Raw genomic sequence first — 115,343 nt, 5'->3', positions numbered from 1 at the left:
CTGTTGAGTGGCTATGATTATCTGGTGGTCGTCGAGACGGATCTCAACGCCAAGTATTTGTTGAAAAAGCACTACGGCATCGACATGCAAGAGGGTATCTACAAAATCACCCGTTCCGGGGATCAGATCGTTCTTACGTTGACTTGAGATCATAGATGTTGAGATCCTGCCCGGGATAAAGGCAATATCCATGCATTTCATTCCAGATAACGGTGTATTTCCAGTATTAAATAATGTAGGGAGATCGATATGCGTAATCAATTTATCAAAAATTTGATCGTGTTATGTTTGGTTTTTGTACTATTACCGACCACTATTATCTCGGCTGCATCGCTTATCAAAGACCCGGTCTTGGCCGAAGTTATTCGAGCAGATCTGACGCTATCGGCTAAGAAGGAAATAAAGGCTGGCGATTTGAAAAAATTAAAATCCATATATGCTATGGAAACGAAAAGTAAGATTTCCAATCTGCAGGGGCTTGAACATGCCGTTAATATGACGGATTTATTCTTGCCTGGTCAAAATATAAAGAGTATTAAGCCACTCAACAAGTTAAATAAATTGACGTTCTTAGCTGTTGAAGGCAATCAGATTGCAGATATCTCGCCACTTATAGGTCTGACTAATCTGCAAAATCTGGTTATGGACAATAACAAAATCAAAAGCCTGGCTCCATTAAAAAATATGCGTAAGCTAACCAGTCTACTCGCCAGTGGGAATCAGGTGACTGATCTAAGTCCTCTTCAGAAGTTAAAGTTGGAATGGGTGATTATGAATGATAATAAAATTCAAGATCTGACACCTTTAAAGAACCATCCAACCTTGGAATATCTATATGTAGAAGATAACCTCATTAAGGATATTGCAGTGCTCGAAACCATCCCACATCTAACAGAGGTATATTTGGCTAACAATCCGTTGAATGATCGTGCTGGGCAGGTGATAGAGAATTTGAAGAAAAAAGGCGTCATTGTAAGTTTGGTAAGCGAAGAAGCGGATCAGGCGAAGTAAATTCTATTTGAAGATGTATATGTACGAAAAGGTTAATCCCTCATTATAGTGAACAAGAACAAAGAAGGCCGCAGATATTCTGACGGCCTTCTTTAAGTATGTTAGACAGAAACGCTCGGTAACAACTTAACGCTCGTCCCACAACAATATTACTCCACTACGATCTCCTTTACCGTCTCCCCCTCAACCAGCACCGGCTGATAGTAGGTGTTGGTGGGTAGATCCTTTTTGCCTTGCAGATTCTTGATCACCCAGTCGGCAGCGTCGCGGCCCATTTGTTCTTGGGGATGGGTTAGCGTTGTAAGACGGATATTGGCGTTCTTGGCGATGTACGAATTGTCCTGTCCAATGATGGATAACTCATCCGGGATCGAGATGCCGAGTTGCCTACAGGCGTGCACTACCTCCAGTCCCACCTCGTCATTGTAACAGACGATTGCGGTAAGCGCATCTCTGTTTTCGTCCAGATACGCTGCTACATTGGAGGATAACTCCGGTTTCGAGGCGGTATCAAAGGAAAGCACTTGATCAGGATGGAACCGTAACTTCGCTTCACCAAGTGCCTTGATGTACCCCTTCATCCGGTACTTGCCCTGCAAATCATCCATTTTGGCAATAATGCCGATCTGGGTATGGCCTTTGGCGATCAATTCACGTGTGGCGAGATAACTGGATTGCACGTCATCTAGACAGAAGAAAGGAACCTCCAGCTCTTCATAAAAGGCATTAATCATCGTAAACGGTACATCCTGCTCTTTGAATGACAGGTAGTATGCAATATTGGGATTATACAGATTACTTTTGGTCGGTTCCACAATCAGGCCATCCACACCGTAGGAGAGCATCATTTCGAGTGCTTTTTTCTCCTGTGCCACATCATTATTGGTGCTGGCGAGCAGTAGCGAGTAGTTGTCCTCATTCAGACGACTCTCAATACCGCGGATAATGGAAGGAAAGATGTAATCCGAGATGTATGTTGTAATCACGCCAATGGTTTTTTTTGATGTATTGCCGCCTGATCGTGATCGATACTGATTGCTAACGTAAGTTCCTGAACCCTTTTCGCTTCGTAAAAATCCTTCGTTCGATAACTCCAAAATGGCTTTCCGCACCGTCTGGCGACTTACATTGTAGCTTTCCTGTAATGCCAACTCGGTTGGAATCTGTTCGCCTATGTTATATGCCCCCGAGAGGATATGACTCTTTATATCATCAATGATGACCTGGTATTTTGGCTTCACGTAGTCCACTTCTTTCATCGTTACTCATCTATATCAACCTTGTTGTTCAAATAGTTGTACGTACATATTTTAGCATGATTCAGTTTGAATGCATATAAAACAGCATATTTTTCGAAATGAACCGTACATATCCAACCTTTTAGCAATGAGGTGTACCTTACAGCATAGCCATTTTATAGCTGCATGAGACCTTTGGATAGCCAAATAGAACACAATATGTGTCCTTTGTAAGTATAACTATTATATATTATTGACAAATGTACGTACAAAAAATATACTAAGGCTGTCAGAAAAGGAAAGCGCATTCTTTGAAAACACAGAATTTTCGAACAACCTCTTATACAAAATTCATAACTAGTTACTGCTATAAGTAGAAGCTTCACCTTATATATGCATCCTTAGGGATGTGAAATCGCGACCGGAGAGGGGATACACGTGATTATGAGTCAATTGGACTTAAAAGAAGCCATTACTAAAGGGGCTACTTCACTCGGAATTGAATTTGGATCAACGCGGATTAAGGCGGTGTTGATTGACGAGCGTTTTGAGACTATCGCGTCAGGTAGTTATGAATGGGAGAACCTCCTGAAAGGTGGCTATTGGACGTACAACCAGGAGGATATCATCACAGGTCTGCAAACGGCTTATCGTGAGATGAAGCAAGATGTGGAACAGAAATACGGAATTACGCTGCGCACGGTCGGTTCCATCGGATTCTCGGCCATGATGCACGGATATATCGCTTTGGATAGCGCGGGCGAACTGCTGGTACCTTTCCGCACCTGGCGTAACGCTACGACGGGAGCAGCTGCAAGGGAGCTGACGGAACTTCTGCAATTCAATATTCCTGAACGCTGGAGCATCGCCCACTTGTATCAAGCGATTTTGAACGAAGAGGCGCATGTGCCACAGATCGATCATCTGACTACTTTGGCTGGGTACATCCATTGGTTGCTGACGGGCAATAAGGCGATTGGCATCGGCGATGCTTCGGGCATTTTCCCCATTGACGAGTCTACACATAATTACCACCCATCCATGATCCAACAGTTCGATGAACGGATCGCAGGCAAAGGTTATCCGTGGAAGGTCGAGGACCTGCTTCCGAAGGTATATCTCGCTGGTGAGAACGCAGGTGCATTGACGGAAGCGGGAGCCAAGTTGCTCGATCCTTCGCAAGATCTGCAAGCAGGCATTCCGCTCTGCCCGCCAGAGGGCGATGCCGGAACGGGTATGGTAGCAACGAATAGCGTGAAGAAACGTACGGGGAACATCTCGGTCGGCACCTCGGTATTTGCCATGATCGTACTGGAGAAGGAACTATCCAAAGTGTATCCGGAGATCGATATGGTCACCACACCGGATGGAAGCCCAGTAGGGATGGTGCATGCCAACAACTGTTCAAGTGATATCAACGCATGGGTGGGACTGTTCCGGGAGTTCTCTCAAGCGATGGGATATGAAGTGGATAACGGCAAGTTGTTTAGCGTGTTGTTCAATAAGGCTTTGGAGGCAGACCCAGATGGTGGTGGCTTACTCAGCTACGGTTACTACTCAGGCGAGAACATTACGGGACTTGAGAAAGGCCGTCCATTGTTCGTCCGCTCCCCAGAAAGCAACTTCAATCTGGCGAACTTCATGCGGACACACCTGTTCAGTGCCTTCGGTGCACTTAAGCTGGGTATGGACATTTTGACGGAGGAAGAGAATGTAGCCATTGATAGCATTTTGGCTCACGGTGGCCTGTTCAAGACACCTGTTGTCGGACAACGGATTGTAGCTGCTGCGATGAACGTACCGGTCTCAGTAATGTCTACCGCTGGTGAAGGCGGCGCATGGGGCATGGCACTTCTGGCTTCGTACTTGATCAACAAGGATCAAGAGGAGAGCCTGGATGTGTTCCTGGAGCAGAAAGTCTTCAACGATGTTGAGGGAGTCGAAGTGGCGCCAGATGCATCGGATGTGAAAGGGTTTGAAGCATTTATCGAACGCTACCGGAGTGGACTTGCGATTGAGCAATCAGCCGTGGATCATCTGGTAGAGAACGGGAGGGAATAACATGTTAGAACAACTGAAGGAAGAGGTATTCCAGGCGAATCTGGAACTGCCCAAGCACGGACTTGTAAAATTCACTTGGGGTAATGTCAGCGCAATTGATCGGGAAAGCGGTCTGTTCGTCATTAAACCGAGTGGCGTTAGCTATGATGTGATGAAAGCAAGCGACATGGTTGTGGTTGATCTGGACGGTAACGTAGTGGAGGGTGAGATGAGACCTTCCTCGGACACTGCAACACATGCCGTACTATATAAGCATTACTCGGAGATTGGTGGCATTGTGCATACACACTCCACGTGGGCGACGATCTGGGCGCAAGCTGGACTGGACGTACCAGTTATGGGAACAACACATGCAGACACGTTCTATGGGGCGGTGCCTTGCGCACGTTTCCTGAACCAGGACGAGGTGGATCGCGGATACGAAGCGGAGACAGGACGCGTCATTATTGAAACGTTCGAACAGCGTGGAATTGATGTTATGGCGGTTCCGGCAGTGTTGCTCCATGGTCATGCACCGTTTACGTGGGGGAAAGATGCCAAGTCTGCGGTGGTGAACAGTGTCGTACTGGAGGAAGTATGCAAAATGAACCTGTACGCGCGGCAATTGAATAACTTCGCGAAGGAACTGCCACAAGGCATCTTGGATAAACACTATCTGCGTAAACACGGAAAAGACGCATATTACGGACAGAAGTAATTAGGTTATAACAGTGACTGGAAGCATGTTCTGGCTTCCAAGTGGTTTAGTGTTGGAATGACTTGTTCAACTATACTTTTTACACGATAACGGAGAAGACAGAAGAAAGCTGGAGAAGCGGAGCGTTCGCCTTTATCACTGGATTTTCCCTTAAGATAAGGGATTCAAAAAAATCCAGGGATAACAGCGATCGAAAGATTATTCTGGCTTCGCAGTGTTCTAGTGTAAACCCATATTGTTCAACTATAAAAAATGAAATGAGGATGATTATATGTCAGCAACAGCAGCAAAAGAGTTCTGGTTTGTGGTCGGTTCACAGCACTTGTACGGAGAAGAAGCACTGGGCGAAGTAAAAGCTAACGCACAGAAAATTACGGATGCCCTTAATGCCAGCGGCGTACTACCGTACCCGCTCGTATTGCAGGATCTGGCGGTAACCGCAGATAAAATCACGAGCATCATGAAGGAAGTCAATTATCGCGACGAAGTAGCGGGTGTCATCACATGGATGCATACCTTCTCCCCGGCGAAAATGTGGATTCGTGGTACGAAATTGCTGCAAAAACCTTTGCTGCATTTGGCAACTCAATTCAACGAAAGCATTCCTTGGGCAACCATCGATATGGACTTCATGAACTTGAACCAAGCGGCACATGGTGACCGCGAATATGGCTTCATTAATGCTCGTCTGAAAAAACAAAACAAAATCGTTGTTGGCTACTGGGAACGCCCGGAAGTGCAACAACAGGTTGCAGACTGGATGGACGTAGCGGTTGCCTTTAACGAAGGCTTCAACCTCAAAGTCGCTCGCTTCGGAGATAACATGCGTAATGTTGGCGTGACCGAAGGGGATAAAGTGGAAGCACAAATCCAATTCGGATGGACAGTTGATTACTTCGGCATTGGCGACCTCGTGCAATATGTGAACGCCGTAACGGAGCAGGAAATCGATGATCTGATTGCTCAGTATAAAGACCTCTATGAATTTGATTATGGCACAAACAGCAAGGAAGCTTGGGAAGCCAGCGTACGTGTGCAAGCGAGCTATGAGATTGCGATCAAACGTTTCCTGGACGAAGGTGGGTACAGTGCCTTCACGACAAACTTTGAAGATCTGCATGGAATGAAACAGCTTCCAGGTCTGGCTGTACAACGCCTGATGGCTCAAGGGTACGGATTTGCCGGTGAGGGTGACTGGAAAACAGCTGCGCTGGATCGCTTGCTGAAAATCATGGCCCATAACGAGAACACGGGCTTCATGGAAGATTACACCTACGAGATGGCTGCTGGACAGGAAGCGATCCTGCAATCCCACATGCTTGAAGTAGATCCGACACTGGCTAGCACGAAACCAAGAATCATCGTGTCCCCACTGGGCATTGGCGATCGTGAAGATCCGGCACGTCTCGTATTCGATGGCAAAGCAGGCGAAGGTGTCGTGGTATCCATGGCAGACTTCGGTACACATTACAAACTGTTGATCAACGAAGTATCCGCATTTGAGCCAACCGTTCCAGCACCTAACCTGCCGGTAGCACGTGTTCTGTGGAGCGTGAAGCCAAACTTCCAGGACGGGGTAAAAGCATGGATTGAAAATGGTGGCGGTCACCATACGGTTGTATCCTTGAACCTGACGACAGATCAAATCGTGACGTATGCGAAACTGGTGAATCTGGAGTACGTTATTATTAAGTAAAAGTAGATTGGCAGCTACTGCATGAACTTATACAAATCTTTCTCTGTGGCCGGGGGTTAACCCTCGGCCCTTTATTTGTTATGCTGAGAAGCATAATGTGAAACTGAGCAAGAATTTAATTTTTCATCGAAAAGGGATAAGAAATGAAGGAGGTTAGAAAAGGATATGTACACAAAAGAAAGCTTGATGCAGCAACTGGAGCAGCTTGGTTTGGATCGCCAAGGTACGTTGCTTATGCACTCTTCAATGAAGAGTTTGGGTGATGTTGAAGGTGGAGCAGATACGGTGCTGGATGCCTGTAGCGACTATATGAAAGACGGATTGTTGGTGCTTCCCACTCATACGTGGTCTACCATTAATGCGGATAACCCAATGTTCCACGTGGAAAATTCTGTATGCTGTGTGGGTATTCTGCCTGAACTTTTCCGTAAACGTCCGGGCGTGGTCCGTTCGTGGCACCCGACGCACTCGGTAGCAGCACTGGGACGGGACGCAGAGGCGTTTACGAAGGACGATCATCTCTTTGATACACCGTGTGCGAGAGGTTCGGCATGGGGGAAACTGCTTGACCGTAAGGCGACCATTCTTCTGGTAGGCGTTGACTTGAAGCGGAACACATTTATCCATGGGGTCGAAGAGTGGGTGGACATTCCAGGCAGAATGACAGACGAGCATGAGATGTTATATACGATTTTACCGGATGGAAGTGAGATTTCAGTACCGTCCCGCAGACATTGTGGGTTGCCATGGTCAGAGCATTTCTGGAAAGTAGACGAGGTACTGGTTCGAGAAGGTGCGATGCGTAAAGGACAACTTGGGGATGCCGTCGTTAGAGTGTGTGATGCGGCTAAGACGTCAGAGGTAATTACGGAGTTGCTGAAGGACAATCCAGACTTATTCTCGGACAACGAACCCTTTTATTCCCCTAAATATGAAGCTGATCTGGTCGGAATGAGTCATGAAGCATATCTCAGAAAGGAGGTACGTTATAAGCAACAATTGGAGCTGTTGATCGCTGAGAAGCAAGTCGTTGAAGGCGAACGTTGACTTGATCATGAGCAAGTCATAGCTAAAATACGGAAGAGTAGATGTTCCTGATCATAAGGTGAAGTACTACTGCCGGAGAGATGAACTCCGCGAATGATTTGGGATCATTTGAATCAAACCAATTGCTGGCTGGCCGCTCCGTTGGATATGGGCGGTTTTTTTTGTGGAACAGTCAGATTCCTTCACAAAAACGCAAAATAGGTCAGGATTTCGATCAGAGGTTGGTCAGACTTCCAGTGTATGGGCTACTCACCCTTATGGTGGTGTGATAAGATATGGTTAAATTAACCAATATGTTTGGTGTAGCAGTATTGTATAGGTGTTTATTGAAGTTTTATATAAGTATCCCATAGAATTATGAGCAATCACGTTGTCATTGTAGCATCTAAGAAGGAGAAGATTCGTGAACCCATTAGTATGGTATGATCTCTTTTTATTTGTCCTATTGTTCGGTGTAGGTGTATATGTGTTTGCTACGGTTAGAATTACGAACTTACATAAGGTGTACTTTTTGTTTCACGGTTTGATGATGCTCTGGCCTTTCTGTCAATTTGCAAGTACGCTCACGGATGATTCCGGTCTGCAGTTGTTCTATGTTTTGTTGTCTTTCGTTGCGGTCTCTCTGCTTGGGAGCGGGTGGCTTCTGCTGACAATCTTTATTACCGGTTATTCAGAGCGGTTGAGTGCCAAAGGAACCTTCCTGCTATTTGTCCCTGCGGTAATCGGGGCTATAGGTGTGGTCGCCAACCCATGGAACGAGTTCGTCATTCCCCTGGAGGGCGGGTACATCGAGCGTGCTTACGGCCCTTGGTTCTGGGTTGTGATGGTTATTCTGGTGAGCTATTTCTTGACGTCTCTCGTCGTTCTGTTCCGGGCGGTGTATTCATCGCAGACGTCTGCCATGATCAAAAAACAGGTACGGATCACCCTATGGGGCATCTTGGTCTTGGCTGTGTTTGCAACGATTGATGCGATTCTGAATGTGGTTCTAGCCCGCTGGTTGCCCATCATTCCTGGCATGACTTCGCTGGGGATCTTTCTGTCAGACCTGTTCTTCGTCTATGTGATCAAAAGATACAATGTGTTCGATCTGGTCTCCATCGCGCATGAGGACGTGATCAATACCATTCCATATGGCATCCTGGTACTGGATGAGAATGAAGTCATTGTTGAAGCGAACAAAGCCTCTCGATCCTTTATGGATCTGCATGTGGGGGATTCTTTTGATATGGAGGTATTTCTGGAGTCTGTTCAAGTTGTGGGCAGCTGTCGGGAGTTCGTGAATCATTATAAGAAAAAAGAAAATACCCTCTCTCATATTGAAGTGATCGTGGAACGGGACAAGAACATTCGGCACTATATTCTGCAATCTTCTCCGATTGTGGATTCGGCTCTTGTGCCGATCGGTCATATCCTTACGTTCCAGGATGTCTCGCAGGAGCGCTTCTATGTGAAAGAGATGAATCGCCAGAACGTAACGCTTCAGGAGCGAAACCAGGCGCTGGACTTGATCCGTCAGGAGTTATCCGAGGCCAATCGCAAACTGGAGGAACTCGCGCTGACAGACAGTTTAACCAACTGTTACAACCGACGTTATCTGACCCAACACCTGAATCATGAGGTCATTACCAATATTCAATACAAAACACCATTTTCACTCCTGCTGCTTGATATCGACTACTTCAAAGCGATCAATGATCGCTATGGACATGTCATCGGGGATGAAGTTCTCGTCCGCACGGCAGAGGCCGTCAAACAATCCATTCGCAGTACCGATATACTGACTCGTTATGGTGGGGAGGAGTTCATGATCTACCTTCCGCATACGGAGCATGATCTGGCGAACCAGATCGCAGAGCGTGTGAGATTAGCGGTGGAGTCCAACCACATTACGGTGGATCACGAGATTATGCAGGTGTCGATTACGATTAGTATTGGGATTCTGTCCTTTGAGGACTTTGAAGTGGAGCATGTGCCGGACAATCCGGAGGGGTATTTGACTCAGCTGTTTGCTGCGGTGGACAAGGCCTTGTATCAGGCGAAGCAGAATGGGCGTAATCGGATTGAGTTTGCGGCGTTTGAGCGGGGAGTTGTTTGAGGTTCATATGTGTAAAGTGATTTTAGTGGCAGCATAAAGGTAAGTTTCTCCAATGAAAAATTAGTGTATCTGATGAAAAGTTAGATACTCTAACATAATAGATTCTGACAGATGCCCATTGAACATTAAAGTTTCTAATATTAAAAAATTTTGGTATGGTAACATATAAATTTGAAAAAAAATTGAAGGTTATAATCGATTTATGTCGAAATAAATTATATGACAAAGGGCATATTGACTTGGTATAATTACAAACAAACGTTCGAATGAAAGGTATTGAATTATGAGAGTAGCAGACTTTTTTTGTGGAGCAGGTGGTTTTTCTGAAGGCTTTAGACAAGCTGGTTTCCGTACTTTATTTGCTGTTGATAAATGGTTACCTGCAGTAAATACCCATCATGGAAATCATCCACATTCAAATACTATTTTAGATGATGTTGAAAGAATCTCATTATTACCAGACAAGGAATTTCACGAACTAGTTCCTGATACAGAAATTATTATTGGCTCGCCACCGTGTGTTGCTTTTTCAAATTCTAATAAGTCAGGAAAAGGTGATAAATCATTAGGTATAAAGTTGTTAGAATCCTACTTAAGGATAGTTGCTCGTAAAAAATACAAATCGGATTCTGTTTTGAAATATTGGGTCTTAGAGAATGTTCCCAATATCGAAGGGTTCATAAAACCAACCTATAATGCAAGTGATCTTGGGTTACAAGGAACATTTGAATTACAGGTATTATTTGAGAACTCTGGGGTTTATAATTCTAAAAATTTTGGAGTTGCACAGAATAGAAAGAGATTTTTATGCGGTGAGTTTCCAAGCCCGCAGTTAATTGTATTGGAGGAACGGGATGTTAGACCATTAAGATTAATTTTAAATGCTTTGGGGGATCCTTTGGAGAATTTAGACAGGATGATCGATGATCCTAATTATAATTTTCAAATGAACTCCATAGATGTTACTGACCACCATTTCATTAAGGAACTCGCACCATACGAATGGCAGAAGGCAAAGCAACTAAAAGAAGACAAGGGATACATGGGGAGAATGTCTTTCCCCGAAGACGTTAACAGACCAGCAAGAACAGTAATGGCTAATTCATCAGTTTCCTCTAGGGAATCAATTATATATAAATATAAGAACAGTAGGTATAGAGTTCCGACTGTAAGAGAACTAGCATCTGTTATGAGTTTTCCTATTGATTATAAATTTTTTGGAGACTCAAGAGGTATTAAATCTAAATTGGTAGGTAATGCTGTTCCACCAAAGATGGCTTTTGCGTTTGCTAAATCGATCGCAGAACAGTTGGGAAGAGAAGTTCCTTACTGCTACAAACCAATTCAACATTCTCTAGAAAATGAGTTCACTGACCTTAACCATACTATTTTTAATATTAATGAAGAGAAACCAAAGAAAGACGTAGCTAGATTTAAGTATCATATTCCGTACCTAATAGTAAATGCCTTTCGTGTTGAACTAACCAATTACAAATCTGATTTTGAAAATAAAGAGTTTATATGGAGTGTCGAAATTCATAAAAGTCAGGGACCGAAGGCTAAAATATATATACCACTTGAAGAGTCATTTATATTTACCGACAGTACTCTTGAAAATGAAATTGAACTGTGTATTGATGCTATAAAACAGAAATTGGTAAGTTTTAATCAATTTCAACAGCATCATTGTTTAACTAGTGAACAGAGGATGGGATTAATTGGACCATACGAAATGCTAGATTATGTAAAAGAATTTATATTAAAAACAGCTAGTAATATATCCCCTTCAAAACTCATTCAAATTAATGAGGAACCTAAAACGATTCCTGTGGAAATTGCAATTGGTTATGTTGTACTAAAGAAACTAATTGAAAAGATGAGGTGTATATAGAATGAATAAAGAGCTAAGAATAAAAAAATTGAAAGAAATTGTAGATCAGGATAACCCTTATATGACGGGAATCAGAATAAGATATAAAGGAGGTGTAGGGGAATTTAAAGCATATCAGATTCCGTTGGAATTTTTAATATATAACAAATATAACGGCAGGATAGGCAGTGCAGTAAAATCCTTTGAAAAGCAAAACAGGTCATTAAACCCGGAAGTTGTTGATGATAGTTATATAATTGAAAAATATTTGTTTGACTCAAAAAAAGGGAGAAACGAGTCAACCTTAAAAAACTTAGTAGAGAATGGTCAACAACAATATGGAATTGTTACTAATGATGGTGTGATAATTGATGGAAATAGAAGAGCGTCTTTATTAAACAAAATATATAGAGAAAGAAAGAAGTGGCCTAATCAAAATTTAGATAATTGTCAATATTTCATAGCTGTGATTCTGCCCGAAACTCCTGAACAAAAAGACATCATGAAACTGGAAACAACTTATCAAATGGGTGCCGATGAGAAACTTGATTATAATCCTATTGAAAAGTATTTGAAATGCAAAGATTTACGTGAGGTTGGATATGATGAATTAGAAATAGCGGATATGATGAGCGAAACTGAGAATACTATAAAAGAGTGGTTAGAAATTATGGAGTTAATGGACAGCTACTTAGAGTATCTCGATTATATAGGTATATACACAAGATTGGAAAAACGAGAGGGCCAGTTTGTAGATTTGAATGGATATCTAAAAGCATACGAAAAGAGAACAACAAAAGTAGAATGGGGAATCGATGATTCCGATATCGCGGATTTGAAAGCTGTATCGTTTGATTACATAAGGGCTCAGTATGAAGGTAAAGAATTTAGGTCAATTGCTAAGCCTAGTAAAAAAGATTCGATTTTTTGTGACGAAGGTATTTGGAAATCTTTTTTAGATAACCATTCAGAAAGTATGGATCGAATAAATGAAGATTCCTTAGATGAACTTTATCGAAATAATCCAGATGAGGACTTATCAAGCTTACTTGAAGCTAGAGACGACTCTTGGACAAAAAAATCAAGCGGATTACTTAAAGGCAATCTAAATCAATCAGTGAGAAAACTCGAAGATAAAAAGGATGCTAATAAACCTCTCGAACTACTGAAGAAGGCCAAGGATGCACTTGAAGCAATTAATTCAGATAGTTTAGATCAAACAAATATGTATTTAGTTAAAGAAATTAGTACAATTGCTTGGAATTTCAAAAAAATAATTGAGAAGAAATAGGTGTTTTCCAATATGTATATAGAAATTGGAATAGATCAAGAAAATAGGGAATTTATATTAACTGGATCAACTAATGAATTATTAGGGAACCGTAGAGCAAAAATATATATGAAAGATTACTTGAAAATTAATATACTAGAAGACAAGATATTAGTACCATTTGAAGATCACAGTCAAGAAAAAGTATTAACCAATATACGAAGTATGTTGAGAAAATATGATATTGAGGAACTAAAAACTGAACTGGTCGAAAAGACGTTGCTAAATTATTTTCAAGAGGAAAAAAACTTCGATAAATTCTCGAGACAAGCATATGATATTCGAAATAATAATTGCGATATACATGATTTTTCACAATTTACGGAAAGCGTTGCAAAAAACCTGACGGAGAGAACACTGTATAAATTACAACTTCTTTCCGCATATCATTTAGCATTCTCCCAAAATGCCTGTAATTTTTCTGTACCGGGTGCTGGGAAGACAAGTATCGTTTATGGTGCATATGCTTACCTTAAGAGTTTAAATGAGAATAACCCTAAATATGTTAATAAGATTCTAATAATAGGTCCATTGAGTTCTTTTGGACCATGGGAAAGTGAGTATGAGGAATGTTTCGGAACTAAGGTTGACTCGAAAAGGCTATCTGGAAAAATGCCCAAACTGGAAAAAACTAAGTACTTTCACTCTCTAGATCCTTCTGAACTAACTTTAATGTCATATCAAACGGTTAGTAGCATAATAGATGATTTGATTTATTTCATTAAGAAATATAACGTGATGGTAGTGCTTGATGAAGCCCATAAAATAAAAAATACTGAAGGCGGACTAATTGCTGATTCAGTATTAAAGATAAGTAAGTATTGCAAAGCGCGAGTAGTTCTTACAGGAACTCCTGCACCTAATGGATATGAGGATTTAACTAATTTATTTCAATTCTTATGGCCTTCAAAAAAATTGATTAAATACCATAAATATCAATTAAAAGAAATGTCTGAAACTCCAAATGATCCAAGAGTTAAAGAATTAATAGATGACATCTCCCCTTATTTTATAAGAATTAGAAAAAGCGATCTTGGTTTACCTTCAGCTATTGAAAATCCGCCTATAGTTGTCAAAATGGGCGTGAACCAAAGAGAAATTTATGACTTTATAGAAAAAAAGTATATGGAATACTTAATTAATAAAAATGATTCTAGCGATATTAGAGGAGTATTAGTTAAAGCTCGGATGGTCAGATTAACTCAGGCTGCTACAAATCCGAACTTGTTAATTAAGCCTATAGATCAGTACTTTATGGAGAATGGTCTATCCGAAAGAACGTATATTGATGATTCGGAAATAATTAATAAGATAATCAAATATTCAGAAGTAGAAATTCCAGAAAAATTTAAAGCAACTTTAAATTTAGTAAATGAACTAGTAAAGAAAAATGAAAAGGTAATTATTTGGGCGGTTTTTGTACAAAATATGTTTGATCTGCAGAAATACTTGAAAACTAATGGAATTTCGTCCAAACTTCTTTATGGTGAAGTTCCAGTAGAAACAGACGATAAGACTTCTACATTAGAGACACGAGAAAGTATAATTAGAGAATTTCATAAAATGGATTCGGAGTTTAAAGTTATCATTGCAAACCCGTTTGCTGTGGCAGAATCAATATCTTTACACAAGGCTTGTCATAATGCTATTTATCTAGAGAGGACTTTCAATGCTGCTCAGTTTATACAATCTAAAGATAGGATACATCGTTATGGGCTAGACAAGAAAAGTGAAGTGAATTATTACTATATACAATCTTATCAATCTGTGGATCAGACGGTGCACGAGAGACTTGAGTTTAAAGAAAATAGAATGAATCATATCATTGAAAATGAACCAATCCCGTTGTTTTCACTTGTTGATGATAATGATTTTGGTGATGATGATATTAAGGTGTTGATAAATAATTATGTTAACAGATCTAAAGCATTATGATAATTTAGGAACTTTTGAAGAGATAAAATACGTACTAACTATTTTAATTTCAGAAGAACCTAAAAAGATAAGCGATATTGAGAAGTTTTGCCAAAGAAATACTGTTTCGTATAATATGCCATTAAAGGGTATAATGATGCTTTTGTCTTTTATTTCTTTAGTTTCTTTTTATGAAGAAGAGGTTTTTCTAAATCATGAAGGATCTAAACTTAAAGTTTCCATGCAAGATAATTTTTTGCAAGAAATGTTCATAAAAAAAATCTTGTCAAAAATAATTTTCAGTGAGGAGTATAAGGACTTTCTTAACATAGAATCATTTAACTATGATATTGTTCACGAAGCATATATTGTCAGAAATAACGAAATTCCATTGAAGTATTCAGGTATAAGAAATTTATTAATAAATTTAGAGTTTTTTAAGTTTAGCACTCAAGTTAGAAATTTATTAGTTATTGATAATATCTATTCAGAGTTTTTAATAGAAGTAATTAAACCTATTTCGAGAAAGCTTAGTATAGAAAAGTTCAAAGAGATACAATTACAAAAAGAAAAATATGGAGAAGAAGCTGAGGCTTATATTCTAAGTTACGAAAAAAAGCGACTAGCTGGGCATAAAACATGTTCGAAAATAGTACAAGTATCTAAAATTGATGTTAATGCGGGATATGATATTGTCTCATATAATTCGCTTGATTCAGTTTATTTGGATAGATTTATTGAGGTGAAATCTTACTCTAGGAATCAAGGCTTCTATTGGACAAGGAATGAAATAGCTGTATCACTTAAGAAGAAATCCAATTATTTCCTTTACCTTGTAGATAGGGATAAAATGGATCAGGAAAAATATAGACCATTAATAATTCCTAATCCTTACGAAGATATCTTTGAAAATCAGAATTGGAAGCGTGAAGCTCAGAGTTGGTTCTTTTTTAACGAAGGGGAGCTTTAATAGCTGTAAGGTATTCTGAAATTTTCGGTGATTATTTAAACTTAATGAATTATTTTTTCAATAGGTAAAACTACAGAAAGAGTCGGATTAAATATAAGCCGACTCTTTTTTATGAATTATGCTCATTAGAGTAGATCAACTACGGAAATAAAATACCTATACTAACAAAATATTTTGGGAAATTGAAAGGTTTATTTAAATGCCTTTGTAACTTCTCTGATAACACTGTTTAATATTTCATATTGTTCGAGGGTTAAATTATTTATTGTTTCCTTAAAACTGTCTAATGCTTTTTGATAGTTAATCTGATTTTCAGCATATTCGTATTCTATAGGAAACAAATCATTTGTCTGAATTTTTAAGGCTTTAATAACCTTCTCCAAAGTATCAATTGAAAAATTCCTCTCCCCACGCTCTAACGATCCAATATATGCGTCATCTAATCCCGAAAGTTCCGCAAGCTGCTGTTGTGTTAGACCCTTGGCCTTCCGAATTGCTCTAATCCGTTCTCCAACTGAAATCCGTAATGTTGTCATATTAACCACCTCTCCTAAAGGTTAGGAGAGTATCGATGTAATTAGCAGAGATATAAAGGCGGTAAAATATACTGAAAAAACTGCGAATAAGTACTATATTTATTTTATTGTACTACTTCATTGGAGTTTATAAAAGTAAATATTAAATAATTAAGCTTAATATTTCGAAATTAGCATACTTTTTACCCTTACTCATAATAAAGGAGGATCTTCTTTTGCGAGCTTCAATCCTAAAATCACTTAAACCGGACATCATTGTTGAAATGTTGGACATGGCTTTGGCTTTTGAAAATTGGAATAAGGTAATGGAGAGGGCGTACATGTTATATCAATGTGTGCAATCCATCCATGAAGAGCGGCAGGAGTGTCGGTCAAAGGGAGTGCTTGCACCACATACATACATCGAGCGGCCCTTGGTTTACTATTACGGGTTCAGTCACTCAATGCGGGGTGTGGCTCACCAGAAGATGGGACAGGTAGATCAGGCGCGAGCATGTATCGATCAATATGCAGAACTTGGGTGTATGGAGGATCTGGATGAGGTAGGCTTGCAGGTGGTGCAGGAATTCAGGCATAAGGCACAGGTGAATCGGTATGCTCTTGAGATTGAAGCCGGGCAGGTGCAACTGCTGGAGGAGTTTGTGAACTTTTTGCTTGAGCATCCGGAGGAATGGTTGGTGGGTCTGAAAGTGATTACAGAAGCAGCAGTGCGGCATAGGTGGAAGATTGATCGGGTTTTACATGTGTTCGAGGATCAGATACAGGGCGATGGCAGAGAAATGGATTCTTCAAACAACGATGATATGTACCATTACTGTTATCAGCGGGCTTTGTACGAACAGTGGATGGGAAGACCACAGGAGGCCGTGGAGTTCATTTTGCAGGCAATCAGGTTAGCGGATAAGCTTGGGATGGATCGGTATTTTATAAGGTGCTCAGCATTGTTGGAATCATTGCGGGAAGAGGCGACAGCGGAACAGATTGGACGGTATCGAGTGATGCTGGAGGGGCTGAAGTAGAGAGGTACTTACTGAAACTGGTAGGGTATGCCTTGAAGTGGGTATATGCATATAGGACCATAGCTTCGATGAGGAGCACAGCTTGTGTTTTTACCATGGTGAAATCAGGATGTTAGCCGGATAGTTTACATAATACACTTCTGCTAACATAGGATAATCCTATTTCGAATGAGCGGAGAAACGTTATGAGTACAATCAAAGTTACCCCTGAACAGCTACATCACGTATCGAATCAGGTAGATCAAGCCAGACAACAGTTGGAGAGTATACGAAGTGAACTGACGAGACAGATCATGTTCGTTCAGATGATGTGGATGGGCGCGACGCAGGAGCGATTTTACTATGAGTTCGAGCAGTCACGACCTATACTGGATAAAGCGCTGGAGAGTATGGTGAACACATCAAAGGAGTTGAAGGATATCGCCACGCGATTCCAGGATGCAGATGCTCAGAAGGGAAGTCTGGGTGGTGCGTTTGGAGCTGTCGGTGCCGCAGCTATGATGACCAAATCATCAGGTGAATCAAGTTCGGGTGACAAGGGCTATCGGATGGCGCAAATCAATATGTTCGGTAAATTGGTATGGATGCCTGTCAACGAGAATGGTGTTGCGGATCAGGCTGCTCTTCAGGCTTATCAGAGGGATCAGGGAAACCTAGACTTTAATCGCATGCAAGCTGTGAACGTTGAACCGCCTGGGGAAGATATTTTTGCGTTACAGATCAAGGCGTTTGAGATGGGGATTCATCCTACGACAGGAGAGCCTGTATCAGATAAGTATGCTCAGATGATGGTGACCTCTCTGAAGTTTAGTCAGGTTTTCATGGGGATTCAGATGGTTCGTGGGAGTATGCCGGGCGGCAAAGGTCCGTTTCGATTGCCTGCTTCTAATCCCGCAGTGGTGAAGATTAAGCAGCATATTGAGGCTGCTAAGGCTAAGAATGGGAGTATAGAAAAAAATGCACTAGAGGCAACTCCAAAAGCCACGGAGCAGAGAGCTCAGTTGAGCCAAAATCTGATTGACCATGTTATTAATAGACATTCTGTTAATAGTACGAAGCAACAACTTCCATATCTCCAAAAGAAAATGTCCGATGAACAAATCAATGAAATGCTAAGTAGAAAGTCTTTCTTTAATAAAGAGTGGTCTGATAATAAAATAACTGATGCGTCTACAGAGGCCGTTAATCAGTTGAAACAACAGGGAATAAAGGATGGTTTGCATACTGTTACAGTATTTGATGAACAGATTAAAGTTTTCATTAGAAATGATAATGTTGATTCCGTTTATGGTACACATATATATAAAATTAGTGATTTAATAGATTAGGGGTGTTCAAATATGTTCACTATTTCATTTAAAGCAATTGATAACTTTGATGAAATTAAACAAATGTCTGCAAAGCAGTTTGATCTAACGAAACAAGATATCGAGGGAATTATTGAATTGGACTTTAACGGAAGTAAGTACGGTATGTTCTTTGACGATTGTCCATTTGGTAATGAAAGACTTATTAGATGGTTTGTGGACTTACTGACTATAGTCCAGAAGATTAGAATACATCAATATGTTGCTTATCGAATTCCTGATAGCGCTAATTTGTGGCTGGAGTTTAAACAGCAGGGAGTGGAACTACAAGTTAGTTTAGTAGAAGATATTGATCGGGAAGTTATTCTGGACTTATTTATTACTGAACCAAATGAGGAATTTAGATACTCGAATTGGAATGGTGTTAATGTAAGTTCGGCTTCCTTTACAGAAGAAATTATGAAAAATGCACATCAGTTTCTAGATTTTGTTACTGAATTGAATCCTGACATACTGCAGAGTACGAGTATTCAAATACTTCAGGAAAAGTTAAACGATGTAAAGCGATTAACTTCATAGAGAACCTACTTTGCTGAAAATGTGGATTACGAAGGATAATTCTAAATCGAACTGTTGGGCATGTAATTACTTTGAATAAAGGCCACATGAACACTCTTATTTTATGGCATCATAAAGTTCCGACATTCGCTCAGCCAATTCCAACTGCGGCTGCATTCGCTGATGATTCATATCGGTAGGTGTCATGTACAGCACTTCTTTTCCCTGCTCAAACATCGTGACATGGAACAAAACCCCTGTTGCATCTTCTTGGTCCGGATCGAGTACGATTTCTAAATCGCGTACCTTTTCAATCCATTCCTGAATTAGTACCTGATCTGTGGTTGTTTTTTTAGTACCATCACCACCACTCATCATTTCAATAGAATCAACCTGTGTAATATCGCCAGGGTAGAAGGTGTGTAATTCCTTTGGTGCTTTACTTACTCCGACTTGATCGGGCTGATTAGAACTTTGGCAGCCGCTAAGAATCAGGACCATAACTGTAGCAAACATTAAGGCGATAAGTGAATATCTTCTCATCGATCGTACTCCCCCTCTTTAGTCCCTAAACGAATTTTATATTTGAAATGTTCCGCATAAACTCTATTTTGTTTAATCCTTAAAGCACATCGAGGTTACTGGTCACATATGCTGGAAGACTACGAAACTGGATTGTAACTTTTCGAGTAATCTTGCATGGTTCTACCTGTAAACATCCCGGATAGCAAAGGAAATGCCTACTAATCAAGCACTCATATGTAACAAAAAACATAAAGAATCCGATCTCATTCGAGAGTCGGATTCTTTCTCGTTTCACCACCAATATAACTCTTGTCAAAACGTAATCATTACGATATGATAATACTCATTGTTTAGATCATAATGATTACGATTAAGAGAGAGGGGCATTACCTTGAATAAAAAGACGCCACTGCTAGCGCTGATCTCCTTGGCCTTGAGCGCTGGACTGTTGAGCGCCTGCGGATCATCTGAGTCCAGTCCCGCTGCGCAGCCATCCACTGATAATAAAAACGTTCACTTCCTATATAACTTCTCCACGAGTTCGCTAGATCCACATGTGGATTCCAGCTATGTGCCGCTGCGCGCGGGCATTACAGAAACGCTGGTTCGTCTCGATGAAGAGAACTTGACGGTGGCTCCGTGGCTCGCCGAGAGCTGGGAGAGCGAAGACGGACAGCATTGGACAATCGACCTACGAGATGATGTGACCTTCCAGAACGGCAAGCCGATGACGGGCGAGTCCGTTAAGGCATCCCTTGAGCGGGCACTGGAAGAGAATGTAGCCATCCAGAACGCGCTGAAGATCGATACGATTGAAGCCGAGGGCGACAAGCTGGAGATTACCACAACTCAGCCGTTCCCGGAGTTCGCTTCCGAACTGGTGAATCCCAACACGGCGATTATCGACGTGAGTGAGCCGGACGTTGTGAACAAGCCCATTGGTACGGGCCCGTTCAAGCTGACTTCTTTTACCCCAGGCAGCAAGCTGGAGCTAGACCGCTATGATGAATATTGGGATGGAGCATCGCCTCTGGATTCCATCACGTTCTCATTCAATGAAGATGCCAATGCCCGCACACTAGCGCTCAAATCTGGACAGGTAGATATCGTATACCGCCCAGAAGTCGAGAGCCTCGAATCGCTCAAAGCGATAGACGGCATGACGGTTGAGTCTACATCGACGTTCCGCGTGCATCAGCTAACGATGAACATGCAGCGGGAGAGTATGAAGGACCTCAATGTCCGTCGTGCGCTGGATGCGCTGATTGACCGTCAGGGCATCGTGGACACGATCCTGCTCGGTTATGGGGAACCGGCCATTGGACCGTTCTTGCCATCACTGCCATTTGCACCAACCTACACGGATACAGCAACGGAATCCGGAGCTGATGTCGCTGTAAAATATCTGGGCGAAGCAGGGTACACGCAGCAAAACGGCGTGATGACCAAGGACGGTAAACCGTTGCAGCTAACCCTACTGACGTATTCGTCTCGTGCCGATCTGCCACTGATTGCTCAAGTGTTCCAGTCTGATGCAAAGAAGATCGGTATCGACGTGCAGATCCGTCAAATCGACACACCGGAAGATTATATGGCGTCCAATCGCGACTGGGATATTGCAACGTATAGTAATTTGACGGCTCCGCGTGGGGATGCAGGTTATTACCTGAATGCAACGTACCATCCGAAGGGTGCCCTTAACTTCAGTGGATCGGAAGATCCGGAACTGACCAAGATCATCGACGAACTGAATCTCACAGTTGCACCGGAGAAGCGCGCAGAGCTTGCCGAGAAGGCAGCCAACTACGTGCATGACAACGTACTGAATTCATTCGTGCTGCATCCAGGTACAATCGTTGCCTACAACGGCAAGAAGATCAAGAACTGGGTTACCACTCGCAGTGAATATTACATGATTACCAATAAGCTGGATGTGATGTAATGTTTCGCATTTTGCTTCGCAAGTTTCTTGAGGTATTTATCTTTCTGCTGTTCATTATGTTTGTGAGCTTCCTGTTCATTCGTTTGGCTCCAGGTGATCCGGTGCTGACGATCCTGAACGTGGACGAACTGTCCGTCAGTCAGGAGCAGGTTGAAGCTGTACGCGAGGAAATGGGCTTCAACGATTCGCTTCCTGTCCAGTTCGGTAACTGGTTGCTCGATTTTGTTCGGCTCGATTTCGGCGTGTCTTACTCGACAGGCCAGCCCGTCATGCAGACCTTGATGCGTGCGCTGCCAGCTACGGCTGAACTGACGATTGGCGCCCTGTTGGTCATGCTCGTCATAGCGATCCCCCTCGGCTCGCTGTCAGCGCTCCACCGCGGCAGTTGGATTGACCGGGGGAGCCGGCTGCTCTCCATTGTGGGTGCCGCGGTGCCCAGCTTCTGGCTGGGTCTGATCCTGATCGATATGTTCGGCGTACGCTTCGGCAATCTGCCCACCATGGGCCGGGATGGATTCACATCGCTTATTCTGCCATCTCTGACGCTGGGACTTGCTATCTCCAGCGTTTATGTGCGTCTTTTGCGCTCCAGCTTGTTGGATTCACTAAGTCAGGAGTTCGTACGGTCCGCCCGGGCAAGAGGGGTATCCGAAGGTCGGATATTCATGCTTCACGCGTTTCGTCACAGTTTGCCGCCTGTCATTACGGTATTTGGCGTAAGTCTCGGCAGCCTGATCGGCGGAGTTGTCGTGATTGAAGTGTTGTTCGCTTATCCGGGGATCGGCAAGCTCATCGTTGATGCCATCCGCCAGCGTGATTATCCACTGATTCAGGGTTACATCCTGATCATGGCTATCGTGGTATTCCTTGTGAATACAGCGGTTGATCTATCTTATCGTTATTTGAATCCCGAAATGAAACTGAAGGAAAAGGAGGCCCACCGATGAAAACCACTTCCCTGCCCATTTCAACTACAAAATCTAAAAAACATAGCTGGCAGGCGATCATTGGTCTGTTATTTGCACTGCTGATCATCGGGGCCTCCTTATATGCCTTTTTATACTTAAAACATGACCATACGTTAACCGATCTGCGTGGACGATTGCAGGGTTCAAGTGCTCTCCATCCGTTCGGCACCGACCATCTGGGACGCGATGTACTGACACGTTTGCTGCTTGGTGGCGGCCAAACGCTTGGTTATAGTTTACTGGCACTTGGCGCTGCACTGTTGATCGGTATTCCATTTGGTTTGATCGCAGGATACAAACGCGGCTGGGTCGATAAACTGTTCATGCGGATCGCGGATGCCTTTCTTGCTTTTCCCGATACCATCGTCGCGATTGTGCTAAGTGGCCTGCTAGGGGCCGGAATCGGCAATCTGGTGTTGGCGATTGTGATCGTGAAGTGGGTTAGTTATGCACGTCTCGTTCGAAGTACGGTTTTATCGGAGTCCCAGAAGGATTACATTCGCATCGCCCGCACCAATGGACTATCCGACGGTCGTATCATGAGAAAACATCTGCTTCCACATATCGCGGGCCATGTACTCGTGCTAGCCAGTCTTGATCTGGGCAAAATCATCCTGCTCATCTCATCATTGTCCTACATCGGCCTTGGCGCACAACCGCCAACACCTGAATGGGGAGCGATGCTGAACGACTCGCGGCCTTACTTCCAGTCTCGGCCGGAGCTGATGATCTACCCGGGTCTCGCTATTGTCTCGGTAGTCCTGCTTGCCAACATGCTAGGTGACTATCTGCGAGACCGCTTTGATGTGAAGAAGGAGGTGCAGCCGTGATTCTCTCCATTGAGGAACTGAGCATCTCCAGCCGGGATCGTACGATTGTAGATCGAGTCTCTCTGGCTGTTCGCGAAGGTGAGTTCATGGCACTCGTTGGACAGAGCGGTAGTGGCAAAAGCTTGCTCTCGCAAGCCATTGGTCGTCTGCTGCCGCCCAACTTGCATGCGTCGGGGCGAGTCATGTTCGAGGGCAGCAACCTGCTCGAACGGAAGCCAAAGGAGATGCGAGCCCTGCGGGGAAGCCGCATCTCATATATTTTTCAGGACTACCAAGGCGCGTTTACGCCATTTCGAAGCATTGGCGGACACTTTGATGAATACCAGAAGGTACATGGGGAGAAGTCTTCTGCCATCCGCAAGAAGCGGGCAGAGGAGGCACTGGAATCGGTTGGCCTTGGCGCGGAACTGCTGCGCCGCTATCCGTTCCAGTTGAGCGGTGGACAGCTTCAGCGAGCTTCGATTGCCACATCGCTGATGCTCTCCCCTCGTCTGCTGATCGCTGACGAAGCGACAACGGCACTGGACAGTGTATCCGGGCACCGCGTATTGGAACTGCTGGCACGCAAACAAGCGGAGACGGGCTGTGCGATTCTGTTTATCACACACGACTGGCGCCATGTACGCCGCTATGCCAACCGTTTGGCTGTCATGAAGGAAGGACAGATCGTCGAATCTGGCGGCAAACATCGCATTCTCGATCATCCCCAGCATGAATATACGCGCCAGTTAATTGAGGCAGCTCCCGTCCTGAGCCGCTCGCTGAAGTCGGGATTGAAGGAGGCAGGAACGGAATGAAGATGACCACAGATGAAGAACGCCATGGACTTGTGCAGTCGGAATCGGAACAATCCGGTGTGCGAAGCCACGATTTTGCTAACGACGTAAACCATGCAGACACAGACAATGCAGTCATAGATCCTGCGGATACAGATACTAAGGATAGAGGTACAGATGCTGATTTAGATACCGCTGCTGCAAAGACTGCTTCATCGTCCAGCCTCTCCGGCAACCCCGTGCTTCACGTGGAACATCTCAGCCGAACGTATGCAGGTGCAGACCGACCGGCGGTGAATGATATTTCCTTCACTCTGAACCGCGGCGAGTGCCTTGGCCTGGTTGGCGAGAGCGGCTGTGGCAAGAGTACGCTTGCCCGCTGTCTGCTGCGGATTGAAGATGCGGACACGGGCTCGATTACACTGGGTGGACAGGATATCGCGCGGCTGAGCGGCCGACGATTGCGGCCTCATCGCCGGAAGATTCAGATTGTATTCCAGAACCCGATGGCTGCACTGAATCCAAAGCTCAAGATTGCCGATTCGTTAATCGATCCATATGAACAACTTGGACGGAACGCCGAGCTGTCCCACTTTACCTACACATCGAAGGATGCATACGTCCAAAAGCTGCTTGAAGCGGTCGAGCTTCCTAGGGATTTGGCTGGACGATACCCCCATGAGCTAAGTGGTGGACAGCGTCAACGGGTCACGATCGCACGTGCTATTGGGATTGAGCCGGACGTTGTCGTGTTGGATGAACCGACGGCCAGCCTGGACGTGATCTCGCAAGGAGCAGTTTTGCAGTTACTCACCGATCTCCGGACATCGCTTGGTCTGTCATACGTGTTCATCTCGCATGATCTGGCTGCCGTACATCGCATGAGTCAGCGTATTATCGTCATGCGGGAAGGTCAGATCGTTGACCGCTTTGGCGCAGATGCGTTGTTCGCTGAAGAACGCCATCCGTACACGAAGGAACTGATTTCGATTTTCTGAGTACTTCCTGAAACGCCGTGTAGGCTGTCATGCCCATTCCCTTTAATTAATGAGCCGCTTAGCGAACATTCGAGAGCGGCTCTTCACGCATCCATTTTCACGGCTATACAACATTTGATTCCCTAAGTCCGACTAAAACCGGGCTCCTTTCTTTGTTTTGAACAAATATATCTTTCAGGCCTATAACCGGGCTAACGTTCCGATGTAAACTAGCGTATACTGATGGAATAGCAAATATCTTGAAATTGCATATTTAAATTGCTCTATATTATTGATACACTAGATCAAGGTATATTCATTCAGAGAAGGTGCGACCCCGTTCAAGAATGGGCTTGCTGCAAATGCCAAATCGATAACGCTTACATCCTTTTGGCAAATATAGGATATAAGGACGGTAGACATGAGCCAGGGACAAACGAGTACAGATGTGATCTTGATTGGTGCCGGAATTATGAGTGCAACTTTGGGAACTTTGCTAAAAGAATTGGCACCAGACTGGAATATTAAGGTTTTCGAAAAGCTAGCCACTGCAGGAGAGGAAAGCTCCAACGAATGGAATAATGCCGGAACCGGGCATGCTGCATTGTGCGAACTTAACTATACCGTTGAACGACCAGACGGAACCGTAGATATTAGCAAAGCAATTAAAGTGAATGAACAATTTCAGATCTCAAAGCAATTTTGGTCCTATCTCGTCAATAGCCGTCTGATTCGTAATCCGCGGGACTTCATTATGCCGATTCCTCATTTGAGTTATGTACACGGAGAGAGCAATGTCCAGTTTTTGAAAAGACGTTATGACTCCTTGTCGAATCACCCGTTGTTTGCAGGCATGGAATTCTCGGATGACAAGAAAGAGCTGGCGAAATGGATGCCGCTGATGATGAAAGATCGTACCAGTAATGAACCTGTTGCAGCGACCAAAATTGACTCCGGTACGGACGTTAACTTTGGTGCTTTAACGCGTATGCTGATCAAACATATGAAAGAACAAAACGTGGGTATCCACTACCAACATAGCGTGAAGAATATGAAACGTACCAGCGATGGACAATGGGAATTATCCGTGAAAAACCTGAAGAGTGGTGCAGTCGAACGCCATAAGGCGAAGTTTGTCTTCATTGGCGCCGGCGGCGGAAGTCTGCATTTGCTCCAGAAGACGGGCATTCCGGAAGGCAAACATATCGGAGGATTCCCGGTCAGTGGCATCTTTATGGTGTGCAAAAATCAAAAAGTCGTGGAACAGCATCACGCCAAGGTATATGGCAAGGCTTCGGTAGGGGCTCCGCCAATGTCCGTTCCGCATCTGGATACCCGATTTATCGACAATAAGAAGTCGCTGTTATTCGGACCGTTTGCCGGGTTCTCGCCGAAGTTCCTGAAGACGGGTTCCAATGCCGACTTAATCACGTCGGTTAAGATGCACAATCTGCTTACGATGCTCGCAGCAGGTGTCAAAGAAATCTCTTTGACCAAATATCTAATTCAACAACTCATGTTATCGAAAGAACAGCGTATGGCAGAATTGCGTGACTTTGTTCCGGGTGCGAAGAGTGAGGATTGGGATATGGTTCTTGCAGGGCAGCGTGTTCAGGTCATCAAGGATACCGTTCAAGGTGGCAAGGGTACGCTCCAATTCGGTACAGAAGTAGTCACATCTGCTGATGGAACAATCGCGGCTTTGCTGGGTGCATCACCGGGTGCATCCACCGCGGTTCAGGTCATGCTTGAGATTCTTCAGCGTTGCTTCCCGCAGCATATGGAGGCATGGGAGCCGAAGATCAAGGAAATGATTCCATCCTATGGCATATCACTTGTTGAGAACCTGGATCTTCTCAAAGAGGTTCATTCTTCAACAGCCAAGGCACTGGGATTATCGGATGAAAAACATGTCCTTCACGTATAGCGATTAATCTAATCGTGTTAGATAATAATTAAGCCAAAAAAGAGCTAAGCCGGGATGAAGCCCGTGCTTAGCTCTCTTTTGGTTTGTTTGGTATATCTCAAAGTGAAGCTGAACCTGGATATAGGTATGAACACAAATATGAATATGAACCACTGAATATGCCCAGCATCGTATGCACCTTACACCTCAAGTGCGCATGCGGCACATGTTGCATAGAGCATCGAGTACAGATTGCAGTTCAAGAGTTAGAGAGTAATTTAACTTGTCGTTCAGGCTCTTGTGCTGCGGTCCAAAGGGATGACAAAGGAAACTTTCGTACCTTGGCCCGGCGAGCTGACGATGGTCAAACCTTGTCCGTACATCTGGGTCAACCGGCGATGTGTATTGGTTAATCCAATGCCTCCAGTTCCGCCGGGACCTTTCTTGGGCCATGCCAGTGCCCGTTCGATCTGCTCGGGCTGCATCCCCACACCATCATCCTCAATCTCAATGAGGGTGGACGCTGTTTGGTTGATGATTCGGATATGCACGGTTCCACCCTCAACTTTACTGAGAATACCATGTCGAACAGCATTCTCAATGAGCGGTTGAATGGTGAGTGGCGGCAGGCATAGATCAAGATCATCGGGAATATCCCAGATGACGTTCAACCGATGCATGAATCGTTCTTTCTCAATGTAGAGATAGGCGCGGGAGAGATCCAGCTCATGAGTGACCTCAACCATTTTCTCCGAATTGACAAAATGAAAGCTGGTCTGCAAGTACTCGATAAAAGCATCGCCCAGCTTCTGCATTCGCTCCGTGTCCATCTCACTAAGAACCATGATTGAATTGAGCGTATTAAAAAGAAAATGGGGCTGGATCTGCGCTTGTAAGTAGGCAGCCTCCATGCGCAGTCGCTCATCAATGGATTGTTTCAGCACAATCAGTGATCCAATGCGATGCCTCAACTCAACGGCATCAACAGGCTTGGTGACATAGTCCGTTGCACCGGCCATGAATCCGGCATAGATATCGGCCGGTTCGTTACGGGCCGTCAATAACAGGATGGGAAGCTCAGAGACCGAATAACGTTTGCGTACGTTCTCGGTCAGTTCATAACCGGACATATGAGGCATCATGACATCGGCAATTAGTAAATCCCACGGCTCCGTATCCAGTAACTCAAGTGCCTCAAGCGCGGAAGCCGCAGGTTGAATATGATAGGGTTCATTCGCCAGCATAGAGATTAGCACTCGCAGGTTTACAGGATCATCATCGACGGCAAGAATACGGGCGACAGTCTTATCATGAGAATGGGATAAGGTCTGCTGCTGCGGCTCTGCAATCGCGATTTCATCAAAGCCATGAGCCTCCCATCGCTGTTCAGTCTGGTCAGCCAGCGATGCGGTATCTTCCCGTGGAAGCGAGATCTGGAAGATTGATCCTTGCCCAGGTGCAGATTGTACAGTGAGCTGGCCGCCATGGAGTTCGGTGAGCTGCCTGCTGATATGGAGACCAAGGCCAATTCCTCCACTTAATCGAGCCTCTGGGGTCCCTTGTTCATACGCTTCGAATATTCGCTGTTGCATCTCTTCACTTATGCCCACACCTGTATCCGAGACTTGAATTAAAATGCTTTCTCCATGTTCCCGGACAGATACGGTAATCGTACCTTCATCGGTAAATTTGAGTGCATTATGCAACAAATTGTAGAGAACCTGAACAAGTCTCCTCTCATCGGCCTGGATAAGTGGCAGTGTATCTGGAATGTCCACCTCCATATGGACAGGCTTGCCCTCTGCCATGAATCGGAACATGCCGATCACGCCTGGGATGACAGATGCAAGAGATAAGGGTTTCTTCTGAAGCGTAATCCGCTTCTCCTTCAGGCGAATCACGTCAAGGAGATCATCAACCAGTTGGGACATGCGTCGGCCGATGGTAACTAATAGCTTCATGTCTTCTGCCTGCTGTCCGCCTGATTTACGCCGTTCACGGACCGCGATGCTCTCCGCAATATTGATGATGCCATGCAGCGGTGTACGCAGTTCATGAGCTGTATTCACAAGGAACTGATCTTTCTGTCGATCCTCCTCTTTGAGCTGTTCGTACAACTTCTCGATTTCGCTTGAGTTACGGAAGTATTTTCGGAACCAATAGGCAGAGAAGCCGAATATGGCTGCAATCACATCAATGGGGTAATACACGTTGGTAATTTCGTTACGTGAATTCACGATTCCCCACAATACGCTGGATAAACTGCTGGTTGCCGCAAAGAGCAGAAAGCTTGCGTCACTTCGCTTCTCCGCTGCCATGCGGAAGAACAGGTACACAGACCAGCCAATGGCAAACAGGTAAAGGAAATCAGATAGTCCAATTTTAAGGACATGGTAGATCAAGGTCACCGGTGCGATCAGCAAAAATACACAGTACACACCAAGCACACTGGCGTAGATACGAAACAGTTTACGGCCTTGTAGACTATGGGAGAAACTTCGAGCCATCTGTAGAAGAAAGAATGCGAACAATGGATATGAGAACGCTTTGGCCTTGACGATCCAGGTGAAGTTGAGTGGAATCCAACTCAATAACAGATTGTCATGGTCAGAGGTGACCGTTAGGGCAGCTACCAGTGTTAGCATCGAGAACGTCAGCAGAGCTCGTTCCTTGCGGATAAACAGGAACATCACAAAAGCGTATAAGCTGTGCAAGATCAGTATGGCGAACGTAATCTTTTGCAGGTCAATAGATAATCCCCGTTCACTTCCAATGGCTTCTGGAGAGCCGAAATAGAGAGAGCGTGTGATCCCTCCGCTATAAGGGTCATCAAAGTTAGCTGTCTGCACCAGAAGATTGATTTCGGCGGAACCGTCAAGCGCATAGGAAATCGCAAATGCAGTCCTTTCCGGTCGATAGGCTTCGGCATGGGTGGCGGGTTGACCAAATTCGGCAACAATGGTCCCGTTCATCTCGATAATGGATGAAGTCTGGATTTTCTGAGCCCAGAGAGAGACTTCCTTCACGGATGGATCTACAAGTATGCGAAGACGGTATGTTCCATATCCAAATGATGATGAGGATTGGGGTAACACATTCCGCCAGTCACCGGGAACTTGTATGGGTGCGGATGAGGAGTCTGCTATTTTAATATCACGATTAGAGATTAACGCATGGGGGTGAAATTCCCATTCTCCATCCAGGGATATGGGTGAAGCGTTGGCGAGGTCCCAGCCTCGAAGGTCCAGCACGCCTTTAGCGGGTTCAGGATGTTTGGGTATAGTGAAAGACTCAGACCATATCCAGCGAAAGCCAAGCAAAATAGTCAGGAATAGAATCGACAACAATACATATCGGGGTATCTTTTTATAGGTTAATAGTTTCATGGCAGACTTTAGTTTTCGACAGTTTACTCCAAATTCCTGCATGCCCTCTGGTAATGAAGAACATTTTTTTCAATACCGGAACATAAATTCTATATTCGAATGATAGCGGTACCACATCAGGATTTATGGTAAAATTATAGATTAAAGGATGATCAGTGAGCCAGAGGAGTTGTGCATATGAGAGTGATTTTGGTAGATGATGAATATCTCGCTCTGAGCAGGTTGAACAAACTGTTGGAAGAGAGAGAGGATTGTGAAGTTATCGGCTCTTTTTTGACGGCACAAGAAGCCATCGATCAGATCGAACTTCATCTGCCGGAAATCGTCTTCATGGACGTACAGATGCCGGGGATGAACGGGATTGAGGCGACCGAACGGATCCATGAGGTTTCCCCTGGAACAGAGGTTATTTTTACAACAGCCTATAACGAACATGCATTGACGGCCTATGGGCTTGAAGTGCTGGACTATATTATGAAGCCTGTAACGCGTGACCGTTTGGAAAAAACGATGAAGATGTATCAACGCCGAACGGTGCCAGCAAGTCTGAATATAACAGAAGGGCCATCCATGGTCATCCGCTGTCTGGGAATGCTCCAGGTCCAACTGCACCCGAATGAGCCGCCAAAACATATGAAGTTCAGAACAACCAAGATCAGAGAATTATTCGCCTATTTACTTCACCATCGGAACAAACCGATTAAGCGGGACACGCTGCTTGAACTGTTGTGGCCCGAGTTGGATGAGCGGAGAGGCATATCCAATCTGCATAGTGGCATCCATCGCTTACGCAGCATGATGAACGAATTCATGGGCGAAGACAAGATGTTCATTCGCTATCAGCAGTTTGGTTATCTATTGGAAACGGGAGAATTCCGAATTGACGCGGAAGAATGGGAGAGTCGTCTTAACCAATTGTCTCTATTATCTTCGTCTACAATAGCTGAACATCGGCAGACTTCAGATCAATATGAAGGCAAATATTATGGCGAGGATGATTACGTATGGGCCGAACTGGAGCGTCAGCGCTTGCATGCCCTTTGGCGTAACCACGCCATGCAGCTTGCACAATACTATATTGAACTGGAACAGCACACGGATGCACTCACGTTATATCATCGGGTTCAGCAATTCGAGCCATCATTGGAGCAAGTTGGACTGGCGTTAATGAAGACCTATGATCGATTAGGCAATAAAGATCCTGTGATCGCTCAATATAATCAGTTAGTTACTGCGTTAGAGCAAGAAGCGGGCATACGTCCTGGCTTGGAAGTGGAGTTGTGGTACCAGCAATGGAAACAATCCAATATGTAATTGACAATATTCAGCCTTGCAGCTTCATTTGCAAGGCTGTTTTTTTGTTGTATTTGCTGGCGAAAGGTTTGGTAAGAGTTTGGTGAGAGGCTTTGTGTAGAATAAGTGCGATGTGGTGAGATTCCACAACGGAGCACAGATCATTTAGGAGCGATGAACATTTTCAAATAAGGGAGGCATGTTCATTAAGCAAAAAAGGGGACATTTCAGCAGGACGAGTTCCATTTTTAAGTGCAATTGATTCGAATTATAAAATGATAGTGAACAAAAGGAGGATGTACAGCGTTGAGAATAATTAAAGTAATGCTAATGTCGATATTGTCACTTGTCATTGTGACCACATCTGCGTTCACACCAATGCCTATTGCCATGGCAGCGGACAGTATATTCTACGTATCATCGATCGGCAATGACGAGAACGAGGGAACAGAGGAAGCTCCCTTTTTAACAATGAATAGAGCTCTAACTGAAATTACAGGCTCAGGGCAGATTGTTCTATTAAGCAATCTTTCACTGAATGACGTGTGGACTGTTGCTGCTTCAGGAAAAACAGTTACGATCACATCTGAGGAAGGTAACAGATACTCTATTCTTCGAGGCGAGGAATTTAAGAACAGAGATCTGATTCGGGTGCCGAATGGAAACATTACATTTGAGAATGTGGATATAGACGGTAATCATGTTGCTACCAACCAAGCGATCTATGGGATGCAAGTAACGGGCGGTAAGGTGATGCTTAAAAATGTTGAGGTTCGAAATCACTATGTCACAACTGGGGGCTCAAGTACGGCAAGCGTTATTGCAGCACTTGGAGGAACGGTAGTCATTCAGGATGGCACACGGATTCACCACAACCGGATCACCGGAAAGCTGGCAAATAACCCTCCTTCTCTCCTTGGTGCAGGTAGTGGAGGAGTTGTAGAGATTCAAGACGGAATCATTACTGAAAATGAAATTTCTGCGGATGGTAATGGTGTCATTGTTGGTATTGGGTTATCTGGCAAGCCCAGGTTTATTATGACAGGCGGGCAGATTACGGGTAATATTCTATCGGGTAATGGAATAGATGCTGATGGACAAACGATTGGGAATGTTGCTGTGTATATGCGGGGAAGTGCCGCCGATGCTCGTTTCGATTTCGGAGGAACAGCCTATGTATATGATAACCTGAATACCGAGGGTGAACAGCGTAACGTTTACTTAAAAAACACGTCGGCCACCGGCAGTGCATATCTGACATTGGTTAACCCTTTGCAGACCGGCGCGAAGGTTGGTGTATACGCTAATATTATGCCTGATGACGTAACGAACCCAGTCGTTGATATTGCGATTGGCGGGGGAGGTTACCTTGCACAAATAGCGGATCAATCCTATTTCGTATCAGATATCAATACGACTGCAGCGGTTGCGTATGATAATCAAGCGAATAAGGTTATTCTGACGTACCGATTGCCAGTCAATCTGGTACTGGATACTCCCTTGAATCTTTCTACCGTGGGTGCCAAACCTACTTTGAAAGGTTCCGTTACATCTGGTGCCGTGGTAACCATTACAATGGTAAACAAATCGGACCCAGCTAAGAACGTTGTCGGTGAAGCTACAGTCAACCCAGACGGAACATGGGAGTTCACACCTTCCTCTGCATTGTCGCCTGGAGAATATACATTGAGGGTTACAGCAACGAATAATGGAATCTCTGCTGAACCTGTACGCAGGGATATTACTGTAGTAGACAAGTCAGTTCTACAAGGCAAATATGAGGAAATTACAGGTGAGAACCTGGAAGAATCAAAATATACATCAGACAGTTGGACTGCACTTCATGATGCGCTGAACACAGCAGAACAAGTGCTAAGTGAACCAAATGTAACTCAAGAGCAAGTCAACAACGCGCTTCAGGAACTAACAAATGCACGTACAGGGCTTACCCTGGTGAATGGTGGAAGCACAGCGGGTCCCGGTGGAGTGGGTTCTCCTTCACTATGGCTTCGATCTGATCTGGGTATGGAAGTTACCAGCGGCCAGAAGGTGAGTACCTGGGAAGATCAAGGTAGTAAAGTAAATAACGCAACACAAGATGAGGTCGATAACCAACCGACTTATTGGAATGACAAGAATCATAATATTAATTTTAATCCGGTATTGGAATATGACGGAACGAAAACTTTCATGAATCTGGATGTAAATAAGCTTCCCCAAGGGAAGACTGCCAGATCAATTATTACGGTTAGCAAAACCAGTAAAACTGGAGGCATCAAGTATATCATTTCCTGGGGAGCCCAAACGAGTGGTTATACGGGTATAGGGATGCTTCAAAATGGTACAAGAGGCGGCTTGACCACATTTAACAGTACCATGAGTCAGACATTATACACTCCTGAGGGGTTCCTAGGAACGACGTTCCCGAATGAGCAATTTGTGACTTGGACAGGCGGGAATACTGAATCTAACATAGCTAGATTGTACAGTAAAATGAAGATAGTGCAGCAACTAGGTGCAGGTGGATATGGACAGGATGTTCCCAAGTCCTGGGATACCGGCAACTCTGGTGGAGCAGTAGTCGGTAAGCTTATTCCAGCAACTGCAAGTGTTGAACATTGGCAGGGCACGATTGAAGAAATTATCGTATACGATCATGCTCTGACGGACGAGGAACGCCAGAAAGTGAGCACATATCTGGCGATCAAATACGGGTATACGCTGGATCAGACGACAGCGAATTCATATGTCGATTCAAACATGGCTACGATCTGGGATTCAAATGTGAACGCAGCCTATACCCATCGAATTACAAGCATCGGGCGAGATGATCAGAGCGGCTTGCTGCAGAAACAAGCCAAGGCGCAGGAATTGGGGTCCATGTTAACGATTGCATTGGGCAACCGTATCGAGGATACCAATTCTGCGAATCAAAATAATATTTCAAACGATTCTTCTTTCTTTATGTTTGGTGACAATGGAGCAAGTACTGAATTCAAAACACCGATCACAAAAGATGAGAAAAAACTGCTTGGGATGGAGCGTATCTACAAAGTACAGAAAGCAAACTGGACTGAATCACAGATTACACTTCAGGTAGACGTAACGGGAGGTAGCCCGGTGTTGCCTCAGTATCTTGTGATCAGCGATGATGCTCAATTTGGTAATCCAAACTCGTTACATTTAATTCAGAACGGCCAAGTAACTCTTAATACTTCGAATTTTGGTCCGGATTCGTACTTTACCATTGCAACTGCTGCCACTCCTTTGTCGGCGCCAGTCATCACAGTCATCGATGATGAGTTGACATGGGAAGCAGTTGAGCATGCAGATAAATATGAAGTAACGATCGAAATGGAAAATGGTACGAAGCGTACAGTGGAGGTGCCTGGAACGGTACTTAACCTGTCGCAATTGGAACCTCCGCTGAAGGCTGGCGCCTACACGGTGACAGTTACAGCGAAGACGAACAATCCAGCATATGCAGACTCAGAAGCATCGAATGGGAAAAGTTATGTTGTTATTATTGACAAGGCGAAGTTGAAAGCCAAAATCGATGAGATTAACGGTAAGATCGAAACAGGCGAACTGGACACAGAGGAGTACACGCCAGAAACATGGCAAACGCTGCAAACGGCGTTAGAAGTTGCTCAATCCGTGTTCGATGACGAGAATGCAACATCGGAACAAGTGGAAAAAGCGTATCAGGATTTGGTAGATGCCCAGGAGGGTCTTACCAAGAATCCTGGTACTGGCATCGACACGTCAGCGCTAAAAAGCGAATATGATAGAATCAAGGCTGAAAATCTAACTGAAGCGGAATATACACCAGGCAGCTGGGTAGCACTCGATAATGCGATGAACGAAGCAGAGCGAGTGTTGAATGATCCAACGGCAACCCAAGCACAGGTAGATCAGGCGCTTCAAGATCTAACTGATGCGAGAACGGGCCTTACCAAAGTGATTGGTAATGACACATCAACGCTGCAAACGTTGATCCCATCCACAGGAAGCTTGTCACCGGCTTTTGATCCGGCTAAAGACACGTACACCATCTCTGTGCCGAATAGCGTATATCAATTCCAGCTCACGCCAACGGCACTTGATCCACTTGCGAAGATTGAAATAGCGGTTGGAGATGGAGAATGGAACGAGGTTTCAAGTGGTACTGTAAGTGAGAATCTACCGCTCCAAGTTGGTGGAAATAAGATCGTTGTTAGAGTAACGGATTCACTTGGAAATGTTACGGAGTATAAAATCAACGTGACTAGAGCATCCGGTGACAATGGTAACAACAGTGGAGGCAACAATGGCGGCGGTGGAAATACGGGAGGAGGTAACGGTGGAAGCACTCCTGCACCTGCGCCAGTACCAACGCCAACTCCGGCACCCGTGAAGGATAATCTGGAAACAACCCGGGATGGCAGTCATCAACCATTTGCTACATCCAAACCATCTGACAACAAAGAAACATTGGTTCAAGTTGATCCAGCCAAGCTGAAAGATGCCATGTCACAAGGCACAGGTCAGCAATTCGCCATTCATTCGCCGAATGATGGGGATATGAAGGTGGACGGATTAACCCTTGAAACACTGAAACAATTAGTAGATCAAGGTTCCAAACTAAACATCAGCAATCCGCTGGCAATCTATCCGGTACCTGGCGGTAAAATGGACTTGAATGGTGTATCTGGACAGCTTGGTAATGCAGCATTGAATGATATTGATGTCCATATCGATATCGCACGTTCATCGGATACGTTGATTGACAGCGCCGAAACGAGAGCCGCATCCCAAGGATACGAGCTACTTGTCACACCGGTTGATCTGGATCTCACCTTCTCAAAAGATGGACAAACGGTTCGTTCCGGGCTACTGAACGGCTATGCACCGAAATATATTGCACTGCCGGAAGGGATCGATCCGAACCGGATTACAACAGGCGTGATCATCAACCCGGACGGTAGCATCTTCCATGTACCAACGGTTGTTACTAAAGTCGATAGCCGTTACTACGCGCTTATTAATGACTTGCGCAGCAGCGGAAGTTACTCGGTCATCTGGAATCCGCAGGATTTTGAAGATGCCAGATCCCATTGGGGCAAAATTGATGTGAACAACATCGCTGCGAGATTAGATCTGAAAGGTAACGGAGATAACACGTTCTCCCCGAACCGTCAGGTTACTCGTTCTGAGTTTGCCGAGATTGTAGTACTTGGACTGGGCTTAATGCGTCAGGATGCACCACAGAATCTATTCCCTGACGTTAACAATTCGGCATGGTTCCGCAATGCGGTAGCCCTTGCGAATGAATTCGGTATCGTTCGCGGTTACGATAATGGAAACTTCTACGGTAATCAGGAAATCACACGTGAGCAAGGATTTGCTATGGTTGCTCGTGCCTACCGTCTGATTGAACCGGAAGCTTCAATCAGCCCGGATCAGGTGAATGCTGAACTCGAACGTTACAGTGATGCAGCCAATGTATCGAATTGGGCGAAAGAAGATGTAGCCCAGTTGATTGCCGCTGGAATCATCCAAGGTAACGGGCCAGAGATTCTGAGTCCGAAGACCACAATGACCCGTGCTGAGGTCACTGCATTGATTGCAAGAATGTTGAAAGTAACCAACTTGATTGATCAATAAACGCAATCTAAAACGAAAAGCCTTTGCTGACATTGGGGGTCGGCAAAGGCTTTTCCCTATTTCATTAACCTTATGCATTTCATGTCGTAATACTTTTGCCCTGTTGGAAGATCGTGGAATCTGAGATGATGGGTTCACCAGAGGTTCGGGTGACAAATTTTGAACCGCTGGCCTTCAGGCTATTGCGATCCTTCCTTCTACAATCATTGGAGATCATAGGGTCGCAGCTCTCCTGAAGATCTCATTATCAGAGAGGAGGCGTCCAGGCTATCATATTCCCTTCCTTCTAACCCTAACCTTTCATGTTATATAGGGATGTGGCTTTCCTGGACTCTTTTATCATGAACAATACGATCTATTTGCGCAGAGCGAACAAACTCATCATTGAACCCAACGAAGGGAAGCAACAGTTGCCGAAGACACACCTGGCGACTGCCCTCAAGAATATTGAATCACTCGGATACACTTTCTCGGATGAGCTAATGCGGGCGATGCGGCAGCTGTCCATGGAACAGTTTGAAACCGTATATATTCAACTTGTGGCTGATCTGAGAGTCATGGTCGGCGCACATGTGAAGTACACACCGATGTATGCAGGATTCCCGATGCAGGTGATGCAAGCGGATGAAGAGGAGTTATACCTTAACGCAATGATTCATTATCTGACCAACCTGAATGTGGTCTATACGGATCAACCATCTGTGGAGAGAATGCCTTTGCTGGAGAAGACGGACTTAAAACTCATTGGTTTGGGAAACAAACAAGCATTCCAGACGCTCATTCGCCAGATCATTGAAGCGAAAGGCTCCATCTCTGATACGGACAAGAAAGATATCGATACCGTGTTGAAGCATGCAGACCCAGAAGAAGTGGATGCGATTCTACCCGCCGAGATTCCGTTCAAAGAAAATGTAGGCTTCGTGGTCTCCTCGCTGCTGAAGCATGAAAAGGCGAATATCGACCGGATTGGTCCGTATTTCAAAACGGCAAGTGATGTCTTGCGTCTGGCTGTTGCCTGGTCGGATGGGGATGTCAGCCTCGCTGATGCGTCTCCCTTCCGGAAATTCAAACGGCGTGAGAGACGACTTTTACTCGGATTACTGGAGCAATGTAGCTCCATCACGGAAGATATGCTGCGATATAAGGATCGCTGGATTCGCCTTGGCGAAATTCTGCATCCGTCGGAATATAAGCTTCGGTATCCACGATGCGAAGAAGCCTTTGATATTTTGCGTAATAATAAGCCGTATTCGACCTTCAACGGAAGTGTGGAGCTTGCCTTCCAATATCGGAATGTATGGAGTTTAATCGATCTGTTATCACAGCGTCCAGGTGAATTCGCGAGAAAACTGGATCACGTGCTGCGGATGACTCAAGATGAAGCGTATGTACTGTTGGCCTTTGGTGAAGTGGCTGCACAGGTATCCACGCCGGTGTTGTTACAGGTGAGACAGCATTTTGCACAGCGGAATGAAACCTCGGATTTGCGGGTCTTTTTTCCGAAAGGAAATGTGGCGAAGGCTTTTGGTATCCCGAATGAGCTGCCGGAGCTTGACGAGGCGGTCTGCCAGGAAGTGGTGCAATTGTGCGAGCAGGCCTTGATTACACGGTTTGCTGACTTTCCAGCACTCGGGAAGACGTATATTGATGAACGTCTCCAGCACTATCTGGTTCCTTTTTCACAACGATCCGCGAGCAAAGCTCTGCGAACCATTGTGCGTGGAAGCCGCATCCCGATGGGTGAAGGTGACACGATACGTTTCTTCAGCTGGTGGAAAGAGGGCGAAGTAGACGGCACACCTACGGGGCGTGTGGATATTGACTTGTCGGCGGTCATGTATGACGAGAATTGGAATTACGTGGAACATATCTCCTATACCAATCTGCGATCTGTCAAATACAAAGCGACCCATAGCGGGGATATTGTGACTGCACCACATGGTGCAAGTGAATTCATTGATCTGCATATGCCTTCAATCGTGGATTATGGCGGACGTTATGTGGTGACGACATTGCATTCCTTCACCAGCCATCCATACTGTAATTTGCCGGAATGTTTTGCAGGCTGGATGATGCGCAAGAAGCCGGGCTCGGGCGAAATCTATGAACCAGCCACCGTCCAGAACAAAATCGATATCACTGCCGACACCCAGTTAGCCATTCCTGTTATTCTCGATCTGGTCGAGCGAACAATCATCTGGACGGATCTGGCGCTGACCAGATATCCTGATTACTACAATAATGTAGAGGGGAATCAGAAAGGTATCGTGCTGATGGGGAAGGCGATGACCACATTACGCAAACCCGACCTGTATGACTTGTTCATGCTGCACGCCAAGGCGAGAGGTAAGCTGGTGGATACGAAGGATCAGGCCGATACCATCTATGCGGTTGATGAAGGCGTTACGCCGTATGATATTGAAAAGATCATGGCGGAATATCTGGCTTGAGTCCAAGCACATATGACTATCGGGTAAGAACAGAGAAGAGCAGCGGAATGCTGCTCTTTTTGAGATTTAATTGGTTGTTAACGGGGTCAGCCTTTTGGTTTCTTCTGCACATATTTCTTGTAATTCGTAACAGAAGGTATTTTTCGGCTTTGAGAGATTAGTTCTTTGTCGCTAATGATCCATGTATGGTTGGATGAGTTTCTCCGGCGTATCGCGACAAAATTACTTTTCCCAGCAGAATAAACGTTGTATCCGTTTCGTTTACTTCTAATGCAAAAAAGATCATCCTCACCGACGCTTCGATTCGGGAACTGAACTTTGTTTACTACCTTGCGTTTAAAGACAAGCGTTGCGCCGGGGATTAGGGTCACAGGTCGATGTTCATCATGTGGAAAACGAAGGATAAACGTCTTTGATCCGCGTAAATACATGTAATGTGCCCGCTTGCCAATGACATCGGCATTGGTTCTTTGAAAGGTCTGCACGCTTTCCGTCAAATAGTAGGGAGCGTAATAATCATCATCATCAAACTTGGCAATATAGTTGTATTTCGTTTTCTTAATAGCGTAATTTAGACAAGCGCCGAGGGAGGTACGTTCCGGAAGACGATAAACGTGTACGTTTGGAAGTTTTTTGGCTAAGCTTAGATAAGGAGTAAGGGAGATGTTATCATTGTTAACAATGATGATAAGTTCTTTCTTGGCGTGGTTCTGTCGGCTGTAGTTATTAAACAGGTTTTTTATATAGCTTTGGCGCTTCGTGCAGGCAATAATAGAAACTCCCTGCTTTTTGATAGATCTTTTTGGCCTGGCTCCCATTTTAACCGCTCCCCTTATCCGTTATGGTCAAAACTATCTCTCTTTAAAATATGTGAACGGCATATAAGAGGAACGGCATATCTGCAAAATGGAGAATACGCACAAAAAACCGTCAATGTACCTGTCTGCTCCATTGTCTTCTTCATTGGAGAATGCGGAAAGGGTAACGAAAACCAGACTTCTGCATGTTGAAGTAAATCAACCAAAACCTTCTGTATGAACAAGCGAGATTTTTGCAAGAGAAGAGCTACCTGCAGAATGGTGCAGGAAATGTCGGATGCGATGGGAACGGCTTTGCTATCCTTAAACTAACGAGGGAGGGGATGACATGGATACGCTGGCGGCGATGGAGCTGAGCCGGAATGACAGCAAAGTCATTGACGTTGCACTGAAATATGGGTATGTCTCGCCGGATTCCTTGGCCAGGACTTTTCAAAGCATGCATGTATCAGGCCTTCATCGGACTATGAGCTGAGTGAGGGTCCGGAAAATGCTATGGAATGAGCACAAGGATGGTACCGTTGAGCAATATAGAAGAGAGATATGGATACCCATTCGGAAGAGATGATAATGTCTCTAGCTTGGTATCTGCGGGTGCAGCTTTTGAAGTTGCGCTTTTTTTGCTTTTAGAATTTTCTATCGGATATACGAGCCGTTTTCATTGCAAATATATGTAATATAATGGTATTATTTTATTGGAATTGTAAGTTATGAGACGGAAGGGTAGGTTTTTATACATTATAATGTAAGCGCTTTATTAAATGATTTCCAAGGAGGAGTTTACTCATGACTAAAAGTATAGTGAGAAAGGCGCTTGGTTTGTTTTTAATTGTCGTTATGGTCGCAACAGCTGCCGTATACCCTGCATCTACCGGACACGCAGCCACCATCCAGGTCACAGACAACGGCTCCAGAATTGAAGTGAACACCGGTTCGGGATTAGTCTATGTAGTGAACAAAACGAATGGTGATATTATCTCTGCCAAGATGAATGGAACTGAGCTGAATAGCAATAGGGGCTCACATATTGGCTCGGGGTTGGGATCTTCTGCAAATGTAACGTGGAATAAGTCACCTTCGGGTTCAACGGTGCTAATTACCGTTTCCACCAACACATTGACTCACTATTATGCTTCGCGGGGTGGCGAGAACATCATATACATGGCAACGCATATCACGGCTCAACCTTCAATTGGAGAGTTACGGTACATTTTCCGCGGTAATGGTAGTGTGTTGACAGGTGTTCCGGCGAATTCTAACAACCGGGGTAACACTGGAGCAATTGAAAGTCAGGATGTGTTCGGGTTTGCCAATGGACAGTCGGCCTCCAAATATTATGGTAATGATCAGGCCAAAGACTTATCCGTTCGTGGGGTGACCGGGAATGGCGTCGGTGTATTTATGGCCTACGGCAATCGGGAAAAAAGCTCTGGCGGCCCATTCTTCCGTGACATCCAGTTCCAAAGTGGAACAGAGACGGAAGTCTATAATTATATGAACTCGGGCCATGCACAGACGGAAAATTGGCGCCTGGGTCTGCATGGGCCGTACGCTCTGATCTTCACCACAGGTGGTACGCCAAATGTACCCGATTTCAGCTGGATGTCTGGTCTGAACTTGCAGGGTTGGGTATCCAGTCGGGGGAATGTGGTGCTTAATGGTCTCTCCGGGATGGATACGGGGTACGCGTACACGATTGGGTTCGCCAATAGCAGTGCTCAGTATTGGGTGGGTACCTCTTCAAGTGGGGCAGCCGCCAAATATAGCATGATCCCAGGGACATACACCATGACAGCCTATAAGGGGGAACTGGCGGTATATACGGAAACGGTTAATGTCACGGCAGGCCAAACGACGACTCTGAATACACGTACGATCAACAATGATCCGAGTCAAGCCTCCAACATCTGGCGAATCGGTAACTGGGATGGTACACCACGGGAGTTTCTGAATGGGCAGACCATTCCGATCCGTCACCCGTCCGATAGTCGTAATCCAAGCTGGGGGCCTGTCACCTATGCTACGGGCAGCACGACCAATCGATTCCCGGCAATCCAATTCCGTGGTCAGAATTCACCAACTACAATAACGTTTAACTTGAATGCATCCCAAGCGGCATCTTCCCATATGCTCAACATCGGGATTACCGCAGCATACAATAATGGCAGACCTAGTGTAACGGTTAATGGACATGCTTTAACCAACCCTGCCGCTTCCTCACAGCCCAATTCTCGTAGCTTCACGATTGGTACCTATCGTGGCAACAACACAACGTTTAGCTGGAATGTCCCGGCATCTTACTTCGTGAATGGTTCCAATACTATCACCATTACACCGATCAGTGGTTCCAGTGATCTGGGGAACTGGTTAAGTGCAGGATGGGTCTACGATTGTGTGGAGTTACTGAATTGAATGAAGAATTCGATATCGTGGAAGAAATAAAGGAGGTAGCCTGCCTGGTTTTCTTAACTGGGTCCAGGTTACCTTTTTATTCTTTGCATTGCGAATGAGTAGATATTGATTCGTGACAGGCTCAAAGGATCTGGCTTGGCTGGAGAAGGTGATCTAGATAGTGGTATAATTTTCAATACGTAATCATGAGTGAATGAACGGGGAGGAAAAAGAAATGAGAGACGATCTGTTGGTTCAATTGCAAGAGTGGCATGAAGAAGATGAGTTTCAGGAAATTGTGGATGCAATTCAAGCGATTCCTGTGGAAGAAAGAGATTATGAGTTGATTAACCATCTGGGACGAGCGCTGAATAACCTGGAACGGTACGATGAAGCGGTTGAACAATTCCTGACGGTTGCCAAAGAGGGTACAGGTGACCCACTCTGGCATTACCGGATTGGGTTGGCTTATTACTATCTGGAGCAGTATGCGCATGCACAGCAAGCGTTCGAAAGAGCGGATCAATTGGAGCCTGATGATGAAGATACGCTGGAGTTTCTGGAATGGATTCGAAGCAAAATGGAGGAGGAATCCTCAGAGGAACTCTTAGAGGAATCCGTATATGAATCCGTATATGAATCGGTGAGTCCCGACCCATCTGTTTCTGAAATCTCAATCGCACCTGATCGTGTTAGCCATCTGGAACCAACGGGTTTTTGGAATGATAGTGCTGAAGCCGTGGATCAATATGTGCTGGCCCCACCTACTGATGGACAGATCGAGTCAATGGAGGAGCAGTTGGTGTTCAAGCTGCCAACATCCTATATAAACATGATGAAATTACATAATGGTGGTGTTCCCCACTATCGGTATTATCCTGTTAGCCAAGCAGAGGCTGCCAAGAAGGTCCGCGTTGAGGTCAAGGGAATACTGGGTATTGGACGTGAGAAAGCACATTCGTTAGGTGGTCAATCGGGTAGCCGGTACATCATCGAGCAGGGAGGGTACCCCGAGATTGGTGTTGTGTTATGTGAGTGCCCTTCCGATTCGGAGATCGTGATGCTGGATTATCGTGAATCCGGCAATGCTGGTGAGCCCGAGGTTGTTCATGTGGACAAAAATGAAAGCTACAAGATCACTTGGCTTGCGCCCAATTTTGAAACCTTTATTCAAGGTCTGGTGAATGAGGAAAATCAGCCTGCAAACCTTCAAGGTGCACTGTAAGAGGGTATGAGCTTCTCATTATACGAAACTTGAAAAGGCTGCATCCGTAATGACGGATGCAGTTTTTTTGTTGGCTAGTTATGCGGGATAAGTCTGAAATGTCGCCTAAACCGAGCTTTTTTTCAACTGCCTTAGCTTCGCTAAGGAATCCAAAATAAGTATATAGAGCTGTACTCGTTGCATTAAGACAGTTAGTTTGCTAGTATTTAGACATATAATATTTAGATGACTAAATATTATATGTCTAAATACTTTGGTTTCTTTAAGATCGGGGGCTTAAGCATCATGTTAAGAATGAAAGACAAAATAGCCCTGTTACTTACAAATAAATAAAATACGTTAGGAGCAATTCACATGGGGAAATTAGATAATAAAGTAGCCATTATTACTGGAGGAGCATCGGGAATCGGGGAGGGCATGGTAGATCTTTTTGCACAGGAAGGCGCCATCGTCATTGCTGCAGACATTAATGAGGAAGCATTGGAGAGAGCAAGCCAAAAAGAGAATGTTTACGGACTGAAGTTGAATGTATCTTCGGATGAAGATTGGCAGGCACTTGCGAAGGTAGTGAATGAACGTTTTGGGAAAATTGACATTCTGGTCAACAATGCAGGCATTTCTTCGGAGAAGCCATTTGAGGAAATCAATGCACAGGATTGGGAGAAAATGCTTTCCATTAACGGTTACGGCCCATTCGCTGGCATGAAACATGTCACTCCTTATATGGCAGCACAGAAGAGAGGTTCCATCGTCAATATCTCATCATATACGGCTTTAATTGGACAAGGCTTTAACCATTACTCGGCATCCAAAGGCGCGGTACGGGCATTATCCAAAGCCGCGTCGACCACCTTTGGTCGTCAAGGCATTCGGGTGAATGCACTTTTCCCTGGGATCATCGAAACACCAATGACCCAATCCTTGAACACATCAAAAGAACTGCTTGAACGATTAATTCAGGCAACGCCTTTGCAGCGTCTTGGTCAGGCTATCGATATAGCCAAAGCCGCGTTGTTCCTGGCGTCGGATGATTCTTCGTACATTACCGGATCTGAACTGGTGATCGATGGTGGCTACTCAGCCCAATAGCGTGTAAAATGATGACAGCCCTTAAGTTAAATGAGGGCTGTTGTTTTATTTTTTCGAGGAGGATCTAATGGAAGAACAGAACATTTTTGAGCTTATACACAACATGGATAATTTCACTAATAAATTGATCATACAATGGAACAAATCATTTAATGAGGACCTGGGTGTCTCTCATGTGCTTGTACTCAGCCATCTTCATCAAAATGGAAAAAGCCGACCTTCGGATATTGCAAAAATGTTAGGGTTCACGCCTCCTACACTCAGTTATTTATCGGACAAGATGGTAGCCAAGGAACTAGTCGTCAGAATGGTAGATGAAGCGGACCGCCGCATTATTTATTTGAACATTACGGATAAAGGGACCGAAGTCCTCGGAAGAGCGATATTGGAGGGCCAGAAGCTGCGTAAGAATTTATTCCAGAAATTAAATGAAGAGGATCGAGCACAACTAGCCCATATTTTTGAGAAGATGAATCGGGAAGATTGAGCAATAGCCTGGAAGGGAGACCGAAGGTGATATGGAGGAACCACTCAAAGTATATAACACCGCAGTTGAAGCCTTTCTTGAAGTGATCGGGGGAAAGTGGAAGCCCGTTATTCTATTCCATCTTACCTTTGGCAAGAAACGTAATGGTGAACTGATGAAGCTGATCCCTGCAATCACCCAGAAAGTGTTGACTCAGCAACTTGGTGAACTAACGGAGGCGGGGGTTATTGTCCGTATTTCCCATCACCAAGTCCCGCCTAAAGTGGAGTATGAGTTAACGGAGTATGGGTGGAGTCTTAAAGAGATTCTTCATCTGATGTGTAGGTGGGGCGATATACACGTGGAGAATGTGTATGGTGATCGAGGAAAAATTCTGTTTAAGCCGCCAACTGCTGCTGACGTTGAGTGACTTATATAAGCCGATTCTGGAATTCAGGAATCGGCTTATTCTGCATTTTATTTACGTTACGGAAGGATCTTGCGATCACGTAGATTTCTGAAAATATCCATAAACATAGCCTCAGTGTCAATGAAATCATAAAATCCGAAGCGGCGAGCTTTGGAACCATCTGCGAAGAAATCGTAGTCCCACGAGAAGACAAAGTCACCAAATGCCCAGGAAGAGACATCATCATAAGGGGTGTTTACCAAACCATACTTTTCAATCATGGAATTCCAAAGATCTTCTTTATCTGCCATCACAGTTGCAAGTGAGAGGGTGAGTGGAGGTGCTGTTTCCAATTCGAAAAATGCAGCAATTTTGGGCCAGAGTTCATTCCAGCGAAACAGATCGCCATTGGTGATATTAAATGCCTGATTGGCACATCGCGGATCAGTTGCTGCCCATACGGTTGCATGAGCGAGCAATGTGGCATCAGTCATTTCGAGAAGCGAATGATACGCTCCTGGTTTCCCAGGGAATCGAAGTGGCAAGCCAAGTTCCTTGGAGATAGCCGCATATACACCAATAACCATGGCAAGGTTCATTGGATTACCCAGGGCAAATCCACACACCACAGACGGGCGCAGGGCGGACCAAGTCCAGCTACTTCCGGGTTGCCGTTCCTCGAGAAACTGCTGCTGATCGACATTGAATTCAGGGGGCATATGATATGCGTCCGTTTCTTTGGCAGGTGTTTTGAATGGACCCAGATGCGCACCGTACACTTTATAACCTTGCATTAGGCTAATATGTTGGAGATTTGGAGCGATCGGTTCAATCGTATTCACCACATGGACGAGCATGGCCAAGTTGGGCTGTACCAATTCGGTCCAAGTTGGGCGATCCTGATACGCGGCGTAGAAAATATGCGTAACGGTCGTTAAATGACTCAATTTGTCTTGTGTGTCTGCTTCGTTCAATAAATCAGCTGATATATAACGTAACCTGGGGGCATCTTCCCCTCCGCGGCGAGATACACCAATGACATTCCATTGGGGAAGTGTCATCAGATAATCAATAAGGTTTCTTCCAATGACGCCTCCAGCACCGATAACAAGGGCAGTGTAACGGATAACAGATGGTTCGGTTTTCAATGGACATGCTCCTCTCTTCTTCTGATCATATTGTGGGTCAGAAAAAGAAGGATGAGAAGTACGCACCTCAAAGTCATATACGTACTTTGAAGTGATATATGAGCCTGGAGCAGGATACGAGCGTTATAATCTGTACTTTCATGGGATGTTACTTGTTACTTGCCTCTAACGACAAGAAGCTGTAAAAGGAACAATCGCTCCTTTCACAGCTTAGATGTGTCTGTATATTCGTTGACTCGATCTGATGTAACTATGGTTTACGCCGGATATCCGCCACCTGGAGGCGGCCATGCACCGTAGAAACGACGAAGCAAAACAATTTCGCCCAGATGGTACGAGTTATGGGAGGCGATATTGCGCAGAAGTCCTGCTTTGGTTTCTCCGGGGAAATAAAGTAGTGGCTCATCTAATTGTGCTGTTTCTGCAATGGCTACCGCTTGATCAACCCCATCCAAGAATGCCTGAATATCTGCCTTCCAGGTTGCTTCATCCTGTGGACCTTTCTCTACAGGCCAGCTCTCGCTCACGTTAGCAGGGGGCTGTGGCTTGCGTCCTTCCAAGTGTTCGAGCATGAATTGCTGCCAATAATGCATATGCTTCACCAACTGATAGATCGTATAAGGCATGGCCTCGTGCGTACGAGCAGCAAGTGTGACATCAATATCGGGTAGAGCACGGGCGATGCGGATATGACCGCGTTCCCCCACTAATGATTTGACAAGGGCTTGCCCAAAGCTTTGATTCGTATCTGACATATGCAACCTTCCTCTCTTCCAGACCGGATCTGTTAACCTGTCTTCTATTAAGTATTATACAATTAAATTGCTAGAAATTGAAATTGGGAAATGAGAACCATAATACTTAAAATGCCTATGATATAATAGTGAAAATAAATCTCAAGGCCTCAGGGTCGAGGAGGAAGCTCCTGTGAAAGTGATATTGGTTGACGACGAACGTCTAGCGTTGATAGGCCTTCAAAAATCACTAGAAAAAGAAGTAAGCGGCATTGAAATTATTGCTACATATATGAATCCAACAGAGGCTGTGGCGGGTATTGTGGAACACCGTCCTGATGTTGTATTTCTGGATATTCATATGCCGGAGATGGATGGTATGGATCTGGGAAGACAGATTCAGGCGGCAACACCGGGCACCGAAATTATTTTTGTGACCAGTTACGATCAATATGCGGTGCATGCTTTCGAGTTACAGGCTTTGGATTATGTGATGAAGCCCATCCAAAAGGATCGATTGAAGCAGACGGTGAGCCGCGTAAGAGAGAAACTGAGCGTAAAACGGGAGCAGCGGTCAAAGGATACAAACGTACCTTTAATTTGCTGTTTTAATCAGATTCAGTTTAAGCTTCCAGGAAAGGATATTCAGGTTGCCAAATGGCGTACAAGCAAGGCGCAGGAACTGTTTGCATACTTGCTTCACCACCGGAACCAGGTTATCCATCGCAGTGTTCTGCTGGAGCTTCTGTGGCCGGGAACGGAAGAGGAGAAGACGGCACATCAACTCTACACTGCGATTTATCATGTCCGTCAAACCCTAAAAACTTGCAATATGAGTATGATCACGATTCAGAGTGGACACCTGGAGGCAGGTTATCGACTCGAATTGGGTGAGGCTCAGTTGGATAGTGAGCAGTGGGAACGGGAAATCAGGCAATGGAAAGTCGTAGACGCAAGTACCGTTCATGCCTATGAGCAAGCACTTCATCTATATAAGGGTACCTATCTTGGCAATTATGAATACATGTGGGCTGAACCTGAGCGGGAAAGATTACGCTATCTGTGGCTGTATCATATGAGACAACTAAGTCTGTATTACCAGCAGCATGGGCTGGCGGAAAAAGTGATCGAGAGTACTCAACGTATCCAGCATATGCTTCCGGATGAAGAAGAAAGTTATTTTACGCTAATGAAGTTATATGATGAAATGCACAACGATCTCGGTGTGGAGGAGCAGTATCGTCTCTTAACCACCAGAATGGAGCAAGATTTGGAGATACCGATCAGTGAGGATATTACCGAATGGTATCAGGACTGGAAGCTCGGTTTAACCAAAGTCATGAAAAAATAATTAATGAAATTACTTCAAACAAAACGTATGGACCGTTACAAGTATTTGATCATCATGATAATTATTTTTGGAGTGTTAATTGGCATGCGCTCGGTATGGTCTGAACTATTCCACACAGTAGATGAGCCTCGCGCCGTTAACGGGGTGCTGGATTTAAGGGGCGTGGATCTGGATCAATCCCCTGTCATGTACTTGAATGGGGAATGGGAACTATACCCGGAAGAATTGCTGACCCAACAAGATATTGCGAAGAGGAATGGCGGTGCGAAGAGTGTTCAGGTCCCAGGAGACTGGGGGAGTGCACAGAATCAGGAACAAGAGAGTTCGTACGGTTACGGAACATATCGATTGCGCATTTTGACAGATCCACTTCAGATTCCTGTTACCTTTTGGCTCAAAGGGATACGAAGTTCCTCCGAGATCGAGCTGAATGGAGACGCGGACGGGGGCATGGGTGAGGTCTCAGTGGATAGCAGTACATATATACCCCGAAGTACTTCGTATACAGCGACTTATGATCAGGAAGGAACAACATCCATTGAGTTGTTGATACGCGTAGCCAATTACGACAGCCCTTATATGGGCGGAATTAGCAAACCTGTTCGCTTCGGTTCACAGGCCGCCGTTGATTTTTCACGTTGGTATTCCATTGGTTTTCAGATGCTCACTTTTCTGGTTCTGCTCCTCCACGGCATGTATGCCTGTATTCTTTATGCATTTAATCGACAGGAACGTTCCTTGCTGGTTGGAGCCGTATTAACTTTATCTGTTGGCATCACAGTTACGATGGGTCATGACAATATATTGATGTTATGGCTTCCATTAAATTATACCTGGGGCATTAAAATTCGATTGATCTCATTGTTGCTGCAAAATGCTTGTATCCTTCTGTTATTCCAGAGATTAACGATGGTTCATGTACGAAAGGCATGGCTACATTGGCATGTTGTTATTACCTTGATCTATACGGCCGTGATTGTGGTGGTGCCCATTCATATTACATATGCAATGATCCATTACAACGTCATTAACCTATTCTTTCTTGTATCCCTGATCTGGTTTCTATATATCGTCGGAACGATGATCTTCAGGAAACAGGCGGACCGGGATATTGTTTTTCTGCTACTTACTGCAGGAGGCATTACATCCAACTTGTTATGGAGTGTGGCCGAGACAGCCAAAGATGTGACAACAGTCTATTATCCCATTGACATCATCTTTGCCATTACCGGATTCTCCGCCTATTGGTTCAAGAAATACTTCAGGAATGCCAAAGAGAACATGAAGCTGAATACAGAACTGCAGAAGGGTGACAAAATTAAAGATCAGTTCTTGGCGAATACATCACATGAACTGCGGACCCCGCTGCATGGGATCATTAACATCGCTCACAACGTGGTCACCCGAGAGAAGAGCAGGTTGGATGAACGGAGCCTGGGGGATATGGAGCTGCTGATTACGATCGGTCGACGGATGTCCCATCTCCTTGGTGATCTACTGGATGTAGTCCGGTTGAAGGAACATCGTATTGTATTACGTCAGGCTCCTCTTTCCATACAGTCGGTTGTGCCTGGCATTATCGCCATGCTGCAATTCATGGCAGAACGCAAACCGGTCCACCTTCATATGAAGATTCCGGAATCGTTCCCGCTGGTCATGGCTGATGAAGAAAGGCTCGTTCAGATTTTGTATAATCTGCTGCATAACGCGCTTAAACATACAGAGGAAGGAACGATATCCGTGAGTGCCGAAATTCGTGACGGACATGCTCTGATTCATGTGACGGATACCGGCATTGGCATGGATGAGGACACGCGGATGCGTATTTTCCTTCCGTATGAACAAGGGTCATATGGAATAAGCGATGGACAAGGCATCGGGCTTGGACTGAACATTTGCAAAGAGCTCGTAGAATTGCACGGCGGGGCACTAACGGTTCACTCGGAATTCGGAAAGGGCTCGGTATTCAGCTTTAACCTGCCGCTCGCGAATGAAACCACCCATCAGGCACAGTCACCACTTCCCCTGATATGGGAACAGGCCGCAGAGATGATGCAAGATGCACCTAGTGGATTCCTGTTACCCCGCCCAGGTATGGGGGACGCGGAAGCCATGGCGACAGCAGAGATGGAACCGTTGTTAAAAGAGGGGAAAGCCACCATTCTGGCTGTAGATGATGATCCGGTGAATCTGGATGTGCTGGTCAGCATTCTTTCGAATGAACCCTACACCATAACGACGGCCCGGTCGGGCCAGGAAGCGATGGAACTGCTGGGTACACGCCAGTGGGATCTGCTCATTACGGATGTGATGATGCCTAATATGTCCGGATATGAATTAACCCAGAAGGTGCGGGAGCAATTCTCCATGTCAGAGCTTCCGGTGTTATTGTTAACTGCACGAAGCCAGCCGCCGGATATATATACCGGTTTTGCATCGGGGGCCAATGATTATGTCACGAAGCCTGTAGATGCGTTGGAGCTAAAATATCGGATACGTGCATTAACCATGTTAAATCAGTCTATCCAGGAGCGCTTACGCATGGAGGCCGCTTATTTGCAGGCTCAGATCCAGCCCCATTTCCTGTTCAATACGCTGAATTCACTTATGGTCCTAAGTGATATTGATACAGAGCATATGCGGAAGCTTGGTGAAGCTTTTTCATCCTATTTACGGATCAGCTTCAATTATCTCAATACAGGGGAACTGGTGAAATTATCATACGAGCTGGAACTCGTGGAAGCCTATTTTTTTATTGAAAAAACACGATTTGAAGATCGATTGTCGGTGGTATTAAACGTAGAGCCGGATCTTCCGTTACTTCTCCCGCCGCTATCGATTCAGCCCTTGATCGAAAATGCCGTAAGACACGGGTTATTAAGCCGAAATGTGGGTGGGACAGTCTGCCTGTCCATTACTCGACATGAAGGTTATACCCGTATTGAGGTGAAGGATAATGGTAAAGGCATGGAACCGGAGAAGGTTGCAGAGCTGCTGCATGCTACGCCAGGTGGAAAAGGCGGAATAGGCATTGTGAATACGAACCGCAGATTGTTGCAACGGTATGGTCAAGGTTTATCGATCGTAAGTGAGCCGGGCGAGGGTACGATGGTATCATTTGATATTCCGGATGAGGTATAAAGAAAAGGCCGCAGAAGTGAAGACTTCGGGCCTTTTTGTGTTGCTCCATGTTCATTCCCTAATTTTAATTATTTCTAATGCATCTTTCATATGTTAGTATATTTAACATTAGAAGCGCGGATTCCGTCATTGGGCGCTAAACGTTGTTATAGTGGGTGAAGAGATCGATGCGCAATTGGGTCAAAAATGAGAATGTGCAGATGACGGCCATTGCCTTTGCTACAGCGGTAGGGGCGCAATTCAAGATAAATCCGTTCCGGGAAGATTACTTCCGAATCGGGCTGGGGGTTAGCATCCTTTTATTTCTGCTGATGATCATGCCGCACCTATCTTATGTGAAGACAGGAATCCTGACAGGCATCGCAAGTTTCCTGTTTCAGTCGGCAGATCTCATCAATCATGTACAGACCGTCTCCATACTAGAGAGCATGCGGGACAACCTGGGGGCAGGCGTGTATTATGTGGTCTTTGCCTATGGGCTTAGCAAGTTCAAGCATCGATTCCATGAAATGCAGCCTCTTCTGCTCGGCGGGCTGATTACCTGTATCGACTTTTCCTCTAATCTGGTTGAGCTGCTGCTTCGCGGCATGTTAAGTGGGACCAATATTTTTTATATGAAGGAATGGTTGTATCTGCTTGTGGTGGGCGGTCTGCGAAGTTATTTTGTGATTGGGCTCTACAACAGTTTTGCGGTGAGGCAGATGCGGCTTTTGCATGCAGAGCAGGAGAAACGGATGGAGCAGATGCTGAGTGTAAACTCAGGTCTGTATGGTGAGGTATTTTACTTGAAAAAAGCGATGAATACGATCGAAGGCATTACGGCAGACAGCTATGATCTATATCGGGATCTCCGGGAGCATGAGATGAACCAATACAGTCAGCGCACGCTGGGCATCGCTCAACAGATTCATGAAGTGAAGAAGGATTCACAACGGATTCTTGCGGGTCTGCTGAAATTATATGATAACGAAAAAGCGGTCAACATGAGCTTGTCCGAAGTGCTGAACTTTGCGAGCAAAGCAAACCGAAAATATAGCGAGATGTTGCATAAGCAGGTGGAGATCGACATCGAGCAACAGTATGATTGCGAGTCTCCTTATTATATTCCTCTGCTAACGGTAATGAATAACCTGATTGCCAATGCGGTAGAAGCGATTGAGCATGATGGGATGGTCCGAATTCGTGTGTATGAACAGGAAGATGACGTGCATTTGGTCGTGATGGATACGGGGAAAGGCATACCTGAAGCCAAACGGGATGTCATTTTCGAACCGGGCTATACAACGAAGTTCAATGAAGTCGGCATTGCTGCAACAGGCATTGGCCTGTCTCATGTACGTGATATCGTTCAGTCATTGGAGGGACACATTAAAGTAGACTCGGGACTTCCGGAAGGGAAAGGGACTACATTTGCTATAGCTATTCCCAAAATGAATCTAATCAAGGGGGGCGATGTCGATGACACTTTCTATCATGATCGTGGATGATGATGTGGTCAGCCGGAGCATGCTGCATGATATCATTGAATCCTGTGGAATCGGCGAGCTTGCGGGCATGGCAGAGGGGGGCATAGAAGGAGCGCGGATGATCATGGATCTGCGTCCAGATGTGGTGCTGATTGATCTGCTGATGCCCGATCAGGACGGAATTGAGACGGTTGCGAAACTGAAGCACAGCGGGTATACCGGGAAATTTATCATGATCTCTCAGGTGGAAAACAAGGAGATGGTAGGGGCGGCCTACCAGAACGGAATTGAATTCTTCATTCATAAACCGATTAACCGGGTCGAAGTGGAGCATGTGCTCAGCAAAGTGAATGAACAGTGGAAGTACGAACGTTACGTGCTGGAGATTAAGCAGTCGATGGCCCGATTGAATCTGGTGGAAGTGCCGGCCCCTGCCCAAGGTCGTACGGTGCGAGACGCGGCGAGAAGTATTCTAATGGATCTGGGGATCATCGGAGAAAGTGGTAGCAAGGATATTGTGGCCCTTATGGAGTATGCAATTGATCAGAAGCGTGCCGGGGAGTGGCCTCCGCTGAAGGAGTCATACGAAGCAGTGGCCCAGACATACAAGTCTACGCCCAAGGACGTGGAGAAAGAGAGTAAGGCGATGGAACAACGTATTCGCAGAACGGTGATTGCCGCACTGACGAACATGGCCTCGATTGGACTTACCGATTATAGCAACCACAAGTTTGAGCACTATGCTCCCCTCTACTTCGACTTCCAGGATGTTCGAATGAAGATGAGAGCCATGGAAGAAGATCAGGCAGGCGACAAAGGCAAGGTTAATATCAAAAAATTCCTGCATGTGTTCTATATGGAGACGATTGAAAAGATGAATAATTGAACAACTAAATAACTAAATAGTAACTGAGATATTCTTTCTCTTATCCAAAAGCCGGATTCCCGAAGGTAACACCTTCACGGATTCTCGGCTTTTTTTGTTTATCACCTTCTTAATTGTCATATAACCTTACACAAATAATTAAAATAGGATCTTTTATTAGTGATTTGTGCGCGTTTATCTATTAAAAAACATTACATGTTAATTTAATTTTCATGAGTTGTAATTATTTTGTGTAGGATCATGTAAGTTGGCGTAGGGAGCGAACTACAATACGTGTATAAATACAAATGGTCGATTCGGTCGATCCCAATCTAATTCGGAAAAGGGGTTTTTCTATGAAAAAGGTAGCATCTATTGTAATGGCGTCCGTTCTTGCTCTAACACTTAGTGCCTGCGGTGCAGCGAAATCGGGTGAAGAGAATAGTGCCCAGTCGGCAAGTGGTTCAGCTGTTGAGAAATACACATTTGGTACCGATGCAACGTATCCCCCTTTTGAGTTCCAGAAGGACGGCAAATATGTAGGGATCGATATTGACCTCATGAACGCGATTGCGGAAGAAGAGGGCTTTGAAGTAGAGATCAAACCGATGGATTTCAAAGGCATTATTCCGGCCATTACGGCGAACCAGCTGGACGGAGCCATTGCAGGCATTAGCATTACGGACGAACGTAAAAAAGTGGTGGACTTCTCGGACCCGTATTATCAGGCCGGTCTGTCCTTAATCGTACATGAAGATAACACGGACATCCAAAGTCCTGAAGGTTTAAAAGGAAAGATTATTGCGATTAAAAAAGGAACTTCAGGTGCCAATCTTGCAGATGAATATGCAAAGACCTATGGGGCAACCGTGAAATATTTTGATGACAGCCCATCAATGTATCAGGAAGTTGCGAACAAAAATGCAGATGCTACGCTGGAGGATTTTCCGGTCATCTCCTATAAGATTGCCATCGACCCGAACGCCAAGCTCAAAATCGTTGGAGATCGATTGAACGGTGACTTCTACGGTATTGCTGTGGCCAAAGGTGACACGGAATTGCAGAAGAAGATTAATGAAGGATTGAAGAAATTGCAGGAAAACGGAAAGTACGACGAGATTGTTGGCAAGTACCTGGGAACAGCGGCTAAATAGAAGGGAATGTGGTACGGATGGACTCCTCCTTGCAAGTCATCATAGACGCACTGCCTCTTCTGTTAGAGGGTACAGTTGTTACGTTAAAACTGGTCGTGATCTCGCTCATCATTGCGATGGTAATTGGATTGATCTCAGGTCTGATGAGTACTTCTTTGAATCGATTGTTGCGGTTGGCAGCTACACTTTACGTGGATATCATCCGTGGTACACCCCTTCTGGTGCAAGTATATTTCATCTACTTCGGGCTGCCGGTGTTCCTGGATATGCGCATTCCGGCGATGACCGCGGGTATTATTGCGATCAGTCTGAATGCCGGAGCCTACATCTCGGAGATTTTCCGGGCAGGTATCAATTCGATTAGTAACGGGCAGCATGAGGCGGCGCGATCCCTGGGCTTAACTCGTTTCCAGACAATGCGACTGGTCGTGTTGCCTCAAGCTACCCGGCGCATGATCCCTACCTTTGTGAACCAGTTCATTATTACGATTAAGGATACATCGCTGTTGTCGGCGATCGGTATCGCAGAATTAACGCAGAGCGGGGAGATTATTATTTCCTCCAACTTCCGGGCATTCGAAATCTGGGGTGTGGTGGGCATATTCTATCTGATCATTATTGTGTTATTGTCCCGGGCTTCCCGGTTCATTGAGAGGAGGTATGCGATCCGATGATCACAGTACAGAACCTGAAAAAGCAGTTTGGTGCCAATGAGGTATTGAAGGATATCTCCACAACAATTCACGAGAAAGAAGTCGTATGCGTCATCGGGCCTTCCGGGTCTGGTAAAAGTACGTTCTTACGCTGTCTCAATCTGCTGGAGGGTGTGACGTCTGGCAAGGTAACAATTGGTGGCATTGAGGTCACTTCACCCAAGACGGATATCGATCAGTTGCGAACCAATGTGGGCATGGTGTTTCAACAGTTCAACCTCTTCCCACATCTGAGCGTGCTGGAGAATATCATGCTCGCGCCGAAGCATATCAAGAAACTGAATAAGGCAGAGAATGAGAAAAAATCAATGGAACTGCTCAGCAAGGTCGGACTATCTCAGAAGAGGGATGCTTACCCCGAGCAGTTGTCTGGTGGACAACAACAGCGTGTGGCCATCGCACGTGCACTCGCCATGAACCCAAGTGTGATGCTGTTCGATGAACCTACATCTGCACTGGACCCGGAGATGGTTGGCGAAGTACTGCAAGTGATGAAAGACCTCGCTCACGAGGGGATTACGATGATTGTTGTTACGCATGAGATGGGCTTCGCACGTGAGGTTGCAGATCGGGTAATCTTTATGGATGGCGGATATATTGTAGAAGAAGGCACGCCTGCCGAGCTTTTTCAGAATACCCAACATGAGCGGACCAAGGCGTTTCTGGGCAAGGTTTTATAGTCTTTTGAAGAGATAACCCCTTATGGCAGACCCTGTACTATAGACATCAGGAATTGATGGACGTAGGAACGGGAAGCCGAAGGGGTTATTATTTTAATCCAGAATGACTTCTTTATCTGGTTGTTCGAGGAATTCGAACATGATTTTAATTTGTTCCAGCGTATTTCGTTCCAATGATAGTTCAGGTAAAGCATCGATAGCAAAAAAATCAACTGCGCTGGTTTCTACGCCTGTTTCCGCATGCCCTCCCACAATGTCACAGCGGATAAACATTTTATATACGTGATAAGGCTCAGGTGGGTGTCCATGGAATTTTTTGTCCAATACGGCTAACAACCGCATCGGCGCAACATCAAAACCGGATTCTTCTTTAATTTCTTTTACGGCTACTTCTGATGGTGAGAGGCCGATGTCACTCCATCCCCCGGGTAATGCCCATGCCCCATCTATGTTCTCTCGAACCAAAAGCACTTTGTTTTCCCTGAAAACAACACCGCGAATATCGACTTTAGGCGTTGCGTAACCAGAATCACTTGCAAATGTCAGTGATATTTTCTCTTTGTTAACAGAAGTATAGTTGCTTAGGATATCAACACTAATGCGTCTCAATTCCTCATAACGCTCGATATCATAAAGATCCTTGGCATAGGTTAAACCTGTTTGTGAGATAGCTTGGATCTGTTTTGCCCATTCTAGCCATTTTGTGTCCATAGACTCCTCTTTTCTTCGCAAGTCATGAGATTTAGTTTGGTTTTAGGAATTAAATCCATTATATCATACGGAAATACAGTCTATAATGATTGCTTTTTATTATAGAACTGCGAGATTTTGCAGAAATACGTGAACTATCATGTTAAGCTTGCTATTGTGGGAGATTTCGAAGGACATAACAGCAAGAGCCTGAGAGATTTCATCTATGAGTGCAACAATGGCAAGCATGTTTTCTTTTTGAAAAACAAAGAGGAAGCGCTTCAAAAGTTGCATAATATCAGTTAAGCGCATATCCGAAGCATGTAGAGAGCCTGCTTATAATCTGAGCCAAACGTAGGAGGTTTGCACCGTGATATCTAATGAGAATTTAAAGGTATATGCTCTGCCTGAGATCGGAAATCTTAAAGTGCATGGCAGAACAACTGGAGAGTTGTCGCCGTTGACGTTATTTTGGACCGGGAGTGCAGTCGAACTCAATGTACAGGGCTCCGAACTATGGGTTGAGGTGGAGTCGCAGTATGACATGTATGAGTCATGGATCAATATTCTGATCAACGGTGTTCCGGTGAGCAGACAGATGTTAACGGCGGGAAGGTACTGGATCTGTGTATTCCGGGGCATGAACGCGAATGTGGTGAAGAATGTTCGGATCATTAAGGATGTTCAAGCGATGAGCGGTGATCCGGGGTGTTCCTTGCAGATTCATGCGGTGAAATCCGATGGAGCGTTCCTGCCTGTGCAAGAAAAACCGTACAAGATCGAGTTTATCGGTGACAGTATTACATCTGGCGAAGGTGCGATTGGGGCTAAAGCGGAGGAAGATTGGATTCCGATGTGGTTTAGTGCCATACATAACTATACGTTTATGACAGCAGAGGCATTGAATGCAGAATATCGGGTTATCTCGCAAAGTGGCTGGGGTGTGTTGACAAGCTGGGATAACAATCCGAAGGGGAACATCCCCGATGTTTACGAACAGGTCTGTGGCCTGCTTACTGGTGAACGTAATGAAGCGTTAGGTGCAGGAGATCCGCATGATTTTGGTTCGTGGCAGCCGGATGTGGTGGTTGTGAACTTGGGTAGCAATGATGGAGGTGCGTTTCAGTCACCTGAGTGGAAAGACCCTGACACCGGCAAGGTGTACAAGCAGCGGCTGAACGAAGATGGTACGTATCATGAAGAGGATCTGGCTGCTTTTGAGAAAGCGGTAGAACAGTTCCTGTTCAAGCTTCGGAAAAACAATCCGGCGGCACATCTCGTATGGGCTTATGGCATGCTTGGTTTTCCCATGATGCCTGCTATTTACCGTGGGGTTAATGCATATACAAAGGGAACAGGAGACCGCAAGGTCTCAATCATTCAGCTTCCTGATACAACCGAAGAGACGGTAGGGGCGCGCACCCATCCAGGCGAGTTATCTCACCGCAGGACGGCAGAGGTATTAGCGGAATATGTACGAGGCATGTTAGGATAGCTTGAAACATGGGAATGAAAAGACCACTCTTTCATGAATTGTACCCCAATGGTTAGATGTGTCTCGCTTAATGGGGTTCCTTCATCATAAGAATGGTCTTTTTCTTTTCTTCTTATCTAGACAATTGAGGGTGTGTCCGCTGCATCGCTGTTCTGTACCTCATAACGAATCGAGATGATCTGTCCGAGTCTCTGAGTTCGGACCATCTTGAATTGACTTGGCACTGTGCCTGCCGGGAATAAAGGGATGCCTTCACCAAGGATTTTGGGAATGATGGCAACCTCAATCTCATCCAGCAATTTTTTTGCTAACACAGCTTGAACCAGTATTCCGCCACCCACAATCCACACATCTCCATCAGAATCCTGCTTTAACCGGGGAATGAGCGTATCTACCGTCTCGGTTGTAAACTGTACATGCGGAGCGGGTGGCTGTTCCGATCGAGAAAGCACATATGTTGGCCGATCCGCATAGGGGAATTCTTCAGACAGTGTGAGCACCTCTTCATACGTATGACGTCCCATAACAAGGCTACCGATCGTCTGATAGAAGGCGGCATACCCGTTATCTCCTCCGTCACCCTCCACATCAAATAACCAATCTACCGAACCGTCCAGTCTTGCAATATATCCATCCAAACTCATAGCAATGTACAAAATTGTTTTGTTATTAGACATGTTCATCGCTCCCTTCTAAAATGTATGATACACTTAAACTATGACAAAAGTTGACGTAGTTAGGATGTTGAATATATGAATCATCGAAAACTGGCTATCATGCGCCTGATGGATTCCAGACAGAAGTTTACAGCCCGGGAACTGGCAGAACGATTTGACGTATCGGTACGTACAATTCAGCGAGATCTGGATGCATTGCAGGCACTGGGTTTTCCTTTGTACACCGAAGTTGGCGTGAACGGGGGATATCGGGTGCTGCCCAATCGGATTTTGCCACCTCTTCAACTGACACAACAGGAGGCATTAGGACTATTTATGATGCTGGAATATCTCCAGCAAGTCCCGGATTTTCCGTATGGATCGATGCGTAAACATCTGGCTGAACAGTATTTTTCTACTTTGCCTGAGGATGTACAGGATCTCATTATGCGGATGAGAGAGCATATCACCTTTGTTCAGCATCCCGGTGAGCATGCAGAGCCTTTAACAACCGAAATATTGCGTGCAGCGGTAGAAAAGAGAGCAATTGAGTTTATGTATTATGCCCGTAGTGGTCATAAAAAAGTCCAGGTCTTCCCCTATGGTATCTACTATGAGCAGGGACATTGGTACATGCCAGCCCGGAATAAGGATCGTGTTCTGTTGTATCGGGTGGATCGCATGCAGCAGTTGGCTGTTATGGAAATGGTGGATGAATCTGTTCCGAGTCTGAAGGCATGGCTAGATAACAAAGAAGACAGAGCAAGTGTAGAGGTGGTACTGCATTTCACGGAATTTGGAGCAAGGATGGCCGCGTCAGATGTGTTGTTCAAGTCGGTTCAAGGCAACGAATGGCGGGGACCTGTTCCGCCTGAGGAGTTCTCTTTTACAGCGCGAAAATTACTCTCCTATGGTCCAGAAGTGAAGGTGATCTCGCCACCTGAGTTCAAGCAGCAGGTAAAAGAGTTACTGGAACGGAGTGTCAGCCAGTATGGTAGGGAATAAAAGCTATAAACGCTGGATATTTGGGTATCAAGGAAAAGATAAGAGAGGTGTGTAGAGAAATGAGCAAAGTTTGGACTAAAGATACCATCCCGACTGTATCCAATAAAGTAGTGATTGTGACAGGTTCGAACGGTGGGTTAGGGTATGAAACAGCATTAGCGTTAGCTGAAAAAGGCGCGAAAGTTATCCTTGCCGTTCGTAATGTGGAAAAAGGTGAAAAGGCAGCTAATCAAATAAAGTCGTCTGTACATGTAGCGGGAGAGGTCGTCGTTATGCACCTTGACCTTAGTGATTTAGCCAGTATCCGTAAGTTCGCAGCCGCTTTTCTTGAGCAATACGATTCCTTGTCCATTCTCGTTAATAATGCAGGCATTATGAATCCTCCATTCCAGTTGACGAAGGATGGCTTTGAGTTGCAATTTGGTAGTAATCATCTAGGCCATTTTGCGCTTACGGGCCTGCTATTGCCTCGATTGATTTCTACTCCGGAATCGAGAGTGGTTACTCTAAGCAGTTTGGCAGCTGGTAATGGTGCAATTGATTTTAATAATTTGGATGGCTCCAAAGGATATGCTCCCATGAAGTTCTACAGTCAAAGCAAGCTGGCCAATCTGATGTTTGCAAGAGAATTGCAGAATAAGTTTAATTCCGCCCATATGGATTCTATGAGTATCGCCGCTCATCCAGGAATTTCGAATACCAATCTGTTCTCCTTCGGTTCGGGGAAACAGGCGAATATATTTATGCGGAGTCTTCTGAAAATCATTAGTCAACCTGCACACATGGGGGCATTACCTACCTTGTACGCTGCAACAGATCCAACGATTACGGGAGGGGAGTATATTGCTCCTGGCGGTATTGGTGGTACTAAGGGCTATCCCAAGACCGCTAAGATTATCGAAAAATTATATAATGCTGATATTTCAAACAAGCTATGGAGCGTTTCGGAAGAATTAACAGGAGTTTATTACCAATTTGACGTGTAGATTTTGCCAATAAGGAAAATATACCTTATTATGGTATGGATAGTTGAAGGTTCTTCAGCACGAATATGAATGGGGGGCTACCATGATTCGATTCATAAGAAGTTTCACGATCCGCTCTATGCAGAGTCCATGCGATGAACAACGGCGGTTGTTTGCATAGAGCTTGAAATTCTTTTCCGCCATACCATTGTAGTGCATATCCAATACGTTCATTGTACGACTCTGCTGCCTTAAAATTTTTAACTTTTAAGGAGTGGAGTAACGTGAAATACATTAATGCCGATACCATCTTCCCGGAAGAATTGCTCCGAGAAATACAGCGTCATATCCCTGGAGGCTTGATCTATATTCCGCGACCCAAGGAAGCCCATAAGAAGTGGGGCGAGAACTCGGGCGGCCGAAGGATTATTCAGGAACGGAACGTTGAAATTCGCCAGCTTTTTGCTGCGGGAACAACCATTGATCAGCTTGCAGATCAATACTGTTTATCTGTGGATAGCATCAAGAAAATTGTATATTGCAAAAAGGGATGAAACTATAGAAGCTACGTTCGAGCCATCGAATGTGGCTTTTTTCCTGTAAAGAAGAATAAAGAATGGTTATGAAGGATTCTTTATATATTCGGGGTTGGTCATATTGCGTACAATTCATTTGACGGTGCAAGGATGCGTGAGGGAGTTTTTGAAATACGTTTTCAAATGATCTGACAGGGTTGGTGAATATGAATATAGAAGTGAAATTAACGAATAAGGACGAGGCGTATGTGATTAAAAATATGTACCCGTTATACCTTCATGATCTATCCGGACATTACGGTCTGGGTGGAGCGCATACCCCGAATGAACACGGCATTTTCGAAACAAGTCCTGATTATAAAACGTTACAGGATCAGTATGATGTGCAGAACATATGGTGGGAAAAACCGGAGTGTCTTTATCCGTTTCTGGTGATTGTAGATGGCATTCCAGCTGGGTTTGCATTCGTATCCACGCCGCCTCATTGCTCACAAGGAATAGACTTCTTCGTACATGAATTCTTTCTGATGCGGCCGTTTCGAGGTGCAGGCGTTGCTGAACACGCAGCGTCGACAATCTTCGGAATGTTTAGAGGAAGTTGGGAGTTGTTCACCAATCCATCGGAGAACAATAAGATTGGCCAATCTTTCTGGCGGAAAACAGTGGCTAATTATACCGGAGGTCACTATCGGGAAATATATGGGCAAACGTTCGATGGCTATAAATTGATTTTCCAATTCTCCAATCATCTCTGAATGTAAATGTACGGATCTGTATCACGTAAAAGAGAGAGAACGTCTCCCTTTGCAAAAAACGCTCTCTCTCCATTGTCTTTTACAAAAGACCGCTGAAATAGTGATACTCAGAATTCACTTCAAAACCAACACTGCGGTATAAGTTCAAAGCACGTTCGTTCTCAGTAACAACGGATAGGCGAATATCTGCATAGTGTTGTTGCCTTAGGAGATTCACCAGAATATGAAGCACGGTGCGTCCTATTTTCCGTCCCTGATAAGCAGGCAAGATGCAGAAGTTATGAATAAATGCGGTTGTTGCATTAATGGAGTTGACCCGTACCAGCCCAACAGGCAGTTGATTCTGCCATGCAATATAGGTGACTCGGCTGGGTTCATTTGTTTGCATAAAGTACTCGCGTGTCCAGTCCTCCGAATCTCCAAAGGCTTGGGATGAGCAAGTGACCATAAACTCCATATCCTCGGCTTCTGCCACGGACAACGTTAGTTCAGGCGGCTCCACAACCGAAAGGACCTCATTCACAAGTTGCATCGAGTACTCCGCACGATCATACATGGCTCCAAGGGATTGGGCAGTAAGAAGACCTGAAGATAAGTCCTGAGGAACGCGATAACTGAGTTGGTTGATTCCCTGTGGTTTCATGTCTAAGATGGCTCGGTCCAGTAGGCTACGGAACACACCTTGGCGACGAAAATCTGGGTGTACGATGGCATTAATATTCCCGGTTACACCGTCGGATGGATACCAACTGAGGAGTCCTACCAATTCACTTTCACGATAACAGAGGAGCGCATGGTCTCCGTCTTTTTTGCTAATATGGTCAAGGTCCGCCTTTAGATGAACGGAATCAAGCTGTTTACATTGTTTTTCGAGCAAAATAATAGCATCAATCTGTTCCTTGGAATCATAGATCATAGGTACGACTTGATAAGTTGACATAGCTTTCACGCCTTCATTGTTGAAGGAAACACGCAGTTATTGGACCCGCAGGCGCTATCCTTCGAGAGTTGGTCCAGTTGTAATTTTGATCATCATTATTATCTCCTCCAAATCACTTCCCGATGACTATAACATAATCTATGACGCAGATGACACCCAATTAGAAATTGGTTCGCCCAAACGTAGCGTCACTCTTCACCGTTGAGCTGCTGGATGCGTTGATCGCATCGAGCTGTAACACGTAGTCATAATGCCGGATGTAATATCCGGGCTGACTGTACGATTGAAGGGATACTTTGGTGCTGTCAGCCCAACCAGGGCTGCTCAGGAACGTAGCATCTCCTTTGTAGGCAGCGGTGTCGGCGTAAGCTTCAAGTACAATTTTGTTGCTGGCATTACGCTTCAGAAAGTAGCCTGGGAAGTTAATGGACTCCAGTGATATTCCTGTAGAGCTGGCAAGACCCGGTACGACGCGGAACTGTGAGTCCAGGGCAGGAGAGACATTGGCATCCACGCGAGCGGTGTAATTGGCATGACGGATGTATCGATCCGGATAATTGTGTGAACTGAACCGGCTGTAACCTGTGGCTTCAGGTGTTGCAGGGCCCAACATTTTGACCTCGTGCAGGGTTGGGGTGTACCAGTTCCCCGGATTATTCCACAAGACGGCGTTCACCATATTGATCCGTACATAACGGGCTGTGAAATGCACAGCATCCGTGGTGAAACCATAGGTCAGATTGTTGGTGCGATCCAAGGTGGAGTAATTGACACCATCGTTGCTAATTTCGATTTTATATTTGTAGTACCCCTCGGAACCTTTATACATAAACCAGGACGTGTCAATCTCCGTGATCGTCTTCGGTGCGCCGAAGTCCACCTGCCACCAGGCGGGCCAACTATTGGAGGAAGCCACCCATGAAGTCTGGTAGTTGCCATCATTGACGTTGGATGCGGACGAGCCGGAGGCTGTGGAGATGGCAGTAGCTGTTTTGCCTTGGGCATGATTGACGAGAGCAGGCGGTGTTACGGTCCCCGTTACTGCATCGATATTCCACGTTGTATACCACTCCAGTGATGCTGTTCCGTTCGAATCATTTAAGGTTAGCGGCAGCCAGATATGTTTGTGTTCTCCGAGGTTCATCGGATTCCAGCGATCCCCCATGTAGATGTAGGATGTGGTGTTGCTGCCTGTAATCGTGGCAATATCATGGATCTGCGAACCGAAGGCAGATGGATTGCCATATGGTGTAAGTGCAGTCCACGGGCCCGCCATGGAAGTTGCTGTAGCATAAGCACCCTGATTCGGATACCAGCCAGCGGCTTGGGAGGTGAAGAGGTAGTAACGGTTGCCTTTTTTCACAACGGCAGGTGCTTCACGGTAGGCATTCTCGAACAGCCAACCCTCGAAGGATTGTATTCCGGTGTAACTTGCATTCATTTTGAAAATAGCCATCGTATCATTAGCACCGCCATTTTTGCGTGAGGCAGTAACCAGATAACCTGTGCCATCTGTATCAACAAAGACGGTCATGTCACGGGATTCATAATTGAGTGGGCGGAAGCTGCCCTCATAGGTGAATTTGCCATTCGGGGTATTGCTTGTTGCAACCGCTACACGCCCGAGGTTGTAGTCGGTACCGTTCTCATAGTGTGCCCAGAGTACATACTGGTTGGTGGAGGCATTATAGATAACTTTGGGGCGTTCGATCTTGCTGGAGGCCAGCTCGGTTGCGGAATCTTTCGTCAGGATGGCGTTGCTGAAAGTCCAGTTCTTCAGATCCGTGGAGGTGTAGACGTTCACACTGTCAAACCTGCCGCCCACCGCATGTTCACCGTACAGATAATACGTCGAGCCTACCTGTAGAATGTTGCCGCTGTTCGCATGGATGGGATTGCCTGCGGTGTCGAGCCAATCGGTGCCATTGGTTATCGTGACACTTGCTGCGCTTGTTCGTTCAGGATGAAGTCCAAACAGGGTGAACGTGAGTGCAAAGACCAGAAACCAAACCGCTTTCCTTTTACCCATGACATACACCTCCCGGAAGATATGCAACTGAAATATAACGCTTTCATTTATATTCTAGTTGGACTAAACTCTTTTTCAAGTGAACAATTCGTCCATTACTGAACAAATCTTCATCTCTTCGGGGTTGAGCGGTGAGAGCGGAGGAAATGTTCCTAAATGTCATGTACGATGATGTAGAGAGGATCAGGTGTACACGTTAAAATGAAGATAGACTAAATTGTTAATTGTTATAACATATTTGGAGGGGGAAACCTCATGGACAAGTTTATTGTAGATGAAGACCTTCAAGTGATATTGCAAAATGAAGAAGATGGAACCAGCACTCCGATTAAGGGTGGCATTACCGCTCAGGATTTTGAGGTCATCTCTACTTATCCGAAGGGGTGGCTGACTTTCGCCTATCTTCGGGATCGTCAGGGAATATGGTGGTTCAATGCTCGTAAGAACAAGGCGAGTTTGTTCAGCCGGGATACGGAAGCTTTCCGTGTGATCGATGAAGATTACTGTTGTGACTCGCGTTATGTCTATCTGGAAGATCAGGCCGTGCCTAACTCGGATCCGCCCAGCTTTCGGCTGCTGCCGGATACGTCCTACTTCGCTCAGGACCAACGTTATTTATATGTGAAGAGCAGCACGCATTTTCATCTATTTGAGGATATTGATACGAATGCTGTAATTGCTCATCACGATTATTGTACCGATGAGGATCATCTGTTCCATCTGTCCAGTTCTCTTCGCTATGCGAATGGGGAAAAGGATGAGGTGAGAGAATGGTTCCGTGAACATCATCCGGACGTACCTGGCTGGTGGCATTCGCATTATGCCCATAGTGCAGAGGGCGCTACGCAGATTACAGGGAACTGGGTTGAGACTGCGTCGTCCATTTTTTATAAAACAGAATGGGGCGGTACGGCTCATCGGGAAGCGAAGGAAGTGTACAATCTCGTTCGGGATGTGCATAGGTCTACCTTTGAACCGTTGGATGAGCAGTTTGCACGGGACCGGGAACGTGTATATTTTCAGTGGCGCACTGTAAAAGGAGCAGATCCAGATACTTTCCAGCCAATAGGCGGACCCTTCGGTCGTGATGACAATCATGTGTTTTACAACGGTTACCGTGTGGAAGGAGCTGACGCTCGGCAGTTTGAAACTTATGCCGGGACGGAATATCTTGGACTTTCTAAGGATCAGCAACATGTATATCGTGCCGAGGTTGCTCGGACAAGTCAGCCTTTTGGTCATCCAGATGATATGCTTCAGATAATCAAGGGGGCAGATGCATCAACATTTGAGTTAATAACACCTTCTGGGAGCTGGGCAGTGGATGCCGATCATGTATATCTATGGGGTAAACCCAATAAACATATCGATCGTGCGAGCTTTACACATCTATTCGATGCCAACCCCCAGAGCTGGGCAATGGATCAGAATAGTCTGTATAATGCCAATGGCAACCGCACGGTTAAGGGCGTGAACGGCAGTGCATTTGTGATGCTGAATAAATATTGGGGCAAAGATGACCGTGTGGTGTTCAGCTTTGTGACGGGGAGTGTATATAAGTCGGGAGATGCAGCGACGTTTCAGGTTACGGATGATATCGGTGGTGCAGAAGATGCACTATTTCGGTTTGCGGTGGAAGGCGGTACAGTACGGAAAAAGAAGAGGTGAATTGAACGGCAAGAGAGTTCTAGAATAGTAGAGTCATACATCGAAAAGAGAGAAAACAGGGATGGCAGACTTAGAAAAGAGTCCACTATCCCTGTTTGAATTCCTATTTATTTTGCGACATTCACCAATCTATTTATGACCTTTACGAACCTTGAGCTGCATCTTTTTGATCGTTGTATTCTGCATAAGCTCCAATACGAGTGGGCCTTTGCCATTCAGAATCTCCACATCTGTTACATTGTCTTGAATGGTAATGATCCCGATATCGTCTGCAGCAACTCCTTCAAGCTTGGCGATGGTACCTACAAAGTCTACGGCACGAAGTTTCTTCTTCTTGCCTCCGTTGAAGTTCAGCTTCATGATCTGTTGGTTCAACTGTTCACGCTTGTCCTTTTTGCGTTCAGGCACAATCTTCAATCGCTTCTCAAAATCTTCTCTGCGGCGATCTACAGCATCTTCGGAAGGTGCTTTCACGACAGGGATTTGGAATCCGATATAGGATTCAATCTCAGCCAGACGTCTGCCATCTTTCGGTGTAATCAACGTAATGGCTTTACCTGTTTTGCCTGCGCGACCCGTACGGCCTGTACGGTGAACATATCCCTCTTTTTCCAAAGGAATATCGTAGTTGATGACATGGGTAATATTCGTGATATCAATACCACGTGCGGCTACATCCGTAGCGATCAGATAACGGAATTGTCCCCGTCGGAATGCGTTCATCACTTCGATCCGCTCATCCTGCTCCATACCACCATGGATACGATCTGCTGGGTAGTCAAGGTCAGCCATGACCCGGAACAGTTTATCCACATTCTCCTGCGTACGGCAGAACACAATGCAGCTATCCGGATTTTCCACAATGAACAAGTCCTGAAGCAGCGCGGTTTTGTTCACCTCTGGCACGTGAATCACAGCATGTTCGATGGTGGCAGTTGTCAGTCCACTTGCCTTGATCTCGATCTCTACCGGGTTGTTCATGTATTTGCGTGACAGCTTGGCTACATCTTCAGGGAAGGTAGCCGAGAACAGCATCGTTACTCGCTCCTGCGGCAGTTTCTGAATAATCGCTTGCACCGTCTCGATAAAGCCCATATTCAGCATCTCATCGGCCTCGTCAATGACAAGGTATGCAATCCGTTCGAGTGGCAGCGTGCCGCGTTCGATATGATCCAGTACCCGACCTGGCGTACCTACAGCGACATGTGTTCTTTGCTTCAACTCGGCTTTTTGGATATGAAAAGGGGACTGTCCGTATAGTGCGGTTGCTTTAATGCGCTTAAAGCGCCCGATATTCGTAATATCTTCGTTAACCTGCAAAGCCAATTCCCGGGTAGGGGTAAGAATCAAAGCCTGTGGCTTATTCTCATTCCAATCCACCAGCTCGCAGAGCGGAATACCGTAGGCAGCTGTTTTACCGCTACCCGTCTGTGATTTCACCACAAGATCCTGATTTTCCAGTGCTACCGGAATAACTTTAGTTTGAACCTCGGTTGGTGTCTCATAGCCCAGACTATCCAGTGCTTTTACGATCTCTTCACCAAGTCCATAATCTTTAAATTGTTGCTCGCTCATCGTTTACCTCTTTTGCGTTAGTTTTGAATACAGGAGCATATTGCATAAATCCTTAAAGCGACTTCAAATCAGTAAAATATAGAGCGAAATAGTTTTATTCGTCTATATTTTGTACACGGGAGCGTTTGAAATCTTGAATAATGCAATATTCTTACATACAAGCATTGCACCGTACATTTATCGTATACCTCTTCATTATACTCTATATGCAGGCAGGCTAACGGAGTAAATGCATCAAGTGATTAAATTGTTTTCATGATTTCTGATTTGAGGGAGCAATGTTCGTTGCTGTTCGTAGGTGTATCATAACGTTCCACGTGAAACGAAATGTATCGGTGGAATTTGCTGTGTATTAATGAATGACCATTTTTACAGCCTTGGTTTGGGGAGGGTAAGATTGTTTGATAAATCTACCGATCCACACTTCTGCTCTTCGACCAACTAGCGTCTCATCCAAAGAGACATTGACAATCTCTCCTTCGATGATGAGTTCGGCATCCGTGTTGAGCGAAATCCAAATCGGTCCTGATTCAACACCTCCATCTTCTTTATTCTCGATGAGTACCTGACCTCTTTTTTCCTCAAAATCCGTAATCATTCCTCGCACATGTGGCTTCTCTTTCCCTTCTTCTTCGGATTGCTCTCCGCATCCGAGCGTTAGCAGAAGCAAGATAACTGGTAATAAGGATAGTCTTCGTACAATGGACATCGGGGTGCTCACCTCTCATCCTTTTTAATATCTATAACTATGGACGTTACCTGAGGCGACGAAGTTCCTGTACATCAATAAAAAAACGAAAGTCAGTCGATTCAGTCTGGTGCTAGAAATTGGAATATGTTAGCATATAGTTAACTTACTGAACGGAGGGATACGTGTGGTAAATTTTTTTCGATTGAGATAGTAGCGGAACGTTTGCTTGCGCTTGCTGTTTCACTGCCTGTGTGCAGATCATCGGGAGAAGTTTGCCTGTTTACACGTATACCGTTATTTGTAGTGGACACTCTTGCATAAGAGTGGTTCTTTAATGTACCACTATGAGGATGCGCAAAAATAGGTATAACCCTATTCCGAGATTGAAAGCACAGGCATGAATGTCTGTGTTTTTTATTTTTCCAAGGAAAAGGAGAGGTTTGGATATGATAAAGTCAAATGAACAAGTGGATTTCACACAGGATATATGGTTGCTGGCTGAACAAAATGGGCTTCAAATCCGCAAGGAATCAATGGAAATCAATGAGTCCGGGATGGACTTCCGGGTAGCCTTCGCCACTGATATAAGTGGACAAAAGTGGGTTCTGCGTCAGCCGCGGCGTGAAGACGTATGGGGGCGTGCCGAGAATGAGCGTAGAGTACTGGACGTTGTCCGGGGGAGTGTTCCGGCACAGGTACCGGACTGGCGAATCTGCACGCCCGAACTTATCGCTTATCCACTATTGGATGGCGACCCGATTGCAGTGGTAGATCCTGCTGGCGCAGGATATGCGTGGCGTTTCCCGCAGGAGACCTTGTCTGACGAGTTCCTGGATTCACTGGCTGCTACACTTGCCGCATTGCACAACATTGATCCTGAGGAGGCGGCCAAGGGCGGAGTTCGGATCAAGACGCCTATGGAAGCTCGCAAAGAGTTTGCGGCAAATATAGAGGAGATTAAAAAGAATTTTATGGTACCGGACCAACTGGCGGAACGCTGGACGGTGTGGCTGTCTGTGGGTAGCTTTTGGCCGAAGCACTCAACGTTTAATCACGGGGATCTGCACCCACCGCATATCATTGTCGATGATACACAGCGGGTAACCGGACTCATCGACTGGACGGAAGCGGAGATTGCTGATCCGGGTAAGGATTTTGTAATCCTTTATGGACTTTTCCAAGATGATGGACTACGCGATCTGCTGAAGCGATACGAGAAGGCAGGAGGAAGGACATGGCCTCAGATGTTTGAACATATTCGGGAACAATGGGCTGCTTACCCGGCACTGGTTGCCAAATTTGCTCTAACCACAGGGGAAGAGTCGACGATGGAAATGGCGAGAGGCATGCTGGCAAACTGGGATGTAAGGCGGGATTAGGTGCTCCAGTGAAGGTGTGAATCTAGTATGTCAGATGAGGGGAGGTGGATTGTGGCACGAGAGGGTAAGACGCGATGGTTAATAAGCATTGTACTGACGGTTAGTTTAGCCGGTTGCTCGGCCCCTTTTTCCAACTCACATGAAGGCGCAGGAAACAGGCTGTCGCCAGAGCGGATGGAAGAATTGAGGAAGGAATACCCGCTATCTACTGACACCCCGGTGTTAATCAATATCAGAGAAGTAAGTTTCAGAGAGATCATGGATTTTGCGGACTCCGTTATTGTAGCAGAGGTTGTGAGTAGCCTTCCGAATTTTAGCGTGGATTTGCCTGTTGCCCCGGGCACGCCTGAGGGTGATTTTGCAGAAAAGGATCGGGCTGCTGGTCTTGTACCCTACAAGCCTGAATTCATTACTTACAAGGTGAAGGTGCATAAGGTTTTAACAGGTGAGGATGTAGAAAAGGATACGTTTCTCTTTTACAACGCTGACTTCGCAGGTGTGGAGCCTGAACTTAAACCAGGTATGAAGATTATCGCTGTAGTCAAAAAGGGGACGACCGGAGAACAGCTGGGAGGATATTCGTTCACCCGTTATGGCACGTACTATATTGTCGATGGTGACTACGTACTTGCCGCCTATGAGGGTGAATCGGAGGAATTACGCGTTTTCACAGAAGAAACGAATGGGATACAACTGGACTCTTTTATAGATAAAATCAAGAACCTGCCAAAAGGCTAAATAACTTCATTCCCGTAGAGCAGTAGAGGAACGGCAATACGTATAACCATTCGTTAACATAGCAAAGGGCGATCCCGACCATGATTTCCATGGGAGAATCGCCCTTTTTTTCGTTAAGCGTGGTGCATAACCATTATATCTATTTCAAAATGCTCACATATTTTCCGTATACAAATGCTACACGTCCATCAAGCTTCACTTTTACCCAGCCATACTTGTCTGTGCTAATCACCTCAAGCAGGGTGCCTTTCGGTACCGCAGCAATGACCTTGGCTTTGGATGAAGCGCCAGCGCGTACGTTCAGGTAAGCCGCTGTAACCTTGGCTTGTTTACCTTTGGTGACGCTACCCGGTTTACCAGTGTTTGGAGTTGAGGGTTTGTCAGGTTTCGACGTGCCCGGAGTCGGTGTTGGTTTAGGTACAGTTGGTGTTGTCGGTTTCTCAGGTTTAGGTGTTGTCGTACCACCATCACCACCTGTTGCCGTTTTGCGAGCCTTGTTCAACTGTTGATAGAATGCTCCCTTGGTTTTCACACCTGCGAATTTTGATGTATTCACGCCTGCTTTGGCAGAAAGTGCATCAATCTCTTCTTGCGTCACCGCATCCAAAATGTTAATGGAGGCAATGTTGGTGTACTTGCCATCTTCCGTTGTTGGCACAGACATGATGCCATCGTTAATCAACTCCACTACATCTGCGCGTTCTGGTGCAGTCAGGTCTACGCCGGTGATTTTCCAGTTGTGCTGAATCTTCGGTTCGTAGACACCTTTCATAACATCTTTCAGATAGGCGATGGACAGGTTGCGAATCGTACCTTGGATCTCACCGAACGCCGAGGCATCCTTCGAGGACCAGAGTTGCTTGAACTTACGCCCTTCCATGGCACCGCCTTTGGCAATCAGCGCTTCCATCCGATAGGCATTCATACCGAGCTTCAATGTATCGTCTTCTTTTACGGCCTCACCGTTGCTGTACTTGAGATTCGTAATCCGACTGCCGTATGGCTTGGTCAGGTCAATCTCATACGTTACGCCGCCGAAGAAATCATCGGTGCTGTATTTGGAAGCACGCCGTTTCGGATCAAAGCTGACGGTCACATCGCCTGGGCGTGTGGAGTTGAAGTATCCCGCAGACCACTCCATATAATCCATCAGATCGCGTCCGGTTACTTCATACACAGTTACTTCACCAAAGGTATATTGGTAGTTGAACGCAATATCCTTTTTCTTGATCGGGCCTACATCCAGCTTGGCTTTGTCGTTATCAATCTGGTGCGCGACCACATCGGCGTCACTGTAATGCAACATCACTTCGGTGAAAAAGTCAGACAAAGGTGTTTCCTGGATCTGCACAGCAGGGATACCCTTAATCTCATCGGCAGGCACCAGGTTCGTTCCTTTCAGTTCAGCCACTTCAATGTTAGCATCGGCACGAGCGAACTCGTGGAATGGATGCAATGTCTCTTCCAGCGCAGGATCGGAGACTTCGTACGTTCCGTCGGCTGCTTTTACGGCGAGTGCTTGAGCTTCCTTGCTTTTCAGCACAACTTTGTCGCCGTCTTTTTCAAATGTAAGGTCGATTCGCGAAATATGTGAGCCATATTTATTCGGTTCGGAGATCAATACACCGTTAACCGTTTGGGATTCAATCAAGGTATGCATGTGTCCGGCAAAAATGGCAGCCAGCTCCGGGTTGGCGTTGGCGATATCTGTGACTCCGGTTCCCGGATTTCCGTTCTCGTTATCCAATCCCATATGCATGAGTCCAACCATAACATCCACTTTGCCTTTCAGCTCGGTAATGGCCTTCTTGGTCTCTTCCACAGGATCTTTGACGATGATACCGTCCAGGTGATCGGTACCTTTCTCAAATTCGGTAATCATCGGTGTGTTCATTCCAATGACACCTACTTTGATTCCGTCTTTCTCAATTATCGTATAGGCAGGCATGTAGCGGTCGCCGTTTTCTTTGAAAATGTTACCTACGAGAGGCTGTCCATTGAATTGGGAAGAGATCTTCTCCAGTACGTCCAGTCCAAAGTTAAACTCGTGGTTACCCATAACCCATGCGTCATATTTCATTTCATTCATCGCAACCATCATGGGAGATTGAGGTTGATCATTGAATAACTCAGCGGAGTTATCCTGAATCATGTCCCCTGCGTCCAGCAGAATCGTATTGGGATTCTCAGCACGCACTTTTTTTACAATGGTATAGAGCTGCGTCATGCTGCCGGTTGGGTTTGGACCGTCCAGAGCATAGTCCCAAGGCATAAATCGGCCATGAATATCCGATGTACCCAGCAACGTGATCTTGGTTTCCTTGTCTGCCTCAGCAGCCTGAGCTGGAGTAGAAGCGAAAGGGGCGAACAAAATGGAGGCACATAAGAGGAATGATAAGGGCCATCCGGCGAAACGTTTTGTTGAAATTTTGCGCATGTTGTAATCTCCCTTGTTATCTAGTGTATGTAAAGATATGTATCATTTTATACTAGATAAACATGTGGTAAATGTAAACTCCAATGTAAGAGTCATGTTCGATTTAGAGTGGGCTTATAGACAGCATCAAAAACACAAAGTTCTATTTTTTTTTCAATAAAATACTATAATTTGACAGGTTTTTAAAACCAAAATTATCCAGTAAAATGATTTTTGTAAGCGCTTAACAAAAATAAATTTAAAGGAGGAAAATCATTTGATTAAGTCCAAGTGGTTTAAGACAGTCGGCTCACTGGCATTGGTAGGGGTTCTCGCGGCTTCAGTTGCGGTGGGCAGTGTGAGTGCTGGTTTGGCGAAAGGTAGCAAATTTTTGGGCAATATTATAGCTAGCCAGGTTCCTTCTAATTTTAGTCCTTACTGGAACCAGGTTACTCCAGAGAATTCCACCAAGTGGGATGCTGTGGAAGGTACACGTAACGTGATGAACTGGGGTCAGGCAGATATGGCATACAATTATGCTAACAACAATGGATTCCCGTTCAAGTTCCATACGCTCGTATGGGGAAATCAGCAGCCAAATTGGATTAACAGTCTCTCTGCCGCAGATCAGAAGGCTGAAGTGACACAATGGATTCAGGCCGCAGGACAACGGTATTCCAAGGCAGCATATGTGGATGTCGTTAATGAGCCGCTTCATGCCAAGCCTTCTTATCGCAACGCGATCGGTGGAGATGGAGCCACTGGCTGGGATTGGGTCATTTGGTCATTCCAGCAGGCGAGACAAGCTTTTCCGAACGCGAAATTGCTGATCAATGAATATGGTATTATCGGTGATCCGGCTAAAGCGGACCAATATATCCAGATTATTAACCTTCTGAAAAACAGAGGCCTAGTGGATGGTATTGGTATCCAAGCGCATTACTTCAATATGGACAACGTCTCTGTCAGCACGATGAACACAGTACTGAATAAGCTGGCTGCGACAGGTCTGCCGGTCTATGTATCCGAACTGGATATGACGGGCGACGATAATACACAGTTGCAGCGCTATCAGCAGAAATTCCCTGTACTGTGGAAGCATGCTGCTGTTAAAGGTGTAACACTGTGGGGCTACAACCAGAACCAAACATGGGTGAACGGTTCACATCTGGTCAATAGCAACGGTACAGAACGTCCAGCGCTGCAATGGTTGAGAAATTATCTGGCGAACAACCCTTAAGCGTGCATTTTGACGAGTCTGAGTTTCCCTTGTGAATTCGTTATTATATAACACCAAAAGCGCCTGTTCCGCATGTTAAGCATGGGAATATGGCGCTATTGGTGTGAGGATGCTTTGTTTCAACTGTAGTTTGTTATTTCGGTTGAATAACCATGCTGTTGAAGGAATCTGCCTCCAGCTCGAGCCGGAGGGTCTGCCCTTCATATGCCAGATGTAAGTTGCGACGGTCCTGGAATGGATTATTGATCACAATGACGAGACTGTTATCCGGGTTGCGGAAAGCGACGGATTTACCGCTCCAGGCCCCAGACAGGCCGACTCTTCTAGCACCAGGGACCACATGATGTGCGAAGTGTTTCATCACATAATACTCCGGGTTTCGAGTAACCTCCTTATTGTCCGGATCTACGGTGATCATGGAGTTCTGCTCCCAGCCCCATGTGCTGCGGCCTTTGGGTTCCAGAACCATGTTCCAGTAGATGTACGCATTCACTCCGTTGCTGAAGTAATGTTGATAGAGATTATATACATATTTGGCGTAGTTCCATGAGTTGTTGCCATCGCCGCATTCGTTCTCGGTCTGCATATAACGTAGCTCCGGATAACTTGCCGCGGTACGTTGAATGGCATTTTTGCCAGCCCATTGATACCCAACACCTTTGATATAGGAATAGGCCTTTGGATCACTCAGGACAAGCCCGGCATACTCGTCGAAGTCATTTGTTTTTTTCTTGATCAATTCTTCCCATGGATCAGGGGCGTTGATCGTTCCCAGCCAGATTTCCGTATCCAGACCGTGTTTGTCAAAAGCCGGGCCCAGATAATCGGCGATAAACTCACGAAGCTGCTCGCCTGTCCACATGCAAGAAGGGAATTTCTGATCTGCAATGACTTCGTTCTGCACATGCACCTGATGGATGGTAATACCTGCGTCACGGTAAGCCTGTACGAATTTTACGAAATACAGGGCGTAGGCCTCCAGAATATCTTTTTCCCAACGAAGTGTGCCGTAGTTATAGGCTTTTGGCGACTTCATCCATGTTGGCGGGCTCCAAGGGGAGGCGAAGAATTGCAGGTTCGGGTTATAACTCAGGGCTTCCTTGATGTAGGGAATCAGATATTTGAAATCACGTTCGATCGAAAAATGTTCCATGGCCACGTCACCATCCACCTCGTTGTGGCTGTACCACTGCTCTGCATAATCACTTGCGCCTATGGGCAGGCGGCAGATGTTAAACTTGTGCTCACCCTCCGGATGGAAGAGGGAATGAAATACCTCATGGCGCTGCTCCTCGCTCAAGTGCGATAGAGCAATATAACCAAGCTCGTTGAAACAGCCGCCAAACCCTTCCACAAGCTGGTGTTGCTCACCCGTGAGTTTTAAGTTAGCGCTTTCATTTGTCGACGCAAAAGATAACTCTTTCCATGGGCTACCTTGGGTTGTTGAATAACCAGTGAACGTGAATGTCATATGAATTTCCTCCTCGCTTGAACTCCAGCTGTCATAGATAGTACGTTCAGTATAACAACTCTCGCGGCAAAAGAAGATATGCTAAACCGTGTAAAATTTGCCCTAATCCGAGATAGAGCGTTACAAGATTATGCCCATATAGACAGATGGTATGGTGCATTTACTTATGACTGATTCTATCCATATACCACTATCCAATGTCGTAGCACTACTGTCATAACACAGCGAAGTCCCCGCTGATTGTTCAAACGGGGACTTCGCTGTGTTTCTCTTATGGCTGGGATTGATCGTAAGACACGACTTAAGGCTGTACACTCTCACCAAGCTCTTTATTTTCAAAAATCAGAATCGTTTTGCTGCTTCCGATGTAACCAACAGAGGTATTGAATTGCTCCGAAATAAAGCGAACCGGAACAAATGCTTTGCCATTTTTCATCAATAGAGGAGCATCATGGATTGCAAGCGCGTCGTTCACGACAACTTGTTTGTTGCCTACAGTCCAGCGAATCGTCTTGTCATTCTGTGTGATCACCGCTTCGCGCGTACCGCTGTTCCAGTTCACACTGGCGTTTAACTGCTCCGAGACAAAACGCAGAGGCACATAGGTCCGCCCTTCATCGATAAAAGGCGCAGCATCCAGTGCATAAGAGCGATCTCCTACATAAGCAGTGGTAGACCCTTCAATCAGACGCTGGAAGCTGCCCTGCGGCGTCCGTTTCTGCTCCCGCACATTCATACGGTTCAGAAGCTGCATCGTCTGACTGCCACTTGTGACATCCAGATAGTTATTCTGCACGGTAAGTCCCGCAGGTTCAACCTCGGAGACAGATGTCTGAATACTGGAGGATAACGAAGTGGACGCCGAGATATCCTGTATAGCATTTGTCGCTGACTGATCACGGGTAAACGTAAAACCAGCAATCGGTGTCAGGTCCCACACCCGGTTGTTGGATAATTTTAATACGTCCAAGCTGGATAGTTGCCGAAGAGGTTCCAGATTATAGATCTGATTGGATTCTGCATTCAGCTCCTTCAGACCAGTCAGTCTCTCAATTCCCTTGAGGTGTTGTAATTGGTTACCAGAGATATCAAGTGTCCGAAGCCGTGTCATGTGCTCTAGTGGTGTCAGGTCCGTGATGTGATTGCCTGCTACATTCAGATTCCGCAGCGTATTTGGCAGTTCAGCCAGTGCTTCCAGCTTCTGAATCTGGTTGTTTGCTACATTGAGTTGTTGGAGCCGGGTCTTACCCATGAGCGGTGTCAGATCACTAATGGTATTGTTTGAAATCTCAAGCCACTTCAGTGCATCCGCATCCGAGAGGGCTGCAAGACTGGCAATCTGGTTACCGCTGGCGTGGAACGTATGTAATCGGTTGAACCCACGTACAACCTCTATGGATGAAATGGAATTGTTGCTGATATACAGCCGCCCCAAGTCTTTCAATTCAGCAAGTGCTTGTATGGATGTAATGTAATTGTTGCGAACATCGATCTCGCGAAGCTGGGTTAGGTGCTTCAGCGGTGTGAGATCCTCAATCTCATTCCCATATAATCGGAGGTGAGTCAGATTGGTGGCATATTCCAGACCGGCAAGGCTTTGAATACCTGCATTGCTCAGGTCCACCACCTCAAGCTGCTCCAGATCAGATGAAGTCAGTGGAGCATCCAGAGGTTTGTTCAGAATTAGCTTCAGTCCGTCTTCAAGCAGAGGATCTTCAATAATGCCCTCGCCCAAGTCTGTAGTCGTGTAAGCCATAGCTTGCCCCGATGTCCCGAGACTCAGGATGAATACTAGAAATAGTAGAGTCATTCTTCTCATTGCATGTTTTTCCTCCGATTTTTAGAATTATAAAATAATCGAACAGCTTGAGTTAGATAAGTATCGTATTTACACGATAACGGAAGGTTGTTCTGCCCACGGAGTGTTCCGTGCAAATTGAACAGTGTAACATATGAAGATTCGACCAAAAGCACATCTATAGTTATTAACCCGTCCACAGGAAAAAGGAACAGGAAATTTCGTAAGGGATATTCCTATACTTCTATTCTATATGAAACAAACCCTGCTCTGCACTCTTCAGAGACATGTTTATCAAAAAAAATGGAACATCCCCCACAGAACCTATTCAACCCACCCTTGAAACGGGTAAAGATGAAGTGAAGATGCCAATTTGGAGGGGAAGATGTGAGTATGCGCCAAGCCATGATCATTAGCAATCCGTCGTCAGGTAAGGAAGAGGCCGATCAGTATGTGTCCCAAGTTAGAGAAATTCTGGAGTCACAACAGTATGAAGTGGTTGTTAACGAGACGGCCGGGGAAGGTGATGCGGTAGACTATTGCCTGAACGCCTGCAAGGACGGCTGTGATCTGGTCATTTCCATCGGAGGCGATGGTACACTGCATGAGACGATTAATGGCATGATAGATCAGAATCATCGTCCCCGATTGGGCATCGTACCGCTAGGTACGGTGAATGATTTTGCGCGTGCGCTGAATATCTCGCTCGACCCGGAGGAGGCCATTCGGCAGTTACGTTCGGATCAGACCCATATCGTGGATATCGGGAAAATCAATGATCGCCTATTTGCCAACGTGGTGGCAGCAGGCTCTTTGGCAGAAGCTCTATTCTCTGTATCCTCGGAAGAGAAGTCGAAGCTGGGTTCATTCGCGTACCTGAAGGAAGGCTTGAAAGACCTGGTGAATACACCAGCTAATCAACTGACCATTGAATATGACGGCCAAATCTGGAAGGGAGAATCTCCTCTTTTTCTGGCGGCGCTGACCAATTCGGTTGGGGGATTCGAGAAGTTGTCACCGGATGCTGAGGTGGACGATGGTCTGATCCATTGTTTTGTTGTTCGCAACATCAGTGTGTTCAACAGCCTGACACTAGGTACTTCCCTGTTTTTTGGTAATCTGAAGGAGCATAAGGATGTGGACTATTTTACAGCCAAAGAAGTACATGTTCGCTCAGACGAAGCCATTCGCACGAATGTAGATGGTGAGGAAGGTCCTGCTCTGCCTATTCATATCACTGTCTTACCAAGGCATATTGAGGTTATCGTACCGGAAGAAGTATAACTTCTTCTTTTATAATTATAGGCTGGAATCAAGAACCTATCATTTCTCCATATAAATGTAGAATAAATCTATTGAAACCGATTGCAGATGTGTGTCACAATCAAAAGTAAGATACACGATAATATTCGAATATGGAGGGAAAACATCTTGAGAACCATTAAATTGGGCAGCAGCACACTTGAAGTACCTGTAGTCGCTGTGGGTTGCATGCGGATTAATTCACTAGACGGTAAAGAAGCTGAACATTTTGTTCGTTCTGCAATGGAAGTTGGGGCGAATTTCTTTGACCATGCTGACATATATGGTACAGGAACATGTGAGGAGATCTTCGCTGAAGCGGTACAGATGAATCCCCAAGTTCGTGAAAATATGATTCTTCAATCCAAATGCGGTATTCGCAAAGGGATGTTTGATTTCTCCAAAGAGCATATCCTGAATTCGGTGGATGGTATTCTGCAGCGTCTGAAAACGGAATATCTTGACGTTCTGTTGCTGCACCGTCCGGATGCTTTGGTTGAGCCAGAAGAAGTGGCTGAAGCCTTTGATCAACTGGAGCGCGAAGGTAAAGTGCGTCACTTCGGGGTATCCAACCAGAATCCGAACCAGATCGAATTGTTGAAAAAATACGTTAAACAGCCACTGGTTGCCAACCAGTTGCAGATGAGTATTACCAACACTACGATGATTGACAGTGGAATCAACGTGAATATGGAGAATGATGCTGCGGTTAACCGTGATGGCAGCATTCTTGATTATTGTCGTCTGCATGATATCACCATTCAGCCGTGGTCCCCGTTCCAGTACGGATTCTTCGAAGGCGTATTCCTGGGTAGCGACAAGTTCCCAGAATTGAACGCTAAGATCGACGAGATTGCTGCGAAGTATGACGTGAGCAATACAACGATTGCAATCGCTTGGTTGCTTCGTCACCCTGCGCAGATGCAGCCTGTGACAGGCACGATGAATATTGAACGTCTGCAAGACTGTGTAAAAGCAGGAGATGTTCATCTCACTCGTCCAGAGTGGTATGAAATTTATCGTGCGGCAGGCAATATACTGCCTTAAATGCAAGTTATAGTGAGCATACTGACTAATGAGTCAGTTGAGAGCACGAGCCGGTAGATGGCTCGTGTTTTTTGTCTATTTTCAGGTTTGATGCCGAGCGCGTTTCCGATATAAAATAAGGATAGGGACCTGTATTTTAATTAAAGGATTAAAATGTAATTAATACAAATTAGTTGAAATTATTATATTGACCGATACTTTTTAATTACATATAATTACTTTTGCATACCGATAATCCTGTATATGTTTTTTATTTTGGAGGGTGGTGTTCGTTTGGAGCCGACAACCACGATACGCGATCATTTAGAAAGTTATTTGAAGCGTGAACAGATGTCCATTAGTCATTTTTCGGAAACGTCAGGGATTAATTCGGGTACGCTGAGCAATATTTTGAATAAAAATCGGCCTATTGCCATGCAGCAGTTGGATCGCATTACTTCCGCCATGAGACTGGAAGAAGGTTCCTTCTATGAGTTATACATAGATGAGTGTTTTGTGCATGCAACCCCGGATTGGCGAAGATTAGGACCTTTCCTTCATCGCTGTGCCGAGTTGGACAAGCTGGACTGTATTGAAGAGGTTATTCGTCTGATGATGGATAATCTATCCTATATTCCTTTGTTATTTGATGTGGCTGAAGAATTCTATCAAGCGGGTAAATTCAAACCGGCCATCCTTCTATATGAGAACATTGCTGAAAGCGAGAAAATGCAGCATTCCGAGCGGCTTGCACTCTGTCAGTATCGACTGTTCAGGTTGGGGCTTACCAATGATCAGCAGCGGAATCTGATTATTGCAGCTCGGTTTGAATACTATGTGGATCGGTTGGATGAACGTTATCAGTTGGATGCGCTTAACGAACTGATTAATGCTTTTGCATCACTCCACAGATGGAGCAAAGTTCAAGAGCTATCAGAAAAACTGAAGATAAAAGCAACCATTCATTATGAGATGAATGGTCGAAGAAAACAAGAAGAAACTAAACGACCTATCGTTTTTTATATTATGTATGCTTATTTAGCATCTGGAAGTGCCCATTTTCATCTGAACAACTATGAAATGGCACTGAAGTATGTTGCATTGTACACTGATTACAGTTGGGTGAAAAATCCTGAACCTGAGGAAAAAGTGGTCATTCATCAATTTCAGGAATGGGCTGAGGGTAATCGTTATATATATCAATTAATGGCTGGACAGTTTGAGGTATTACCTGCTTATCTGGCATATATCTCGACGAAGGAAAATGAGATATTTCCAGCGCTTTGTGATATTGTAACGGCAGCTAACCGCTATGATATGAATATAGACCATGTACTTGAGCAGTATGAATCGTACTTCACTTATCAGGAACAGAGCAATCGGATTGGGAAAGTGAGCAAACAAATTACCGATGATCGATACGTTCGTCTTTTAGCTGGATTAGGAACATATTATCTTAAAAAAGACAGGTTTGCAGAGGGATTAGATTTCGTTCTCCATAGCTTGAGATTTTCTATTGAAATTAGCGATGGACGAGGTATGCTTAGAGGTGTCGGATTGTTTGAACAATATAGGGACTACGCATCTGACACAGCTATAAAGCAATACAAAATCTTGATTGGTGAGGTGCAGAAACTCAATGAAGAGAAAGCTGGCTTTGCTGATAGTTACATGTAGTATCATGTTGAGCATCGTAATCCCTGTTGCTGCTCCTTCCCCGACTGTGGGAAGCCCAGACCCTTCAATCTACCGAACGAATGATCACGGTTTAGGGACATAAGCCTGAACCAACGGACGCTTCTGATTTATTTCAGAAGCGTTCTTTTTTTGTGTGTATCCAAGTGGAAGAATAAGTATGTCTTATCTCATATGCGCTTTTGATTGGCATAATACACTAAAATATGACAAAAAGGAGGGGTATTATGGATCGCCTGGATTTGATGTTACGAATCGAAGATGCCAGACAGTTGTTATATCGCATGCATATGGAATACGACAGTCTGCTTCATCCTGAAGTGATCCAGCAATCCGTAGTCCTGGACGGTCTTATTAATCAATACAACAGAGCCAAGGTAGAAAAGACGATGAATTAAAGTTCGCCTATTTACATTTGCGTTTTTGTATACTATAGTTAGTTACATGAGTAACTAACCGACTAACTAACTAATGAATACGTATGAAAGTTGGAGGCACATGAAATCGACTTTGGATGAATCTCAGCCTATTTTTCATCAGATTGCCACGATGATTATGGACGATATTGTGGAGGGCAGATTGAAGGTGGAAGAACAGGTTCCCTCAACCAATGAACTGTCACGCTTCTATAATATCAATCCGGCTACAGCACGCAAAGGACTGCAGGAACTCGTGGACAAGGGGATTATATACAAACAGCGAGGTGTTGGAATGTTTGTTGCGAAGGGAGCAAGAGAAGCCTTGCTCATTGAACGGAAGCAGGATTTTTATGAAGAATACATCAAGCCTTTACTTGAAGAAGCCAGACGAATTCACATGAATGAAGACATGATTATTGATCTGATTCGCGGCAAGAAGGATAAGGAGAGTGAGTTATGATTCATATGGAGCAGGTCAACTACAGTTATCAGAAGACACCCGTTCTGAACCAGGTTACGTTACATGAGAGTGAGCCGATCATTAGTGCAATCTGGGGAAGAAATGGAGCGGGCAAAACAACACTGATGAGTATACTCGCAGGGCATAACCGACCGGACAGTGGAACCGTTCAGATCATGGGTCAAGATCCCTATAATAATCTGGCTGCTCAAGAGCATCTATGTTACATCCAGGAGAATCATCCCTTGGGGAAAAACTGGACGGTTAGTGATATGGTTCAAATGGGGCCATATTTTCATCCGCAGTGGAATCAGGATTTGGCGGAGCGTTTAATTGATATGTTCGAACTACCGGCGAAGAAAAAGATCATTAAATTTTCGAAAGGCATGAAGACGGCCACCCAGATTATATTAGGTCTTGCCAGTAATGCAAAGGTAACCATTCTGGATGAACCCACCAATGGGCTCGATGCGGAGAAGCGTAAATTTTTCTACAATGCGTTACTGGAAAGTTATGAAGATAATCCACGTCTGATCCTGATCTCCAGCCATCATATTGAGGAGATTCAGCCTTTATGTGAGTCTCTTATCGTTTTGCAAGCCGGAGAGGTGTTATTGAATCAACCTATGGAAGAGATGCGCGAAAAAGGAGTTCTTCTAACAGGGAGAATTGAAGATGTTAATCGAGTGACAGCAGATGTTAAAGTTATAGAGTCTTCCCAGATGGGATCGACTGTGAAAGTGATGATTGATGAGCCCTACTCGAAAATGTGGAAGGATATCGCTTCTGCACAGGGGCTTTCCATTGAGAAAGCGACATTACAGGATTATTTGGTTAACAGGACCCGTAAACAAGAGGGGGTTAAACCATGAATGCAGTAAAAGGCACCAATCGTTTAATTCAGGATGATATGCGTTTGTATTTGATCATATTTACATCCATCGCTCTAATGCTTACCGTTGTATATCTGGCCATTGGTATCGTATTTGATGTCTCGTATACCACGCAACTGTTTGGCCCCATGTACGGAGGAATATGCACGTTTGCGATCGGGGGGATTATTACACTGTTCCCGGTTGCGATCGGTATGGGCAGTACACGAATTCAATTTATGAAATCCTTCTATATGAACTCGGTATGGATGGTTGCAGGTACCATGGCCATTCTACATGTGGTGTATTTCCTCGTACACCTGCTTCAGGAAAAAGGAATTGTTGAAGTTACCCTCTATCAACCAGGCATGTTGTATTCAAACGAATATCATTTCTTATCCTACCTGTGGATCGATCTGATGTGTGGCTTTCTCGTATTGGGAGTGTCTGTCTTCCCAACGGTATGTTGGATGCGATTGGGGTTGCGTAACTTCTTCATTATGTTCTTTGGGGTTGTTTTGGTCATTACGCTGATCATTACATTAGGCGATCTTGGTGAATTTATGTTGTGGATTGCTAGGATCAATCGTATGACACTGTTCACCGTTCTGGGATGCATAGGTGGTGCCCTACTTCTGTTTACGTACCCGATGATGAAGAATGCGCCGCTTACCATGAAATCCAAAAGAGACTGACAGCATAGTGTTATATGAAGGAACCGGGGCTAATGAAAGTATGCGAAAATTCCTGTAATACCAAAAACACGAGTGCGAACACGCCTCGTGTTTTTTTGTATCATCTTAGATTACTGGCTACTGATTATACCTATCCAACAATCGTTGTTCAATTCAAGGAATGTGTATACGTTAAGCCTGAGCTTGCGGTTTGAATCCTTCGTCTTGGAGATACTCGCCAGCTTCGCTACGCGTTTCAAAAGCCATATCCAGATTATCGCCGGAATACACATACCACATGTCATCTTCATATTTTAAAGTCAGCGTATGTCCATCTTCATCAATCCACGTTCCGCCACCTGTAGAGGTTGTAGACAAGGCAGGAGCAGCAGCTTTTACTTGTTCTGGCTCTTGGAATTCAACTGCGTCGGGATTGTGAGACATCGCTTGGATCGTTTGATCTAACAAGGTGCGCAGATCTGCTTCGGAGTAATCACGAATATTGACGAATCCTTTAGCATCGGTCTCATAGTCAGGCAGCAGCCCTGCATAGATATAACCGTTACCGTTAGGGTGAATATGGAGAGCAACAATTTTTTTATCATACGCACTATCCTCGTAGTGGAAATTAACACGACCGAGAGATACATCTTTGCGTTGCAGTTGGGGATACGATTGTAGCACTTCAAGCTTTTGTTCCACGTTAAGCATAATTGCCTCCTAGTTAGGTCGTGTTTGAAAACTCGCTGAAGTGCATCTTTTACCTCCTTTTCGCCCCCTGCTGCGTCACTTTCCCTTGACGTGCCCCGGCACGCCTGCGGAAAATTTCCTTGCTTGGAACGAAAATTCGGCAAAATCTGCTACCTTCGGAGTTTCCAGACACGCCCTAGTGTTCAATAGGGGTGATTATACCATAGGTGTTCGCTTATGACGATTCGGAACTACTCAGCAAAATACTTCGCCCCAGTTCTTTCAGGTGTTCCATAGCTTGCAGGTAAGGATAAGGCCCATAGCTTACGCGTGCTACACCCAATGCGGCAAGTTGTTCCGGTGAAGGCTCAGGGGACGTAACCATGATGTTAATTGGTAGCGGTGAACGCTCACACAATTCTTGAATCAGTTGGTGATCCTGTAAGCCTGGTACGAACAGACCGCTGGCCCCTGCATCTGCATAACGGCTCGAACGCATGAGTGTTTCCTCTAGCAGGGATTGGTTATGGTGTTCGGGTGCATGTTGCAGAAAAATATCTGTGCGGGCGTTAATGAACAAAGGTATCCCTGCCTGCTCGGCAGCTTCCCGGGCGGCGGACAGTCTCGGACATTGCTCCTCCACAGTGTACAAGCCCAAGCCGGTGGGAAGTTGATCTTCAATGTTGATTCCTACAGCACCATGATCGATGACTTGCAGGACGCTTTGCTTCACTTCTGACACCAACCTCCCATACCCTCCCTCTATATCGATCGTTACAGGCAGATCCACGCTCGCTGTAATCCGTGCGAGATTGGCAAGCACCAGATGGAATGACATGGCTTCACCGTCGTGTTCACCGTGGGCCGCAGCAACGGACCAACTTCCGGTAGCAATGGCCGTTGCTCCAGCCGATTGAATGGCTTGCGCACTTCCGGCATCCCACACATTAACGAGAACAAGTGGTTTTCCTTTCACATGGTATTGTTGGAACAACGCTGCTTTTTCTTCTAAGGTACTCATATTATGTTGACTCTCCTTTGTTATATCATGCATTCCTTTGGACATTTGATGCGTACTTTATGACTTCATTAAGTTATTCGCAGCTACCCTGTTCCTGTTGTTTCTCATGCGTCAAAAGCCAGTTCTTGCGAGTTAATCCCCCGCCGTATCCGCCTAGTTCACCACTGGCATTGATTACACGGTGACATGGGATTACAATCGCAAGCTGATTAGCCCCATTCGCCTGTGCCACGGCTCGGCAAGCAGTCGGTTTACCGAGTGCATTGGCAATCTCCTGATATGACCTCGTTTCACCTGCCGGAATGGCCATTAGCTGTTCCCACACCTGTTTTTGAAATAGTGTTCCTAAACAGAACAACGGCGTGTCGAATGCTGTCCGAATACCTTGAAAGTACTCGTTTAGTTCACGCTCAATCGACTGTATGGGAGCTGTAGTACCAGGTACGATAGCTGATTTAGTTCGTTTGCGCAGACGCTCAACTTCGCGCTCCAGACCTCTGCGGTCCACAAATTCCAGTAAATATAGCGCCTCTTCATCTGCAATGGCCATCATCGGGCCGAGGCGGGTGTCAATCCAGGACGCTTTTAGGATATGTCCTTCATCGACTTGTGTAGGGGCAGCACCCATGATCCGTGAAAAGGCATCGCGGAAGCCGCTGCTTGATTCATATCCGGTAGATAATTGGCTATCAATCACGGTGCGGCCGGAGCGAATATTTTTCAGGGCAAGTCCCATGCGGCGAGCGCGAGCATATTCAACAAAGGTCATGCCGAACCGCTTCTTAAACTGTCGGCGTGCCGTGGATTCATCGATGGAGAGTGCCTTGAAATCCTGTCCTTTCCAGCGTTTCTCCGGATTTTTCTCCACAGCTTCCACTAATATGCGAACGACATCGGATACTTGGTTAGGGTGAGATAGCGGGCGACAGCGCTGGCAAGGGCGATAAGAGGCCAGAAGTGCCTGCTGAGCCGTCTCATAGAATTCACAGTTTTCGAATTTTGGCTTTCGCGCAGGGCATGTGGGACGACAGAACACACCCGTGGTTCGGACTCCAACATAGAATAAACCCTCGTATTCCGAATCTTTGGCCACAAGCGCCTCGTAATATTGTTCCTTCAGATCAGCAGAAATCATGGGGGCACGTCCTTACCTCATTAGAATCTTTATCTATAACCTATTATAGAAAAACGTTGCAGCATGCATCGCCGAAAATCAGGCATGAATATTGGAAAGATTGCATTAGATATACCAATGCAATTCGGTTGTTCAGAATTTGTTTAGAGTGGACTGGTAGTATAGACCTACCAGGGTGGGCCGAATTAGGCAAAGATGCCTATATAGCGAAAAAGTGAATTATTGATAATTCATTGTTATAGGAAAAAAATACATAGGTAAACATGAAATTAAAGATTAGCGGAATGAAAGTCTGGAGGTCGACTAGAATGAGATATTCTACGTACAAAAGCATATATGAATCCGTTTATACCAAAACATCCGAGTCTCGCACCATCTATGTTAAAGAGCAGTTCTTACAGCGTCTGAAGACGCCAACCTGGCTATTGAAGATCGTCATCATAACTCTAATTATAATCATAGGGTGCAGCGCTGTATTCACCGTGTTTGCCGGGGATGAGCAATTGTTATCAGGGGACCGGATCGTTGTATCTCAGGGAGATACACTGTGGGGCATTTCATTGGCACATAAACCTCAGCAGATGGACACTCGGGTGTATGTAGAAGCCATCAAGAAAGTGAACAAACTTGAGCATAACGCCATCCGGATTGGAGAAGTGTTAGTTCTGCCAGGGTTTGATCAATAGAATCATCTGTATATGGTGTCATGAACAGAGCCCTTTTTTTATTCATTGAAATGCAGTCACATACTGAATTTATAAATCATTTACATATAATGGAGCTTCATGAGGAACGATATGGTGTAGTGATTAATAAGTGGTGTAATCGATATGTGTGCTATAGATGATGAATGAAGGGAGAATGAGATGATGAACATGAATATAAAGAAATCTGCACTTTGCATGTCTGTGCTCTGTATTTCGCTATTGGTTAGTGCCTGTGGTGCCAAAAATAATAACGAATCCGTTCAGGAGCACGCCTATCCGCAATCGAAGCAACCCGTAGAGGAAGCTGGAGAAAGCTCTGTTCCAAATGCGGATGCGAAGAATAACAGTGATCAAGGTAGTGCGAGTGGTGATGAGGGCAAGCCTACGGCTCAATCGGAATCCACTGAACCGTCTGAGCAGATTGATATCGTCATTGACCAGTCGGAGAAACCGACCGAGGGCAACAGCTTCGATTTTGGCATTAAACAAGTTCCGAAGGGCTATACACTAACGGAGATGCGGTGGACATCTAATACGGTAACCATTGTGAATTCGCTACAGGAAGCCATCGAACATGGTGGAAATGGCGAAGAGGGGTTTTACTTTAGCGGCAATGGACAATTCTCCGGATTTATCTATTCCGATGAGATGAAGGGTGAGCGCGGCAAAGCGACATTTGTCTTCACCAATGATGAGGGAAACGAAATCATGGCCGAGAAAGAAATTACATTGAAATAGCACATACTTCTTGAAGGCTCAGTCTGGAGCCTGTTGAACAGGAAAAGCAGCCACTGGGGCTGCTTTTTTTGACATGTATGATTTCAAGATTGTCAATCTTTCTGTTGCTACATAAAGTCAAAGAAATAACGGACCACGTGGAACATAACCGGAGAGGTATAGGTCAGGCTGTCGACCCGGCTCAGGTAGCTTTTTTTGAGCGAATCGAACTTGTTGTCATCCCCGATTAACAGATCACGCTTCAGTACAGACACCGTCAGACTACCGAAGAATCCAGCCAAACTGATCAACACCCCGATGAACAGCGAGAATTTCCAATCAAATGGTGTCAGGTAGGGATGGATGAAATAAGAAGTAGCTGTTGTTACAATGAACGCACACGCGAACCCTTCCCAGGTGACGAACGGATTGGCGGTAGGTACCACTTTTCGTTTGCCCAGATAGAGAGAGACCAGATAATGCACCACATCGTTAAGCTGCGTTAACACGACCAGGAACAGTACCAGCTTGGACCCATACTCCGGTGTGGCGAACGGGAAATAGGCCAGGTGGCTCAGCCCAAAGACCATCAGCATCAGTCCCCATTGTGTGGAGCTGACACTGCGCAGGAACCCGACCGTACCTTTATTAATCAGGCGTGGCAAGGGAAGCACCAGGAACACATATAGTGGAATAAACACGATAAACATGCCGTACCATCCAATGTAGATCCAATAAAACTGAACCGGAATCGCCAGATACGCCCATAGGAACAGCCTGCGGTCGGCTTTGCGTGTACTGCGAATCATGGAGAAGTATTCTTTGAGTGAGAAGAATGCAAGCACCATGAGAGAGATGAGGGACACGATGGGATTAAAAAGGGTGGCGAGGCAGAAGATCACAAACATCCCCCACCAGGTTTTGATTTTTTGGCCGATACCTGAATAATCTTTGCTTGGTTGAAGCTTCGCAATAACTTTGTAGACGATATGTATCACAAGTAAAGCTGTGAAGATTAACGTTAGTGTAAAGAGTGAACTGCTCACGTACCGATCACCTGCTTATTCAAAGTAAGATTCCATTATAGGGCACCTATGTTATTATGAAGGAATAGTGCCAACTTGATAAGGGGAAATTTTGCTATGACAGATGAACGCTCCATCTATATTTTGCTTACGAATACAGGAACGCTGTTTACCAAGGTTATTCAGAGCTATACTCGAGCGCCGTATAATCACGCATCAATCGCATTTGACAAGGAATTATCCGAACTGTACAGCTTCGGTCGCAAACATCCAAGTAATCCGCTAAACGGCGGGTTTGTGAAGGAAGATATTCAGACAGGTACATACAGCAAGTATCCTAATACCACGTGTGTCATATACGAGCTTCAGGTGACGGATCGTGAAGTGGAAAAGATGAAACGTGTGCTGCACATCTTCATCCGCAGCCGCCAGAAATATATGTACAATCTGCTCGGCGTGATTGGTATTACGCTCAAGGAGCCGGTAGAGTTTAGCAACTCCTACTTCTGCTCCCAATTTGTAGCCGAGATTCTACAGCGTTCAGGCATCAAGTTGTGGAACAAGCTGCCTGCGCTGGTGACACCGGATGATTTTCGCCAGAGTGAACGATTACAATTGGTTTATGAAGGAAAGCTACGCGAGTATACGCTGGGGAATGCAGAGCAAGAGTAGGGTAGGTGCGTACGCTGATGCTTGCCAAGGAAATTCAACAATAAAATAGCCTGCTGCCTAGGATGACGAGGCAACAGGCTGTTTGTGTGTTTCATATAGATGATGGTAAGGATCGGTCAAAATCAACCTCTTCCAGGAATTCGATCACTTCACCATTCGGACTGTGGACGAGCGCATTTTTAACCCGAAGTGCAGGTTCGCCAAGCGATATCCAATCCGGTTCAACATAGGCCTTGGCTCCATGGGCGAGCGCTCGCTGATAGATGTCTTCAACATCATGTACGTAAAAGGCGAAATGTAACAGTGCGCCGTGCCGGACCGCTTCAGGCGAGGTGGCAGGTTCACCCTCTGCGGGAATGACGGCTTTTGGGTCAAATACCTCAATACAGGTGCGTTGATCCGGAGAGATTAACATACATGCCTCGGTAATGTGGAAGGAAGGCAAACTCCAGGAGTGACCTACCTTGAATCCTAATACTTTTGTATAAAACGCCAGAGTATCTTCATAATTACGAGCCTGAATGGCTACATGTGCAAGTCCTATGACACTCACATTACATCGCTCCTTCTTCAGATTGTATTCTAAAGTATAGGGACAATATCGCGTTGGAACCATATGATATCAAAGGATATAATGAGATAACATCTATAATTTATTAGTTTATTTAGACAGAAAACCTTATTAAATAAGGTGTTGAATCGGAGGCCTTGCGAATGGAACACATCATAGATGAGATCGATCAGCAGATTATGCGCTTGCTGCAACATCATGCACGCATGCCCATTGCACAGATAAGCAAAGAAATTAACATGTCCCAACCTTCGGTTAAGGAAAGAATCCTGAAACTGGAGGAAAGAGGAGTGATATCGGGATATTCAACGATCTATAATCTGGCCCAGTTAAACCGTGGAACCACGACGTTTATTTTGCTCAAAACAGAGCATTGCGACGAGTTGGTTCAGTTCTGTGAACAGGCCATCGAAGTCACGGATGTCTATCGGATTAGCGGTGAATATAACTATCTGATCAAGGTACAGACGGCGTCCATTGAAGAGCTTGCCGAGTTCCAGGATTCACTGGTGAAGCTGGGACCCTCGAAATCCCATATCAGCATGAAAAATATTATGGAAAACCGTGTTCTCCTCTAGGTTGAGTCTTCAAGGTCAGGCAAGCTATACGATAATGGATTGTTAGCGCTCAAAGGTCTCGAAGCCCAAGCCGGAGTGATCCTGGCGATTGAGTGGACGATTTTCTAAGGAACACAGGACGTCTTATTTGGCCTCTTGGCCTTCTTTTGAAAATGTAAGGAACACTAGACACGTTATTTCCCGCAATCCCTTGATAAAAACGCTGCAAACGGCTATTTATTGAGATATAACGTGTCTCAGGTTCTTTAGATTTCTGAGGACGCTTCTAACCATTCAATAAGACGTCTCAGATTCTTTAGCGCCCGGTTTCACCCTTTGCTCCAATAGTGAGTGAGAGGAAGGATTTGAATCACATTCACTTGGGTTTTCAGATTTTGAAAACGTGCTCCAGGGTGTTGATGAGAACAGTCCGTCTTTTGTATTGTGCAAATGCACAATGAATTTCGTCCTTTCATCAATATTTATTATCGCCTCTAGCAACTATAATGAAAGCGTGTTCAACAAGTGCATGGGGGGCAATTGACAATGGAACCATTAACAATTAGCTGGATTGGCGCGCTGGCAGGACTGGCTATTGCCATCATTTTAATTTTGAGGAAACTGAATCCGGTCTATTCTTTATTTCTGGGTGCAATTGTAGGCGCTTTAATTGGCGGAGCGAACCTGGATGAGACCGTAAATATACTGGTGAATGGCACCCAAAGTGTTATGGGAACGGTACTCCGTGTATTAGCCGCCGGGGTGCTTGCAGGTGTGATGATGGAATCGGGAGCAGCAGAGACGATAGCGCAGGCGATCGTACGTAAGTTTGGCGGAAGCAAAGCCATTCTCGCCTTGGCACTGGCTACGATGATCATTACCGCGGTTGGGGTATTTATCCCCGTAGCCGTGCTGATCGTTGCGCCAATTGCATTGTCTGTAGGTAATAAAATGGGCATATCCAAATTGGCCCTACTGCTGGCTTTATCGGGTGGAGGTAAGGCGGGGAACATTATCTCTCCGAACCCCAATACAATTGCAGCAGCACGAGGATTCGATCTGGATCTGAGCAACGTTATGCTGGCAGGCGTAATTCCCGCCATCTGCGGCTTGATTGTAACTGTAATTGTAGCTTCAATGCTCAAGAACAAAGGGGTTATGGTTTCTGACCAGGAAGCCGAACAGGGCGATATAGATACATCAAAGTATCCACCATTGAACAAGGCCATTGTTGCCCCGTTGGTTGCGATCATTTTGTTGATGATCAATCCAATCGGCTCTATTACGGGCATTGAAGCATTGTCTACTTTTAAAGTGGATGCGATGTACATCCTGCCGATTGCAGGCATCATCGGTATGCTGGCGATGGGGCAAGGCAGAAACATCGTAAAATATACAACTTCAGGATTAAACAAGATGACAGCAACTGTGCTCATTCTGGTAGGTGCAGGCGGGATCGCAGGACTTATCTCTGCTTCTGATCTGTCGGGTCAGGTCGTTGGTCTGATCGAAGCATCAGGAATATCCGGTACCTTCCTCGCACCAATCGCGGGCATTCTGATGGCGGCCGCAACGGCTTCAACATCGACAGGGGTTATCTTGGCAACAGGCTCCTTTGGTGATGCCATCCTAAACATGGGCACAGCACCGCTCGCGGCTGCTGTTATGGTGCACACTGGGGCTACCGTTATCGACTCCCTACCACAGGGCAATTACTTTCACGTGTCGGCTGACAGCATGAAGATGACGATTCGTCAGCGGATGGGCGTGATTCCATATGAGGCAATTGTGGGCGGCACGATGGCCATTGTAGCAACATTACTGTACGGATTTATCCTTTAATTCTTTAATCTAACGGATGGAGTGAGAGAGATGAGAGAAACTGAAGAGACTAGAGAGAAGACATTTGTTCTGGCACCGGACTCGTTTAAAGAGAGCATGACAGCGAAAGAAGTATGTATCGCGATGGAAAAAGGATTGCGTAAAATATATCCGACCGCAGGATATATTCATGTCCCCATGGCGGATGGTGGGGAAGGCACGGTGCAGTCCCTTGTGGATGCTTCTGGCGGTTCCCTTCACCAGCAAGAGGTGAGCGGACCCTTAGGTCAGACAGTGACTGCCCAGTATGGCATTCTGGGTGATGGCACAACGGCGGCCATTGAGATGGCATCGGCCAGTGGCATACATCTGGTAACCAAGGAAGCTCGAGACCCGCTACGGACGACAACCTATGGAACAGGAGAGTTGATTCGGGCATGTCTGGATCTGGGTATCCGTAAAATTATTATCGGCATTGGTGGCAGTGCCACTAATGATGGTGGTGCTGGTATGGCTGAAGCGCTTGGTGCAAAGTTTCTGGATGCACAGGGTCAACCGCTTGCGCGGGGTGGTGGGGCTTTGGATCAACTGGCTCAGATTGATGTATCCGGTCTGGATGAGCGTTTGAAGGAAGTGGAATTCATTGTCGCCTGTGATGTGACCAATCCACTCTGTGGGGAGCATGGGGCATCAAGGGTGTTTGGGCCACAAAAAGGGGCTACCCCAGAGATGGTTGAGCAGCTGGATGTGAACCTGTCCCATTATGCAGATGTGGTGAAACAGCAGCTGCATAAAGATGTCCGTGATATACCAGGTGCCGGAGCGGCTGGTGGATTGGGTGCGGGACTTTTGATTTTTACACAAGCTGTACTACGTAAAGGCATTGAAATTGTCATTGAATACACGGAGTTACGTGAAAAATTGATTGCTGCGGATGTGGTATTTACGGGCGAGGGCGGTATTGACTTCCAAACGAAATTTGGTAAAACGCCCTATGGCGTTGCTAGGGCAGCCAAGGAAGCGGGTAAACCTGTGATTGCCCTTGCAGGCTTCGTGGGTGAAGGGATCGATACCCTTTACGCGGAAGGCATTGACGCCATATTCGGTATTGTGCCCGGAGCAGCAGATCTGGAGCGACTATTGCGAGAAGGCCCGGAGAATGTAGAGCGTACAACCGAGAATATTGCCAGAGTGCTGAAACTGGGTCTACTCTCTTAGATCAGTGACGATCAGGATCGTACGGGGAGTTACGTGATCGTATTGGAATGCGATGTAAAAAAGACGGGATACGGATATGCCTGAAATCAGGTGATCTGTGTCTCGTCTTTTGCTATTCTCGAAGCTGTTCTGACGTTATTGGTAGAACGCGAGTAGTCCGTGGGTAAGTTCAATGAGTTCTAGCAGATTGCGGGGGTCTTTGCCCGTCAGGGTCTGTATGCGTTTAAGCCGATATTGAAGGGTATTGCGGTGAATATTGAGATGGTCTGCTGTCGTGGTCATGCTGCCGTTATGATGGATAAAACTGCGCAGGGTATCCAGCAGATCAGCTGTGTCCTCAAGTTTGCTGACGATGTTGGCATGAGGCGTTAAGTCAGCTGCGCTGAATCGTACCAGAAAGGGCACTTCCTCATACCGAATGATCAGCGAATCTGGTTGAAGTGCCAGCAGGATGTTCATCACAGACCGGGCCTGTTCATAACCGATGGCGATATTCGCTTCTTTTCGGCTGACGGCGATGAACGCTTCGGATGTGATCTGTCTCAAAGTTTGGATTGTAGGATCAACGTCTGCTTCATTCTGGATCAGGATGATCTGTGTGTCGCCATCACCTTCAACAGAGAATGAAGGAACTTGGTGCAATATTCGGTTGATCTCAGTGTCCGCAGCCATGGATTTCCTGGGGAAACGGATATATAGAAGAATGGTGGGCAATTGCAGATCAATACGGTATTGCAGAGCTTCCTTTTTTACCTTTTGTGAGTAGGAGCCGGATTGGTTCAGCAGTCGTTCGATAAAGGCTTTTTTACGTGAAGCTTCATGGGCCATACTTTCCAATTGATTACGCTGTTCGATCAGGAGAGATACGGTGGTGCGCACGATATTGCAGAAAGGCCGAACTTCATCCGGATGACCGGATATGCCAATGACTCCGACATGCTGCTGATTGATGAGAATCGGTTCGTTGGTGCCCATTTTCTCAAGTATGCCATCTTCCCAGACCTCAACCATGCTTCCTGTCGTCAACGCGCGGACAGCACCCTGATGAACGGTGCCCATACGTTCCTTCTGACCACTTCCAATAATAATGCCGTGCTCATTCATAATGTTGATGTTGTATGGAATGTCCTGCATCATTTTATCGACAATATCCTGCGCCTGTTTTTCCGAAAGCTGCAACAACAGAGCTCCTCCCCTTCTATCTCATCATGTAATGTACATCTTCTCTAATTAATGATTCCGCCCGATATCCATATTGTGCATCTGAACGAAATTATAGAGGAATGGTAAGGCTTACACAAGCAGGACCGTTCGATTGAAAGTGTTCATGGAATTGTTGGGCATTTCATGTATAGGTTGTCCGTTCAGGTCACTTCGGTGATGTTACCCTTATCCGTCATGGTGCCTTGTGCTGTTCAGGTAGTTCAGATGTGCTTTGCCCCAACCACACATGCCGTCCAATAACGTACCGATGGTCTGTCCATGTTCGGACAGGCTGTATTCCACCTTGGGTGGAACATCCCCATAGAGCGTACGCACAATTATTTGATCCTGCTCCAGCTCGCGTAGTTGTTTCGTTAACGTGCCTTGGGCCACATCAGGAATCATGCGGCGTAGTTCACCGAATCGTTTTGTACCTTCCTTCAACAAAATAAACAAGATAAGGGGTTTCCATTTCCCATTAATGGTCTCGAGCGTTGTTAATACTCCCTTCAACCTTGGTTCTTGTAAATCCATAGTAATCACCTCGTTATATAGTACTATATGTAACTCATCATACCGGATTTTTGCAATCATTGCTTGGTCACACCTGTTAAAAGGGAAGGAGAAACCGTCGCGATCCGGTTCCAATAGTACGAATATTCGTACTAGGTACGATGTAAATGCGTACTATTCAACGTTCTCCATTTCATGAATAATGAACACAGCGTGAGCGAATATGCACATAGATAACCGAAGTTGAGAGGATGATCATAGATGAATCATTATACATTGGAGAATAAACGGGTCGTTATTATCGGAGGGAGCTCAGGCATCGGACTGGTTACGGCAATTCAGGCAGCCGAGGCAGGTGCGGATGTGATTATTGCAGGCAGATCTGCGTCCAGACTGGAGGAAGCACGGGAACAGATTACGAAGGTTGTGGGCAAAGGCACGGCTGGAGAGACGGTGGTGGAAGTTCATGTATTGGACAATCAGGATGAACAGCAACTTGAAGCATTCTTCGCTCGAATCGGCATGTTCGATCATCTCTTCACACCAGGAGCAGTCTACATTCGAGGCCCACTGACTTCGGATCGGGAGACGGCAGAGAGTTGCTTCAAAGGCAAGTTCTGGCCTCAATATTTTGCGGCTAAATACGCTACACCGTACCTTTCATCATCCGGCTCGATCACATTAATGTCTGGTGGATTCAGCCAGCGACCACTGGATGGCGGAGCCTCCTATGCCGCATGTAACGGTGCAATCGAGAGTCTCGGTAAAGCACTCGCGGTGGAACTGGCACCGGTTCGTGTGAATGTTGTATCCCCTGGAACCATCTGGCGGGAGGGGCAAGAAGGGACACCGCGTGGTGATCATTTTAAAGATTATGAGAAGCTGTCTCTGCTCAAGCGGGTTGGCTACAATGAAGAAATTGCGCATACAGTTACGTATCTGATGACCAATACGTTCACGACCGGCAGCACATTGTATGTGGATGGCGGGTACACCTTGATTTAAGAGCCTGAGTTATATAGGTCCAAAAGAATATGATTTTAAAAATAAAATGATGAAATATGGCGAAAAAAGTTGAGATCCACCCTATTTTTGTACTACAGGGTGGGTCTTTTGCCTTTTATTCTCATTTTTTGTTTAGATTCTGTTTATTGCAATGCACTACAATAGGCCTTACGTATCAGAGGGATTGAGTTTATATGAAAAAAACATGAGACAGGGAGGATCAAGTACATGAATTACAAAAAGCTGATAAGCTGCCTTTTAATTGCGGTTTTGTTATTACAGGTGGTTAGCGTGGGTGGGGTTGCAAGTGCAGACCCGTTTACTCCATTGGACCAACTTAATATGGAGAGAGAGATGTATATTGAGTCGGATGAGGGTACGACGGTGACCCATGTTCAAAATTTACTTGAACAACAAGATTTAATCACACTACCTGAAGATTATGAAGCATTGGACGATAATCAAAAATATGAAATTGCCCGAGGCATGGTCATGCTGCTTCCACTGGAGTTCTCATACGAGAACAACAATCAGGCCAATTACGTATTTGATTTGGTATATCATCTTATCTCACTTCCTAAGCAGACTGAGTCGAGCACATTGCAGTACAGCATCAATCTCGTTTATAGCCTGCTGGCAGAATGGTCCACTTATTTCCCGAATGTTGGAAAACCTGATTGGACACAAGCTGGCAATGATTATATGAGTTTAATGGGTGCAGACTTATCGATGTTTACGAGTAATCTTATGTTCTTTAATATTATTTTCATGAATTCTAGCGATCCTACGCATTTTAATAGTCAGTTGGAATTTATGGTTACTAAGATATCCGAGTATAAAGAACTGAATGGAGCACTTGACCTTTCCAGCATGGAAGCATCATTGGATAATCTTTATGGTATGTATGACTTCATTCAAATGCATGTCATTTTTAATCCAAACCCTAACATTCAACCTTTTGTTTTTGATATGGGAAAGATGTCGACCATCCAGAACGATACAACCAAAAAATCCGAACTGGCTCAATGGATGATTGATCATAAGCCGCAAAACGGTTATGAAACGGTATCCCAGGTTCAGAAAGAGTTTGATGCGTTTTTTAATAAGGATACAACGCTAACCAAGTATAACGAACTGAAGAAAGAAGCGGATCGGGGTAACAGCAACGATTTTATCCAAGACATTATTGTATTACTACGCGATGAACAATTCATTACTGAGCCTGACTTCAAGATGCTTTCTGTCAAAGATCAGGAAGATATCGCAATATACTTACTGGATATAGATCCACCAACTAATGAAGGATATGAGAATAATAAACAGGTCCAATTCATGGTGCAAGTAGCCTTGAAGGCACTTGAAGTCACACGTAAAATTGATGGACCAAACGCAATAACTGCACTTGATGAGTTTTATAACAAGCAAGCAGAGCGAGTAAATCATTTCAAAGAGCCCGATCCAGAAGGGGAATACTATCGACTTATTAATACTTACCTCACATCCTCCGAAATGGACAAATGGATGACTAAGTATAGATATGCAATTAGGCTAAAAGGGAAAGAGTCCATCTCCCGAGTTGTCAAATTCACGGACACTGCTGTTGAAAGAACACCTTATCTTAACCATGCTCTAACGGAAGCAGAAGTGTTGAGTTCCCTGGAGCACTTCAGATCTATTCAGAAAGATGTTGAGAAATATAACTCCGATTACCCAGAAAGTCCGTTGGATGTTTTCCCTCTGGACTTTGCCGAAATGGATAACTTAACAAACGAGTACAAGCAACAATTGGCAGAACATATGCTTAGTGAGAGACCACTTGGTGGCTATGCAAGTTTTGAAGAAATTCAGACTGCCTTTAATAAATTTTTCCCTGATGATAACGAAGATCCATTGACTGTCTTAAACACTGCAAAAACGAATGGCGATGTAGCGGCTGTGCGTACGGCTATGGAAAACCCGGATCTGGGTATTACTCTACCTAACGGATATGGTGCTTTATCCTTGCAGGAAAGAGATTTCATTGCAGGATTCCTGATTGAATATGTAAATAAAGATTACAAAAATAAAGAACAAGTTCAATATATGATGGAGCTTGCTGTTCTGGCCCAATCTGTTTGGGAGCAAAAGCAACTTGTTACTCTTAAAAACAAGCTGGATGAACTTTCGCAGAAGTTAGCAGATTTGCCAGTGTCCTTTAATGATCAACAAAACGAGGGATTTCGTAGCATTGGTAAAGAGTATTTGAAACGTACCAACAAAGTAGATCAAAGTGTTTTTGCTTATAGATACTTGTATTCAATAGCCTTCGAGAGGTTAGAAGGGAATTTCCAAGGGAATATCGTGGAACCTATGGTTTTGCTGGGGCTCTTGACTACGCCATACCAGTCTATCGATAAGGCTACCAAGGTTGATCGAATGGATCAATGGCTTGATTCAGCTATGAATGACTACATTACAGGTGAAGCATTCTTCAACAAATACAAATTTGATCGTACAGGTGCCCTTGATCTATCCAAAAGAGCAGAGCTGAGTCCTGAAGATCAGAAGGAACTGGCAGAGTGGATGCTTACTGAACAAGACAGCTACGAGACTGTTGAGAATCTACAGTATGTATTTGATCGGTTCTTTACAGCTCCAGCTGTGAAGGGCAATGATATCACCAATATCATAACAGGTCTGGACAGCACGATGGAGATCTCCTTCGACGATAAGCAGCACTGGTTGGATCTGGCCAATATTCAGAAACTTGATTTTAGCGGTAACAAAACGGTATGGGTTCGTTATAAAGCAATCAGCGATGAACTGCCAGGCCGCGCCGTGAAAATTGTCTTTACACAGAACGGAGATAGCAACACTGATAATGGCTCAACGCCTAATCCAGGTGGCAGTAATGGGGGCGGTTCTACGTCTACGCCTGTAACCTCCACACCTGTACCAACAACGAAACAGGAACAGATCGTGGTTGACGTTAACGGAACGAACGGTACCAACTTGACCAAAACACCGATCACCCGTACAACCGAAACCAACGGCACGATCAAAGATTTGGTGAAAATGACCGAAGCGATTGCCAAGGAATCGGTGGAAAAAGCAAAACAATTGAACATGAACACCGCACGTATTGTGATTCCAGACACCAAAGATTCCGTGTCCGAGACACGTATTGAAGTACCCAAGGCAGCGGTGAAAGAACTGAATGATGGTTCGCTGAAACTTGAAATCTCTACTGAAAACGTAGTGATCTCTGTTCCGACGAATTCCATTGCTGGATTCGATCAAGACTTGTACTTCCGTGTGGTTCCACTGAAAAAAGAATCGGAGCGCAAAGAAGTCGAAGAACGTGCGAAGAAAGAGCAGTTGATTCAACAGGTTGCTCCGAATGCGAATGTACGCGTACTGGCTCGTCCAGTCGAGATCGACACCAATATGCAGAGCCGCGAAGTAACACTTACGTTGCCACTGCGTGACAGTCTGCCTACCGATCCGGCTGCTCGCCAGCAGGCGTTGGATAACCTGGCGATCTACATCGAACACAGTGACGGCACCAAAGAATTGATTCAAGGCAAACTGGTGCAACTCACTAACAGCGAAGGCATTGAGTTTACCGTAGCGAAATTCAGTACATTCACCCTCGTTATTGTGGATGGGTTGAAAGCTTCACAAAGTACACATCAACCGTATATCCAAGGTTTTGATGCAGATTTCCGTCCAGATGCATTCGTAACACGTTCACAGATGGCAGCCATGCTGGCTCGCAATCTTCCGAATGAAGCGGCAGCAGGTTCCACGAATAGCGTGAGTTACAAGGATGTATCTGCGACACATTGGGCAACAAGTGAAATTCAAAAAGCTCAATCCGCTGGCATTATGAACGGCATGAGCAACACTCAATTTGCACCGGAAGGTTCGATTACCCGTGCACAGATGGCGACGATCGCGTATCGCTGGATGCAGAATCAACAAGCAAACACAGCAACAATGACAGGTACAGCAGTTTCCTTCACAGATGTATCCGCAGACTTGTGGGCAGCAGAAGCGATTGCATACGTGCAATCCGCTGGCCTGATGGTGGGTTATAACGATGGGACATTCAAACCAGAAAGTAAGCTGACGCGTGCAGAAGCCGTGAAAGTGCTGAATGTAATGTTCAACCGTACACCACTCACTGGTGCAGTTACGCCAACGTTCAGTGATGTACCAGCAACACACTGGGCATATGCAGATATTGAAGCTGCTGCGCAGAAGTAATATCTGTAACAAATGCACAGAGCTCAGAATGCAGAAAAAGAGCAGGTTATCGATAAGATAACCTGCTCTTTTTTTTGCATCTATGAGGTCAATAAAAGGCGATCCGAGGTACAACCGACTCACTTTTGAATTCATGGTAATTATTTAATTATTATTGAACATGGGCTCTGTGCGGAGCAAATAGTTACCCCTAACTTCTGCCGCCCAATATGCAAAGACCTCTCTCCATTGAACACTGTTAAAGAAATCCTCTACGGATTGATTCTCGGAATCCCAATCAACAAATATATTGAGCGGTGTAATGCCTCCAGCCCAGATTCCATTACTGACGTCCGTTCCCGTCTCTCTAACTAATAAGATTGGAATTCCGAATTGAAAAGCCATGGCAGGTTCGATTTGAGAAAAAGTAGATCCTTCCCAGAACGGCGTACTCGTTGGTGGACCACCCACATTGGATTGAAGAATTTGAACAAAAAATCGTTGGAAGTTGATTGCGAGTAAGCCATAGCTTGAAAAAACCAAGCGTCGTATATTCGTCAGGATATTTTCCGGATATTGTTCGCTTACGGGCAATGTGCGGGGGAAGAGCAACGCATCTTCAATTTCTGCAATAAGACGGTTCAGAAATTGTTCTTGCAGGTTATTTACCGTGTTGGTTGTACTCAAAAAGATCGGAATACGAAAAGCGCGATCTACGCATTCATTGATAGCCGAGGATGTGTCCTTTTCATTATGGGTGAGCTTGGGGACTGAGGAGGAAGTCCTTGCGTTACCGCGGACAGGTGGGAGTTCAGATATAATGCTTACGGGAGAAAGCTTTTTCATTGGAATTTGCTGAGTCTTAACCTTATTTTTTGGATTACTCAATGTTCACATCTCCAATGCATAAGAATCTGGTTTTTATTTAGTCCCAGTCTATGCATTAGCCCATTTTGTGTTACCGATTGCCCAAATACAATGCCGACGGTGATGTAATCGTTAGTCCATTAAGAACTTTTTCCTTGCTTTGTATCAAAAAAACGGCATAGGGTTTGTTCCCATACCGTTTTGGAATTACTTCTTATCCCGATCTTGTCTTTGAGCGTACCTCATTTAATGCGGTTACTGCACATTAGTCGTTTTTCTGAGGAGAACTCTCGTAAAACTTACCGTCCCGCAACTGATCCACGAATCCTTGTAACCAGACGTAATATTGCTCTGCGTGTTGGAGTTTGTGCAGATCACGCAGTGCATCATCTCGATCTTCAGAAGAGGTGTGCTCCGAAAGAATCATGGCGGACAGGTCAGGGATGACCTCACGAATGCCTTCTAACATGACATCTACTTCCCGCTGGAGCTTCGATCCGAAGAAATTCTGAAATGTACGATAAAAGTCCGTCTCTGCCAGATACTGATCCTGGCGCTCCTTCTTTTCTTCCAGTTTATAGATCATCTGTGACTCCGTAAGTGACCGAACCGCATAGCTCATGTTGCTCTTGCTCATATTCATCGAGGTCTTCATCTCTTCAAGTGTCATCGGTCGATCTTCAAAATACATGATGCCGTATAATTTGCCAAACGTATGATTCACCCCATACAGATCCATCGTATTGGCGATGGCTTCAATGACTCTCTCCCTCAGCGCATGCCGATCAGGTAACGAAGAATGATTCGGGTTCCCGGCAGTTTCTTTTCCCACAATGTCACCTCTGGTTTATGATAGCGTTCCCACTAGCTGCCTCATATTTTACATGACTTGCTCCAATTTTAACATAAGCCGGAATTAGAATTTTCAATACGAGTGTACAATCAATTTTGTACAGAAGAAATATAAAGCTGATTATACTCAAAAATTCCCAATAGTTAAAGAAAAATTGAACAATAAGGAGTGGGGGATTTGCGTTTAAAACTATGGAGGGAGTCTGAGGCGGTTCTATTCACGCTGCCAGCTCTAATCCCATTGCTGATCTTCTGGCTGGGACCTCTGGGATATATCGTTTATCTCAGTTTCACCGATTGGGACTTCATGAGCCCGGACAAGCTGTTTGTTGGTTTGGACAATTACAGTTATCTGCTGACAAACTCTGAGTTCTATCGATCACTGAAAGTAACCTTGTTATTCGGACTGGGGAGCGTGATCCCAACCATTGTGGGCGGATTGGCACTTGCGATGCTCATGAATAGCAAAATCAAATCATCCGGCATCTTCCGGACATTACTCTTCTCACCTTGGGTCACCCCGACAGTTGCGGTGTCCATTGCGTGGTCTTGGATCTTTGAGCCCGAAGTGGGACTCGCTAATCTGATGCTGGGCTGGGTAGGCGTATCTCCGATCGGCTGGTTGCGTGACGCGGACTGGGCATTGGTTGCTGTTCTGATCGTTACGCTCTGGAAATCGATTGGGTGGGCAATGGTATTTTATCTGGTTGCACTACGTAATCTACCGTCCGATCTGCTTGAAGCAGCTTCAATTGATGGGGCCAACGGTTGGGATAAGTTCAGAAGTATCACGTTGCCACTGATCTCACCAACGACATTTTTTCTCTCGATTATTCTTACCATCCAGTCCTTGCAAGCCTATGACCAGATTAATGTCATGACGCAGGGTGGACCGGCGGGATCAACGAGAACGTTGCTGTACATGTATTACCAGTCTGCATTTGAATCCTTTAACGTAGGTGAAGCTTCTTCCATCGCTGTTGTGATTATTCTGATCTGTGTGTTGCTGTCGGGTGTATCTTTCCTGCTTGGCAGACGTCTGGTGCACTACTAATGACAATGACATTGCCTACCAAAAAGTCTAAACGGATGAAGCGCAAGGAGTTGCAGAACGTGTCACAACTGAATTTTAAAATAAGTAAAATGATTCGCTACCTGCTGTTAGCCATTATCGCGCTGGGTACAGCCTTTCCCTTCTATTGGATGGTCATTAGCGGGTTCAAAACCAATGATGAGATCTGGCAGTTTCCGCCGACCTTCTGGCCGGAGACGTTCCTGTGGAGCAACTATGTGGATGCCTGGAATGCGGCACCCTTTGCCCGTTACATCCTGAACAGTACAGGGGTAGCCTTAGCCATCTGTCTATTTCAGATCGTCAACTCCAGTATGATGGCGTACGCCCTGACACATATGAAATTCCGTCTCAAAGGTGTACTGACATCCCTGATTCTGGTGGGTTATATGATACCAAGTACAGCCGTGTATCTGCCCAGTTACCTGGTGCTTAGCGAACTTAATCTACTAGATTCCTACACGGGCTTGATTGTATCCAACTGTGTTAGCGTGTTCTCCATCTTCTTGATCCGGCAGGCGTTCATGCAGGTATCTCACGAATTGGTGGAAGCTGGACAGCTCGACGGTGCGTCTCACTTCCGGATTCTCTGGACAATTATCACGCCGCTTGTTCGCTCAAGCTTCGCCGTGATGGTTCTGATTACGTTTATTGAACAGTACAACAACTATTTCTGGCCTATGCTCATCACCAAAGACCCTGACTTGCAGCTGGTATCGGCTGGTCTGCGCAGTTTCTTTGTAGAAGGCGGGGCATACGGACTTGCTTGGCCACAGATTATGGCTGCGAGTGCCTTTACCATTGCACCGCTACTTATTCTCTTCCTGTTCACCCAGAAGACCATCATGCAGAGCGTGAATATCACGGCTGGTGTGAACAAGAACTGATATGAATCACCATTTCACCTAAAACGGGAGGAACGACAATGAACTGGAGTCAAGCAAGCATGACATGGAAAAAAAGATTGAGGTTGAACTGGAAGGGTGGCATGTCGCTGGTACTCGCGACCAGCTTTGCTCTACTGACCGCATGTGGAACACAAGCACCCGAAGAATCAGGCACGACGGCTGCTGCCAGTGGAACCGAAGTTCAGGCGAAAGATCCGGTGGAGATCGAGTTCTGGTATGGTCTGGGTGGTAATCTGGGCGATAACATGAAAAAGACGATTGACGCGTTCAACGCCTCACAGAACGAAGTCGTTGTGAAGGGAATTGTACAAGCAGATTACACGGAGACGGAACAGAAGCTGCAAGCAGCGATTGCTTCCAAGAATGTTCCCGCTGCGGTACTTAGCTCCAATATAGACTGGGCACGCAAAGGGTATTATGCGCCCATGGATGAGATGATTGCTGCTGATCCGAATTTTAAGAAAGACGATTTCATTCAGACATTCCTGAACCAGGGACAGGTGGATGGTAAGCAATACTTTTTACCAATGTACGGTACAACCCAGATCATGTATTACCGCATGGATACGTTTAAGGAGAATGGGATCGACCCAGCAAGTTTGACGACATGGGAGAATCTGGCTGAAGCAGCTGCGAAGATGAGCAAGCAAGAGAATGGCAAGACGACCTTCTATGGCTGGGAACCGATGTGGGGTAGCGACAATATGATTGATGCCGTGCTGGGTAAGGGCGGACAGATTCTTAGCGACGATGGCAAAACCGTCATGATTGATTCCCCGGAATGGATCGAGACATGGGACCTGTTCCGTAAATGGATTAACGAAGACAAGATTATGGGCATTCATTATGGAGGTCAGGGCTGGGAGTATTGGTACAAAACGATTGATGATGTGATGAAAAATAAAGCAGCAGGTTACACCGGATCCAGTGGTGACCAAGGTGACTTGGACTTCAGTGTAGTCGCTGCAATGCAACAACCAGGCTGGGAAGGTATTGGTGAAGGAAAACCGGTAGCAAGTGCCATATCGGCAGGAATTCCGTCAGCGGCAAGTCCAGAGCAACAGCAGGCAGCATATAAATGGCTTACGTATTTCTCTGAAACTTCGAACACAGCTTCATGGTCCATGAACACCGGATATATCGCAGTGCGTCAATCGGCTCAACAAGATCCAGAGTTCAAGAAATTCAGTGAGGAAAATCCACAGATCACTGTACCACTGCAACAGGCAGCTCACGCCTCGGCTCCATTCCAGGATCCAACGGGTGGCAAAATCAATGATGCATTGAAAGATGCAGCTGATCAGGTGCAGATCAATAATATGCCAGCGGAACAAGCGCTGAAGGAAGCGAAGGAAAAAGCACAGAAAGAACTGGATCGTGTAACGAAATAACGATATCGATGAACGGCTTTCACGAGCTTTGGTCGTGAAGCTGCTCGACTTACAAGCAAAACGTATCACTATAAGTAACTCATGTGAAAAGGGCGGTACATGTTGTACCGTCCTTTCCGTTCATACAAGATCGCAGACAAGGAGTTTAACCAATGCAAGAAGAGATATATGTAGACGGATTAACATTTCCGATTGAAGCCGTTTTGTTCGACAAGGATGGGACATTACTTGATTTTACGGGCATGTGGGGGTTCTGGACCGATTGTGTGTTGGATGGCTTCAGAGACCAGCTAGCTACCCGGGGACTGTGTATCAACACAGAGGAACTTCCACAGATCTGGGGTACATTCCACGATGACCAAGGCCGAATGAATGGGTATGACGTGCGCGGGCCGCTTGCGATGGGAACCATGGATGAAGTGTACGCCGTGTTAACATGGCATGGATATCGTGCGGGTCTCAGCTGGGCGGAAGCCAAGATGATAGTTCGGGAGTGTTTGGCGCAAGCAGAGGAAGAGATGGAGAAGCATCGTCCGGCACGTCCGTTACCGGGAGTTCGAGAATTCCTTGAACAGTGCCGTCGCGAAGGCATGGTTTTGGGTGTCGTGACGGCGGATGATACACCTAGTGCAGTCAAGCACTTGCAGTGGATGGGGCTGGATTCCTTCTTTGACGTAGTGATTGGTACCGATCTGGTGGAGCGGGGTAAACCTTTTCCCGATATGCTTCTACTTGCTTGTGAACGGTTGGATGTATCAGTACAGCATACGGTGGTCATTGGAGATACGGACGGAGATATGGAGATGGCACGAACCGCTGGTGCGGGGTACAGGATTGGCATTGGAGAACCGGGGAGAATCCATTTGGCGGACAGAACGATTCAATCCTTCCATGAATTGCTGAATGGCGGGTTGAATCGATGACGAACAGTCACGGCTACTTAGGCTGGGTGCTGTTGGCATTGGCCATTGGTCTGGAGCTGAGTGCTACCATTTTGCTAAAAGTATCGGATGGGTTCTCACGGTTATGGCCTTCGGTGTTGATGTTTGTCTGTTATGGTGCAAGTTTTACGTTTCTTAATTATGCAGTGAAGTATATGCCGCTGGCTGTAGCTTATGCGATCTGGTCTGGCGTGGGCATTACGCTCATTGGCGTTGTGGGGCACTATTTTTTTGGTGAACGTCTGCGGCTCACGTCGATGGTATGGATCGGTTTTATTCTGATTGGCATTATTGGACTGAAATGGAGTGATTCTTGATGAAAAATGAACATACACCGGAGCAACCTATTGCCAGCTTCCAGGTCATTACGGACACACATGTTAGAGATGAGGCAGACCATATTCATAACCGGCATCTGGATCAGGCATTAGCTGATATAGCTACATTCAGTCAGGGGAGCAGCGGAATTATGCATGTGGGTGATGTGACGGATCGGGGACTGCCGAGCGAATATCGTGAGTTGCAGCGCATATGGAAGCAACATGCGGAGAGCTTGCCGGACATCCGGTACACGGTAGGTAATCATGATATTGGAGCCGTGATATGGCAAGATCCGCCGATCGTTTTGCTTGAGATGAAAGAGGATGATGTAGCCGAGTTGCTGGAGCAGGAGGGTCAGGATGGGGCGCCAATCTCTTCAGGAGTCGGACCCATTACAGTCGCCGGGTTATGGCAGCGGCGATGGAGTGATTTTGAAGCGATAACCGGCATGAAGGGCTCTTACCACGATCACTGGATTGATGGGTATCATTATATATTCCTGGGCACCGAACAACCTCACCCGAAGGATTGCGATATGTCAGTTAAACAGTTGGAGTGGCTGGATGCAAAATTGTCTGAGCGTGCAGCGCCAGATCATCCCATCTTCCTGTTCTTGCACCAGCCGTTAATGGATACGGTAGCTGGATCAATGAAGGAACAGGGATGGTATGGTGTGAATCAGGATGCGGAACTCAAAGCCGTTCTAGCGAAATACCCGCAAGCAATCCTCTTCTCAGGCCATACCCATTGGCAGTTGGAGGCGCAGCATACGATGTACGATGGTGCGGGCTGCATGCCAACCATGTTTAACGCTTCGTCTGTAGGTTATCTCTGGACGGATCAGGATGAGCATCTGGAGGGCAGTGAAGGACTTCATGTGGAGATTTATAAGGATCGAGTCGTTGTGAAGGGACGGGATTTTGTCGCGGGCGAATGGATCGAGGGTGCTGAGTTTACGGTGCGATATCCGAGTGTAGCGCATATTCTGGGATAATTAGGATAAGGGGCACTCAAAGAGTGTCCCTCAGATTGTCGAGAAACCCGATTCTCCTTCGAGAGTTGGGTTTCTTTGTTATCCAAGTACTCGTATTCTCCTAGAAAGGCAGGCCAAGGAGGCCGTTCAGTGGATTGGTGGGATGCTTGCGACCAAAGCTGTACAGCTCGGTTAACGCCTGGTCAAATGAGATTGATGCGTATGGCGCTCGGGTGAGCCGGTGGAGTTCAGCAACTCCTGCTTCTGCTCCCAATTTGTAGCCGAGATTCTGCAATGTTCAGGCATCAAGCTGTGGAATGAGCTGCCTGTGCTGTGACACCGGATGATTTTCGCCAGCGTTAACGATTGCAACTGGTCTATGAGGGGAAGTCGAGGGAGTATACGCTGGAAATTTAACGTTGAACAGACTGCTACCGGAGAACATTGCATCGGTAACGAACGCTAACAAAGAATTAAATTCAATTAAGAAGAAACGGATGAGGAAATTGCATAATCTACCAATTTGTTACTTATCTTGGTCTTATGTTAATTTAAGTATTGGCCAGATATTCGTTAAATCTCCTATAAATCCTTTCGGGAACAGAAAGACTTATTTCAGCTAATTTGGCCTGTATAGTTTCAAAGAATTTTAAACAATCTTGTTTTTTGTTTTGTTCAATTAGGAATTCTAATAATATAAACATATATTGTTCATTGAATTCATCTAGTTCTAGCAGCATTTGTAAGCAATTGTATTTTAATAAGGGATTAACTGAGTTTGTGCAAGTAACATATTGTTCAAGTGCATGCAATACGCCCTGCTTTAACCGGAGTCTTATTTGGATAGCCCATAAGTATTCCTCCTCCACTAAAAAATCTCCCTCATAGCAATTAATTAACCGTTGAATAGATTTTTCATCATGTTTTTCCCGTTCTAACAATTGATTGAGTTCCTCATAATCACTTTCAATTTCAACATTTAATTGGTAGTGATTATTTACTAATTGAATTGGATCTTGTATTCCCCTTTCTTTTAAAAGCTTTCTCAATTGATAAATAGATGTATGTAAATTACTTGAGGCCTTTTCAAAGTCCAAATTTCGCCATAACTCTTCTGCGATGATGGCGTTTAACATTGGTCTTTTTTGATTAAATAATAAGAACAAAAAAAGTTCGCGAACTTTCCTTGTACGCCATTTTACTACCTCCCGCTGAGGATCAAGCAGATAAAAACTGCCTAAAGTATGAGCGTATAACAGGCTTTTTTTATTCATAGGAGGCACCTTAACTTGTAATTGCGATTTTTTCTGGGCTTTTGTTAACGCTTTAATCAAGCGCTTTTCATGTACAGGTTTTAATAAATAATCGGTAGCCTCTACTTCAAAAGCATCCACTGCAAATTGCGAATGTGCTGTCACAAAAACGATTTGTAGGGAGGGGTGTTTTTGTAACATTTGTCTAGCTATTTGCATACCGTGCACATCGATCATTTCGATATCCAGAAATACAAGTTCAATGGCCTCTTTCTCCAGAAAGCCAAGGGCATCTACTGCATTTGTAAATGTCCCTTGGATTGAAACCTGGAAATGCGTTAGCCGTTTAATCATAATACTTAATACATCGATTGCCATTTTTTCATCATCAACAATAATTATGTTCATGCTCCACCACCCTCTGGTAATAAAACGACAATAGTTGTTCCCTTTCCTTCTTCGCTGTATAGACGTAAACTTGCATTTTTCATTAATTTGAATTTCTTTAATGGATTCATAAAACCAATACGTGCGCTTTCTTCATTAATCAGCTTTTGAAGTTTTTCCTCAGGAATACCTACACCATTATCATAGATTTTAATTCGGACAAATTGGCCTTCACGTTGAATACTTACCTCAATTGTACCGCCTTCTTGTTTCTTAGAGATCCCGTGGAAAACAGCATTTTCAACTAATGGCTGAATGGAGAGTGCAGGAATCATTAATTGAATGGACTCATCAATATCATATTTAATATTTAAACGATCACCAAAACGCATCTTTTCAATATATAAGTATGCCTTGACAAGCTCCACCTCTTCTTCGACAGAGACAAAGCTATTTCGGTAATGGACATTGAGTTTGGCACGGAAGTAGGTTGCAAGACAGTAGAGTGCTTCTCGTGTATTGTTCATATCCGTATAGCTTAAACCAATAATTGTATTCAGCGTGTTGTAGACAAAATGCGGTGTGACCTGTGAATACAAATAATTCAGTTCTACTTCAATTGCATCAATTGAAGATTGACGGATGGCTAAGAGAGATTCAATACGAATAAATAGTTTATCCATTAAAATAGGTTTTTGTAAGTAATCATTTGCACCAACTTGTAAAGATAACACTAAATCAGAATGCTTCATGATCGCTGTTAAGATAATAATCGGTAGTTCCAACATATCATATTGTTTTCGTACTTGCTTACATAGCTCGTAACCTGACATTCCATTCATCATTAAATCGATTAACATACAATCTACCTGATTCGTTTTAATATAGTCTACTGCATCGAAACCATTATCTACTGCAATTACAGTATATCCCTTAATTCGTAACGCCTCAGCTAAAACTTGTATATTGACATGATTATCGTCCACCAGAAGTATCTTTTTATTATTTCCTTTATACATGAGTGGCAATTGAAGCTGTAATTCTTTGGTTCTATGCCCGGTAGATGATTGCTCAATGCTCATATGCTCGCCATTAGCAAGTGGCATTGTAAATGTAAATGTAGTACCTTCTCCTACCGTACTTGTAACATAAATCTCGCCTTTTAACTTTTCGACAATGTTTTTAGTGATACTTAATCCCAAACCGAGCCCTTCTTTTTTATGATTATTTCCTTGATAAAAGGCATCAAAGATACGGTCTATATCTGGTGCCGGAATACCACAGCCTGTATCTCTTACTTGGATGACCATCTGATGTTGATGGACATAGGCTGTCACAATGATTTCTCCAACCTCTGTATATTTAATGGCATTGTGCAGCAAGTTGTATAGAACCTGCTTAAAACGTAATTCGTCTGTGTACATATTCGGTAAATTCGAACCAACCTCTGCATCAATACTTACTAGGTGATTCATTGGCATCACACTACGAATTTCTAACACAACTTCCGTAATAACAGAGGGTGAAACACTAGAAGGGGCAACCCTTACCTCTCCTGTCATTTGATTCGAAGAGAACAACAAATCCTCTACTAAATGTCCTAAACGCTGAGTCACACTATGAATTAAAATGACTTGCTCCTGTTGAGCCCGTTTTAGAGGGCCTTGAGCTCCTTCCATTAAGGACTTTGATAAATTTAAAATACCGTTAAGGGGTGTCCGTAATTCATGAGAAGTTTTCAGTAAAAATATATCCTTCATTTGATTATGTGTGAGCAATTCCTCTGATAAGGCCTGGATTTTTAAAATAATCTGGTTTGCACGGGAATTTAATAACGAAGCAAATCCGAATAATATTAGTAAAAATAATGCGAATTCTGTGTAATCTATGGGAACGCCCATTATAAAGTTAAAAGTCAGTAAAATGGTATAACAACTAATAGCCGAAATCACGATTAGAACATAACGAACGCCTTCAAGGTGATGTAACATTACTTTAATAAGAGTCCATAGATTATAGAATATGACTGGAGCCGTAACACAGATATACGCCATTTTTCTAAGGAACAACTCCAAATCTGAAGAAGCTCTGTGATTTTGGGTAATTGGGTTATAAATACCATAAAAAATAATTACAACCCCAAGTAAAATCATAAACATATATATTGTTTTTCTTCTTTGTACTTGCGGGTACATCGAATGAATAAACAGCGTTAAAGTTAGTAGCGCTATCGGAATAATACTGAGCTGTAGACGCAATTGATTGAAGGCGGAGATATCGGGAAATAACAGGAAAAACACTTTTTGATTAATAAATGACATATACAGTCCCAATGAAATGGTAAAAAGACCAAAAAATAATTCTTCTTTGCGTTTACGATTCTGTAAAAATGTAAAGATATAAATGATTCCGAATAACACATGCCCAATAGATACTAATGCGTCTAGAAATACTTTCCAACGATATTGGTTCTGGATGACTTCCATCGTACCAAATTCAATAGGGTAGACAATACCAGCCTGTGGGGAATTATAGTTGGTTACATGGATAACAATATTCAGTTCTTTATTTTCGCTACGAGCAAAAACTGTATATTTATCATCATTCTCGGACCCATATTCACTTAAAACTGTGCTTGTCTTCCCCTTTGCTCCTACCTCTACATCATTTATAAACACACGATTCGCTTGACGAATAGTCCGTATAAACAAACCGTAGAATCCCTCCGTTGGTACATGTACCTTGACATAATAGGTCCCAACTGAAATTCCCTCTTTATTGGGCTCTACATACTCTCTCCAGTTAAATGGCACATCAAGTGTGATTCGTTTATTCTGATCGTTATTGATCTGTGCCAAAGAAGGAATTAAAACGTTTGGATAAAAATACCAATGGCCTTCCAGCTTAACGGGTCTTTGTAACTGCTCAGTGGATATCTTTACCGTTCCATCTTGTACAATTTTGGAATGGTTACTGGTCATATAATGCCAATTGCCAAGTGAAAAGACACTAACAAACAGCATGATAATACTCAAAATGATTAGGATATTCCTTTTCACTATCATGCCTCCATATATGAGTGAATTCTTATGTATGTTTA

93 protein-coding genes and 2 pseudogenes (1 of these 95 cut by a window edge) are annotated in these 115,343 nt (G+C 45.1%); 68 read left to right on the top strand and 27 right to left on the bottom strand.

What is annotated here, in order from left to right; genetic code table 11:
* Positions 1 to 147: the 3' portion of a hypothetical protein gene (locus NKT06_RS31140; RefSeq protein WP_253442178.1), read on the top strand. 1,707 nt of this gene lie to the left of the window's left edge; only the last 147 of its 1,854 coding nucleotides appear in the window; the start codon falls outside the window, past its left edge; its stop codon occupies positions 145 to 147.
* Between the two features lie 102 nt (positions 148 to 249).
* On the top strand, positions 250 to 1,011 hold the full coding sequence (locus tag NKT06_RS31135) for a leucine-rich repeat domain-containing protein (RefSeq protein ID WP_253442176.1): 762 nt from the start codon (positions 250 to 252) through the stop codon (positions 1,009 to 1,011).
* 149 nt (positions 1,012 to 1,160) lie between these two features.
* Here the strand turns inward: NKT06_RS31135 and NKT06_RS31130 are convergent, their stop codons facing one another.
* The gene (locus tag NKT06_RS31130; RefSeq protein ID WP_253442943.1) at positions 1,161 to 2,252 is read right to left on the bottom strand and encodes a GntR family transcriptional regulator; all 1,092 of its coding nucleotides are present in this window, start codon (positions 2,250 to 2,252) and stop codon (positions 1,161 to 1,163) included.
* Between the two features lie 441 nt (positions 2,253 to 2,693).
* On the opposite strand from NKT06_RS31130, the gene NKT06_RS31125 reads away from it, so the two are divergent.
* The 9 genes from NKT06_RS31125 (at position 2,694) to NKT06_RS31085 (ending at position 15,932) form a co-directional block, all read left to right on the top strand.
* Positions 2,694 to 4,310: a xylulokinase gene (locus NKT06_RS31125; RefSeq protein WP_253442174.1), complete on the top strand. Its 1,617-nt coding sequence runs from the start codon at positions 2,694 to 2,696 to the stop codon at positions 4,308 to 4,310.
* A gap of 1 nt (position 4,311) precedes the next feature.
* Entirely contained in the window at positions 4,312 to 5,007 is a 696-nt protein-coding gene (locus tag NKT06_RS31120) for an L-ribulose-5-phosphate 4-epimerase (protein ID WP_047840995.1), read from the top strand.
* A 271-nt stretch (positions 5,008 to 5,278) separates the two neighbouring features.
* On the top strand, positions 5,279 to 6,703 hold the full coding sequence (araA, locus tag NKT06_RS31115) for an L-arabinose isomerase (protein ID WP_253442166.1): 1,425 nt from the start codon (positions 5,279 to 5,281) through the stop codon (positions 6,701 to 6,703).
* A gap of 165 nt (positions 6,704 to 6,868) precedes the next feature.
* A complete protein-coding gene (locus NKT06_RS31110) occupies positions 6,869 to 7,750 on the top strand; it encodes an AAC(3) family N-acetyltransferase (RefSeq protein WP_253442164.1) in 882 nt (293 codons plus the stop codon).
* Between the two features lie 403 nt (positions 7,751 to 8,153).
* Entirely contained in the window at positions 8,154 to 9,848 is a 1,695-nt protein-coding gene (locus NKT06_RS31990) for a histidine kinase N-terminal 7TM domain-containing diguanylate cyclase (protein ID WP_253442162.1), read from the top strand.
* Between the two features lie 283 nt (positions 9,849 to 10,131).
* A complete protein-coding gene (locus tag NKT06_RS31100) occupies positions 10,132 to 11,739 on the top strand; it encodes a DNA cytosine methyltransferase (protein WP_253442160.1) in 1,608 nt (535 codons plus the stop codon).
* 1 nt (position 11,740) lies between these two features.
* The gene (locus NKT06_RS31095) at positions 11,741 to 13,009 is read left to right on the top strand and encodes a hypothetical protein (RefSeq protein ID WP_253442158.1); all 1,269 of its coding nucleotides are present in this window, start codon (positions 11,741 to 11,743) and stop codon (positions 13,007 to 13,009) included.
* Between the two features lie 12 nt (positions 13,010 to 13,021).
* Positions 13,022 to 14,983 carry a DEAD/DEAH box helicase gene (locus NKT06_RS31090; RefSeq protein ID WP_253442156.1) on the top strand — a complete coding sequence of 654 codons (1,962 nt, stop codon included), beginning with the start codon at positions 13,022 to 13,024 and terminating at the stop codon, positions 14,981 to 14,983.
* Positions 14,958 to 15,932, top strand: a complete 975-nt coding sequence (locus NKT06_RS31085) for a protein NO VEIN domain-containing protein (protein ID WP_253442154.1) — start codon at positions 14,958 to 14,960, stop codon at positions 15,930 to 15,932. Before NKT06_RS31090 ends, NKT06_RS31085 begins: the two co-directional genes overlap by 26 nt.
* 191 nt (positions 15,933 to 16,123) lie before the next feature.
* Here the strand turns inward: NKT06_RS31085 and NKT06_RS31080 are convergent, their stop codons facing one another.
* Positions 16,124 to 16,468 (bottom strand): helix-turn-helix domain-containing protein, encoded by a 345-nt coding sequence (locus tag NKT06_RS31080; RefSeq protein ID WP_253442152.1) that lies wholly within the window; start codon positions 16,466 to 16,468, stop codon positions 16,124 to 16,126.
* A 215-nt stretch (positions 16,469 to 16,683) separates the two neighbouring features.
* Between NKT06_RS31080 and NKT06_RS31075 the strand changes: the two genes are divergently transcribed.
* The 3 genes from NKT06_RS31075 (at position 16,684) to NKT06_RS31065 (ending at position 19,373) form a co-directional block, all read left to right on the top strand.
* A complete protein-coding gene (locus tag NKT06_RS31075) occupies positions 16,684 to 17,487 on the top strand; it encodes a DNA-binding protein (protein WP_253442149.1) in 804 nt (267 codons plus the stop codon).
* Positions 17,488 to 17,672: 185 nt separating this feature from the next.
* Positions 17,673 to 18,815, top strand: coding sequence for a WXG100 family type VII secretion target (locus NKT06_RS31070; protein WP_253442148.1), 1,143 nt, complete (start codon positions 17,673 to 17,675; stop codon positions 18,813 to 18,815).
* Between the two features lie 12 nt (positions 18,816 to 18,827).
* Complete coding sequence (locus NKT06_RS31065) at positions 18,828 to 19,373, top strand: hypothetical protein (protein ID WP_253442146.1); 546 nt, start codon at positions 18,828 to 18,830, stop codon at positions 19,371 to 19,373.
* Positions 19,374 to 19,469: 96 nt separating this feature from the next.
* On the opposite strand, the gene NKT06_RS31060 is transcribed toward NKT06_RS31065, so the two are convergent.
* A complete protein-coding gene (locus NKT06_RS31060; RefSeq protein ID WP_253442144.1) occupies positions 19,470 to 19,895 on the bottom strand; it encodes a hypothetical protein in 426 nt (141 codons plus the stop codon).
* Positions 19,896 to 20,268: 373 nt separating this feature from the next.
* On the opposite strand from NKT06_RS31060, the gene nikA reads away from it, so the two are divergent.
* The 6 genes from nikA to NKT06_RS31030 all read left to right on the top strand — a co-directional run bounded on the left by nikA (position 20,269) and on the right by NKT06_RS31030 (position 27,297).
* Positions 20,269 to 21,819: a nickel ABC transporter substrate-binding protein gene (gene nikA / locus NKT06_RS31055; RefSeq protein ID WP_253442142.1), complete on the top strand. Its 1,551-nt coding sequence runs from the start codon at positions 20,269 to 20,271 to the stop codon at positions 21,817 to 21,819.
* Positions 21,819 to 22,766, top strand: a complete 948-nt coding sequence (gene nikB, locus NKT06_RS31050) for a nickel ABC transporter permease (RefSeq protein WP_253442135.1) — start codon at positions 21,819 to 21,821, stop codon at positions 22,764 to 22,766. Before nikA ends, nikB begins: the two co-directional genes overlap by 1 nt.
* Positions 22,763 to 23,617, top strand: a complete 855-nt coding sequence (gene nikC / locus NKT06_RS31045) for a nickel transporter permease (protein ID WP_253442133.1) — start codon at positions 22,763 to 22,765, stop codon at positions 23,615 to 23,617. The genes nikB and nikC overlap by 4 nt, the downstream gene beginning before the upstream one ends.
* Positions 23,614 to 24,414, top strand: a complete 801-nt coding sequence (locus tag NKT06_RS31040) for an ABC transporter ATP-binding protein (protein ID WP_090902808.1) — start codon at positions 23,614 to 23,616, stop codon at positions 24,412 to 24,414. The genes nikC and NKT06_RS31040 overlap by 4 nt, the downstream gene beginning before the upstream one ends.
* Positions 24,411 to 25,391: an ABC transporter ATP-binding protein gene (locus tag NKT06_RS31035; RefSeq protein WP_367399884.1), complete on the top strand. Its 981-nt coding sequence runs from the start codon at positions 24,411 to 24,413 to the stop codon at positions 25,389 to 25,391. The genes NKT06_RS31040 and NKT06_RS31035 overlap by 4 nt, the downstream gene beginning before the upstream one ends.
* A 400-nt stretch (positions 25,392 to 25,791) precedes the next feature.
* Positions 25,792 to 27,297: a malate:quinone oxidoreductase gene (locus tag NKT06_RS31030; RefSeq protein WP_253442132.1), complete on the top strand. Its 1,506-nt coding sequence runs from the start codon at positions 25,792 to 25,794 to the stop codon at positions 27,295 to 27,297.
* Positions 27,298 to 27,566: 269 nt separating this feature from the next.
* Here the strand turns inward: NKT06_RS31030 and NKT06_RS31025 are convergent, their stop codons facing one another.
* Positions 27,567 to 30,662 carry a hybrid sensor histidine kinase/response regulator gene (locus NKT06_RS31025; protein ID WP_253442130.1) on the bottom strand — a complete coding sequence of 1,032 codons (3,096 nt, stop codon included), beginning with the start codon at positions 30,660 to 30,662 and terminating at the stop codon, positions 27,567 to 27,569.
* Positions 30,663 to 30,839: 177 nt separating this feature from the next.
* On the opposite strand from NKT06_RS31025, the gene NKT06_RS31020 reads away from it, so the two are divergent.
* The 3 genes from NKT06_RS31020 to NKT06_RS31010 all read left to right on the top strand — a co-directional run bounded on the left by NKT06_RS31020 (position 30,840) and on the right by NKT06_RS31010 (position 40,051).
* Positions 30,840 to 31,976, top strand: coding sequence for a response regulator (locus NKT06_RS31020; protein ID WP_253442128.1), 1,137 nt, complete (start codon positions 30,840 to 30,842; stop codon positions 31,974 to 31,976).
* Between the two features lie 285 nt (positions 31,977 to 32,261).
* A complete protein-coding gene (locus tag NKT06_RS31015) occupies positions 32,262 to 37,601 on the top strand; it encodes a DUF8202 domain-containing protein (RefSeq protein WP_253442126.1) in 5,340 nt (1,779 codons plus the stop codon).
* A gap of 341 nt (positions 37,602 to 37,942) precedes the next feature.
* A complete protein-coding gene (locus NKT06_RS31010; protein WP_253442123.1) occupies positions 37,943 to 40,051 on the top strand; it encodes a TerD family protein in 2,109 nt (702 codons plus the stop codon).
* Positions 40,052 to 40,137: 86 nt separating this feature from the next.
* On the opposite strand, the gene NKT06_RS31005 is transcribed toward NKT06_RS31010, so the two are convergent.
* Complete coding sequence (locus tag NKT06_RS31005) at positions 40,138 to 40,869, bottom strand: glycosyltransferase family 2 protein (RefSeq protein WP_253442121.1); 732 nt, start codon at positions 40,867 to 40,869, stop codon at positions 40,138 to 40,140.
* A 328-nt stretch (positions 40,870 to 41,197) separates the two neighbouring features.
* Here NKT06_RS31005 and NKT06_RS31000 point away from each other — a divergent pair, with 328 nt between their 5' ends.
* From NKT06_RS31000 to NKT06_RS30970, 7 genes and pseudogenes are all read left to right on the top strand, one after another.
* Complete coding sequence (locus NKT06_RS31000; RefSeq protein ID WP_483311604.1) at positions 41,198 to 41,344, top strand: helix-turn-helix transcriptional regulator; 147 nt, start codon at positions 41,198 to 41,200, stop codon at positions 41,342 to 41,344.
* Positions 41,323 to 41,437, top strand: a pseudogene (locus NKT06_RS30995) (AraC family transcriptional regulator); the annotation flags it as partial. The gene NKT06_RS31000 and the pseudogene NKT06_RS30995, both read left to right, overlap by 22 nt.
* A 218-nt stretch (positions 41,438 to 41,655) precedes the next feature.
* Positions 41,656 to 43,281 (top strand): rhamnogalacturonan lyase B N-terminal domain-containing protein, encoded by a 1,626-nt coding sequence (locus NKT06_RS30990; protein WP_253442119.1) that lies wholly within the window; start codon positions 41,656 to 41,658, stop codon positions 43,279 to 43,281.
* 214 nt (positions 43,282 to 43,495) lie between these two features.
* Complete coding sequence (locus NKT06_RS30985) at positions 43,496 to 44,485, top strand: SMI1/KNR4 family protein (protein ID WP_253442117.1); 990 nt, start codon at positions 43,496 to 43,498, stop codon at positions 44,483 to 44,485.
* 354 nt (positions 44,486 to 44,839) lie between these two features.
* Complete coding sequence (locus NKT06_RS30980; protein ID WP_253442115.1) at positions 44,840 to 45,574, top strand: SDR family NAD(P)-dependent oxidoreductase; 735 nt, start codon at positions 44,840 to 44,842, stop codon at positions 45,572 to 45,574.
* Between the two features lie 67 nt (positions 45,575 to 45,641).
* Positions 45,642 to 46,061 carry a MarR family winged helix-turn-helix transcriptional regulator gene (locus tag NKT06_RS30975; protein WP_253442113.1) on the top strand — a complete coding sequence of 140 codons (420 nt, stop codon included), beginning with the start codon at positions 45,642 to 45,644 and terminating at the stop codon, positions 46,059 to 46,061.
* 31 nt (positions 46,062 to 46,092) lie between these two features.
* Complete coding sequence (locus NKT06_RS30970; RefSeq protein ID WP_253442111.1) at positions 46,093 to 46,470, top strand: winged helix-turn-helix transcriptional regulator; 378 nt, start codon at positions 46,093 to 46,095, stop codon at positions 46,468 to 46,470.
* Positions 46,471 to 46,526: 56 nt separating this feature from the next.
* Here NKT06_RS30970 and NKT06_RS30965 read toward each other — a convergent pair whose 3' ends face one another.
* Both NKT06_RS30965 and NKT06_RS30960 read right to left on the bottom strand, forming a co-directional pair.
* Positions 46,527 to 47,597, bottom strand: a complete 1,071-nt coding sequence (locus NKT06_RS30965; RefSeq protein WP_253442109.1) for an SDR family oxidoreductase — start codon at positions 47,595 to 47,597, stop codon at positions 46,527 to 46,529.
* Positions 47,598 to 47,854: 257 nt separating this feature from the next.
* Entirely contained in the window at positions 47,855 to 48,352 is a 498-nt protein-coding gene (locus NKT06_RS30960) for a DinB family protein (RefSeq protein ID WP_253442107.1), read from the bottom strand.
* A 172-nt stretch (positions 48,353 to 48,524) separates the two neighbouring features.
* On the opposite strand from NKT06_RS30960, the gene NKT06_RS30955 reads away from it, so the two are divergent.
* The 7 genes from NKT06_RS30955 to NKT06_RS30925 all read left to right on the top strand — a co-directional run bounded on the left by NKT06_RS30955 (position 48,525) and on the right by NKT06_RS30925 (position 57,701).
* On the top strand, positions 48,525 to 49,682 hold the full coding sequence (locus NKT06_RS30955; protein ID WP_253442105.1) for a response regulator: 1,158 nt from the start codon (positions 48,525 to 48,527) through the stop codon (positions 49,680 to 49,682).
* A gap of 3 nt (positions 49,683 to 49,685) precedes the next feature.
* On the top strand, positions 49,686 to 52,823 hold the full coding sequence (locus NKT06_RS30950) for a hybrid sensor histidine kinase/response regulator (RefSeq protein ID WP_253442103.1): 3,138 nt from the start codon (positions 49,686 to 49,688) through the stop codon (positions 52,821 to 52,823).
* 167 nt (positions 52,824 to 52,990) lie between these two features.
* On the top strand, positions 52,991 to 54,310 hold the full coding sequence (locus NKT06_RS30945; protein WP_253442096.1) for an ATP-binding protein: 1,320 nt from the start codon (positions 52,991 to 52,993) through the stop codon (positions 54,308 to 54,310).
* Positions 54,282 to 55,175 carry a response regulator gene (locus NKT06_RS30940; protein WP_253442094.1) on the top strand — a complete coding sequence of 298 codons (894 nt, stop codon included), beginning with the start codon at positions 54,282 to 54,284 and terminating at the stop codon, positions 55,173 to 55,175. The genes NKT06_RS30945 and NKT06_RS30940 overlap by 29 nt, the downstream gene beginning before the upstream one ends.
* Positions 55,176 to 55,510: 335 nt before the next feature.
* Entirely contained in the window at positions 55,511 to 56,308 is a 798-nt protein-coding gene (locus NKT06_RS30935) for a transporter substrate-binding domain-containing protein (protein ID WP_253442092.1), read from the top strand.
* Positions 56,309 to 56,325: 17 nt separating this feature from the next.
* Complete coding sequence (locus NKT06_RS30930) at positions 56,326 to 56,982, top strand: amino acid ABC transporter permease (RefSeq protein WP_253442090.1); 657 nt, start codon at positions 56,326 to 56,328, stop codon at positions 56,980 to 56,982.
* Positions 56,979 to 57,701, top strand: a complete 723-nt coding sequence (locus NKT06_RS30925) for an amino acid ABC transporter ATP-binding protein (protein ID WP_253442088.1) — start codon at positions 56,979 to 56,981, stop codon at positions 57,699 to 57,701. Before NKT06_RS30930 ends, NKT06_RS30925 begins: the two co-directional genes overlap by 4 nt.
* A 93-nt stretch (positions 57,702 to 57,794) precedes the next feature.
* Here the strand turns inward: NKT06_RS30925 and NKT06_RS30920 are convergent, their stop codons facing one another.
* On the bottom strand, positions 57,795 to 58,412 hold the full coding sequence (locus NKT06_RS30920; RefSeq protein WP_253442086.1) for an NUDIX hydrolase: 618 nt from the start codon (positions 58,410 to 58,412) through the stop codon (positions 57,795 to 57,797).
* Positions 58,413 to 58,523: 111 nt separating this feature from the next.
* Here NKT06_RS30920 and NKT06_RS30915 point away from each other — a divergent pair.
* Both NKT06_RS30915 and NKT06_RS30910 read left to right on the top strand, forming a co-directional pair.
* A pseudogene (locus tag NKT06_RS30915) lies at positions 58,524 to 58,697 on the top strand (DUF4180 domain-containing protein); the annotation flags it as partial.
* Between the two features lie 64 nt (positions 58,698 to 58,761).
* The gene (locus NKT06_RS30910; RefSeq protein ID WP_253442084.1) at positions 58,762 to 59,886 is read left to right on the top strand and encodes an SGNH/GDSL hydrolase family protein; all 1,125 of its coding nucleotides are present in this window, start codon (positions 58,762 to 58,764) and stop codon (positions 59,884 to 59,886) included.
* 116 nt (positions 59,887 to 60,002) lie between these two features.
* Here NKT06_RS30910 and NKT06_RS30905 read toward each other — a convergent pair whose 3' ends face one another.
* On the bottom strand, positions 60,003 to 60,569 hold the full coding sequence (locus NKT06_RS30905) for a dihydrofolate reductase family protein (protein WP_253442082.1): 567 nt from the start codon (positions 60,567 to 60,569) through the stop codon (positions 60,003 to 60,005).
* 69 nt (positions 60,570 to 60,638) lie between these two features.
* On the opposite strand from NKT06_RS30905, the gene NKT06_RS30900 reads away from it, so the two are divergent.
* The 4 genes from NKT06_RS30900 to NKT06_RS30885 all read left to right on the top strand — a co-directional run bounded on the left by NKT06_RS30900 (position 60,639) and on the right by NKT06_RS30885 (position 63,803).
* Positions 60,639 to 61,547 carry a helix-turn-helix transcriptional regulator gene (locus tag NKT06_RS30900; RefSeq protein ID WP_253442080.1) on the top strand — a complete coding sequence of 303 codons (909 nt, stop codon included), beginning with the start codon at positions 60,639 to 60,641 and terminating at the stop codon, positions 61,545 to 61,547.
* A gap of 59 nt (positions 61,548 to 61,606) precedes the next feature.
* Positions 61,607 to 62,533 (top strand): oxidoreductase, encoded by a 927-nt coding sequence (locus tag NKT06_RS30895; RefSeq protein ID WP_253442078.1) that lies wholly within the window; start codon positions 61,607 to 61,609, stop codon positions 62,531 to 62,533.
* A gap of 263 nt (positions 62,534 to 62,796) precedes the next feature.
* Positions 62,797 to 63,066, top strand: coding sequence for a CD3324 family protein (locus NKT06_RS30890; RefSeq protein WP_253442076.1), 270 nt, complete (start codon positions 62,797 to 62,799; stop codon positions 63,064 to 63,066).
* Positions 63,067 to 63,254: 188 nt separating this feature from the next.
* The gene (locus tag NKT06_RS30885; RefSeq protein WP_253442075.1) at positions 63,255 to 63,803 is read left to right on the top strand and encodes a hypothetical protein; all 549 of its coding nucleotides are present in this window, start codon (positions 63,255 to 63,257) and stop codon (positions 63,801 to 63,803) included.
* Between the two features lie 79 nt (positions 63,804 to 63,882).
* On the opposite strand, the gene NKT06_RS30880 is transcribed toward NKT06_RS30885, so the two are convergent.
* A complete protein-coding gene (locus NKT06_RS30880) occupies positions 63,883 to 64,743 on the bottom strand; it encodes a GNAT family N-acetyltransferase (RefSeq protein WP_253442073.1) in 861 nt (286 codons plus the stop codon).
* A gap of 160 nt (positions 64,744 to 64,903) precedes the next feature.
* Positions 64,904 to 66,772, bottom strand: coding sequence for an AbfB domain-containing protein (locus tag NKT06_RS30875; protein ID WP_253442071.1), 1,869 nt, complete (start codon positions 66,770 to 66,772; stop codon positions 64,904 to 64,906).
* A gap of 255 nt (positions 66,773 to 67,027) precedes the next feature.
* Here NKT06_RS30875 and NKT06_RS30870 point away from each other — a divergent pair, with 255 nt between their 5' ends.
* Complete coding sequence (locus NKT06_RS30870) at positions 67,028 to 68,440, top strand: DKNYY domain-containing protein (protein ID WP_253442069.1); 1,413 nt, start codon at positions 67,028 to 67,030, stop codon at positions 68,438 to 68,440.
* A 129-nt stretch (positions 68,441 to 68,569) separates the two neighbouring features.
* On the opposite strand, the gene NKT06_RS30865 is transcribed toward NKT06_RS30870, so the two are convergent.
* Positions 68,570 to 70,015: a DEAD/DEAH box helicase gene (locus NKT06_RS30865; RefSeq protein ID WP_253442067.1), complete on the bottom strand. Its 1,446-nt coding sequence runs from the start codon at positions 70,013 to 70,015 to the stop codon at positions 68,570 to 68,572.
* A 352-nt stretch (positions 70,016 to 70,367) separates the two neighbouring features.
* On the bottom strand, positions 70,368 to 70,724 hold the full coding sequence (locus NKT06_RS30860; protein WP_253442065.1) for a hypothetical protein: 357 nt from the start codon (positions 70,722 to 70,724) through the stop codon (positions 70,368 to 70,370).
* 428 nt (positions 70,725 to 71,152) lie between these two features.
* On the opposite strand from NKT06_RS30860, the gene NKT06_RS30855 reads away from it, so the two are divergent.
* A complete protein-coding gene (locus NKT06_RS30855) occupies positions 71,153 to 72,085 on the top strand; it encodes a macrolide 2'-phosphotransferase (RefSeq protein WP_301290231.1) in 933 nt (310 codons plus the stop codon).
* A gap of 51 nt (positions 72,086 to 72,136) precedes the next feature.
* Positions 72,137 to 72,823: a hypothetical protein gene (locus tag NKT06_RS30850; protein WP_253442061.1), complete on the top strand. Its 687-nt coding sequence runs from the start codon at positions 72,137 to 72,139 to the stop codon at positions 72,821 to 72,823.
* Between the two features lie 139 nt (positions 72,824 to 72,962).
* On the opposite strand, the gene NKT06_RS30845 is transcribed toward NKT06_RS30850, so the two are convergent.
* Positions 72,963 to 75,260, bottom strand: a complete 2,298-nt coding sequence (locus NKT06_RS30845) for a 5'-nucleotidase C-terminal domain-containing protein (RefSeq protein ID WP_253442059.1) — start codon at positions 75,258 to 75,260, stop codon at positions 72,963 to 72,965.
* 256 nt (positions 75,261 to 75,516) lie between these two features.
* On the opposite strand from NKT06_RS30845, the gene NKT06_RS30840 reads away from it, so the two are divergent.
* On the top strand, positions 75,517 to 76,479 hold the full coding sequence (locus tag NKT06_RS30840; RefSeq protein ID WP_253442057.1) for an endo-1,4-beta-xylanase: 963 nt from the start codon (positions 75,517 to 75,519) through the stop codon (positions 76,477 to 76,479).
* 133 nt (positions 76,480 to 76,612) lie between these two features.
* Here the strand turns inward: NKT06_RS30840 and NKT06_RS30835 are convergent, their stop codons facing one another.
* Positions 76,613 to 77,950 (bottom strand): glycoside hydrolase family 30 protein, encoded by a 1,338-nt coding sequence (locus NKT06_RS30835; RefSeq protein ID WP_253442055.1) that lies wholly within the window; start codon positions 77,948 to 77,950, stop codon positions 76,613 to 76,615.
* A 301-nt stretch (positions 77,951 to 78,251) separates the two neighbouring features.
* Positions 78,252 to 79,769: a leucine-rich repeat domain-containing protein gene (locus NKT06_RS30830; protein WP_253442053.1), complete on the bottom strand. Its 1,518-nt coding sequence runs from the start codon at positions 79,767 to 79,769 to the stop codon at positions 78,252 to 78,254.
* A 372-nt stretch (positions 79,770 to 80,141) separates the two neighbouring features.
* On the opposite strand from NKT06_RS30830, the gene NKT06_RS30825 reads away from it, so the two are divergent.
* The 7 genes from NKT06_RS30825 to NKT06_RS30795 all read left to right on the top strand — a co-directional run bounded on the left by NKT06_RS30825 (position 80,142) and on the right by NKT06_RS30795 (position 86,217).
* Complete coding sequence (locus tag NKT06_RS30825) at positions 80,142 to 81,032, top strand: diacylglycerol/lipid kinase family protein (protein WP_253442937.1); 891 nt, start codon at positions 80,142 to 80,144, stop codon at positions 81,030 to 81,032.
* A gap of 147 nt (positions 81,033 to 81,179) precedes the next feature.
* Complete coding sequence (locus NKT06_RS30820) at positions 81,180 to 82,097, top strand: aldo/keto reductase (protein ID WP_253442051.1); 918 nt, start codon at positions 81,180 to 81,182, stop codon at positions 82,095 to 82,097.
* A gap of 273 nt (positions 82,098 to 82,370) precedes the next feature.
* Entirely contained in the window at positions 82,371 to 83,753 is a 1,383-nt protein-coding gene (locus tag NKT06_RS30815) for a transcriptional regulator (protein ID WP_253442049.1), read from the top strand.
* A 245-nt stretch (positions 83,754 to 83,998) separates the two neighbouring features.
* On the top strand, positions 83,999 to 84,169 hold the full coding sequence (locus NKT06_RS30810) for an aspartyl-phosphate phosphatase Spo0E family protein (protein WP_253442047.1): 171 nt from the start codon (positions 83,999 to 84,001) through the stop codon (positions 84,167 to 84,169).
* Between the two features lie 100 nt (positions 84,170 to 84,269).
* Positions 84,270 to 84,650, top strand: coding sequence for a GntR family transcriptional regulator (locus NKT06_RS30805; RefSeq protein ID WP_253442045.1), 381 nt, complete (start codon positions 84,270 to 84,272; stop codon positions 84,648 to 84,650).
* A complete protein-coding gene (locus NKT06_RS30800) occupies positions 84,647 to 85,522 on the top strand; it encodes an ATP-binding cassette domain-containing protein (protein WP_253442038.1) in 876 nt (291 codons plus the stop codon). The genes NKT06_RS30805 and NKT06_RS30800 overlap by 4 nt, the downstream gene beginning before the upstream one ends.
* Positions 85,519 to 86,217: a hypothetical protein gene (locus NKT06_RS30795; RefSeq protein ID WP_253442036.1), complete on the top strand. Its 699-nt coding sequence runs from the start codon at positions 85,519 to 85,521 to the stop codon at positions 86,215 to 86,217. The genes NKT06_RS30800 and NKT06_RS30795 overlap by 4 nt, the downstream gene beginning before the upstream one ends.
* Before the next feature lie 171 nt (positions 86,218 to 86,388).
* On the opposite strand, the gene NKT06_RS30790 is transcribed toward NKT06_RS30795, so the two are convergent.
* From NKT06_RS30790 to NKT06_RS30780, 3 genes are all read right to left on the bottom strand, one after another.
* Positions 86,389 to 86,907 carry a hypothetical protein gene (locus NKT06_RS30790; protein ID WP_253442034.1) on the bottom strand — a complete coding sequence of 173 codons (519 nt, stop codon included), beginning with the start codon at positions 86,905 to 86,907 and terminating at the stop codon, positions 86,389 to 86,391.
* Positions 86,908 to 87,121: 214 nt separating this feature from the next.
* Complete coding sequence (locus NKT06_RS30785; RefSeq protein ID WP_253442032.1) at positions 87,122 to 87,907, bottom strand: isocitrate lyase/PEP mutase family protein; 786 nt, start codon at positions 87,905 to 87,907, stop codon at positions 87,122 to 87,124.
* A 73-nt stretch (positions 87,908 to 87,980) separates the two neighbouring features.
* A complete protein-coding gene (locus NKT06_RS30780; protein ID WP_253442030.1) occupies positions 87,981 to 89,042 on the bottom strand; it encodes a bifunctional transcriptional activator/DNA repair enzyme AdaA in 1,062 nt (353 codons plus the stop codon).
* Positions 89,043 to 89,350: 308 nt separating this feature from the next.
* Between NKT06_RS30780 and NKT06_RS30775 the strand changes: the two genes are divergently transcribed.
* Positions 89,351 to 89,728 (top strand): LysM peptidoglycan-binding domain-containing protein, encoded by a 378-nt coding sequence (locus NKT06_RS30775; RefSeq protein ID WP_253442028.1) that lies wholly within the window; start codon positions 89,351 to 89,353, stop codon positions 89,726 to 89,728.
* 189 nt (positions 89,729 to 89,917) lie between these two features.
* Positions 89,918 to 90,487 (top strand): hypothetical protein, encoded by a 570-nt coding sequence (locus NKT06_RS30770; RefSeq protein WP_253442027.1) that lies wholly within the window; start codon positions 89,918 to 89,920, stop codon positions 90,485 to 90,487.
* A gap of 107 nt (positions 90,488 to 90,594) precedes the next feature.
* Here the strand turns inward: NKT06_RS30770 and NKT06_RS30765 are convergent, their stop codons facing one another.
* Positions 90,595 to 91,512 carry a phosphatidate cytidylyltransferase gene (locus NKT06_RS30765; RefSeq protein WP_124116831.1) on the bottom strand — a complete coding sequence of 306 codons (918 nt, stop codon included), beginning with the start codon at positions 91,510 to 91,512 and terminating at the stop codon, positions 90,595 to 90,597.
* A 96-nt stretch (positions 91,513 to 91,608) separates the two neighbouring features.
* Between NKT06_RS30765 and NKT06_RS30760 the strand changes: the two genes are divergently transcribed.
* Positions 91,609 to 92,163 carry a hypothetical protein gene (locus NKT06_RS30760; protein WP_253442025.1) on the top strand — a complete coding sequence of 185 codons (555 nt, stop codon included), beginning with the start codon at positions 91,609 to 91,611 and terminating at the stop codon, positions 92,161 to 92,163.
* Positions 92,164 to 92,254: 91 nt separating this feature from the next.
* On the opposite strand, the gene NKT06_RS30755 is transcribed toward NKT06_RS30760, so the two are convergent.
* On the bottom strand, positions 92,255 to 92,716 hold the full coding sequence (locus NKT06_RS30755; RefSeq protein WP_253442023.1) for a VOC family protein: 462 nt from the start codon (positions 92,714 to 92,716) through the stop codon (positions 92,255 to 92,257).
* Between the two features lie 161 nt (positions 92,717 to 92,877).
* On the opposite strand from NKT06_RS30755, the gene NKT06_RS30750 reads away from it, so the two are divergent.
* The 3 genes from NKT06_RS30750 (at position 92,878) to NKT06_RS30740 (ending at position 96,330) form a co-directional block, all read left to right on the top strand.
* Complete coding sequence (locus NKT06_RS30750; protein ID WP_253442021.1) at positions 92,878 to 93,312, top strand: Lrp/AsnC family transcriptional regulator; 435 nt, start codon at positions 92,878 to 92,880, stop codon at positions 93,310 to 93,312.
* 525 nt (positions 93,313 to 93,837) lie between these two features.
* Positions 93,838 to 95,133 carry a GntP family permease gene (locus tag NKT06_RS30745; protein ID WP_253442019.1) on the top strand — a complete coding sequence of 432 codons (1,296 nt, stop codon included), beginning with the start codon at positions 93,838 to 93,840 and terminating at the stop codon, positions 95,131 to 95,133.
* 30 nt (positions 95,134 to 95,163) lie between these two features.
* The gene (locus tag NKT06_RS30740; RefSeq protein ID WP_253442012.1) at positions 95,164 to 96,330 is read left to right on the top strand and encodes a glycerate kinase; all 1,167 of its coding nucleotides are present in this window, start codon (positions 95,164 to 95,166) and stop codon (positions 96,328 to 96,330) included.
* A gap of 135 nt (positions 96,331 to 96,465) precedes the next feature.
* On the opposite strand, the gene NKT06_RS30735 is transcribed toward NKT06_RS30740, so the two are convergent.
* Both NKT06_RS30735 and NKT06_RS30730 read right to left on the bottom strand, forming a co-directional pair.
* Positions 96,466 to 97,512 (bottom strand): CdaR family transcriptional regulator, encoded by a 1,047-nt coding sequence (locus NKT06_RS30735; protein WP_253442011.1) that lies wholly within the window; start codon positions 97,510 to 97,512, stop codon positions 96,466 to 96,468.
* Positions 97,513 to 97,719: 207 nt separating this feature from the next.
* Positions 97,720 to 98,067, bottom strand: a complete 348-nt coding sequence (locus NKT06_RS30730; RefSeq protein WP_253442010.1) for a winged helix-turn-helix transcriptional regulator — start codon at positions 98,065 to 98,067, stop codon at positions 97,720 to 97,722.
* 240 nt (positions 98,068 to 98,307) lie between these two features.
* Here NKT06_RS30730 and NKT06_RS30725 point away from each other — a divergent pair, with 240 nt between their 5' ends.
* Positions 98,308 to 99,051, top strand: coding sequence for an SDR family oxidoreductase (locus NKT06_RS30725; RefSeq protein ID WP_253442009.1), 744 nt, complete (start codon positions 98,308 to 98,310; stop codon positions 99,049 to 99,051).
* 228 nt (positions 99,052 to 99,279) lie between these two features.
* Entirely contained in the window at positions 99,280 to 103,299 is a 4,020-nt protein-coding gene (locus NKT06_RS30720) for an S-layer homology domain-containing protein (RefSeq protein ID WP_253442008.1), read from the top strand.
* 144 nt (positions 103,300 to 103,443) lie between these two features.
* Here NKT06_RS30720 and NKT06_RS30715 read toward each other — a convergent pair whose 3' ends face one another.
* Both NKT06_RS30715 and NKT06_RS30710 read right to left on the bottom strand, forming a co-directional pair.
* Positions 103,444 to 104,166, bottom strand: coding sequence for a hypothetical protein (locus NKT06_RS30715; RefSeq protein ID WP_253442007.1), 723 nt, complete (start codon positions 104,164 to 104,166; stop codon positions 103,444 to 103,446).
* A 244-nt stretch (positions 104,167 to 104,410) separates the two neighbouring features.
* Positions 104,411 to 104,977 carry a GbsR/MarR family transcriptional regulator gene (locus NKT06_RS30710; protein WP_253442005.1) on the bottom strand — a complete coding sequence of 189 codons (567 nt, stop codon included), beginning with the start codon at positions 104,975 to 104,977 and terminating at the stop codon, positions 104,411 to 104,413.
* A 198-nt stretch (positions 104,978 to 105,175) separates the two neighbouring features.
* On the opposite strand from NKT06_RS30710, the gene NKT06_RS30705 reads away from it, so the two are divergent.
* The 6 genes from NKT06_RS30705 to NKT06_RS30680 all read left to right on the top strand — a co-directional run bounded on the left by NKT06_RS30705 (position 105,176) and on the right by NKT06_RS30680 (position 110,624).
* On the top strand, positions 105,176 to 106,051 hold the full coding sequence (locus NKT06_RS30705; protein ID WP_036671737.1) for a carbohydrate ABC transporter permease: 876 nt from the start codon (positions 105,176 to 105,178) through the stop codon (positions 106,049 to 106,051).
* 89 nt (positions 106,052 to 106,140) lie between these two features.
* The gene (locus tag NKT06_RS30700) at positions 106,141 to 106,956 is read left to right on the top strand and encodes a carbohydrate ABC transporter permease (RefSeq protein WP_240662174.1); all 816 of its coding nucleotides are present in this window, start codon (positions 106,141 to 106,143) and stop codon (positions 106,954 to 106,956) included.
* 38 nt (positions 106,957 to 106,994) lie between these two features.
* Positions 106,995 to 108,368 (top strand): ABC transporter substrate-binding protein, encoded by a 1,374-nt coding sequence (locus NKT06_RS30695; RefSeq protein WP_253442003.1) that lies wholly within the window; start codon positions 106,995 to 106,997, stop codon positions 108,366 to 108,368.
* A gap of 152 nt (positions 108,369 to 108,520) precedes the next feature.
* Complete coding sequence (locus tag NKT06_RS30690; protein ID WP_253442001.1) at positions 108,521 to 109,291, top strand: HAD family hydrolase; 771 nt, start codon at positions 108,521 to 108,523, stop codon at positions 109,289 to 109,291.
* Entirely contained in the window at positions 109,288 to 109,626 is a 339-nt protein-coding gene (locus NKT06_RS30685) for a DMT family transporter (protein WP_253441999.1), read from the top strand. The genes NKT06_RS30690 and NKT06_RS30685 overlap by 4 nt, the downstream gene beginning before the upstream one ends.
* A complete protein-coding gene (locus NKT06_RS30680) occupies positions 109,626 to 110,624 on the top strand; it encodes a metallophosphoesterase family protein (RefSeq protein ID WP_253441997.1) in 999 nt (332 codons plus the stop codon). The genes NKT06_RS30685 and NKT06_RS30680 overlap by 1 nt, the downstream gene beginning before the upstream one ends.
* Before the next feature lie 530 nt (positions 110,625 to 111,154).
* Here the strand turns inward: NKT06_RS30680 and NKT06_RS30675 are convergent.
* Together NKT06_RS30675 and NKT06_RS30670 are read right to left on the bottom strand one after the other, a co-directional pair.
* Positions 111,155 to 112,264, bottom strand: a complete 1,110-nt coding sequence (locus tag NKT06_RS30675) for a response regulator (RefSeq protein ID WP_253441995.1) — start codon at positions 112,262 to 112,264, stop codon at positions 111,155 to 111,157.
* Positions 112,261 to 115,302 carry a sensor histidine kinase gene (locus NKT06_RS30670; protein WP_253441993.1) on the bottom strand — a complete coding sequence of 1,014 codons (3,042 nt, stop codon included), beginning with the start codon at positions 115,300 to 115,302 and terminating at the stop codon, positions 112,261 to 112,263. The genes NKT06_RS30675 and NKT06_RS30670 overlap by 4 nt, the downstream gene beginning before the upstream one ends.
* Between the last annotated feature and the right edge of the window lie 41 nt (positions 115,303 to 115,343).

This window comes from Paenibacillus sp. 1781tsa1, from assembly GCF_024159265.1.
Taxonomy (GTDB): domain Bacteria; phylum Bacillota; class Bacilli; order Paenibacillales; family Paenibacillaceae; genus Paenibacillus.
The sequence above is the reverse complement of the archived record's forward strand: the minus strand, read 5'-3'. Positions and strand labels throughout refer to the sequence as shown.

What these genes read in the sequence shown, in the direction of transcription:
- NKT06_RS30895 (WP_253442078.1), top strand. Translation starts at nt 61,607, where the DNA reads ATGAGCAAAGTTTGGACTAAAGATACCATCCCGACTGTATCCAATAAA.
- NKT06_RS30745 (WP_253442019.1), top strand. Translation starts at nt 93,838, where the DNA reads ATGGAACCATTAACAATTAGCTGGATTGGCGCGCTGGCAGGACTGGCT.
- NKT06_RS30700 (WP_240662174.1), top strand. Translation starts at nt 106,141, where the DNA reads ATGATTCGCTACCTGCTGTTAGCCATTATCGCGCTGGGTACAGCCTTT.
- NKT06_RS30905 (WP_253442082.1), bottom strand. Translation starts at nt 60,569, where the DNA reads ATGAACATGTCTAATAACAAAACAATTTTGTACATTGCTATGAGTTTG.
- NKT06_RS31010 (WP_253442123.1), top strand. Translation starts at nt 37,943, where the DNA reads ATGAACAATACGATCTATTTGCGCAGAGCGAACAAACTCATCATTGAA.
- NKT06_RS30750 (WP_253442021.1), top strand. Translation starts at nt 92,878, where the DNA reads ATGGAACACATCATAGATGAGATCGATCAGCAGATTATGCGCTTGCTG.
- NKT06_RS30870 (WP_253442069.1), top strand. Translation starts at nt 67,028, where the DNA reads ATGGACAAGTTTATTGTAGATGAAGACCTTCAAGTGATATTGCAAAAT.
- NKT06_RS31025 (WP_253442130.1), bottom strand. Translation starts at nt 30,662, where the DNA reads ATGAAACTATTAACCTATAAAAAGATACCCCGATATGTATTGTTGTCG.
- NKT06_RS31060 (WP_253442144.1), bottom strand. Translation starts at nt 19,895, where the DNA reads ATGAGAAGATATTCACTTATCGCCTTAATGTTTGCTACAGTTATGGTC.
- NKT06_RS31030 (WP_253442132.1), top strand. Translation starts at nt 25,792, where the DNA reads ATGAGCCAGGGACAAACGAGTACAGATGTGATCTTGATTGGTGCCGGA.
- NKT06_RS30825 (WP_253442937.1), top strand. Translation starts at nt 80,142, where the DNA reads ATGCGCCAAGCCATGATCATTAGCAATCCGTCGTCAGGTAAGGAAGAG.
- NKT06_RS30865 (WP_253442067.1), bottom strand. Translation starts at nt 70,015, where the DNA reads ATGAGCGAGCAACAATTTAAAGATTATGGACTTGGTGAAGAGATCGTA.
- NKT06_RS30720 (WP_253442008.1), top strand. Translation starts at nt 99,280, where the DNA reads ATGAATTACAAAAAGCTGATAAGCTGCCTTTTAATTGCGGTTTTGTTA.
- NKT06_RS30925 (WP_253442088.1), top strand. Translation starts at nt 56,979, where the DNA reads ATGATCACAGTACAGAACCTGAAAAAGCAGTTTGGTGCCAATGAGGTA.
- nikC (WP_253442133.1), top strand. Translation starts at nt 22,763, where the DNA reads ATGAAAACCACTTCCCTGCCCATTTCAACTACAAAATCTAAAAAACAT.
- NKT06_RS30855 (WP_301290231.1), top strand. Translation starts at nt 71,153, where the DNA reads ATGATAAAGTCAAATGAACAAGTGGATTTCACACAGGATATATGGTTG.
- NKT06_RS30810 (WP_253442047.1), top strand. Translation starts at nt 83,999, where the DNA reads ATGGATCGCCTGGATTTGATGTTACGAATCGAAGATGCCAGACAGTTG.
- NKT06_RS31080 (WP_253442152.1), bottom strand. Translation starts at nt 16,468, where the DNA reads ATGACAACATTACGGATTTCAGTTGGAGAACGGATTAGAGCAATTCGG.
- NKT06_RS30900 (WP_253442080.1), top strand. Translation starts at nt 60,639, where the DNA reads ATGAATCATCGAAAACTGGCTATCATGCGCCTGATGGATTCCAGACAG.
- NKT06_RS31020 (WP_253442128.1), top strand. Translation starts at nt 30,840, where the DNA reads ATGAGAGTGATTTTGGTAGATGATGAATATCTCGCTCTGAGCAGGTTG.
- NKT06_RS31035 (WP_367399884.1), top strand. Translation starts at nt 24,411, where the DNA reads ATGAAGATGACCACAGATGAAGAACGCCATGGACTTGTGCAGTCGGAA.
- NKT06_RS30860 (WP_253442065.1), bottom strand. Translation starts at nt 70,724, where the DNA reads ATGTCCATTGTACGAAGACTATCCTTATTACCAGTTATCTTGCTTCTG.
- NKT06_RS30930 (WP_253442090.1), top strand. Translation starts at nt 56,326, where the DNA reads ATGGACTCCTCCTTGCAAGTCATCATAGACGCACTGCCTCTTCTGTTA.
- NKT06_RS30845 (WP_253442059.1), bottom strand. Translation starts at nt 75,260, where the DNA reads ATGCGCAAAATTTCAACAAAACGTTTCGCCGGATGGCCCTTATCATTC.
- NKT06_RS31005 (WP_253442121.1), bottom strand. Translation starts at nt 40,869, where the DNA reads ATGGGAGCCAGGCCAAAAAGATCTATCAAAAAGCAGGGAGTTTCTATT.
- NKT06_RS30945 (WP_253442096.1), top strand. Translation starts at nt 52,991, where the DNA reads ATGCGCAATTGGGTCAAAAATGAGAATGTGCAGATGACGGCCATTGCC.
- NKT06_RS30775 (WP_253442028.1), top strand. Translation starts at nt 89,351, where the DNA reads ATGAGATATTCTACGTACAAAAGCATATATGAATCCGTTTATACCAAA.
- NKT06_RS31125 (WP_253442174.1), top strand. Translation starts at nt 2,694, where the DNA reads ATGAGTCAATTGGACTTAAAAGAAGCCATTACTAAAGGGGCTACTTCA.
- NKT06_RS30960 (WP_253442107.1), bottom strand. Translation starts at nt 48,352, where the DNA reads ATGTCAGATACGAATCAAAGCTTTGGGCAAGCCCTTGTCAAATCATTA.
- NKT06_RS30805 (WP_253442045.1), top strand. Translation starts at nt 84,270, where the DNA reads ATGAAATCGACTTTGGATGAATCTCAGCCTATTTTTCATCAGATTGCC.
- NKT06_RS30885 (WP_253442075.1), top strand. Translation starts at nt 63,255, where the DNA reads ATGAATATAGAAGTGAAATTAACGAATAAGGACGAGGCGTATGTGATT.
- NKT06_RS30690 (WP_253442001.1), top strand. Translation starts at nt 108,521, where the DNA reads ATGCAAGAAGAGATATATGTAGACGGATTAACATTTCCGATTGAAGCC.
- NKT06_RS30680 (WP_253441997.1), top strand. Translation starts at nt 109,626, where the DNA reads ATGAAAAATGAACATACACCGGAGCAACCTATTGCCAGCTTCCAGGTC.
- NKT06_RS31085 (WP_253442154.1), top strand. Translation starts at nt 14,958, where the DNA reads ATGTTAACAGATCTAAAGCATTATGATAATTTAGGAACTTTTGAAGAG.
- NKT06_RS30985 (WP_253442117.1), top strand. Translation starts at nt 43,496, where the DNA reads ATGAGAGACGATCTGTTGGTTCAATTGCAAGAGTGGCATGAAGAAGAT.
- NKT06_RS30760 (WP_253442025.1), top strand. Translation starts at nt 91,609, where the DNA reads ATGACAGATGAACGCTCCATCTATATTTTGCTTACGAATACAGGAACG.
- NKT06_RS31110 (WP_253442164.1), top strand. Translation starts at nt 6,869, where the DNA reads ATGTACACAAAAGAAAGCTTGATGCAGCAACTGGAGCAGCTTGGTTTG.
- NKT06_RS30730 (WP_253442010.1), bottom strand. Translation starts at nt 98,067, where the DNA reads ATGGATTTACAAGAACCAAGGTTGAAGGGAGTATTAACAACGCTCGAG.
- NKT06_RS31070 (WP_253442148.1), top strand. Translation starts at nt 17,673, where the DNA reads ATGAGTACAATCAAAGTTACCCCTGAACAGCTACATCACGTATCGAAT.
- NKT06_RS30935 (WP_253442092.1), top strand. Translation starts at nt 55,511, where the DNA reads ATGAAAAAGGTAGCATCTATTGTAATGGCGTCCGTTCTTGCTCTAACA.
- NKT06_RS30835 (WP_253442055.1), bottom strand. Translation starts at nt 77,950, where the DNA reads ATGACATTCACGTTCACTGGTTATTCAACAACCCAAGGTAGCCCATGG.
- NKT06_RS30695 (WP_253442003.1), top strand. Translation starts at nt 106,995, where the DNA reads ATGAACTGGAGTCAAGCAAGCATGACATGGAAAAAAAGATTGAGGTTG.
- NKT06_RS30880 (WP_253442073.1), bottom strand. Translation starts at nt 64,743, where the DNA reads ATGTCAACTTATCAAGTCGTACCTATGATCTATGATTCCAAGGAACAG.
- NKT06_RS30830 (WP_253442053.1), bottom strand. Translation starts at nt 79,769, where the DNA reads ATGAGAAGAATGACTCTACTATTTCTAGTATTCATCCTGAGTCTCGGG.
- nikB (WP_253442135.1), top strand. Translation starts at nt 21,819, where the DNA reads ATGTTTCGCATTTTGCTTCGCAAGTTTCTTGAGGTATTTATCTTTCTG.
- NKT06_RS30725 (WP_253442009.1), top strand. Translation starts at nt 98,308, where the DNA reads ATGAATCATTATACATTGGAGAATAAACGGGTCGTTATTATCGGAGGG.
- NKT06_RS31090 (WP_253442156.1), top strand. Translation starts at nt 13,022, where the DNA reads ATGTATATAGAAATTGGAATAGATCAAGAAAATAGGGAATTTATATTA.
- NKT06_RS30785 (WP_253442032.1), bottom strand. Translation starts at nt 87,907, where the DNA reads ATGAGTACCTTAGAAGAAAAAGCAGCGTTGTTCCAACAATACCATGTG.
- NKT06_RS31000 (WP_483311604.1), top strand. Translation starts at nt 41,198, where the DNA reads ATGGATACGCTGGCGGCGATGGAGCTGAGCCGGAATGACAGCAAAGTC.
- NKT06_RS30780 (WP_253442030.1), bottom strand. Translation starts at nt 89,042, where the DNA reads ATGATTTCTGCTGATCTGAAGGAACAATATTACGAGGCGCTTGTGGCC.
- NKT06_RS30770 (WP_253442027.1), top strand. Translation starts at nt 89,918, where the DNA reads ATGAATATAAAGAAATCTGCACTTTGCATGTCTGTGCTCTGTATTTCG.
- NKT06_RS30975 (WP_253442113.1), top strand. Translation starts at nt 45,642, where the DNA reads ATGGAAGAACAGAACATTTTTGAGCTTATACACAACATGGATAATTTC.
- NKT06_RS30790 (WP_253442034.1), bottom strand. Translation starts at nt 86,907, where the DNA reads ATGCTTAACGTGGAACAAAAGCTTGAAGTGCTACAATCGTATCCCCAA.
- NKT06_RS31095 (WP_253442158.1), top strand. Translation starts at nt 11,741, where the DNA reads ATGAATAAAGAGCTAAGAATAAAAAAATTGAAAGAAATTGTAGATCAG.
- NKT06_RS30795 (WP_253442036.1), top strand. Translation starts at nt 85,519, where the DNA reads ATGAATGCAGTAAAAGGCACCAATCGTTTAATTCAGGATGATATGCGT.
- araA (WP_253442166.1), top strand. Translation starts at nt 5,279, where the DNA reads ATGTCAGCAACAGCAGCAAAAGAGTTCTGGTTTGTGGTCGGTTCACAG.
- NKT06_RS30800 (WP_253442038.1), top strand. Translation starts at nt 84,647, where the DNA reads ATGATTCATATGGAGCAGGTCAACTACAGTTATCAGAAGACACCCGTT.
- NKT06_RS30675 (WP_253441995.1), bottom strand. Translation starts at nt 112,264, where the DNA reads ATGAACATAATTATTGTTGATGATGAAAAAATGGCAATCGATGTATTA.
- NKT06_RS30980 (WP_253442115.1), top strand. Translation starts at nt 44,840, where the DNA reads ATGGGGAAATTAGATAATAAAGTAGCCATTATTACTGGAGGAGCATCG.
- NKT06_RS31120 (WP_047840995.1), top strand. Translation starts at nt 4,312, where the DNA reads ATGTTAGAACAACTGAAGGAAGAGGTATTCCAGGCGAATCTGGAACTG.
- NKT06_RS30940 (WP_253442094.1), top strand. Translation starts at nt 54,282, where the DNA reads ATGACACTTTCTATCATGATCGTGGATGATGATGTGGTCAGCCGGAGC.
- NKT06_RS30875 (WP_253442071.1), bottom strand. Translation starts at nt 66,772, where the DNA reads ATGGGTAAAAGGAAAGCGGTTTGGTTTCTGGTCTTTGCACTCACGTTC.
- NKT06_RS31100 (WP_253442160.1), top strand. Translation starts at nt 10,132, where the DNA reads ATGAGAGTAGCAGACTTTTTTTGTGGAGCAGGTGGTTTTTCTGAAGGC.
- NKT06_RS30970 (WP_253442111.1), top strand. Translation starts at nt 46,093, where the DNA reads ATGGAGGAACCACTCAAAGTATATAACACCGCAGTTGAAGCCTTTCTT.
- NKT06_RS31135 (WP_253442176.1), top strand. Translation starts at nt 250, where the DNA reads ATGCGTAATCAATTTATCAAAAATTTGATCGTGTTATGTTTGGTTTTT.
- NKT06_RS30685 (WP_253441999.1), top strand. Translation starts at nt 109,288, where the DNA reads ATGACGAACAGTCACGGCTACTTAGGCTGGGTGCTGTTGGCATTGGCC.
- NKT06_RS30950 (WP_253442103.1), top strand. Translation starts at nt 49,686, where the DNA reads ATGAAATTACTTCAAACAAAACGTATGGACCGTTACAAGTATTTGATC.
- NKT06_RS30920 (WP_253442086.1), bottom strand. Translation starts at nt 58,412, where the DNA reads ATGGACACAAAATGGCTAGAATGGGCAAAACAGATCCAAGCTATCTCA.
- NKT06_RS30990 (WP_253442119.1), top strand. Translation starts at nt 41,656, where the DNA reads ATGACTAAAAGTATAGTGAGAAAGGCGCTTGGTTTGTTTTTAATTGTC.
- NKT06_RS30740 (WP_253442012.1), top strand. Translation starts at nt 95,164, where the DNA reads ATGAGAGAAACTGAAGAGACTAGAGAGAAGACATTTGTTCTGGCACCG.
- NKT06_RS31065 (WP_253442146.1), top strand. Translation starts at nt 18,828, where the DNA reads ATGTTCACTATTTCATTTAAAGCAATTGATAACTTTGATGAAATTAAA.